This is a genomic window from Actinacidiphila glaucinigra (assembly GCF_035918135.1).
Classification (GTDB): Bacteria; Actinomycetota; Actinomycetes; order Streptomycetales; family Streptomycetaceae; genus Actinacidiphila; species Actinacidiphila glaucinigra.
The window spans coordinates 5,664,060-5,779,402 of sequence record NZ_CP109144.1 but is presented as its reverse complement, the minus strand read 5'-3'; the positions used below and the strand labels follow the sequence as shown (position 1 = coordinate 5,779,402).

The 115,343-nt window shown below is 73.0% G+C and carries 87 protein-coding genes, 1 tRNA gene and 5 pseudogenes (2 of these 93 cut by a window edge); 50 read left to right on the top strand and 43 right to left on the bottom strand.

What is annotated here, in order from left to right:
• Positions 1-1,318, bottom strand: partial view of a serine/threonine-protein kinase gene (locus OIE69_RS25925; RefSeq protein WP_326576100.1) — the 5' portion only. It extends 383 nt beyond the left edge of the window; the window shows 1,318 of its 1,701 coding nt (coding positions 1-1,318); the start codon lies at positions 1,316-1,318; the stop codon falls past the left edge of the window.
• 334 nt (positions 1,319-1,652) lie between these two features.
• Here OIE69_RS25925 and OIE69_RS25920 point away from each other — a divergent pair, with 334 nt between their 5' ends.
• Positions 1,653-2,243, top strand: a complete 591-nt coding sequence (locus OIE69_RS25920; RefSeq protein WP_326576099.1) for a hypothetical protein — start codon at positions 1,653-1,655, stop codon at positions 2,241-2,243.
• Positions 2,244-2,309: 66 nt separating this feature from the next.
• Here the strand turns inward: OIE69_RS25920 and OIE69_RS25915 are convergent, their stop codons facing one another.
• Positions 2,310-2,903 (bottom strand): biotin transporter BioY, encoded by a 594-nt coding sequence (locus OIE69_RS25915; RefSeq protein ID WP_326576097.1) that lies wholly within the window; start codon positions 2,901-2,903, stop codon positions 2,310-2,312.
• A gap of 263 nt (positions 2,904-3,166) precedes the next feature.
• On the opposite strand from OIE69_RS25915, the gene OIE69_RS25910 reads away from it, so the two are divergent.
• A complete protein-coding gene (locus tag OIE69_RS25910) occupies positions 3,167-4,096 on the top strand; it encodes a carbohydrate kinase family protein (RefSeq protein ID WP_326576095.1) in 930 nt (309 codons plus the stop codon).
• A 54-nt stretch (positions 4,097-4,150) separates the two neighbouring features.
• Positions 4,151-4,852, top strand: a complete 702-nt coding sequence (locus tag OIE69_RS25905) for an HAD family hydrolase (protein ID WP_326576092.1) — start codon at positions 4,151-4,153, stop codon at positions 4,850-4,852.
• 15 nt (positions 4,853-4,867) lie between these two features.
• Here the strand turns inward: OIE69_RS25905 and OIE69_RS25900 are convergent, their stop codons facing one another.
• Positions 4,868-5,509 carry a mycothiol-dependent nitroreductase Rv2466c family protein gene (locus OIE69_RS25900; protein WP_326576090.1) on the bottom strand — a complete coding sequence of 214 codons (642 nt, stop codon included), beginning with the start codon at positions 5,507-5,509 and terminating at the stop codon, positions 4,868-4,870.
• A gap of 158 nt (positions 5,510-5,667) precedes the next feature.
• On the opposite strand from OIE69_RS25900, the gene pepN (OIE69_RS25895) reads away from it, so the two are divergent.
• A complete protein-coding gene (gene pepN, locus OIE69_RS25895) occupies positions 5,668-8,247 on the top strand; it encodes an aminopeptidase N (protein ID WP_326576087.1) in 2,580 nt (859 codons plus the stop codon).
• A gap of 247 nt (positions 8,248-8,494) precedes the next feature.
• Positions 8,495-9,469 carry a hypothetical protein gene (locus OIE69_RS25890; RefSeq protein ID WP_326576085.1) on the top strand — a complete coding sequence of 325 codons (975 nt, stop codon included), beginning with the start codon at positions 8,495-8,497 and terminating at the stop codon, positions 9,467-9,469.
• Between the two features lie 9 nt (positions 9,470-9,478).
• Here the strand turns inward: OIE69_RS25890 and OIE69_RS25885 are convergent.
• A pseudogene (locus OIE69_RS25885) lies at positions 9,479-11,216 on the bottom strand (TIGR03767 family metallophosphoesterase).
• Between the two features lie 401 nt (positions 11,217-11,617).
• Here OIE69_RS25885 and OIE69_RS25880 point away from each other — a divergent pair.
• The gene (locus OIE69_RS25880; RefSeq protein ID WP_392567569.1) at positions 11,618-14,935 is read left to right on the top strand and encodes a S8 family serine peptidase; all 3,318 of its coding nucleotides are present in this window, start codon (positions 11,618-11,620) and stop codon (positions 14,933-14,935) included.
• A 61-nt stretch (positions 14,936-14,996) separates the two neighbouring features.
• On the opposite strand, the gene OIE69_RS25875 is transcribed toward OIE69_RS25880, so the two are convergent.
• The 3 genes from OIE69_RS25875 to OIE69_RS25865 are packed head-to-tail and all read right to left on the bottom strand — an operon-like array spanning position 14,997 to position 16,677.
• Positions 14,997-15,452 (bottom strand): hypothetical protein, encoded by a 456-nt coding sequence (locus OIE69_RS25875; RefSeq protein ID WP_326576081.1) that lies wholly within the window; start codon positions 15,450-15,452, stop codon positions 14,997-14,999.
• Between the two features lie 14 nt (positions 15,453-15,466).
• Positions 15,467-16,150: a hypothetical protein gene (locus tag OIE69_RS25870; protein WP_326576079.1), complete on the bottom strand. Its 684-nt coding sequence runs from the start codon at positions 16,148-16,150 to the stop codon at positions 15,467-15,469.
• Positions 16,151-16,152: 2 nt separating this feature from the next.
• Positions 16,153-16,677: a sigma-70 family RNA polymerase sigma factor gene (locus tag OIE69_RS25865; protein WP_392567679.1), complete on the bottom strand. Its 525-nt coding sequence runs from the start codon at positions 16,675-16,677 to the stop codon at positions 16,153-16,155.
• A 99-nt stretch (positions 16,678-16,776) separates the two neighbouring features.
• On the opposite strand from OIE69_RS25865, the gene OIE69_RS25860 reads away from it, so the two are divergent.
• The 3 genes from OIE69_RS25860 to OIE69_RS25850 all read left to right on the top strand — a co-directional run bounded on the left by OIE69_RS25860 (position 16,777) and on the right by OIE69_RS25850 (position 21,115).
• Positions 16,777-18,201 carry an amidase gene (locus OIE69_RS25860; protein ID WP_392567568.1) on the top strand — a complete coding sequence of 475 codons (1,425 nt, stop codon included), beginning with the start codon at positions 16,777-16,779 and terminating at the stop codon, positions 18,199-18,201.
• Positions 18,202-18,744: 543 nt separating this feature from the next.
• Positions 18,745-20,829 carry a 4-alpha-glucanotransferase gene (gene malQ / locus OIE69_RS25855; RefSeq protein ID WP_326576075.1) on the top strand — a complete coding sequence of 695 codons (2,085 nt, stop codon included), beginning with the start codon at positions 18,745-18,747 and terminating at the stop codon, positions 20,827-20,829.
• A 49-nt stretch (positions 20,830-20,878) separates the two neighbouring features.
• Positions 20,879-21,115: a hypothetical protein gene (locus OIE69_RS25850; protein WP_018556540.1), complete on the top strand. Its 237-nt coding sequence runs from the start codon at positions 20,879-20,881 to the stop codon at positions 21,113-21,115.
• Positions 21,116-21,329: 214 nt separating this feature from the next.
• Here the strand turns inward: OIE69_RS25850 and pepN (OIE69_RS25845) are convergent, their stop codons facing one another.
• Positions 21,330-23,903 (bottom strand): aminopeptidase N, encoded by a 2,574-nt coding sequence (pepN, locus tag OIE69_RS25845; protein ID WP_326576073.1) that lies wholly within the window; start codon positions 23,901-23,903, stop codon positions 21,330-21,332.
• 217 nt (positions 23,904-24,120) lie between these two features.
• Between pepN (OIE69_RS25845) and OIE69_RS25840 the strand changes: the two genes are divergently transcribed.
• From OIE69_RS25840 to OIE69_RS25815, 6 genes are all read left to right on the top strand, one after another.
• Positions 24,121-27,531 (top strand): beta-N-acetylglucosaminidase domain-containing protein, encoded by a 3,411-nt coding sequence (locus OIE69_RS25840; protein WP_326576071.1) that lies wholly within the window; start codon positions 24,121-24,123, stop codon positions 27,529-27,531.
• A gap of 115 nt (positions 27,532-27,646) precedes the next feature.
• Complete coding sequence (locus OIE69_RS25835) at positions 27,647-28,186, top strand: PadR family transcriptional regulator (protein WP_089226956.1); 540 nt, start codon at positions 27,647-27,649, stop codon at positions 28,184-28,186.
• Positions 28,183-28,878: an ABC transporter ATP-binding protein gene (locus tag OIE69_RS25830; protein WP_326576068.1), complete on the top strand. Its 696-nt coding sequence runs from the start codon at positions 28,183-28,185 to the stop codon at positions 28,876-28,878. The genes OIE69_RS25835 and OIE69_RS25830 overlap by 4 nt, the downstream gene beginning before the upstream one ends.
• A complete protein-coding gene (locus OIE69_RS25825; protein WP_326576066.1) occupies positions 28,875-29,666 on the top strand; it encodes an ABC transporter permease in 792 nt (263 codons plus the stop codon). Before OIE69_RS25830 ends, OIE69_RS25825 begins: the two co-directional genes overlap by 4 nt.
• A gap of 42 nt (positions 29,667-29,708) precedes the next feature.
• Positions 29,709-30,974 (top strand): IS701 family transposase, encoded by a 1,266-nt coding sequence (locus OIE69_RS25820; protein ID WP_326570052.1) that lies wholly within the window; start codon positions 29,709-29,711, stop codon positions 30,972-30,974.
• A gap of 159 nt (positions 30,975-31,133) precedes the next feature.
• Positions 31,134-31,739, top strand: coding sequence for an FtsX-like permease family protein (locus tag OIE69_RS25815; protein ID WP_326576065.1), 606 nt, complete (start codon positions 31,134-31,136; stop codon positions 31,737-31,739).
• Positions 31,740-31,841: 102 nt separating this feature from the next.
• Here OIE69_RS25815 and OIE69_RS25810 read toward each other — a convergent pair whose 3' ends face one another.
• Positions 31,842-32,378, bottom strand: coding sequence for an HNH endonuclease (locus tag OIE69_RS25810; RefSeq protein WP_089226958.1), 537 nt, complete (start codon positions 32,376-32,378; stop codon positions 31,842-31,844).
• 233 nt (positions 32,379-32,611) lie between these two features.
• Here OIE69_RS25810 and OIE69_RS25805 point away from each other — a divergent pair, with 233 nt between their 5' ends.
• The 14 genes from OIE69_RS25805 (at position 32,612) to OIE69_RS25740 (ending at position 50,948) form a co-directional block, all read left to right on the top strand.
• Positions 32,612-33,670: a mechanosensitive ion channel family protein gene (locus tag OIE69_RS25805; protein ID WP_326576063.1), complete on the top strand. Its 1,059-nt coding sequence runs from the start codon at positions 32,612-32,614 to the stop codon at positions 33,668-33,670.
• A 322-nt stretch (positions 33,671-33,992) separates the two neighbouring features.
• Positions 33,993-35,159: an ROK family transcriptional regulator gene (locus OIE69_RS25800; RefSeq protein ID WP_326581414.1), complete on the top strand. Its 1,167-nt coding sequence runs from the start codon at positions 33,993-33,995 to the stop codon at positions 35,157-35,159.
• Positions 35,160-35,275: 116 nt separating this feature from the next.
• Complete coding sequence (locus tag OIE69_RS25795; protein WP_326576061.1) at positions 35,276-36,613, top strand: ABC transporter substrate-binding protein; 1,338 nt, start codon at positions 35,276-35,278, stop codon at positions 36,611-36,613.
• Positions 36,613-37,560 carry a carbohydrate ABC transporter permease gene (locus OIE69_RS25790; RefSeq protein ID WP_089226962.1) on the top strand — a complete coding sequence of 316 codons (948 nt, stop codon included), beginning with the start codon at positions 36,613-36,615 and terminating at the stop codon, positions 37,558-37,560. Before OIE69_RS25795 ends, OIE69_RS25790 begins: the two co-directional genes overlap by 1 nt.
• A 5-nt stretch (positions 37,561-37,565) precedes the next feature.
• Positions 37,566-38,471, top strand: a complete 906-nt coding sequence (locus OIE69_RS25785) for a carbohydrate ABC transporter permease (RefSeq protein ID WP_326576058.1) — start codon at positions 37,566-37,568, stop codon at positions 38,469-38,471.
• Positions 38,468-39,730 carry a 6-phospho-beta-glucosidase gene (locus OIE69_RS25780; RefSeq protein WP_326576056.1) on the top strand — a complete coding sequence of 421 codons (1,263 nt, stop codon included), beginning with the start codon at positions 38,468-38,470 and terminating at the stop codon, positions 39,728-39,730. Before OIE69_RS25785 ends, OIE69_RS25780 begins: the two co-directional genes overlap by 4 nt.
• Positions 39,721-40,737: an N-acetylglucosamine kinase gene (locus OIE69_RS25775; RefSeq protein WP_326576054.1), complete on the top strand. Its 1,017-nt coding sequence runs from the start codon at positions 39,721-39,723 to the stop codon at positions 40,735-40,737. Before OIE69_RS25780 ends, OIE69_RS25775 begins: the two co-directional genes overlap by 10 nt.
• Before the next feature lie 360 nt (positions 40,738-41,097).
• A complete protein-coding gene (locus OIE69_RS25770) occupies positions 41,098-42,357 on the top strand; it encodes a hypothetical protein (protein WP_326576052.1) in 1,260 nt (419 codons plus the stop codon).
• Positions 42,358-42,374: 17 nt separating this feature from the next.
• Positions 42,375-43,385: a glutamate ABC transporter substrate-binding protein gene (locus OIE69_RS25765; RefSeq protein ID WP_326576050.1), complete on the top strand. Its 1,011-nt coding sequence runs from the start codon at positions 42,375-42,377 to the stop codon at positions 43,383-43,385.
• 39 nt (positions 43,386-43,424) lie between these two features.
• Positions 43,425-44,711, top strand: a complete 1,287-nt coding sequence (locus tag OIE69_RS25760) for a hypothetical protein (protein ID WP_326576048.1) — start codon at positions 43,425-43,427, stop codon at positions 44,709-44,711.
• Positions 44,708-47,329, top strand: coding sequence for a serine/threonine-protein kinase (locus OIE69_RS25755; protein WP_326576046.1), 2,622 nt, complete (start codon positions 44,708-44,710; stop codon positions 47,327-47,329). The genes OIE69_RS25760 and OIE69_RS25755 overlap by 4 nt, the downstream gene beginning before the upstream one ends.
• A 5-nt stretch (positions 47,330-47,334) precedes the next feature.
• A complete protein-coding gene (locus OIE69_RS25750) occupies positions 47,335-48,522 on the top strand; it encodes a PP2C family serine/threonine-protein phosphatase (protein ID WP_326576044.1) in 1,188 nt (395 codons plus the stop codon).
• Positions 48,523-48,575: 53 nt separating this feature from the next.
• Positions 48,576-49,925 carry a vWA domain-containing protein gene (locus OIE69_RS25745; RefSeq protein ID WP_326576042.1) on the top strand — a complete coding sequence of 450 codons (1,350 nt, stop codon included), beginning with the start codon at positions 48,576-48,578 and terminating at the stop codon, positions 49,923-49,925.
• Between the two features lie 99 nt (positions 49,926-50,024).
• The gene (locus tag OIE69_RS25740) at positions 50,025-50,948 is read left to right on the top strand and encodes an FHA domain-containing protein (RefSeq protein WP_392567678.1); all 924 of its coding nucleotides are present in this window, start codon (positions 50,025-50,027) and stop codon (positions 50,946-50,948) included.
• Here the strand turns inward: OIE69_RS25740 and OIE69_RS25735 are convergent.
• Positions 50,938-52,080 carry a methyltransferase domain-containing protein gene (locus tag OIE69_RS25735; RefSeq protein ID WP_326576038.1) on the bottom strand — a complete coding sequence of 381 codons (1,143 nt, stop codon included), beginning with the start codon at positions 52,078-52,080 and terminating at the stop codon, positions 50,938-50,940. The two genes, OIE69_RS25740 and OIE69_RS25735, sit on opposite strands and share 11 nt — an antisense overlap.
• Positions 52,081-52,142: 62 nt before the next feature.
• Here OIE69_RS25735 and OIE69_RS25730 point away from each other — a divergent pair, with 62 nt between their 5' ends.
• A complete protein-coding gene (locus OIE69_RS25730) occupies positions 52,143-52,547 on the top strand; it encodes a globin (RefSeq protein ID WP_326576036.1) in 405 nt (134 codons plus the stop codon).
• A gap of 93 nt (positions 52,548-52,640) precedes the next feature.
• Here OIE69_RS25730 and OIE69_RS25725 read toward each other — a convergent pair whose 3' ends face one another.
• Genes OIE69_RS25725 through ettA form a run of 3 tightly spaced genes read right to left on the bottom strand, consistent with a single transcriptional unit; the run spans position 52,641 to position 55,457 of the window.
• Entirely contained in the window at positions 52,641-53,336 is a 696-nt protein-coding gene (locus OIE69_RS25725; RefSeq protein ID WP_326576034.1) for a hypothetical protein, read from the bottom strand.
• A complete protein-coding gene (locus OIE69_RS25720) occupies positions 53,333-53,785 on the bottom strand; it encodes an acyl-CoA thioesterase (protein ID WP_326576032.1) in 453 nt (150 codons plus the stop codon). Before OIE69_RS25720 ends, OIE69_RS25725 begins: the two co-directional genes overlap by 4 nt.
• Positions 53,786-53,792: 7 nt before the next feature.
• Positions 53,793-55,457, bottom strand: coding sequence for an energy-dependent translational throttle protein EttA (gene ettA, locus OIE69_RS25715; protein ID WP_326576029.1), 1,665 nt, complete (start codon positions 55,455-55,457; stop codon positions 53,793-53,795).
• A gap of 915 nt (positions 55,458-56,372) precedes the next feature.
• On the opposite strand from ettA, the gene OIE69_RS25710 reads away from it, so the two are divergent.
• Complete coding sequence (locus OIE69_RS25710; protein ID WP_326576027.1) at positions 56,373-57,167, top strand: formylglycine-generating enzyme family protein; 795 nt, start codon at positions 56,373-56,375, stop codon at positions 57,165-57,167.
• Positions 57,168-57,428: 261 nt separating this feature from the next.
• Here the strand turns inward: OIE69_RS25710 and OIE69_RS25705 are convergent, their stop codons facing one another.
• The 4 genes from OIE69_RS25705 to OIE69_RS25690 form a co-directional block, all read right to left on the bottom strand.
• Positions 57,429-58,841, bottom strand: a complete 1,413-nt coding sequence (locus tag OIE69_RS25705) for an LAETG motif-containing sortase-dependent surface protein (RefSeq protein ID WP_326576025.1) — start codon at positions 58,839-58,841, stop codon at positions 57,429-57,431.
• A gap of 233 nt (positions 58,842-59,074) precedes the next feature.
• Positions 59,075-59,521, bottom strand: coding sequence for a single-stranded DNA-binding protein (ssb, locus tag OIE69_RS25700; RefSeq protein ID WP_326576024.1), 447 nt, complete (start codon positions 59,519-59,521; stop codon positions 59,075-59,077).
• 115 nt (positions 59,522-59,636) lie between these two features.
• Positions 59,637-61,235 (bottom strand): GTPase, encoded by a 1,599-nt coding sequence (locus OIE69_RS25695; protein WP_326576022.1) that lies wholly within the window; start codon positions 61,233-61,235, stop codon positions 59,637-59,639.
• A 4-nt stretch (positions 61,236-61,239) separates the two neighbouring features.
• The gene (locus tag OIE69_RS25690) at positions 61,240-62,880 is read right to left on the bottom strand and encodes a dynamin family protein (RefSeq protein WP_326581413.1); all 1,641 of its coding nucleotides are present in this window, start codon (positions 62,878-62,880) and stop codon (positions 61,240-61,242) included.
• Between the two features lie 331 nt (positions 62,881-63,211).
• Between OIE69_RS25690 and OIE69_RS25685 the strand changes: the two genes are divergently transcribed.
• Positions 63,212-63,287: transfer RNA gene (locus OIE69_RS25685), tRNA-Arg, on the top strand.
• Between the two features lie 696 nt (positions 63,288-63,983).
• Here the strand turns inward: OIE69_RS25685 and OIE69_RS25680 are convergent.
• Entirely contained in the window at positions 63,984-65,000 is a 1,017-nt protein-coding gene (locus tag OIE69_RS25680; RefSeq protein ID WP_326576020.1) for a DNA-directed RNA polymerase subunit alpha, read from the bottom strand.
• Between the two features lie 208 nt (positions 65,001-65,208).
• On the opposite strand from OIE69_RS25680, the gene OIE69_RS25675 reads away from it, so the two are divergent.
• The gene (locus tag OIE69_RS25675) at positions 65,209-65,430 is read left to right on the top strand and encodes a hypothetical protein (protein ID WP_326576018.1); all 222 of its coding nucleotides are present in this window, start codon (positions 65,209-65,211) and stop codon (positions 65,428-65,430) included.
• Between the two features lie 7 nt (positions 65,431-65,437).
• Complete coding sequence (locus OIE69_RS25670) at positions 65,438-65,647, top strand: hypothetical protein (RefSeq protein ID WP_326576016.1); 210 nt, start codon at positions 65,438-65,440, stop codon at positions 65,645-65,647.
• 275 nt (positions 65,648-65,922) lie between these two features.
• Here OIE69_RS25670 and OIE69_RS25665 read toward each other — a convergent pair whose 3' ends face one another.
• The 15 genes from OIE69_RS25665 to OIE69_RS25595 all read right to left on the bottom strand — a co-directional run bounded on the left by OIE69_RS25665 (position 65,923) and on the right by OIE69_RS25595 (position 85,862).
• Positions 65,923-66,510: a flavoprotein gene (locus OIE69_RS25665; protein WP_326576014.1), complete on the bottom strand. Its 588-nt coding sequence runs from the start codon at positions 66,508-66,510 to the stop codon at positions 65,923-65,925.
• Between the two features lie 9 nt (positions 66,511-66,519).
• Complete coding sequence (locus OIE69_RS25660) at positions 66,520-67,284, bottom strand: phosphate ABC transporter ATP-binding protein (protein WP_326581412.1); 765 nt, start codon at positions 67,282-67,284, stop codon at positions 66,520-66,522.
• 70 nt (positions 67,285-67,354) lie between these two features.
• Complete coding sequence (locus OIE69_RS25655) at positions 67,355-68,332, bottom strand: sortase domain-containing protein (protein ID WP_326576012.1); 978 nt, start codon at positions 68,330-68,332, stop codon at positions 67,355-67,357.
• Complete coding sequence (locus OIE69_RS25650) at positions 68,329-69,636, bottom strand: Ig-like domain-containing protein (RefSeq protein WP_326576010.1); 1,308 nt, start codon at positions 69,634-69,636, stop codon at positions 68,329-68,331. Before OIE69_RS25650 ends, OIE69_RS25655 begins: the two co-directional genes overlap by 4 nt.
• Positions 69,637-69,654: 18 nt before the next feature.
• Positions 69,655-70,539, bottom strand: coding sequence for a hypothetical protein (locus OIE69_RS25645; RefSeq protein ID WP_326576008.1), 885 nt, complete (start codon positions 70,537-70,539; stop codon positions 69,655-69,657).
• A gap of 43 nt (positions 70,540-70,582) precedes the next feature.
• The gene (locus OIE69_RS25640; RefSeq protein WP_326576007.1) at positions 70,583-72,463 is read right to left on the bottom strand and encodes a hypothetical protein; all 1,881 of its coding nucleotides are present in this window, start codon (positions 72,461-72,463) and stop codon (positions 70,583-70,585) included.
• Between the two features lie 160 nt (positions 72,464-72,623).
• The gene (locus OIE69_RS25635) at positions 72,624-74,198 is read right to left on the bottom strand and encodes an Ig-like domain repeat protein (protein ID WP_326576005.1); all 1,575 of its coding nucleotides are present in this window, start codon (positions 74,196-74,198) and stop codon (positions 72,624-72,626) included.
• Positions 74,199-74,254: 56 nt separating this feature from the next.
• Positions 74,255-75,244, bottom strand: coding sequence for a hypothetical protein (locus OIE69_RS25630; protein WP_326576003.1), 990 nt, complete (start codon positions 75,242-75,244; stop codon positions 74,255-74,257).
• 101 nt (positions 75,245-75,345) lie between these two features.
• Positions 75,346-77,826 carry a hypothetical protein gene (locus tag OIE69_RS25625; RefSeq protein ID WP_326576001.1) on the bottom strand — a complete coding sequence of 827 codons (2,481 nt, stop codon included), beginning with the start codon at positions 77,824-77,826 and terminating at the stop codon, positions 75,346-75,348.
• On the bottom strand, positions 77,823-79,535 hold the full coding sequence (locus OIE69_RS25620; protein ID WP_326575999.1) for a phosphate ABC transporter substrate-binding protein PstS: 1,713 nt from the start codon (positions 79,533-79,535) through the stop codon (positions 77,823-77,825). Before OIE69_RS25620 ends, OIE69_RS25625 begins: the two co-directional genes overlap by 4 nt.
• 56 nt (positions 79,536-79,591) lie before the next feature.
• The gene (gene pstA / locus OIE69_RS25615; RefSeq protein ID WP_326575997.1) at positions 79,592-80,812 is read right to left on the bottom strand and encodes a phosphate ABC transporter permease PstA; all 1,221 of its coding nucleotides are present in this window, start codon (positions 80,810-80,812) and stop codon (positions 79,592-79,594) included.
• A gap of 1 nt (position 80,813) precedes the next feature.
• Positions 80,814-81,842, bottom strand: a complete 1,029-nt coding sequence (gene pstC, locus OIE69_RS25610) for a phosphate ABC transporter permease subunit PstC (RefSeq protein ID WP_326575995.1) — start codon at positions 81,840-81,842, stop codon at positions 80,814-80,816.
• Positions 81,839-82,528, bottom strand: a complete 690-nt coding sequence (locus OIE69_RS25605; RefSeq protein WP_326575993.1) for a hypothetical protein — start codon at positions 82,526-82,528, stop codon at positions 81,839-81,841. Before OIE69_RS25605 ends, pstC begins: the two co-directional genes overlap by 4 nt.
• A 557-nt stretch (positions 82,529-83,085) precedes the next feature.
• Entirely contained in the window at positions 83,086-83,601 is a 516-nt protein-coding gene (locus tag OIE69_RS25600; protein ID WP_326575992.1) for an FxLYD domain-containing protein, read from the bottom strand.
• 239 nt (positions 83,602-83,840) lie between these two features.
• The gene (locus tag OIE69_RS25595) at positions 83,841-85,862 is read right to left on the bottom strand and encodes a M3 family metallopeptidase (RefSeq protein ID WP_326575990.1); all 2,022 of its coding nucleotides are present in this window, start codon (positions 85,860-85,862) and stop codon (positions 83,841-83,843) included.
• Positions 85,863-85,921: 59 nt separating this feature from the next.
• Here OIE69_RS25595 and OIE69_RS25590 point away from each other — a divergent pair.
• Together OIE69_RS25590 and OIE69_RS25585 are read left to right on the top strand one after the other, a co-directional pair.
• Positions 85,922-86,107: pseudogene (locus OIE69_RS25590) on the top strand (TetR/AcrR family transcriptional regulator); the annotation flags it as partial.
• 174 nt (positions 86,108-86,281) lie between these two features.
• Complete coding sequence (locus OIE69_RS25585; protein ID WP_326575988.1) at positions 86,282-86,485, top strand: MarR family transcriptional regulator; 204 nt, start codon at positions 86,282-86,284, stop codon at positions 86,483-86,485.
• An 18-nt stretch (positions 86,486-86,503) separates the two neighbouring features.
• Here the strand turns inward: OIE69_RS25585 and OIE69_RS25580 are convergent, their stop codons facing one another.
• Positions 86,504-88,810 (bottom strand): MMPL family transporter, encoded by a 2,307-nt coding sequence (locus tag OIE69_RS25580; RefSeq protein ID WP_326575987.1) that lies wholly within the window; start codon positions 88,808-88,810, stop codon positions 86,504-86,506.
• A 119-nt stretch (positions 88,811-88,929) separates the two neighbouring features.
• On the opposite strand from OIE69_RS25580, the gene OIE69_RS25575 reads away from it, so the two are divergent.
• On the top strand, positions 88,930-89,592 hold the full coding sequence (locus tag OIE69_RS25575) for a TetR/AcrR family transcriptional regulator (RefSeq protein ID WP_326575985.1): 663 nt from the start codon (positions 88,930-88,932) through the stop codon (positions 89,590-89,592).
• A gap of 41 nt (positions 89,593-89,633) precedes the next feature.
• Here the strand turns inward: OIE69_RS25575 and OIE69_RS25570 are convergent, their stop codons facing one another.
• From OIE69_RS25570 to recD2, 4 genes are all read right to left on the bottom strand, one after another.
• Complete coding sequence (locus OIE69_RS25570) at positions 89,634-90,371, bottom strand: DedA family protein (RefSeq protein ID WP_326575983.1); 738 nt, start codon at positions 90,369-90,371, stop codon at positions 89,634-89,636.
• Between the two features lie 229 nt (positions 90,372-90,600).
• The gene (locus tag OIE69_RS25565; protein ID WP_326575981.1) at positions 90,601-91,347 is read right to left on the bottom strand and encodes an SDR family NAD(P)-dependent oxidoreductase; all 747 of its coding nucleotides are present in this window, start codon (positions 91,345-91,347) and stop codon (positions 90,601-90,603) included.
• Positions 91,348-91,771: 424 nt separating this feature from the next.
• Complete coding sequence (locus OIE69_RS25560) at positions 91,772-93,061, bottom strand: citrate synthase (protein ID WP_326575979.1); 1,290 nt, start codon at positions 93,059-93,061, stop codon at positions 91,772-91,774.
• 131 nt (positions 93,062-93,192) lie between these two features.
• Positions 93,193-95,412 carry an SF1B family DNA helicase RecD2 gene (gene recD2, locus OIE69_RS25555; protein WP_326575977.1) on the bottom strand — a complete coding sequence of 740 codons (2,220 nt, stop codon included), beginning with the start codon at positions 95,410-95,412 and terminating at the stop codon, positions 93,193-93,195.
• A gap of 193 nt (positions 95,413-95,605) precedes the next feature.
• On the opposite strand from recD2, the gene OIE69_RS25550 reads away from it, so the two are divergent.
• From OIE69_RS25550 to OIE69_RS25525, 6 genes and pseudogenes are all read left to right on the top strand, one after another.
• Complete coding sequence (locus tag OIE69_RS25550) at positions 95,606-96,619, top strand: LacI family DNA-binding transcriptional regulator (protein WP_326575975.1); 1,014 nt, start codon at positions 95,606-95,608, stop codon at positions 96,617-96,619.
• A 26-nt stretch (positions 96,620-96,645) separates the two neighbouring features.
• The gene (locus tag OIE69_RS25545; protein ID WP_326581411.1) at positions 96,646-98,166 is read left to right on the top strand and encodes a sugar ABC transporter ATP-binding protein; all 1,521 of its coding nucleotides are present in this window, start codon (positions 96,646-96,648) and stop codon (positions 98,164-98,166) included.
• A pseudogene (locus OIE69_RS25540) lies at positions 98,156-100,128 on the top strand (ABC transporter permease/substrate-binding protein). The gene OIE69_RS25545 and the pseudogene OIE69_RS25540 overlap by 11 nt, the downstream one beginning before the upstream one ends.
• Before the next feature lie 40 nt (positions 100,129-100,168).
• Positions 100,169-101,071, top strand: a complete 903-nt coding sequence (gene rbsK, locus OIE69_RS25535; protein ID WP_326575973.1) for a ribokinase — start codon at positions 100,169-100,171, stop codon at positions 101,069-101,071.
• Positions 101,068-101,457, top strand: a complete 390-nt coding sequence (gene rbsD, locus OIE69_RS25530) for a D-ribose pyranase (protein ID WP_018563924.1) — start codon at positions 101,068-101,070, stop codon at positions 101,455-101,457. The genes rbsK and rbsD overlap by 4 nt, the downstream gene beginning before the upstream one ends.
• Positions 101,458-101,521: 64 nt before the next feature.
• Entirely contained in the window at positions 101,522-101,965 is a 444-nt protein-coding gene (locus tag OIE69_RS25525) for a DUF937 domain-containing protein (RefSeq protein ID WP_089225930.1), read from the top strand.
• Between the two features lie 216 nt (positions 101,966-102,181).
• Here OIE69_RS25525 and OIE69_RS25520 read toward each other — a convergent pair whose 3' ends face one another.
• Genes OIE69_RS25520 through OIE69_RS25510 form a run of 3 tightly spaced genes read right to left on the bottom strand, consistent with a single transcriptional unit; the run spans position 102,182 to position 105,392 of the window.
• Positions 102,182-103,033, bottom strand: a complete 852-nt coding sequence (locus OIE69_RS25520) for a sugar phosphate isomerase/epimerase family protein (RefSeq protein WP_326575969.1) — start codon at positions 103,031-103,033, stop codon at positions 102,182-102,184.
• 2 nt (positions 103,034-103,035) lie between these two features.
• The gene (locus tag OIE69_RS25515; RefSeq protein ID WP_326575967.1) at positions 103,036-104,238 is read right to left on the bottom strand and encodes a dihydrodipicolinate synthase family protein; all 1,203 of its coding nucleotides are present in this window, start codon (positions 104,236-104,238) and stop codon (positions 103,036-103,038) included.
• On the bottom strand, positions 104,235-105,392 hold the full coding sequence (locus OIE69_RS25510) for a Gfo/Idh/MocA family protein (RefSeq protein ID WP_326575965.1): 1,158 nt from the start codon (positions 105,390-105,392) through the stop codon (positions 104,235-104,237). Before OIE69_RS25510 ends, OIE69_RS25515 begins: the two co-directional genes overlap by 4 nt.
• A 686-nt stretch (positions 105,393-106,078) precedes the next feature.
• On the opposite strand from OIE69_RS25510, the gene OIE69_RS25505 reads away from it, so the two are divergent.
• The 3 genes and pseudogenes from OIE69_RS25505 to OIE69_RS25495 all read left to right on the top strand — a co-directional run.
• Positions 106,079-107,185, top strand: coding sequence for a LacI family DNA-binding transcriptional regulator (locus tag OIE69_RS25505; protein WP_326575963.1), 1,107 nt, complete (start codon positions 106,079-106,081; stop codon positions 107,183-107,185).
• A gap of 89 nt (positions 107,186-107,274) precedes the next feature.
• Positions 107,275-108,186 (top strand): bifunctional helix-turn-helix transcriptional regulator/GNAT family N-acetyltransferase, encoded by a 912-nt coding sequence (locus tag OIE69_RS25500; protein WP_326575961.1) that lies wholly within the window; start codon positions 107,275-107,277, stop codon positions 108,184-108,186.
• Between the two features lie 10 nt (positions 108,187-108,196).
• A pseudogene (locus OIE69_RS25495) lies at positions 108,197-108,880 on the top strand (sugar phosphate isomerase/epimerase family protein); the annotation flags it as partial.
• Here the strand turns inward: OIE69_RS25495 and OIE69_RS25490 are convergent.
• A pseudogene (locus OIE69_RS25490) lies at positions 108,861-109,580 on the bottom strand (hypothetical protein). The pseudogenes OIE69_RS25495 and OIE69_RS25490 overlap by 20 nt on opposite strands.
• Positions 109,581-109,691: 111 nt before the next feature.
• Between OIE69_RS25490 and OIE69_RS25485 the strand changes: the two are divergent.
• From OIE69_RS25485 to OIE69_RS25470, 4 genes are all read left to right on the top strand, one after another.
• A complete protein-coding gene (locus tag OIE69_RS25485; protein WP_326575957.1) occupies positions 109,692-110,597 on the top strand; it encodes a LysR family transcriptional regulator in 906 nt (301 codons plus the stop codon).
• Between the two features lie 88 nt (positions 110,598-110,685).
• Positions 110,686-111,633 (top strand): hypothetical protein, encoded by a 948-nt coding sequence (locus OIE69_RS25480; protein ID WP_326575956.1) that lies wholly within the window; start codon positions 110,686-110,688, stop codon positions 111,631-111,633.
• An 80-nt stretch (positions 111,634-111,713) separates the two neighbouring features.
• Positions 111,714-113,513, top strand: coding sequence for a glycoside hydrolase family 3 protein (locus tag OIE69_RS25475; RefSeq protein ID WP_326575954.1), 1,800 nt, complete (start codon positions 111,714-111,716; stop codon positions 113,511-113,513).
• A 91-nt stretch (positions 113,514-113,604) separates the two neighbouring features.
• On the top strand, positions 113,605-114,225 hold the full coding sequence (locus OIE69_RS25470; RefSeq protein WP_326575952.1) for a hypothetical protein: 621 nt from the start codon (positions 113,605-113,607) through the stop codon (positions 114,223-114,225).
• Positions 114,226-114,232: 7 nt separating this feature from the next.
• On the opposite strand, the gene OIE69_RS25465 is transcribed toward OIE69_RS25470, so the two are convergent.
• On the bottom strand, positions 114,233-115,343 hold the 3' portion of the coding sequence (locus tag OIE69_RS25465) for a S28 family serine protease (RefSeq protein WP_326575951.1). 299 nt of this gene lie beyond the right edge of the window; the window shows 1,111 of its 1,410 coding nt (coding positions 300-1,410); its start codon lies beyond the right edge, outside the window — the gene reads right to left on this strand; the stop codon is at positions 114,233-114,235.

Here is a 115,343-nt window from a genome sequence, read left to right as displayed (position 1 = left end):
GCCAGGCGAAGCCGGTCTCGTTGCGCTCCCCGGGGGCGGGTGTGCCGGTGGACGGACCGGCGGGCGAGGTGGCACCGGTCGACGGGGGACGGCTGGTGCCCGCGACGACGGGGCCCTCGCGGTGGCCGGTGCGCGGCGCGGTCAGCAGGACGACGGTGACGGCGAGGACCGCGGCGGCCGCTCCCGCCACGGTCAGCAGGGCCGCCCGGCGGACCCGGGAGGGGGCCTGCGCGGCGGGCTCGGGTGCGGGTCCGCGTTCCGGCTCCGGGCCGGGCGCGGGCTCGGGCGCGGATTCGGGCCGGGGTTCGGGCGCGGGTGGTGCCGGGGTGCGGCGCTCCCAGCCCGGCGGGACGGCGTCCTCCGGTTCGGGGTCCGCCACCGGTTCGGCTTCCGGTACCGGGGCGGCCCTTCCGACGGCGAGCGTCGGGGTGCGTCCCTCCCGCGGGGGCGGCGGCGCCTGCCGGGTGACGACGGTCGGACCGCCCGGGGGCGTGCCGAGGGCGGCGAGCGCCTCGTCCAGGCCGTCCAGGGTCATCCGCTCCGCGGGGTCCTTGCGCAGCAGGGCCGCCAGGGCGCCGTGGAGCGGCCCGGAGCCGGCGGGAAGCAGGGGCTCCTCGTAGAGCACCGCGTGCAGGGTGGCCAGGGTGGTGGCCCGGGAGAACGGCGACGTGCCCTCGAGGGCGGCGCAAAGGGTCGCGCCCAGGGACCACAGGTCCGACGGCGGCCCCTGATGGCGGCCCTCGACGCGTTCGGGGGCCATGTAGTCGGGCGAGCCGACCAGCATCCCGGCCATGGTCAGCGCGGTGGCGTCCTGGATCGCCGCGATGCCGAAGTCGGTGAGGACGACCCTGCCCCTGGTGTCGATCAGTACGTTGCCGGGCTTGATGTCACGGTGCAGCACGCCGACCGCGTGCACCTCCCGCAGCGCGCGGGCCAGTCCGGTCCCGATCCGCACGGCCTCGGCCACGTCGACCGGGCCGTCCTGGATCAGCACCTGCTCCAGGGAACGGCAGTCGACCAGCTCCATCACGATCCAGAGCCGGTCGTCCTCCTGGACCACGTCGTAGATCCGGACCACGTTCGGATGGTCGATCCGGGCCGTGGCGCGCGCCTCCCGCAGGCTGCGTTCACGACGGACCCGGGCGTCCTCCGCCTCCCTGTCGTCCAGGCGCATCTCCTTGATCGCGACCTGCCGGTCCAGCACCTCGTCGACCGCCCGCCAGACGCGGCCCATGCCGCCCTGGCCGATCGGCTCCCCCAGCCGGTAGCGGCCGGCCACCAGCCGGCCGCGCACCTCACCGCCCGTATTTCCCACCATGCCCGGACTCCCCACTGCGGGAAGAATTCCCCATGCCCCTCAATTCCTGTCCGGTGGCCCGCAATTCACGCGGGGACCGGGACAGAAGTATGAACTTGCCACCATCACAGCATAGTTGCCCGGAATCTTGTGGTACCTCTTCAGATACCGCTGATGCGGTGCAGAAGGGGGAAGAGCAATGCGCCTTTTCAATCGGCGAATTCATGTTCGGAAAACGGCCGCGGCGGCCGCGGTGCTGGCGCTGGCGTTCGCCGGACCCGTGTACGGTGCCGAGCCCGTACCGGGCAGCGGCCAGGGGGGTACACCGGGCCCGAGCGCCCCGGCCGGGGTGAAGGTGAGCACCGAACTGCCGACCAGGATCTCCGTCGACAACAAGACCGAGAAGACCACGATCACCGCCCGGGTGGTCAACAAGGGCGACGCGGAGTCCCCGGACCTGCGGCTCCTGGTGGTGGGTTTCGACGCCCTCGAGGTGACCGCGGTGGAGGGCTGCGACCCGATTCCGGAAGGGAAGCTCCCGGACGGTTCCAACAGCGGATTCAGCTGCGCCGTCGGAAGACTGGCGGCGGGAAAGAGCAGGAACTACACCGTTTCCGCGACCTACGACCTCCAGGGCAAGGGCAAGATCTGCCTGCCCGTGATGCTCGGCGACACCGGCACCCTGCTGTGGCAGCAGGGACCGGTCCCGTTCGGCACCGGCAAGCCCACGCCGAACGCCCCCGACACCCCGCTGCTGCTGGGCACCGACAACGTGCCCTTCGGCCCCGACACCTCCGCGAGCGCCGGTCCCTCCGCACCCGGCACGCTGCCGGACACCGGCCCTCCCGGCCGCACGGCCGTCCTCCTGCTGGGCGGCGGCCTGCTGCTGGCCGCGGGCGGCGCGGGCCTGTGGCTGACCCGGCGCGGGCCGGCGCCGCGGCACTGACGCGGAACGGGTGGGGGCGGGGCCTGCGCCCCGCCCCCACCCGGGTGCGTCGTACGTCGTGTCCGGTCAGCCGCGGCGGCCGACCAGCTTCCACGCGGCGGGCAGCGCGCCCATGGCGAGGGCGGCCTTCAGCGCGTCGCCGATGAGGTACGGGGTCAGGCCCAGCGATACGGCCTGGCCGGTCGTCAGGTGCGCGGCCAGCGCCAGGTAGGGAACGCCCACGGCGTAGGTGACGGCGCTGCCGGCCACCATGACGCCGGCCATCCGCCACACGCTGCGGTCGGCACCCCGCCGGGCCAGCGCGCCCACGAGCGCCGACGCCAGCGCCATGCCGAGGATGTAGCCGAAGCTCGGCGCCGCGGCGCCGGACGACCCCTCCGCGAACCACGGCACCCCGGCCACACCGGCCACCGCGTACAGCGCGAGCGCCAGGAAGCCGCGGCGCGCGCCGAGGGCCGTGCCCACCAGCAGCGCGGCGAAGGTCTGGCCCGTCACCGGCACCGGCGACCCGGGGACCGGCACCGACAACTGCGCGGCCAGGCCGGTCAGTACGGCGCCACCGGTGACGAGGGCCACGTCGCGCAGCCGCGACGCGGGGATGAGGTCGGCGAGGACCGGGTGGGTCCGTACGGCGGAAGCGGCGGGAACTGCGCTGGCCATCGGGTGACTCCGCGGGGTGAGGGTCGGTTCGGGACACCGTGACGTTAACCCGGCTCGCCCTCACCGATCATCGTCCGCCGATCACAAAGGCCTGATCACGGCCTTGGTCGCCTTCCTACAAGGAAGCCGCACCGGGCGTGAGCTTCGTCACCCGGGCCTTAGTGGGGTTTCTCCAATCCCCGCCGGAGCGTCGCCGGAGCGCCGCCGACGGCCGGCTGCGACACGGCTCCGGCGGCCGGACGGCGGCCTCCTATGCTGCCCGCATGAGCGCTCCGTCCTCCCCCTCCCGCGTCGGCGTCGTCGGCGAGGTCCTCGTCGACCTGCTGTGGCGTTCCGGGGAGCGGCAGGTCACACCGGTGCCCGGCGGCAGCCCGGCCAACGTCGCGGTCGGCCTGCACCGGCTGGGGCGGCCCACCACCCTGGTCACCACGTGGGGCGACGACCCGCCCGGCGAACTGGTGCGGGCGCATCTGGAGTCCACCGGGGTCGAGGTGGTGCGGGCCGCGAGCCCGGCCGGGCGGACCACGCTGGCGATGGCCTACCTCGACCGGGACGGCTCCGCCTCGTACGACTTCCTGGCCGCGTGGGACCCCGAGCGGCTGTCGCTGCCCGCGGACACCGCGGTACTGCACACCGGTTCACTCGCCGCGGTGGTGGAACCGGGTGCCGCGCGGGTGCTGGAGCTCTGCCGCGAGCTGCACGCCGTACCGGGGCGCACCGTCGTCGCCGACCTCAACGTGCGGCCGGCCGTCCAGCCCGACCGGCTCGCCTACCGCCGAGCGTGCCTGCGGCTGGCCGGGGTGACGGACGTGGTCAAGGCCAGCGACGCGGACCTCGCCTGGCTCTTCCCGCGGCTCGCCCCGCAGGAGGCGGCGCGGGCGCTGCTCGCCGAGGGGCCCCGGCTCGCGGTCGTCACGCTCGGCGCGCAGGGCGCGTTCGCGGTGACCGAGGACGCCCTCGTACGGGTGGCCGCGCCCGAGGTCCGCGTCGTCGACACCATCGGGGCCGGCGACGCCTTCCAGGCGGCGCTGCTCGACGCGATCGCCGGTGGCGGCGTCCCCGCCTCGCGCGACGCCCTCGCCGCCGCGCTGGAGCGCTGCGTCACGGCCGCGGCGCTCAACTGCACGCGCGTGGGCGCCGATCCGCCGTCCCGCGCGGAGCTGGAAGCGGCGCTGGCCGCACGGCACGCCTGACGCACCGCGGAAAATGCGCGGCCGGCGGGCGCGGGCTCTGGTTACCCTCGCGGGATGGACGAGGCACGGCTGACGGGGCAGGTACTGGTCTTCGACGCGGACGACACGTTGTGGGAGAACAACGTGGTCTTCGAGCGGGTGATAGAGGACTTCCTGGACTGGGTGGACCATCCCGTCCTGGACCGCACGCAGATCAGGGCGCTGCTCAACGAGATCGAGGCGGCGAACGCGGTCGTCCACGGCTACGGCAGCAAGGTCTTCCTGCGCAGCCTCGGCGAGCTCCTGGAGCGGCTGCGGGAGCGGCCCGTCACGCGGGCCGAGCTGCGGCGGGTGGACGAGCTGGCGGTGGCCTTCGTGGAGCACCGGGTGGAGCTGATGCCCGGCGTGGCGAGCACGCTGGACGAGCTGGGCACCCGCCACGAGCTGCTGCTGCTCACCAAGGGCGACGAGGAGGAGCAGGCGCGCAAGGTGGCGGCCTCGGGGCTGGCGGACCGTTTCCGCGGGGTGCACATCGTGCCCGAGAAGGCCGCGGGCACCTACCGCGCGCTGCTGGCGGGGTACGGCTTCGCGCCGGGCAGGAGCTGGATGATCGGGAACTCCCCGAAGTCGGACATCCTGCCCGCGCGCGAGGCCGGGATGAGCGCGGTGTTCATCCCCAACGAGAACACCTGGGTGCTGGAGCAGTCCGAGCTGGACCCGGCCGACGAGCGGGTGCTGCGGCTGGCGGCCTTCCCCGAACTGCTCCGGCACTTCTGACCGGACCGGCCGGGCTCAGTCGAAGACCGGGCCCTGGTCGCGGGTCCGCTTGATCTCGTAGAAGCCGGGGGTCGACGCGACGAGCAGGGTGCCGTCCCACAGGCGGGCCGCGGCCTCGCCCTTGGGCGCCGGGGTGACGACCGGGCCGAAGAAGGCGATCTGCTCGCCGTCGGCGCCGGGGACCGCGATGACCGGGGTGCCGACGTCCTGGCCGACCTTGGAGATGCCCTCCTGGTGGGAGGCGCGCAGCTCCGTGTCGTAGGCGTCGCTGCGGGCGAAGTCGGCGAGCTCGGCGGGCAGGCCCGCCTCCTCCAGGGCGGCGACGATGACGTCGTGGTCCTTGTGGCCCAGGCCCTGGTTGTGGATGCGGGTGCCCAGCGCGGTGTAGAGGGGGCCGAGCACCTTGCTGCCGTACTTCTGCTCGGCGGCGATGCAGACGCGGACCGGGCCCCAGGCCGTGGTCAGGAACTCCCGGTACTGCTCGGGCAGCTCGTCGCGGTTCTCGTTGAGGACGGCGAGGCTCATCACGTGCCACCGCACCTCGACGGGTCGCACCTTCTCCACCTCCAGCATCCAGCGGGAGGTCATCCACGCCCACGGGCAGGCGGGGTCGAACCAGAAGTCCACCGGGGTGGGGGTCGTTGTGGTCTCGGTCACGTTTCTCTCCTCCGGACATGATGCGGTGACACGTGGTCCGGAACCGGCAACGCCCCCGGTGCCATCCCCATTCCCGTGCGCCGCCGTCAGGGCCGACGTGCAAAGATGCGTGGCGTCCACAAGACGACCCCCGACGGCGTGCGAAGGATGGAGACCCCGTGCCCGGTGAGAACCTCACGCGTGACGAGGCCCGAGAGCGGGCACGGCTGCTCGCCGTGGACGGTTACGAGGTCGCCCTCGACCTCCGGTCGGCGCTGCGCCCGCAGGAGCGGACGTTCCGGTCGGTGACCACGATCCGCTTCCGCTGCACGGAGCCCGGTGCGTCCAGCTTCGCCGACCTGCTCGCCCCCTCCGTGACGTCGGTGACGCTCAACGGCCGCGAACTCGACCCCGCGGAGGTCTTCGACGGGGCGCGGATCACGCTGGACGGCCTCGCCGCCGAGAACGTCCTGGTGGTGGACGCGCAGTGCGCCTACAGCCGGACGGGCGAGGGCATGCACCGCTTCACCGACCCCGAGGACGGCGAGGTCTACCTCTACACGCAGTACGAGCCGGCCGACGCCCGCCGGGTCTTCGCCGACTTCGAGCAGCCCGACCTGAAGGCGCCGTTCACCTTCTCCGTCACCGCGCCCGAGTCCTGGGTCGTGCTCGGCAACGAGCGGGTGACCGGGGTCTCCGGCGGCGGCGAGACGCGGCACTTCGCGCCGACCCGGCCGATCTCCACGTACATCACGGCGGTCGTGGCCGGGCCCTACCACATGGTCCACGACACCTACCGGCGTGCGCTGCCGGACGGCTCCGAGCTGGAGATCCCGCTGGGCGCGCTGTGCCGCAAGGGCCTCGCCCGGTACTTCGACGCCGACGAGATCTTCACCGTCACCAAGCAGGGCCTGGACTTCTTCCACGACCACTTCGGCTACCCGTACCCCTTCGGGAAGTACGACCAGGCCTTTGTGCCCGAGTACAACATCGGCGCGATGGAGAACCCGGGGCTGGTCACCTTCCGCGAGGAGTACGTCTTCCGCGGCAAGGTCACCCAGGCGTCCTACGAGGGCCGGGCGAACGTCATCCTGCACGAGATGGCGCACATGTGGTTCGGCGACCTGGTCACCATGCGGTGGTGGGACGACCTGTGGCTGAAGGAGTCCTTCGCCGACTTCATGGGCGCGTTCTCGCTGGTGGAGGCCACCCGCTACAAGGAGGGCTGGATCACCTTCGCCAACCGCCGCAAGGCCTGGGCCTACCGCGCCGACCAGCTGCCCTCCACCCACCCGGTCACGGCCGACATCCGCGACCTGGAGGACGCCAAGCTCAACTTCGACGGCATCACCTACGCCAAGGGCGCCAGCGTGCTCAAGCAGCTGGTGGCGTACGTCGGACGGGACGCCTTCCTGGAGGGCGCGCGCCGCTACTTCCAGCGCCACGCCTACGGCAACACCGAGCTGGGCGACCTGCTGTCGGTGCTGGCGGAGACCTCGGGGCGCGACATGGCCGGGTGGTCGCGGTCCTGGCTGCAGACCGCGGGCGTCAACTCGCTGACCCCGCAGGTGGCGTACGACGCCGACGGGCGGATCGCCGAGCTGGCCGTGGCGCAGGACGCCGCGCCCTCGCACCCCGAGCTGCGGCCGCACCGGGTCGCGGTGGGGCTCTACCGGCGTACCGCGGAGGGCACCGTGGAGCGCTACGCGCGCGTCGAGACCGACGTCGCGGGCCCACGCACGGTGGTGACCGAGCTCGCCGGGGCGGAACGTCCCGACCTGGTGCTGGTCAACGACGACGACCTGACCTACTGCAAGATCCGCTTCGACGAGGACTCCCTGGCCACGGTGCGGGAGCACCTGGGCTCGCTCACCGACCCCATGGCCCGCGCCCTGGCCTGGTCCGCGGTGTGGAACATGACCCGCGACGGGCTGATGCCCGCCCGCGACTACCTCGGCCTGGTGCTGCGCTTCGCCGGCGCGGAGACCGACATCGGCGTCCTGCAGGGGCTGCACATGCAGGCCCGTACGGCCCTGAACGACTACGCGGCGCCGGCCTGGCGCGAGCAGGGCGGGCGCGAGCTGGCCGACGGCGCGCTGCGCGAGCTGGGCGCGGCGGCCCCGGGCAGCGGCCACCAGCTGGCCTGGGCCCGCTTCCACGCGGCCGTGGCCTCCGGGGACGCCGGGACGGACATGCTGCGCGGGCTGCTCGACGGCACCGAGAAGATCGACGGGCTCGACGTCGACCAGGAACTGCGCTGGGCCTTCCTGGAGGCCCTGGCCGCGGGTGGCCGGGCCGACGAGGCCGCCGTCGCGGCGGAGCTGGCCCGCGACGACACCGCCTCCGGCAAGCGGCACCAGGTGCGCTGCCTGGCGGCGCGGCCGTCCGCGGCCGTCAAGGAGCAGTGCTGGGCGTCGGTCGTGGAGTCCGACGCGCTGTCCAACGCGCTCGTCGAGGCCACCATCGCGGGCTTCGACCAGGCGGGCCAGCGCGAGCTGCTCGCCCCGTACGCGGACCGCTACTTCGAGGTGATCGGGCGGGTCTGGAAGGAGCGCTCGATCGAGATCGGCATGGCCGTGGTCCGCGGGCTCTTCCCGCACCACCAGGACCGGCCCGCCACGCTCGACGCCGCCGACGCCTGGCTGGACGCCCACGCGGACGCGCCGCCGGCGCTGCGCCGGCTGGTCGCCGAGTGCCGTGACGACCTCGCGCGGGCGCTGCGGGCGCAGGAGCGGGACGCGGCGGTTGGGGCCGGCTGAGGCCTCCCTCCCGGAAGGGAACAGGTGACCGGTCACCCCAATGGCGTACACGGGGTACCGCCCGGCCCCGGTGGTGCGGCAGCATCGCCGGGGCCGGCCCGCAGGTGGGGAGAGGTCGGTCACCCGAATAGGTGAAAAACGGCACTCGGCAACCGAACGTCTGAACTTTAGTGCGGTGATGTCCGCATTTGTCGACGGTACGGTAACAGCCGTTAGGCTCCCTGAGGGATGCGGGAATCCACCCGCCATGAACCACAACATCCCCCTCAGCCCCCGCCCCCTCGACCACCTCTCCCGCACCCGGCCGACCGTGCTGTCGGCCCGCCAGCTGCGGGAGCACGGCGTCGCCCCCGAGACGCTGGCCGAGCGCTGCCGCCCCGGCGGTCCCTGGCAGGAGGTGCTGCCCCGGGTGTACGTCCTCCACCGCGGCCGGCCCACCGGCGACGAGCGGGTCCGGGCGGCACTGCTCTACGCGGGCCGCGAGGCGATGGTCACAGGGCTCGCGGCGCTCGCCCTGCACCGCTTCTCCTCGGTGCCGCCGCTGGTCGGCCTGGACCGGATCGACCTGCTGGTGACCCGGCAGCGGCGGCTGCGGGCCGTCGGCGACGTGGGGCTGGTGCGCACCACCGCGCTGCCCCGGCCGCGGGAGGTGCAGGGCGTGCCGTGCGCGCCGCTGCCCCGGGCGCTGGCGGACGCGGTGGAGGAGCTGGACGACGCCCGGGCGGTGGGCCAGGTGCTCACCGAGGCGGTGCGCGGCGGCCACTGCGAGGCGTCGGCGCTCGTCGCGGAGCTGAGCCGGGCCCGGCTGCTCTCCCGGCCGCACGTGGTGGAGGCGGTGGACGCGCTGGTGGCCGAGGGCCGCGCGATCGCCGAGAACCGGCTGTACACGATGGTGCGCTGCTTCGGGCTGCCCGACCCGCTGTGGAACGTGGACCTGCGGCTGCCGGGCGGCCCGCACCTGGGCGGCGTGGACGCGTACTGGCCGGAGCACGCGGTCGCGGTCGAGCTCGACGCCCGCGTGCCCCGACAGGAGGACGACACCCTGTGGGCCGAGTACGCCCGCAAGCGCGAGCACCTGGAGCGACTCGGCATCTCGGTCGTGCACATCACGCCGCGCAAGCTCCGGGAGTCCCTGGAGCAGCAGGCCACCGTCGTCCGTACGGCCCTGATGGCCGCGGCCGACCGCAACCCCGCGTCGTGGGTGGTGGTGCTGCCGCGGTGACCCGGGCGGTCAGCGCTTCTTCAGCAGCAGTTCCACGTTGCGGTCGCCCGGCCCGCCGGAGAGCGTCGTACGGGAGCCCGGCGCGTTGAACGCGAGCTCGCGGTAGAGCGCGGCGAGCCCGGTCTGCGACAGGTCGGAGAAGTCGGTGCGGTAGGGAGCGGCGGACTCCACGAGCGTGCAGAGCAGCGAGAGCGTGCCGTCGTGGTTGTCGGTCAGCTCGATGATCCGGGCCAGCTGCGGATAGTCGACGTGGGAGGCGGTGGAGACCTCCCAGAAGGTGCCGTGCGGGACGATCCTGTTCTTGTGGCTGTGCCCGTTGATCCAGGCGGCGACGCCTGGGTGCCGGCCGAGCAGCGCGAGCACCTCGTCGCCGCTCGCCGGGGCGGGCCGGGTCGCGGACCAGGTTGGTCATCGACCAGCTGGGGTGGTGGCTGAAGACCAGCACGGTGTCGTCGGCGTGCGCGGTGAGCGTCCGGTCCAGCCAGTTCATCTGGTCCGTGCCGAGGGAGCCGCGGTAGTCGCCGCCGCGGTCGGTGGTGTCGAGGCTGATGCCGAGCACGCCGTCGGAGATCCGGAACGCGTAGTGGAGCCGGCCGGAGTCGAGTTCGGCCGTCGTGTAGCCGTGGCCGACCGGACCGGCCCCGGCGTGCGCCGGGTCCAGATGGGCGGCGATGTACTCGCGCGGGGTGACCGGTGCCCGGCGTCCGTCGGGGGTGACGGTGCGGGCGCTGCCCTTGTGGCGGTTCCAGGCCTCGCGGAAGCGGGTGCCCTGGGGGTCGGGTCCCTGGCGCAGGAACGCGTTGACGGCTTCGGCCTCGGCCGGGGGCAGCCAGAACAGCTTGCGTGAGCCGAGCGCCAGGTCGTGGAAGAAGGACGAGGCGGCGTACGAGCCTCCGTACAGCTGGTCGTGGTTGCCGATGGTGGAGTACCACGGGACGTTCAGGCCGGGGCTGTTGAGCTCGCGGACCGCGGCGGCGAGGAAGCCGGGCAGGCGGGGGTAGCCGGCCGCCTTGTCGGCGTCGCGCAGCGCGGCGTCCGGCTGCCAGAAGCCCTTCAGGCCGGAGTCCTGCACGCCCTCGTAGTGGCCCGGGTCGCCCGAGTCGGGGGTGAAGCGGCCGCCGCTCATCACCGCGAGGAACCAGTCCAGTTCGATCCGCGAGTTGTTGTCGGTGTTGTCGCCGGTGGTCATGACGAAACCGATGGGCGTGCCGGTGGCGGGCCCGTACCGCAGGGCGTTGACCCGCTCGACCAGGGAGACGGCGCCGGCGTTGGTGAGCGCCTCCTGGGGGCGCCAGCCGGCGGAGGCGGCGGAGCGCAGGAACTCGTAGCGCTGAGGGTTCTGCACGTCCGTCAGGTGCAGGTCGGTGAACTGCACGAAGCAGGACAGGCTTGTGCGGTGAGCGGCGCGGCCGCTCCCGGCGGCGGCCAGTTCGGTGCGGGTGACCCGCTTCCAGCCGGGGCCGTCGCCGAGCCGGCGGTAGCCTCCCCTGCCGCGCGGGGCCGCGACGGAGTGCAGGGTGGTGCCCGCGGTGTAGGGCCGCGCCGCGGCGGGCGCGGCGGGTGACGTGGGGGCGGCCGGAAGGCCGGACGCGGGTCCGGTGACCGGTTCCGCGAGTGGGGGCGCGGCCGTCGCGTCGCCCGAACCGGGGACGAGCGCGAAACCGAGCCCCGCGCCGAGGGCGGTCGCACCCGAGGCGATCAGGACGTTGCGGCGGCTGAGGGCGGCAGCGGACACGGGACCAGGCATGGCGGGTTCCCCCGGTGGACGGTGGCTGCGGCGGCACTGCGGTGCCGCTCCTCACCGGATCGTTGGCACCCGGGGTGGCCTGCGGTGCAACGCAGACGGAACGTCCGGCACCCATCTGCGGACGTGGATCAGCAGTCCTCCCGCGGGTCACCGGCGGCCGGTCCGCAGGTGGCCGGACGCTCATCCGGTGTTCACCAACCGCCGCGGCGGCGCGCGGCGTCGGGGGCCCCGGAGCACCGGCCGGCCGCATTGGACCGGTTCGGCATGCTTCGCGCCCCGCCCCGGGTCCCGGCGTCTTGACGTATTCGCGTCATGTCGGTCTTACGCCATCTACGGCACTCCCCAACAACCCCACAGATGGCGCAATGTATCGGTCAACTGGCGCCCAAATCTTGAACAGGATGCCCATGTCTCTCGATCACATACGCGGGAAGAGACGCGTGGTCCGAGTCGCGCTCGCGGCGGGTCTGGTAGCCGCCCTGACGACGACCGGAATCTCCGCCTCCACCGCTTTCGCCGACACGACCGGCGACCCGGCGGACGCGGCGGTGAAGACCGCGCACGACAAGCTCGGAACGGCCGACGCCGAACTGCTCGCCGAGGCCAAGGCCGGTGGCGACAAGAACGTCACCCTCATGATCGCCACCAAGAAGGGCTCCACCGAGCAGGTCTCGGACGAGCTCGGCGCCCTCAAGGGCGCCTCGGTGGACCGGACCTACGACAGCCTCGGCTATGTCCGCGCCACCGTCCCGACGGGCAAGGCGGACGCGGCGATCGCGGCGGCGCAGAAGCTCTCCTCGGTGCAGGCGATCGACCTCAAGCAGGAGATCGTCCTCGACGACCCGTCCCCGTCGGCCGACGGCGGCAAGGGCGCCTCGAAGGGCCACGGCCACGGACATGGGCACGGTTCCACCACGTACCCGGGTCCCGACGCGAAGACCCCGGCGAAGAACCCCTACCAGCCGGCGTTCGAGACCGGCGCGGTGGACTTCGTCAAGGACAACCCGAAGGCCGACGGCCGCGGTGTCACCATCGGCATCCTCGACTCGGGCGTCGACCTCGGCCACCCGGCGCTGCAGAAGACCACCACCGGCGAGCGCAAGATCGTCGACTGGGTCACCGCCACCGACCCGATCACCGACGGCGACGCCACCTGGCGCCGTATGACCAACGGCCCGAGCGTCACCTACCAGGGCCGCACCTGGTCCGCCCCCGAGGCGACGCAGCAGGTCACGGTCTTCTTCGAGTCCGCCACCACCGGTGGCGACATGGCCGGTGACCTCAACCGCGACGGCGACACCACCGACTACTGGGGCGTCCTGTACGACCCGGCGAAGGGCACCGTCCGCCTCGACCTGAACGACAACGGGAACTTCGCCGACGACACCGAGATGAAGCCGTACAAGGACGGCTTCCAGATCGGCTACTTCGGCACGGACAACCCCGCCACCGCCATCTCCGAGCGGATCCCCTTCGTGGTGCAGGTCCGCAAGGACGTGCCCACGGACCCGTACGGCGGCACCTGGGTCGGCAAGAAGGCCGACTTCGTCAACATCGGCGTCATCGAGTCCGAGCACGGCACCCACGTGGCGGGCATCACCGCCGCCAACAGCCTGTTCGGCGGCAAGATGAACGGCGCCGCGCCGGGCGCGAAGATCGTCTCGTCGCGCGCCTGCACCTGGACCGGCGGCTGCACCAACGTGGCGCTGACCGAGGGCATGATCGACCTCGTGGTCAACCGCGGTGTGGACATCGTCAACATGTCCATCGGCGGCCTGCCCCCGCTGAACGACGGCAACAACGCCCGCGCGCGGACGTACACCCGTCTCATCGACGAGTACGGCGTGCAGTTGGTCATCTCCGCCGGCAACAGCGGCCCCGGCGCCAACACCATCGGCGACCCCGGCCTGGCCGACAAGGTCCTCAGTGTCGGTGCCACCGTCTCCAAGGAGACCTGGGCGGCCAACTACGGCTCGCAGGTGACCAAGGCGTACGACATGATGCCCTTCTCCTCGCGCGGTCCGCGTGAGGACGGCGGCTTCGCGCCGATCATCTCCGCGCCCGGTGCCTCCATCAACACCATCCCGACCTGGGAGCCCGGTGGCCCCGTCGCGGAGGCCGGCTACAGCCTGCCGCCCGGCTACGCCATGCTGCAGGGCACGTCGATGGCGTCCCCGCAGGCGGCCGGCGCCTCCGCGCTGCTGCTGTCCGCGGCCAAGCAGGCGCGCATCCCGCTGTCCCCGGCGACCCTGCGCACCGCGCTGACCAGCACGACGAACAAGATCAAGGACGTCCCGGCGTACGCCCAGGGCTCCGGTCTGATCGACATCGTCGACGCCTGGCGCCTCATCAAGGCGGGCGCGAGCGCCCACACCTACACGGTCAAGGCCCCGGTCAGCACGTTCTTCTCGTCCGCGCTCGCCACGCCTGGCTACGGCACCGGCATCTACGACCGCGAGGGCGGCCTGAAGACCGGTCAGACCAAGACGTACGACGTCACCATCACCCGCACCACCGGTCCGAACCGGTCCGTCCGGCACGACCTGGAGTGGGTGAACAATGACGGCACGTTCCGCTTCGCCGACTACGACAACGTGTGGCTGCCGCTGAACAAGCCGGTGACCGTGCGCGTCAAGGCCAAGCCCGGCTCGACCGGTCTGCACAGCGCGATCCTGACGGTCGACGACCCGGCGACGCGCGGCACCGACCAGCAGATCCTCAACACCGTGGTCGTCGCGACCCCGCAGGCCAAGCCGTCCTTCGCGGTCAAGGCGTCGGGCTCGGTGCAGCGCAACGGCACCAAGTCCTACTTCGTGACCGTCCCCGAGGGCGCCAAGACGCTCGAGATCAAGATGGGCGGCCTGGCCACCGGCAGCCAGACCCGCTTCATCGCGATCACCCCGTGGGGCATCCCGGCCGACCCGACCACCACGACGTTCTGCTACCCGAACTACACCACCACCAACGGGTGCCGTCCCGACCTGCGCTCCTACACCGACCCGATCCCGGGCGTGTGGGAGATCGAGGTCGAGGCGCGTCGTACCTCGCCGGTGCTGAACAACCCGTACAACCTGACCGCGACCGCGCTCGGCGTCTCCTTCGACCCCGAGGTCCAGACCGTCGAGGAGGCCACGGTCGGCACCGCCGCCCCGGTCTCCTGGAAGGTCACCAACGGCTACGCCCCGGTGCAGGGCAAGCTGAAGGGCGGCGCGCTCGGCTCGGCCGCGGCCTCGCGCAAGACGATCGCCGACGGTGACAGCGTCACCAGCACGGTCGTCGTCCCCGCGGGCGCGTCCCGGCTGGACGTCGCCATCGGCGGCACCTCCGACACCTCCGCCGACCTCGACCTGACCGTGTTCCTCAACGGCACGCAGGTCGCCCAGGCCGCGGACGGCGACTCGGAGGAGGCCGTGAGCATCGCCAACCCGGCGGCCGGCACGTACACCATCCAGGTGGACGGCTACTCGGTCCCGGCCGGCACCACCGAGTACGACTACCGCGACGTCTTCTACTCGGCGACGCTGGGCTCGGTCGCCGTGGACGAGGCGGCGTCCGTGCCGCTGGCCAACGGCGCCTCCGCGAACGTCGCGGCGAACGTCCTGGTCGCTGCCCCGGCTCCCGAGGGACGTCAGTTCTTCGGCGAGGTGCAGCTGCTGAACGCCGACGGCACCGCCGCCGGCACCGGCAGCGTGCTGATCGACAAGGTCAACGCGGGCTGACCCGCGGCCACGGCCTGATCACCGCCTGAAGGGGCGGGCGCTCCCCGGAGCGCCCGCCCCTTCAGCTCTGCCGCCACTCGTACTCCTGCTCCCCGCAGCGCAGCGAGCGTGAACGGGGCAGCGCACGCCGCACCCACTCCCGCGTCAGGGCGATGTCCTCGCCCTGGTGGACGAAGGTGGAGCGCCAGGGCCGCAGCCCGACTCTGACGAGCACGCGGCTCCCCACGGCCAACTCGGGCTCCCCCTCCTCGTCACGGTCGACGGAGAGGGTCAGCCGGCGGTCCCCGCGCTCGCCCTTGAGGTAGCGGTCCACCTCCATCCGCAGCGACACCCGGTCCGGTCCCTCCCCGGGCGTCACCCGCAGCACCGTCCCCTCGGCGACGAGTTCGGTGCAGGCCAGCACTTCCGCGTCGGTACTACGGACCGAGTCGGCCTCGGCCTCGCCGCTGCCGGTCCCGCAGCCGGCGAGCGCGAGCAGCGCCGCCACGGCGAGGGCCGGTCCCGTCCTGCGTCCCATGTCCTGTGCTCCCCTCATGCGGTGTCGCTCTCGCACGGCAGGCCCCGGGAGGCCGTGAGTGCCTTCTCCATCCAGGCGCGGGCGGAGGCGATGCCCGCGGCGCCCTCGTACAGGTCCACCGGCTCCCCCGGGAGGACGGAGACCATCACCAGGACGCGGGACCCGGGTTCGGGGGGCGGGGCCACGTCGTCGTGGTCGTCGTCGACGTGGATCGTGAACGCCAGCCGGGGAGCGCCCCCGGCGGGCTTGAGGCGGCGGTCGACGTCCACCACCACACGCAGGTCGCCCGGTTCGCCGGTGGGCGTCACCTCCCGCACGGTGCCCTCGGCGATGTCGCTCGCGCAGGCGACGATGCCCTCCGGCGTGGGCTTCGCGTCGCTGATCGCCGAGTCCCCGCCCAGGGCGGCGTTCCGCGCCAGGACGACTCCGCCGATCCCCACCACGCCCGCCACGACGGCGGCCAGGCACCACGCGAGCGCCCTGGGCCCGCGGGGGCGGCGCGCCGCGGGCGGGGCGGGCCGCGCGGCGAGGGCGTCGCCGATCAGCCGCACCTGGGTGCGCAGCAGGTCCACGTCGGCGCGCGCGGCGGCGTACGCCCGATGCGCCTCGCCGCCGGCGGACGCCTGCGGAGGCACGTCCGCGAGGGCGGCCGACAGTGCCTCGTCCGCCTCGCCCGCGCCCTGCTCGATCCCGCTCATCGTCACACCACCTCCTTCGTGTGCAGCCGGCCGCGCAGCGCACGGACGGCGGCGTGCAGCCGGCTCTTGACCGTGCCCTCCGGGACGCCGAGCGCCGTGGCGATCTCCGCCACGGGCAGGTCGGCGTAGAAACGCAGCGTCAGCACCTGCCGCTGCCGCGGCGGGAGTTCCTGCAGCCCGTCGGCGACCGCCAGGGCCAGCACATGTGCCTCTCCCCCGCCGTGCCGGGCCTCGTCCCGGGGGGTCAGGGCCGCGAGGCGTTCGCCGAGCCGCTCCTGCCGTCGTCGCGAACGGTGCCAGTCCATCGCCACGTTGGACGCGGCGACGGCCGCCCACGCCCCCGGGTCCCGCAGCGGCTCGCGGCCGCGCGCCCGGTGCTCCAGCAGCTTCAGCCGCACCTGCTGGACCCCGTCCGGCAGGTCGACCGCCGGCACCCCGCCGAGCGCCAGCACGGCCCGTACCCGGTCGAGGTGCTCCGGCGCGAGGGGGTCCTCCCCTTCCCCCGGCCGGGACCTCCGTCTCAGCAGCGCCACACCCCACCCCTTCCGCGATTTCCCCTATGACGCGGCAGCGGGGGAAAACGTTCACCCCTCCTGCGCTCCAGGGCCAGGCCCTAACCTGGCGGTGTGTCCGCCCCTCATGAACTGACGATGCTGGAACAGGCCGCGGCCGTCCGGGCGGGCGAACTGTCGCCCGTGGAGCTGACGGCCCACTACCTCGACCGGATCGAGCGGTTCGACCCGTCGCTCGGGGCCTATCTGACCGTCACGCCCGAACGCGCCCTGGAGGACGCGAGGCGCGCCGAACGCGTGCTCAAGGAGGGCGGACCGCTCCCGCCGCTGCTCGGCGTGCCGGTACCGGTGAAGGACCTGACGCCGGTCGCCGGGGTGCGCTTCACCTCCGGGTCGGCGGTCTTCGCGGACCGGGTCGCCGACCGGGACGCGTACCTCGTCCGGCTGCTGAGGGACGCCGGGACCGTCCTCACCGGGAAGACCAACACCCCGGAGTTCGGGCTCCCCGCCTACACCGAGGGCGCCGCGGGCCCGCCGGCCCGCACCCCGTACGACCTCGCGCGCGGCGCCGGCGGCAGCAGCGGGGGCGCCGCGGCGGCCGTGGCGGCCGGGCTCGCGGCGGCGGCGCACGGCAGCGACGGGGGCGGCTCCATCCGCATCCCGGCGAGCTGCTGCGGGGTCGTCGGGCTGAAGCCGAGCCGGGGCCGGGTGAGCCCCGCACCGTGGGGCGACGCGAGCGGACTGGCCGTCAACGGGCCCATCGCGCGCACGGTCCGGGACACCGCGGCGCTGCTCGACGTACTGGCGGTGCCCGCGCCGGGCGATCCCTTCCGGCTGCCGCCGCCGGAGCGTTCGTTCCTGCGGTGGTGCGAGCGGGAACCGCACCGGCTGCGGATCGCCCGCTGGGCGGTGCCGGACGTCGCGGGCGTGGAGGTCGACCCGCAGGTGCTGGCGGCGTACGAGCGCACCTCGGCGCTGCTGGCCGGGCTCGGGCACGAGGTCGTGGACGTACCGCAGCCGCTCGCCCCCGGCGACCGCGACGCCTTCACCCCGGTGTGGGCCGTGCTGGCCGCGCTGGCCCCCGTGGCGCCGGAACGGGAACGGGAGCTGCTGCCGCTCACCCGCTGGCTGCGCGCCCAGGGGAAGGACGTGGGCGGTCTCGATTACGCCCGCACGCTGGGGGTGATGCAGGGTGTGGGCCGCAAGCTGGCCGAGGCTGCCGAGCCGTACGACGCGGTGCTCACCCCGACGCTGGCGCAGCTCCCCGCCCCGGTGGGCGCCCTGCGCGACGACGACGACCCGGAGGCCGACTTCGCGGCGCAGTTGGCCTTCACGCCGTTCACCGCGCCCTGGAACATCGCCGGGCTGCCCGCGGTGTCGCTGCCGCTGGAGTGGTCCCCGGCGGGGCTGCCCGTCGGCATGATGCTCGGCGCCCGGCACGGCGAGGAGGGCCCCCTGCTCGCCCTCGCCGCCCAGTTGGAGGCCGCGTCTCCCTGGCGGGCGCGTACCGCTCGCGCGTTCGACCTGCCGTTCCCGTGAGCATCGGCGGCCCGGTTGGGTGCGGGCCGGTTGTTTGTGTGCGGGCTTCTTGCGCCTGCGGCGGGCGGTTTCCCCGCCCGCCCTCCCGTGGCCCCGGTCGGTCAGTGCGGGTCTGCGGACTGTCCGTCGGTGGGTCGGTGGCGCATGACGGCCGGTTGGCGGTGAGGAGGCACTCCGGGGCCACCCCGGACCGCTTCATCCCCCACCGGCCGTTGGTCGCTCGCGATGCGGCGGGGGTGGGGTCGTAGGGGTGGGCGTTCTGGACGCTGACGTGTATTTGTTGTGCGGCAGAGCGGCACCTGTCCGGAATGCCCGCTAGGCACATAAACATGCGGTACGGAATGCCCACCCCGGAGGCCCCGCCCCCGGCCCACCCCACACATGGCGACACCCGCACCACCCATCCGGGGCAACCCGGGTTCACGTGCCGCCACTCCTGGGCGGGAGCGCGTGCACGGAATGCGACTGCTCCGCCACGCAGTGGGTATGGCTGAGGCTGTCCGGAGAACCCGCACGCGCGATGACGCCCCGGGAGGGCATCCCATGACCGAAGCCGCCGACCGGGACAGACTCGCCGCGCTGCACGGCGTGGACGTCACCTACCGCCCGTCGCCGGACCGCGAGGTGCGCGTGCCGGACGGGACGGTCGTGGCGGTGCTGGCCGCGCTCGGCGTGGACGCCTCGACCCCGGCGGCGGTGCGGAACGCGCTGGCGGAGCACGAGCACCGTGCCGGGCGCCGGCTGCTCCCCCGCAGCGTCGTCCTGCGGACCGGCCGTCCGCTCGGGCGCCGGCTGCCCGAGGGCACCGTGCTGGGGCTGACGGCGGAGGACGGCACCGAGATTTCCTGGGACGGCGGCGCGCCCCTGCCCGTGGGACGGCACGTGCTGCGCGCGCAGGCCCCCGACGGGCGCACCGCGCAGGCACAGCTCGTCGTGGCGCCCGAACGGCTGCCCGGGCCACCGGAACGGGTCCTGGGCTTCATGGCGCAGCTGTACTCCGTGCTGTCCTCGCGGTCCTGGGGGATGGGCGACCTCGGCGACCTCGCGGACCTCGCGGCATGGACGGGCCGGGCCCTGCACGCGGGCTTCCTGCAGGTCAATCCGCTGCACGTGGCCGTGCCCGGGCATCCGACGGACCCGTCGCCCTACCGTCCCTCCTCGCGGCGCTTCCCCGACCCGGTGTACCTGCGGGTGGAGGAGATCCCCGAGTTCGCCTACCTCGGCCCCGACGACCGCGACCGCGCCGCGGACCTGCTGCGCAAGGCGGCGGTGCTGCGCGACTCGGTGCTGCTGAAGGACGCCCTGATCGACCGTGACGCGGTGTGGGAGCTCAAGCGCGAGGCGCTCGCGCTGGTCCGCAGGGTGCCGCTGTCACCGGGGCGGCGGGCCGCGTACTGCGACTTCCTCGCGGACCAGGGGCAGGCGCTGGACGACCACGCCACCTGGTCGATGCTGGCCGAGCTGCACGGCCCGGACTGGCGCCGCTGGCCGGCGGGGCTGCGCGACCCGCGCTCGGGGCAGGTCGCGCGGCTCCGCGGCGAACGGCTGGACCAGGTCGACTTCCACTGCTGGCTCGCCTGGCTGACGGACGCCCAGCTGGCGGCGGCGCAACGTGCGGCGCGGGACGCGGGCATGGCGGTCGGCGTCGTCCACGACCTCGCGGTCGGGGTGCACCCCTCCGGTTCCGACGCCTGGGCGCTGCAGGACGCCCTCGCACACGGGATGTCGGTCGGCGCGCCGCCGGACGCCTTCAACGCCCACGGCCAGGACTGGGGCCTGCCGCCCTGGCGCCCGGACGCCCTGGCCGCCACGGGGTACGCGCCCTACCGGGACCTGCTGCGCAACGTGCTGCGGCACGCGGGAGGCCTGCGGATCGACCATGTGATGGGGCTCTTCCGCCTGTGGTGGGTGCCGGAGGGCGAGCCGCCGACGCAGGGTGCGTACGTCCGTTACGACGCCGAGGCGATGCTCGGGATCCTCGCGCTGGAGGCGCAGCGCGCCGGTGCCGTCGTCATAGGGGAGGACCTCGGCACGGTCGAGCCGGGCGTCCGCGAGGAGCTGGCCGACCGGGGCATCCTCGGCACGTCGGTGCTCTGGTTCGAGCGGGACTGGGAGGGGGCGCACGGCTCCGCGCGCGCCCGGCCGCTGCCGCCCGCGGCCTGGCGGGCGGACGCGCTGGCGACGGTCACCACCCACGACCTGCCCACGACGGCGGCCCGGCTGACCGGGGAGCACGTCGTTCTGCGGCACCGGCTGGGGCTGCTGACCCGGCCGCTGGAGGTGGAGCAGGCCGAGGACGCGGTGGAGGTCGCGGAGTGGCTGGCGCTGCTCGGCCGGCTGGGCATGCTGCCGGAGGGCGCCCGCGACGAGGAGGCCGTCGTGAAGGCCGTCCACCGCTTCCTGGCGCGCACGCCGGCCCGGATGGTCGGGGTGTGGCTGCCGGACGGGGTCGGCGACCGCCGCCCGCAGAACCTGCCGGGCACGTGGGACCAGTACCCCAACTGGCGGCTGCCGGTCGCGGACGCGGAGGGACGCCCGCTCACCCTGGAGCAGCTGACGGCCTCGCCGCGGCTGCACGCGCTGGCGCACGAGGTGCGGACGGCGATGGCGGCGCCCCACGGGCCCTGAGACCACCCCCGGGCGCGCGGGCCGCGGGAGCGTTCGCTACTTTGAGACCGTGGACAAGCTCAACAAGAACGCCCTGCGCGCCGGTGCCGTCACGGCCGGCACGGCGCTGATGCTGCTGATGTCGTCCCCCGCGTTCGCGAACACTCGCGACGACGGCGACGACCCGGGTCCCGGTCTGAGCGTGATCGAGACGCTCGGCCTGTACCTCGTCCTGCCGATCGTCCTGTTCCTGGTCATCGCGGGCCTGGTCGTCGCAACCGACAAGTCCCGCAAGACCCAGAGCTGATCCTCTACCCACCTCGCTGACCGGGCCGCGGAGCACCGCGGCCCGGCTTCGGGCATTCCCCCCGCCGGTCAGCGCGTCGCCGGCGACCGGTGCCGCGGCAGCGCGCGGGCATCCCCCGAACGGCCCAGTGGTCCCGCCACGCCGCCGGAGTGCGGAAGGCACGAGGCCCCCCGCGGCGCCATGCCGCGGGGGGCCTCTTCGGTGCGGGTGCGGGTCAGCCGGCCGCCGCCGCGTCCGCGGCGCGGGCCTTGAGGGCGCGCTCGACCCCGGCACGGCACTCCGTCACCATGCGCCGCAGCGCGGGCGCCGGATCGGCCGCCTCGAGCCAGGCGTCGGTGGCGTCCAGGGTGTCCTGGGAGACCTGGAGCGCCGGGTAGAGGCCGACGATGATCTGCTGGGCCATCTCGTGGCTGCGGGAGGAGAACACGTCCGAGACCGCCGCGAAGTACCGCTGCGTGTACGGCGCCAGCAGCTCGCGCTGGTCCGGCTCGGAGAAGCCCCCGATGACCGCCTCCTGGACGGCGTTGGTGAGCGTCTCCGCCTCGACGACCGAGGCCCACGCCGCGGCCTTCGCCTCGGCCGTCGGACGCGCCGCCCGGGCGGTGGCCGCGTGCCGCTCACCGGCCGCCGTGGCGTCCCGGCCGAGCTCGGCGGCGATGGCCTCCTCGTCGGCACGGCCGGTCGCGGCCAGCCGCTCCAGCAGGGACCAGCGCAGCTCGGTGTCGACGGCCAGGCCCTCGATCGTCTCCGTGCCGCCGAGCAGCCCGGCGATCAGGTCCAGCTGCTCCTTGGTGCGGGCCGTCGCGGCGAACGCGCGGGCCCAGGCGAGCTGGTGGTCGCCGCCCGGGGTGGCCGCGCGCAGGTGCTCCAGGGTCGCCTCGGTCCACCGGGCGAGGCCGGTCTCCCGCCACTCGGGCGCGGCGTACAGCTCCAGTGCCGTCTTCACCTGGCGGTGCAGGGACTGCACGACGCCGATGTCGGACTCCTTGCCGATGCCGGAGAGCACCAGCTCCAGGTAGTCGCGGGTGGCGAGTTCGCCGTCGCGCGTCATGTCCCACGCGGAGGCCCACACCAGGGCGCGCGGCAGGGACTCGGTGAAGTCGCCGAGGTGCTCGCGGACGGTGGCCAGCGAGACCTCGTCGAGCCGCACCTTGGCGTACGACAGGTCGTCGTCGTTGAGCAGCACGACCGCCGGGCGCCGGACGCCGGTGAACTCGGGCACCGCCGTCAGCTCGCCGTCGACGTCCAGCTCGACGCGCTGGACGCGCACCAGCTTGCCGTCCTGGAGTTCGTACGCGCCGACCGCGATGCGGTGCGGCCGCAGGATCGACTCGCCCTTGGCGCCGGCCGGCAGCGCCGGGGCCTCCTGGCGCACGGCGAAGGAGGTGATCGTGCCGTCGGCGTCGGTCTCGATCTCCGCGCGGAGGATGTTGATGCCCGCGGTCTCCAGCCACTTCTTCGACCAGGTCTTCAAGTCGCGGCCGGAGGTCTCCTCCAGGGCGGACAGCAGGTCGGCCAGGCGGGTGTTCTTCCAGGCGTGGCGCTTGAAGTACGTCTGGACGCCGGTGAAGAACGCGTCCGTGCCGACGTAGGCCACCAGCTGCTTGAGGACCGAGGCGCCCTTGGCGTAGGTGATGCCGTCGAAGTTGACCTGGACGTCCTGCAGGTCGTTGATCTCCGCCATGATCGGGTGGGTGGACGGCAGCTGGTCCTGCCGGTACGCCCACGTCTTCATGGAGTTGGCGAACGTCGTCCAGGACTGCGGCCACCTGCCGCCGGGCACGTCGGCCTGGCAGGCGATGGAGGTGTAGGTGGCGAACGACTCGTTCAGCCACAGGTCGTTCCACCACTCCATGGTCACCAGGTCGCCGAACCACATGTGGGCCAGCTCGTGGAGGATCGTCTCGGCGCGCGCCTCGTAGGCCGCGTCGGTCACCTTGGAGCGGAAGACGTACTGGTCGCGGATGGTGACCGCGCCCGCGTTCTCCATCGCGCCGGCGTTGAACTCCGGCACGAAGAGCTGGTCGTACTTCGCGAACGGGTAGGGGAAGTCGAACTTCTCCTCGAACCAGTCGAAGCCCTGCCGGGTGACCTCGAAGATCGCGTCGGCGTCGAGGAACTCCGTCAGCGAGGGGCGGCAGTACAGGCCCAGCGGCACGCTGCGGCCGCCCTCGCCCTCCCAGGTGCTGTGCACGGCGTGGTAGGGGCCGGCGATCAGCGCGGTGATGTACGTGGAGATGCGCGGGGTCGGCGCGAAGCTCCACAGGTTGCCGGCCGGCTCCGGGGTCGGGGAGTTGGAGACGACCGTCCACCCGGCCGGGGCCTTCACGGTGAAGGTGAAGGTCGCCTTGAGGTCGGGCTGCTCGAAGCAGGTGAAGACCCGGCGGGCGTCCGGGACCTCGAACTGGGTGTAGAGGTAGGCCTGCTTGTCGACCGGGTCGACGAAGCGGTGCAGGCCCTCGCCGGTGTTGGTGTACGCCGCGTCCGCGACGACCCGCAGCTCGTTGGCGCCGGCCTGCAGCGACGGCAGGGCGATGCGGCTGTCCGCGAAGACCTCGGCCGGGTCCAGCGCGGTGCCGTTGAGCACCACCTCGTGGACCGTGGGGGCGACCAGGTCGATGAAGGTCGAGGCACCCGCCTCGGCGGAGTCGAAGCGCACCGTGGTCACCGACCGGAAGGTGCCGCCCTCCTGCGCCCCGCTCAGGTCGAGCTCGATGTCGTACGCGTCCACGGTGAGCAGGCGCGCTCGCTGCCGCGCCTCCTCACGTGTGAGGTTGGTGCCGGGCACGTGTCCGTCTCCTTCGTCGGGTTTTCGGCCATCCTCGCACGCGGCGGGGGTGGAACGGCCGGGGGTTTTCCCTCGACGGGCAGGTCGTGTCCCCGGCCGCCGCCGGCTACCGGCGGTACGGGCCGCGGGCACGGGGCGGAAGGGCCGCGGGCACGGGGCGCAGGGGGCGCGTCCGCACGTTGACACGCCCTCCGCGCGGGTGATGGGCTGTCGGACCATGACCCCGGGCAGGAGAACCGCCGCGACCCACACGGCAGCGCTCGTCGCCGCCGTCGTCGGCGGGGTGCTCGGCACCGCGCCGGCCGCCCTGGCCACCCCGCCCGTCACCCCGGCGACGGCGCCCGGCGCCGCGGACGACACCGCGGCGGCGGGCACCGTCCCCGCCGTCCACCCCCGGCCGCAGTCGCTGCGCCATCGCGGTGCCGCCGTCGCCGTGCCGGACACCGCGACCCTCGTCGCCGGGCCCGGGGCCGACCCCTACGCCCTGGACGCCCTCCGCGCGATCCTGCGCGGCGCGGGCGTGACCACGCTCCGCGAGGACACGGCGAAGCCGCGCGGGCTGGCGGTGTACGCCGGCGGCGCACAGGCCGACTCCGCGCTGCGCGCCCTGGGCGCGGCTCCCACCGGGGACCTGCCCTCCGGCGGCTACCGCCTGGCCGTGGGCCGCAGCGGCGGCCGCGACGTCGTGGCGCTGGACGGGGCGGGCGAGGACGGGCTGTTCCACGCGGCGCAGACGCTGCGCCAGTTGACGACCGGCGGGGGCCTGCCGGGCGTCGTCGTCCGCGACTGGCCCGCGGCCGCGACGCGCGGTGTCGCCGAGAGCTTCTACGGCGAACCGTGGACCCCGGAGCAGCGGCTGGCCCAGCTGGACTTCCTCGGCCGCACCAAGCAGAACCGCTACCTGTACGCCCCCGGCGACGACCCCTACCGCCGGGAACGCTGGCGCGAGCCCTACCCGGCCGCGCGCCGCGCGGAGTTCCGCGAACTGGCCGAGCGGGCCCGGGCCAACCATGTGACCCTGGCGTGGGCCCTGTCGCCGGGCCAGGCACTGTGCTTCTCCTCGCCGCAGGACCGCAGGGCGCTGCTGCGCAAGGCCGACGCCATGTGGGCGCTGGGCTTCCGCGCCTTCCAGTTGCAGTTCCAGGACGTGAGCTACAGCGAGTGGCACTGCGACGCCGACGCGGACGCCTACGGCGACGGCCCAGAGGCGGCGGCCCGGGCGCAGGCCGACGTGGCCGACGCGCTCGCCGCCCACCTGGCGGAGCGCCACGGGGCCGTCGTACCGCTGTCGCTGCTGCCGACGGAGTACTACCAGGACGGCGCGACCGAGTTCCGCCGCGAGCTGGCCCGGGTCCTCGACCCCGGGGTCGAGGTGGCGTGGACGGGCGTCGGCGTCGTCCCGGGGGAGATCACCGGGCGGCAGGTCGCCGACGCGCGGGCGGCGCTGCAGCACCCGCTGCTCACCATGGACAACTACCCGGTCAACGACTTCGCCGAGGACCGGATCTTCCTCGGCCCCTACACCGGGCGCGAGCCCGCGGTCGCGTCCGCCTCGGCGGGCCTGCTGGCCACGGCGATGCGCCAGCCCGCCGCGTCCCGGATCGCGCTGTTCACCGTGGCCGACTACGCGTGGAACCCGCGCGGGTACGACCGCGCGGCGTCCTGGCGCGCCGCGATCGACGACCTGGCGGGCCCCGAACCCGGGGCGCGGAACGCGCTGCGCGCCCTGGCGGGCAACGCGGCCTCCTCGGCGCTGGACGAGGGCGAGTCGGCGTATCTGCGGCCGCTCATCGCGGAGTTCCTGGCCGCCTATGCCGACGGCGGCCGCGAACGGGTGGAGAAGGCGGCCGCCCGGCTGCGGGAGGCGTTCACCACGATGCGCGGCGCCCCCGAGCGCCTGGACGAACTGGCGGGCGGTTCCTTCGGCGGCGAGGTGCGGCCGTGGCTGAGCCAGCTGGCCCGGTACGGCTCGGCGGGCGAGCACGCCGTCGACATGCTGGTGGCGTTGCGCGCAGGCGACGGCACCGGGGCGTGGAAGGACCGCCTCGCGCTGGAGCGGGCCCGCCGGCGGATAGCCGACAGCCCGGCCACCGTGGGCCACGGGGTGCTCGACCCGTTCCTGGCCAAGTCGCTCGCCACGGCGGACGCGTGGACCGGTGTGCGCACCGCGGGCCGCAAGGCCACCGCCACCCTGGGCTCGGCCCGGTCCACCGATCCGTCGCTGATGACCGACGGCAAGGACGGCACCGCCTGGGCCAGCGACGCCCCGCCGCAGCGGGACGACACCTTCGGGGTCGACCTGGGCGCCACCCGCACGATCCACAGCGTGCGCGTCGCCATGGGCGCCGAGCGGCCCGGCCCCGAGCGCGACGACTACCTGCGTCAGGCGGTGCTGGAGTACTCGGCGGGCGACGAAGGCGGCTGGCGGACCGCCGCCACGGTGAACGACGACCGCACCGTGACCGCGCGGCTGCCCGGGGGCACCCGGGCCCGGTACGTGCGGCTGCGCGCGACGGCCCCGCAGGAGAACGCCGTGTCGGTGAGGGAGTTCACCGTCACCACGGAGGACGACGGCGCCTCCGGCGCCTACGCGGCCGACCCCGCGGCCCTGGCGGCCTCCGACGGCGACGCCACGACCACCGTCCGCGTGCCCGCGGAGGGGCTGACCCTGGAGTACGGCTCGGCCCGCCCGCTGGAGGCGCTGACCGTGCTCACCGACACCGGGCCGGGGGCGGCCGGGTCGGTGGAGGTGCGGGTGCCCGGCCAGGGCTGGCGCCGGCTCGGTGCGCTGGGCGGCGGCTGGACGGAACTGCCCGCGCGGGGCCTGCGGGCCGAGGCGGTCCGGGTCACCCCGTCGGCGGGGGCCCACCCGCCGGTCGTGCACGAGATCGTGCCCTGGTACGCGGACCGGCCCGCGGCCCGGATGACGCTGGACCGCACGGAGACCGACCTCGAACTCGGCGGCGCCCCCGCGACCGTCACCGCGGAACTGACCGACGCCTCGCCCTCGTCGGCCACCGTGTCGCTGACCGCCGAAGCCCCGGAGGGCGTCCAGGCCGTGACGCCCGGTGAGGTGGAACTGCCGCGCGGCGGAAAGGTCGTGGTGCCGGTGCGGCTCTCCCTGCCCGCGGACGGCGTGCCCGGCGTGTACGAGGTGCCGCTGGCCTTCCGCGCCGAGGGCCGCACCGTGCGGCAGACCGTCACCGTGCACGCCTATCCGCGCACCGGCGGCCCCGACCTCGCCGCGGGCGCCCCGGCCACCTCCTCCGGCGACGAGACGGCGGACTTCCCGGCCTCGGCGCTGACCGACGGCGACCCCTCGACCCGCTGGTCCTCCCCGGTGCGGGACGACGCCTGGGTGCAGGCCGAACTGCCGCGGGCCGCCAGGCTCGGCCGGGTGGTGCTGCGTTGGCAGGACGCGTACGCCTCCCGCTACACGGTCCTGACCTCGGCCGACGGGCAGAGCTGGCACACCGCGGCGGTGGTCTCCGACGGCCGCGGCGGCACCGAGTCCGTACGGCTGGACGCCCCGTCCGACGCGCGCTTCATCCGCGTGCAGGGGCTGGAGCGCGGCACGAAGTACGGCTACTCGCTGTACTCGATGCAGGCGTACGCCGTCACCGACTGACCCGGCACCGGCCGCCCTTCCCAACCCGCCGCCCTCCGGGGGCCGTTGCGCGACGGCCGCGCGGCTGCCACTATTCACTCAGTACATGTATTGAGTGAATAGAAGGGGGGCGTGCATGAGCACGGGCAACGTCCTGCTGGGTCTGCTCGCCGCCGGTCCGGGCCACGGCTACGACCTCAAGCGCCGGCACGACGAACGCTTCCCCGAAGCCCGCCCCCTCGCCTACGGACAGGTCTACACGAGCCTGCAGCGCCTGGTGCGCGACGGCCTCGCCGAGGTCGACGCCACGGAGAGCGACGGCGGCCCGGAGCGCACCACCTACCGGCTCACCGAGCGGGGCTCGCTGACTCTGCGGACCTGGCTCGGCGAGCCCGTACCGCCCGCGCCCGTCAGCGCGGCCAACGAGATCTTCGCCAAGGTCACGGCGATCATCGCCTCCGGCTTCGGCGACCCGGCCGCCTTCCTGCGCCTCCAGCGCGCCGCCCACCTCGCGCGGATGCGTGAGCTCACCGCCGTGAAGACCGTGGCCGGCGCCCCGCTGTCGGCCGTGCTCTCCGCCGACTACGCCCTCACCCATCTCGACGCCGACCTGCGCTGGATGGACAACGCCGCGCAGCGCCTCGGCGCACTGGCCGAGGAGGTCACCTCAGCATGACGACACCTCTGATCGAGGCCCGCGGCCTCGTCAAGCGGTACGGCACCACCGACGCGTTGCGCGGCGCCTCGCTGCGCCTGCTGCCCGGGGAGGTGCTGGCCGTCACCGGACCGAGCGGCAGCGGGAAGTCCACCCTGCTGCACTGCATGGCGGGGATCGTCCGGCCCGACGAGGGCGAGGTCCGCTACGGCGCCGAGCGCCTCGACCAGGCGGGCGAGAACCGCCGTTCCACCCTGCGGCGCACCGACTTCGGCGTCGTCTTCCAGTTCGGGCAGCTGGTCGGCGAACTGACCGCCCTCGACAACGTGGCCCTGCCGCTGCTGCTGGCCGGGACCTCGCGCGCCGCGGCCCACAAGAGCGCCGGCACCTGGCTGGAGCGCTTCGGCGTCCTGGGCCAGGCGGGCCTGCGCCCCGGCGAGATGTCCGGCGGCCAGGGCCAGCGCGTCGCCCTCGCCCGCGCCATGGTCACCACGCCCAAGGCGGTCTTCGCGGACGAGCCGACCGGGGCCCTGGACTCCCTGGCCGGCGAGCAGGTCATGACCGCCCTCGTCCACGCCACCCGCGAGTTCGGCACCTCCGTGCTGCTCGTCACCCACGACGCCCAGATCGCGGCGTACGCGGACCGTGAGGCGACCGTCCGGGACGGCGTCGTCGAGACCGAGGACGAGCCCGCCGCGGAGGTGACCCGGTGAGCGCGCTGCGCTCGGACGCCCTCCTGGCCTGGGCCATGCTGCGCGGCTCCCCGCGCAGCGAGCGATGGCGTCTCGCGCTGACCGCGCTGGGCGCGGCCCTGGGAACGTGCTTCGCGCTCGCGGCCGCGGTCGTGGCGGTGATCGGCACCCGGTACGGGAGCGGGCCTCCCCGGTACACCACCGGCCTGCTCAACGAGGGCGGTCTGCGTCCGGGCGTGATCACGGCCCTGCTGCTGCTCATCGTGCCGGTGCTGGCCTTCGTCGGGCAGTGCACACGGATCGGCGCCGTGCAGCGCGAGCGGCGGTTCGCCGCGCTGCGGCTGGCCGGGGCCACCCCGCGCCAGGTCCGGCGGATCGGCGCGCTGGAGACGGCCGCCGCCTGCGGCCTCGGGTCGCTGGCGGGTATGACCGGCTTCCTGGTGCTGCGGGCGGTCCTGCACGCGGGTCAGCGGGCCGGCGGCGGGGACGACGGCCCGCAGCAGCGTGCCCTGACCTGGCCGACCGACGTACCGGTGCCGTGGGCGGCTTTCCTGGCGGTGGTGCTGGGCCTGCCCCTGCTGGCGACCCTGGAGGCGTGGTTCACCCTGCGCCGGGCGGCCACCGATCCGCTGGGGGCGGCCGTGCGGCGGCGCCGCCCTCGCCGCTTCCGCAGGGTCGGAAAGCTGCCGGGCCCGCTGGCCCTGCTGGCGGCCACCGGGCTCGTGCTGATGGCGATGTCCAGGGACATCGGCCCCGACACGCCGTTCTTCCCGGCCACGGGCCTAGTAGTGCTTGGTCAGGTCGGCTGAGTCTGTGCGTGTCCTTGTGGGGTGGTCGGGCGTTGGGAGGGTGTGAGTCCGGACGAAGTTGCTGTGGTGCGTGATGAGTTGGAGGCGTTCGCGGCGGAGGTGTTCGAGCCGTTTGCGCGCAAGGATCAGCGCCGGTGGGGGCAGGTGTATCTGCGTGGTCTGATGACGGACGCGCGGCGCAAGTCGGTCGAGCCGATGGCCGCTCGGTTGGGAGAGGACGGCAACCGGCAGGCGCTGGCCCACTTCATCACCACCAGTCCGTGGGATCCGGCCCATCTGCGGGCCCGTCTGGCGTGGAAGATGGAATCGGTGATCCGGCCCACCGCTCTGGTCTTCGACGACACCGGGTTCCTGAAGGACGGCAACGCCTCGGCGTGTGTGTCACGGCAGTACACCGGGACTGCGGGCAAGGTCACCAACTGTCAGGTGGGTGTCTCGCTTCATCTGGCCCGTGACCATGCCTCGGCGGCCGTGAACTGGCGGCTGTTCCTGCCCGAGAGCTGGGATCCGTCCTCGCCGAAAGCAGACCCGGACAAGGTCGCACGCCGCACGTCCTGCGGCATCCCCCAGGACATCGGGCATGTCGAGAAGTGGCAGCTCGCTTTGGACATGGCCGATGAGACCCGCTCCTGGGGGATCGATGTGCCGCTGGCGATCGCGGACGCCGGATACGGCGACGCGGCGGCCTTCCGGCTCGGCCTGAACGCGCGGGGCATGCACTACGTGGTGGGTATCTCCAGCACGCTGTCGGCCCAGCCGGGCGATGCGGCACCGGTCGCCGAGCCGTACTGCGGGACCGGCCGGCCGCCGGTGCCGAAATACCCCCAGCCTGCCCGCTCGGTGAAAGATCTGGTCATCGCCGCAGGCCGGAGCGCGGCACGGCCGGTGCAGTGGCGCGAGGGATCCCGGCCCGGCACCGGCCGCTCAGGCGTCAAGCGGATCTACTCCAGGTTCGTCGTCTTGCGGATCCGGCCCGCCGGACGTGAGATCCGGCAGGCCACCGACGGCGTCGAGCTGCCGGCGTGCTGGCTGCTGGCCGAGTGGCCCGCGGGTGAAAAGGAGCCGGTCCAGTTCTGGCTGTCCGACCTGCCGGAGACCACCGCGCTGACCACCCTGGTCCGTCTCGCCAAGCTCCGCTGGCGGATCGAGCACGACTACCGGGAGATGAAGCAGGCCCTGGGCCTTGCCCACTTCGAGGGCCGGACCTGGAACGGCTGGCACCACCACGTCACCCTCGTCTCCATCGCCCATGCCTTTTGCACCCTGCAGCGACTGGCCCGAGCCCCAAAAGACGCGGCGCCGGCCTGAGCCTCTACCAGGTCGTCCGCGACCTGCAGATCCTCCTCGCCACCTGGACCGGCGCCTGCCCCACCTGCCACCGCGACATACCCACCCCAATACCAACCTGACCAAGCACTACTAGCCCTGCCCCTGTACCTCTTCGGGCTGCTGACCAGCTCCGCCGGAATGGCCGCCGCCATGGGGCGGCTGGCCTCCCGGTCCGGCCGCCCGGCCCTGATGATCGCCGGCAAGCGGCTGCGGGCGGACCCGTGGGCGGCGTCCCGGGCGCACACGGCGGTGATGCTCGCGGCCCTGATCGGGGTGGGGTACCTCACCGTACGGCGGGTGGCCCTCGGCGCGCTGCGGGCCGATCCGGACAACGACACCGACTACCTCGCCTTCTACATCGGCGGGTACGACCTGGCCGGTCTCGCGCTGCTCATCGGCGTCGCCGTCACCATCAGCGGGCTGGCGGTGAGCGTCGCGGAGTCGCTGACGGTCCGGCGCCGGACGCTGGCGGCCCTGGCCGCGGCCGGAACTCCCCGCAAGGTACTGCGACGGGCGGTGCTGCTGGAGACCGCGCTCCCCCTGGCACCGGCGATCGCGCTCAGCGTGGCCTGCGGTCTCGCGATCACGGTGCCCTTTCTGGCCGCCGGGGCGTGGAGCGCCCGGCCCCTGCTGGAAGCCGTGCTGATCGCGGGCGGCCTGCTGGCCGCGTCCCTGCTCGCCACGGCCGCGTCACTGCCGCTGCTGCGGTACAGCGTCCACCCGGCGCAGCTGCGCTACGAGTAGCGGGGCGCGGGGCGCGGGAAGGGGCCCCGGACCGGCACGGGGGTGCGGTCCGGGGCCCCGAGCCCGGTCCGGGACGGTTCAGGACAACACGAAGGCCCGGTCTCAGGCGGATATGCCGTCGATCCGGGCCATGGCGTCCTCCGCGCCGAATGGCTGCAGGTATGGCAGCCAGCGCGGGTCCCTATGCCCCGTCCCGATGATCCGCCAGGCCAGGCCCGACGGCGGGGCGGGTTGGTGGCGCATCCGCCAGCCGAGCTCGGCGACATGGCGGTCGGCCTTGAGATGGTTGCACCGGCGGCATGCCGCGACCACGTTGTCCCACGTGTGCTGGCCTCCGCGGCTGCGCGGGATCACGTGGTCGACGCTGGTTGCGACGGCTCCGCAGTACGCGCACCGGCCGCCGTCCCGGGCGAACAGCGCCCGCCGGGTCAGGGGTACGGGGCCGCGAAAGGGGACTCGGACGAATTTGGTGAGCTTGACGACACTCGGGGCGGGGACAGTACAGGTCGCGCTGTGCATATAGGCGCCGGATTCCTCGAGGCACACGGCCTTCTTGTTCAGCACGAGGATGAGCGCGCGGCGGAGCGGTACGACGCCGAGCGGCTCGTACGACGCGTTGAGGACCAGGACATGCGGCACGGGTGCCTCCTTTTACGCCGGCGGCGCGTGGCTCGCGCCGGGACGATCTGCCCACAGTCTCTCCGGAAGCCCGGTCACGGCGCCACCATGACCGGGTAACGGAGCGAGGGTGTTTTCAACCACACCCCCTTTACATGCCCTGAATCACCGCACGTCGCGCTCGAACAGCACAACGGGACACATCGCCTCCCCCGTTAGTGTGGGAAGCCTGCCCAACCCGGAGGTTTCCGCCCGTGTCCCCATCGCCGTCCACCGTCACGACGATCGACGACGCCCAGAAGAGCGCGACCGACGCCGCCGACTACATCAGCCAGAACTGGGCGGACTGGCTCTCCGCCGGGCTGCGCATCCTGCTGATCATGGTGATCGCGCTGGTGCTGCGGTCGGTGGTACGCCGCATGATCACCAAGTTCATCGAGCGCATGAACCGCGGCGCCGAGGTCGCGGCGACGAGCGCGCTGGGCGGACTGCTGGTCAACGCCGAGCGGCGGCGGCAGCGCAGTGAGGCGATCGGCTCGGTGCTGCGCAGCGTGGCCTCGTTCGTGATCATGGGGACGGCGGCGCTGACCGTACTGTCCGTACTGAAGATCAACCTGGCTCCGCTGCTGGCCAGCGCGGGTGTGGCCGGTGTGGCCATCGGCTTCGGCGCGCGGAACCTGGTGACCGACTTCCTCTCCGGCGTCTTCATGATCCTGGAGGACCAGTACGGCGTCGGGGACGTCATCGACGCGGGCGTCGCGAGCGGCACCGTGGTCGAGGTCGGACTGCGGGTGACCAAGCTGCGCGGCGACAACGGCGAGATCTGGTACATCCGCAACGGCGAGGTCAAGCGGATCGGCAACCTCAGCCAGGGCTGGGCGACGGCCGTGGTGGACGTCCAGGTCGGATACGGGGAGGACCTGGACCGGGCCCGCACGGTGATCGAGGAGGCCGCGGCCGCGATGGCCAAGGACCAGCCGTGGGACGAGGTGCTCTGGGAGCCGGTCCAGGTGCTCGGCCTGGAGTCGGTGACCTCCGACTCGGTCCTGATCCAGGCGCAGGTCAAGACCATGCCGGGCAAGTCGGCGGCGGTCGCCCGGGAGCTGCGCTGGCGGATCAAGCGGGCCTTCGACGCGGCCGGGATCGCGATCGTCGGCGGCACCCCGCAGGCGGTGGAGGAGGACGAGCCTGCCGATCCCTCGGCCGCCGTCGCCCCGCCGTCGGCACTAGCCAACCCCGCCTCCCCGCAGGCCCTGGCAGCCCAGCCGCTGGCCCCCGCGCAGGCGTCCTCCCAGCCGAGCACGCTCAAGTAGCGACGCCGCCCACCAGGGGCGCCGGGCACCGCCCGGCGCCCCTTTTCCGTGTCCCGGCGCGGCCGGTAACGCTTTGGCGCCGACCTCGCGAACCGCCCTTGACGCTCCGGCCACGGGCGCCTACCTTGCCTTTCACCAACAGGAAAGTTTCCTAACTACCAACAGGGGGCACACCCGCCCCCCTGACCCCACCCAGCCCACCAGCCCCGTGCCGTAGCCTGCGGCGCGAGCCGTCACGACGAGGGAGGACGAGACCGTGGCCGGTACCCCCGGAAGCCCAGGCACACCTGGCACCCCCGGCACACCGCGCGTGCTGCGGGCGATGAACGACCGCGCCGCGCTCGACCTGCTCATCGAACACGGCCCGCTCTCCCGGACCCGGATCGGCAAGCTCACCGGCCTGTCGAAGCCCACCGCCTCCCAGCTGCTCGCCCGCCTCGAGGCGGCCGGGCTGGTCCTCGCCACCGGCACGACCGCCGGACGCCCGGGCCCCAACGCACAGCTGTACGCGGTCAACCCCGCGGCCGCGCACGTCGCCGGCCTCGACGTGACGACCGAGCGCATCCGTGCCGCCGTCGCCGACATCACCGGCCGGGTGGCCGGCGGGTTCGAGCTCGCCACCCCCGGCCGCGGCCGGCGCGGGCAGGGCGGCGCCGTGGAACAGGTCGTCCAGGCCGTCGACGGCGCGGTCAAGGCCGCCGGACTGCACCGCACCGACCTGCACCGGATCGTCGTCGGCACCCCCGGCGCCTTCGACCCCAGCACCGGCCGGCTGCGCTACGCCAGCCATCTCCCCGGCTGGCACTCCCCCGCCCTGCTGGACGAGCTGGCCGCCGCCCTGCCCGTCCCCCTGGAGTACGACAACGACGTGAACCTCGCCGCCGTCGCCGAGCAGCGGCTCGGCGCGGCCCGGGACCACGACGACTTCGTCCTGCTGTGGAACGAGGAGGGCATCGGCGCGGCCATCGTCATCGGCGGCCGGCTGCACCGCGGCTGGACCGGCGGCGCCGGCGAGGTCGGCTTCATGCCGGTGCCGGGGACCCCCCTGGTCCGGCACGTCGCCAAGGCCAACGCCGGCGGTTTCCAGGAACTGGCCGGCTGCAACGCGGTGCTGCGCATCGCGCGGGAACTGGGACTGACCGTACCGCGGGGCACGCAGGCCGAGGGTGCCTCGGCACTGCTCGCCGCGGCGGCGGGGACCGGTGACGGCGCGCACGCGGAACTGCTGAGGCGCTTCGCCACCGGGCTCGCCGTCGGGCTGGCCTCGCTGGTGACCGTCCTCGACCCCGGACTGATCGTCCTGGCCGGCGGGGTGATCGCCGCGGGCGGGGAGCCGCTGCGCTCCCTGGTCCAGTCCGAACTGGCCGAACTGGCCGTGCCCCGGCCCCGACTGGTGCTCGGCGGCGTACCGGACGACCCCGTCCTGTCCGGCGCGCTGCAGAGCGCCCTCGCCACCACCCGCGACGAGGTGTTCGACACCTCCCGCTGAACGCAACACCCCACCCGTCCCGCCCACCCGCACACACAGCGGACGGACCCACCGCGGGTCCCTCCGCCGGTCTCGCACACCCTCGAACCGCCCGAAGTCCCCCCGGAGGAAGCGAAGTGTCCGGTTCCACCAAGACGGCCGCGGCCGCCGTCGCGGCCGCCGCCGCGATAACCCTGCTGACGAGCGCGTGCACGGGCTCCGCCAACAACACCGCAGGCGACGACCCCAGCAAGGACGTGACCATCACCTTCTGGCACGGCTGGTCCGCGCCCAGCGAGGTGAAGGCGATCGACGCCAACGTCAAGGCGTTCGAGAAGGCCCACCCCAACATCCACGTCAAGGTGCAGGGCAACATCACCGACGACAAGATCAACCAGGCGCTGCGGGCCGGCGGCCCCAACGCCCCGGACGTCGTCTCCTCCTTCACCACCGACAACGTCGGCAAGTTCTGCTCGTCCAACGCCTTCGCCGACCTGGACCCGTTCCTGAAGAAGGCCGGCATCGACCCGGCCGCCACCTTCCCCAAGCCGATGCTGGAGTACACCCAGTTCGAGGGGAAGCGCTGCACGCTGCCGCTGCTCGGCGACGCCTACGGCCTCTACTACAACAAGGACGCCTTCAAGGCCGCCGGGATCGCCTCCCCGCCGAAGACGCTCTCGGAGTTCAAGGCCGACGCGGTCAAGCTCACCAAGAGCAAGGGCGACTCCTACTCCCAGCTCGGCTTCATGCCGAACTTCCACGGCTACGAGTCCACCACCACGCACCTGGCCGCGCAGTGGGGCGCGAAGTACTTCGACGCGGACGGCAAGTCGAACATCGCCGAGGACCCCGGATTCGCGGCCATGTTCACCTGGCAGCAGGACATGGTGAAGGCGCTCGGCGGCTTCGAGAAGCTGGAGAAGTACCGGTCCTCCTTCGGTGACGAGTGGGGCGCCAAGAACCCCTTCCACACCGGTCAGGTGGCCATGGCCATCGACGGCGAGTGGCGGGCCGGCATGGCCGAGGAGGCGGGCACGAAGTTCGAGGTCGGCGTCGCCCCCTTCCCGGTGCCGGACGACCAGGCCGACACCTACGGCAAGGGCTACCTGTCGGGCACGATCATCGGCGTCGCCAACACCAGCGCCAAGAAGAACGCCGCCTGGGAACTGGTGAAGTACATGGCCACCGACACCGACGCGGTGGTGGGCTTCGCCAACGCCATCCACAACGTGCCGTCCACGCTCGCCGCGCTGAAGTCCCCGGACCTGGACGCCGATCCGCTCTTCCGCACCTTCGTGGAGATCGCGCAGAACCCGAACAGCACCACCACCCCCGCCAGCGTCAACGGCGGCACCTACCAGCTGACCCTGCAGGACTTCGGCTACGCCTACGAGGCCGGCAAGCAGAGCGACCTGGCCGCGGGTCTCAAGGGCGTCGACGAGCAGGTCGACAAGGACATCGCGCAGGCCCGTTGATGAGCGCCGTCCACCCGATGCTGAGGGCGAAGCGCCGCCGTGAGGCGCTTCGCATCCTCGCCTTCATGTCGCCCTGGCTGATCGGCTTCAGCGTCTTCTTCGCGTACCCTCTGGTCTCGACCGTCTACTTCTCCTTCATGAAGTACGACGGGTTCGCCGCCCCGACCTGGAACGGCGTCAGGAACTGGTCGTACGTCTTCAACGACTACCCGTTCTTCTGGCCGGCGCTGCGCAACACCCTGTGGCTGGTCGTGGTCATGGTCAGCCTGCGGGTCGTGTTCGGTCTGGGGATCGGACTGCTGATCACGAAGATCAAGACGGGTGCGGGGCTGTTCCGCACCGCCTTCTACCTGCCCTACCTGGCCCCGCCGGTGGCCGCGACGATGGCCTTCGCCTTCCTGCTCAACCCCGGCACGGGGCCCGTCAACCACCTGCTGGGCAAGGCCGGCCTGCCGACGCCCGGCTGGTTCAACGACCCGACGTGGTCCAAGCCCGCCCTCACGCTGCTGGCGCTGTGGGGCATCGGCGACCTCATGGTCATCTTCATGGCCGCACTGCTCGACGTGCCCAAGGAGCAGTACGAGGCCGCCGAACTGGACGGCGCCGGCCCCTGGGCGAGGTTCCGCTACGTCACGCTGCCGAACATCTCCCCCATCCTGATGTTCGCCGTCGTGACCGGGGTGATCCAGACGATGCAGTACTACACACAGCCCCTGGTCGCGGGGAAGGTCGCCAGCGGCGTCATCGGCGGCTCGGGCCAGCAGTTCGAGCCGGGCTACCCCGAGAAGTCCACGCTGACCCTGCCGCAACTGGTCTACAACCTCGGCTTCCAGCGCTTCGACACCGGCTCGGCCTGCGTGATCGCCCTCGTGCTCTTCGCGCTCGCCATGGCCTTCACCGCGCTCCTCATGCGCCGCCGCAGCGGCTTCCTGACGGCGGAGGACTGACGCCCATGACCACCCACGCCACCCTCGCCCCCTCCGCCGCGGCGCCCGCCACCGGTCTCCCCTCCGGTGCGCGGCGCGCCGCGGCCCGCAAGGCGGCGCTGCACTGGATCGCGGTGCACGCCCTCGGCATCGCCGCCGCGCTCTTCTTCGTCCTGCCCTTCGTCTTCGTCTTCCTCACCGCGGTGATGAGCGACAGCCAGGCCCTCACCCGCGACCTGTGGCCGAGGACCTGGGAGTGGGGCAACTTCACCACCGTCTGGGACACCCCCGGATTCCTCACCTGGTGGCGCAACACCCTGCTGTACGCGGGCCTCGGCACGGTGCTGACCGTCGTCTCCAGCACACCGGTCGCCTACGCCCTGGCCAAGTTCCGCTTCCGCGGCCGCAACCTGTCGATGATGCTCGTGGTCTCCACGATGATGCTGCCCCCGCAGGTCGTCATCGTGCCCATGTACCTGTTCTGGGCGAAGCAGCTGCACCTGTCGGGCACGCTGTGGCCGCTGATCATCCCGATGGCCTTCGGCGACGCCTTCAGCATCTTCCTGCTGCGGCAGTTCCTGCTGACCATCCCCAAGGAGTACACGGACGCGGCCCGGGTCGACGGCTGCAGCGAACTGCGCACGATGCTGCGCGTCGTGCTGCCGATGGCGAAGCCGGCCATCGCGGCGGTCGCCCTGTTCCAGTTCTTCTACTGCTGGAACGACTATTTCGGCCCGCAGATCTACGCGAGCGAGAACCCGGCGGCCTGGACCCTCAGCTACGGCCTGGAATCCTTCAAGGGCGCCCACCACACCAACTGGAACCTGACGATGGCCGCGACGGTGCTGGTCATGGCACCCGTGATCGTCGTCTTCTTCTTCGCGCAAAAGGCCTTCATCGAAGGCGTGACGTTGACGGGAGTCAAAGGATGAAGCTGGCGGTCGTGGGCGGCGGGTCCACGTACACCCCGGAACTCATCGACGGATTCGCCCGGTTGCGGGAGACGCTGCCGGTCGAGGAACTGGTCCTGGTGGACCCGGCCGAGGACCGGCTGCGGCTGGTCGGCGGGCTCGCCCGGCGGATCTTCGCCCGGCAGGGCCACCCCGGCACCGTGACCACCACCTCCGACCTGGACGCGGGCGTGGCCGGGGCGGACGCCGTGCTGCTGCAGCTGCGCGTCGGCGGCCAGGCCGCCCGGGCGCAGGACGAGGCCTGGCCGCTGGAGTGCGGCTGCGTCGGCCAGGAGACCACCGGCGCGGGCGGCCTCGCCAAGGCGCTGCGCACGGTGCCGGTGGTGCTGGACATCGCCGAGCGGGTCCGCCGGGCCGCCCCCGATGCCTGGATCATCGACTTCACCAACCCGGTCGGCATCGTGACGCGCGCCCTGCTGCAGGCCGGCCACAGGGCCGTCGGGCTGTGCAACGTCGCCATCGGCTTCCAGCGCAGGTTCGCCGGGCTGCTCGGCGTGACGCCCGAGCAGGTCCACCTGGACCATGTCGGCCTCAACCACCTCACCTGGGAACGCGGTGTCCGGATCGGCGGACCCGAGGGCGAGGACGTCCTGCCGAAGCTGCTCGCCGAGCACGCCGACGGCATCGCCGGCGACCTGCACCTGCCCCGCGCGGTGCTGGACCGGCTGGGCGTGGTGCCCTCGTACTACCTGCGCTACTACTACGCCCACGACGAGGTCGTGCGGGAGATGCGGACCAAGCCCTCCCGGGCCGCCGAGGTGGCGGCCATCGAGGCGGAACTGCTGCAGATGTACGGGGACGAGACTCTCGACGAGAAGCCGGAGCTGCTCTCCCGGCGCGGCGGGGCCTACTACTCCGAGGCCGCCGTGGCGCTCGCCTCCTCCCTGCTCCGGGACACCGGCGACGTCCAGGTCGTCAACACCCTCAACAACGGCACCCTCCCCTTCCTCCCGGACGACGCCGTCATCGAGGTCCCGGCCACCGTGGACGCGAACGGGACGCACCCGCTGCCCGTCCCGCCCCTGGACCCGCTGTTCGGCGGTCTGGTCGCGAACGTCACCGCCTACGAGGACCTGGCGCTGACCGCCGCCGTGCACGGCGGCCGCGACCGGGTCTTCAAGGCCCTGCTGTCGCACCCCCTCGTCGGCCAGTACGAGTACGCCGAGGCCCTGACCGACCGTCTGATCGCGCACAACCGGGAGCACCTCGCGTGGGCCTGAACCCTCTCGTCGCCGACGGCGTGCTCGCCGTCGACGCCGGCAACAGCAAGACCGACGTGGCCCTCGTCGCCGCCGACGGGACGGTGCTCGGCACCGCCCGCGGCGGCGGGTTCCAGCCGCAGATCGTCGGCACCGAGGCGGCGGTCGAGGTGATCGCGCGCATCGTCGAGCGGGCCTCGGACGCCGCCGGCCTGTCCCCGCGGCCCGGCGAGCCGCTGGTGCGGCACGTCTCCGCGTGCCTGGCCAACGCCGACCTGCCCGTCGAGGAGCAGCAGCTCGAACTCGCCGTCCACGCCCGCGGGTGGGGCGAGGGCACCCGCGTCGCCAACGACACCTTCGCCCTGCTGCGCGCGGGGGTCGACGGGCCGCGCGGGGTCGCCGTGGTGTGCGGCGCGGGCATCAACTGCGCGGGCATGCTCCCGGACGGCCGCACGGCCCGCTTCCCGGCCATCGGCCACCTCTCCGGCGACTGGGGCGGCGGGGCGGGGCTGGCCGACGAGGCCCTGTGGTGGGCGGCGCGCGCCGAGGACGGCCGCGGCGGCGCCACCGCGCTCGCCGCCGCGCTCCCCGCGCACTTCGGGCTGACCTCGATGTACGCGCTGATCGAGGCGGTGCACCTGGGCCGCATCGCGGTCTCCCGCAAGCACGAGCTGACGCCGGTCCTCTTCGCGACCGCGCAGGACGGCGACCCGGTCGCCCGGGCGATCGTGGAGCGGCAGGCCGAGGAGATCGTGGTCATGGCCACGGTCGCGCTGCGCCGGCTCGGCCTCCTCGACGAGGAGACCGATGTCGTCCTCGGAGGCGGTGTGCTGGCCGCCCGTCACCCCCTGCTGATGGACTCCGTGACCGCCCTGCTGGCCGCGGCGGCCCCGAAGGCCGTCCCCAAGGTGGTCACCTCCCCGCCGGTGCTGGGCGCCGCCCTGCTGGGCCTGGACCGCACCGGAGCGGCGGCCGGGGCGCACGCGCGGCTGCGGGCGCACTACGCATCGGTGGGCTCCGTGTCGTGACCGGCTCGCACGCCGGGGGAACCGAACACGCTCCCCCGTGCGTGGTGAGCTGCGAGGGGACGGCGCGCGGGGGGACCCCACGGGCGGCAGACGGGCGGTGTCGGACGGCAAGATCCACCCAATCCATGGGTGGATGCCGGTGACGACGGCCATACTGCTGGTCATGGGCTCGTCGCGCGTACGCGCGGGCGAACGGGTCGGGGGGAGGGCCGGCAGGTGACACGGACACCGACGGAGACGCAGTCGCCGACCGTGCGGGGGGACACGCCCGCACCCGGCGGCAGGCGCCCACGGGCGTGGGTGGAGCAACCACGCGCGTGGCGTGCCGCGGCCACCACGGAACCGGGCAGGCTGCGCATCATGGGTGCGCTGCTGGCCCTGCTCGTCGTCGCCTTCGGTGCGGTGACGGCGTGGCAGATCACCGAGCGCTCGGCCGCGGCCGACGACGTGATCCACCACAGCGAGCCGCTGAGCGCGCGCGCCGCGGACATCTACCGCTCGCTCGCCGACGCGGACGCCACCGCCGCCGGCGGCTTCCTCGCCGGCGGCGACGACCCCGAGCAGGACCGCGAGCGGTACGCCCGGGACATCCGGATCGCCTCGCGGAACATCGCCGACGCGGCGGCCAGTTCCGAGGACTCCGCCCAGGCGCGGGCCCGCCTGGAGCGGCTGAACCAGCGGCTGTCGGTCTACACCGGCCTGGTCGAGCGGGCCCGCGCCAACAACCGCCAGGGCTTCCCGGTCGGCGGGGCGTACCTGCGGCGCGCCAACAGGATGATGAACGAGGAGATCCTCCCGGACGCCAAGCAGTTGTGGACGATCGAGACCGCGCGGCTGGGCGAGGACTACGAGGACGCCAAGGCCCTGCCGCTGGCCGCCTGGGCGCTCGGCGTCGTCGCGCTGGGCGCGCTGGTGTGGGCGCAGCGGCGCTCGTACCGGCGCACCCACCGGGTGTTCAACCCGGGCATGGTGGCCGGCACGGTGGCCACCGCCGTGGTGCTGCTGTGGCTGGTCGCCGGGCACGGCGTCGCCCGCGCGAAGCTCGACGACTCCTACGCGCACGGGGCGCGGTCGCTGCAGGTCCTCAACGAGGCCCGGATCCAGACCCTGCAGGCCCGGGGCAACGAGAATCTGACGCTCGTGGCCCGCGGCGGCGGGGACGCCTACAGCGCGGCCTACGACAAGCAGCTGCAGGGCCTGGCGGGCACGGACGCCGACGGGAGGACGGGCCTGCTGGCGCAGGCGCTCGACCTCGCCGACGACGACCGGGGCCGCACGAGCATCACGTCCGCGATGGAGGCAGCGAAGGCCTGGTGGGGACTGCACGGCGAGGCCCGCGAGAAGGACGACGAGGGCAACTACCTGGACGCCGTTGCCCAGACGATCGGCGGCACGTACGAGAACGGCAAGCGGCCCGAGCAGTACACCGGCTTCTGCTTCGACCAGGTCGACAACCACCTCGCGGATGCCGTCGACCACGAGCAGCAGGAGTTCGAACAGGCCGCCGCCGACGGGCGCGGCGCGCTGGGCGGGCTGGTGCCGGGGGCCGCGGCTCTGGCGGTGCTCGGCGCCGCGGGCGCGGTGCTCGGCATCGGGCGCCGGCTGTCGGAGTACCGGTGAGCGGGGGGAGGCCGCTGATGGGACGCGAGGAGCGTGGGTGGCGCGTGCGGGGCTGGGCGAGCGTGGTCTCGGCGGCGGCGCTGGTCGCGGCCGCGGCGGCCGGCGCCGTGCTGCCGCTGCAGGACGGCGGGGACGGCGGGCCGCGGGCCCGGGCGACGGCCACGGGGACACCCGCCGCCGCGCCGGGGAAGGTCTCGGCGGACGACGACTGCGGCGGGCACCCGGAGGCGAGCCTGCGACCGTCGTCCGCGAGCGGTCCGGCGGTCGAACGGATCAGGAAGCGCGGCAAGCTCGTCATCGGGGTGGACCAGAACGGCTACCGCTGGAGCTACCGCGACCCGGTCTCCCGGAAGATCGTCGGCTTCGACATCGACCTGGCCAAGGCGATCGCCAAGGACATCCTCGGCAGCGAGGACGCCATCCTCTACAAGACGGTACCGACCGCCAAGCGCTTCGAGGCCGTCAACAACCGCGACGTGGACCTGCTGGTGCGCACCGTGAGCATCACCTGCGAACGGATCGAGGAGAAGCACATCGCCTTCTCCACCGCCTACTTCAAGGCGGGGCAGCAACTGCTGGTCCCCCGCCAGGGTTCGGCGATCAAGGGGTTCGACTCCTCCGTGGAGGGGAAACGGATCTGCGTCGCCGAGGGGAGCACCGCTCAGGCCGAGCTGGAGAAGGAGAAGGAGCGGCTGCGGCCCCGCGTCCTGCTCGTGGCGAACCAGCTGGACTGCCTGGTGATGCTGCAACTCGGCGAGGCCGACGCCGTCTTCACCGACAACGCGCTCGCCGCCGGCCAGGCCGCCCAGGACCCGGCGGTGCGGCTGGTGGGCAGGCCGGTCACCACCGAGTACTACGGCGTGGCGATGAACGAGCAGGACACCGACCTGGTGCGCCGGGTCAACAAGGTGCTGGAGGACTACCGCAGCGGTGGCCCGGACAGCCATTGGATGCAGGCGTACCGTACCTGGCTGGAGGCGGACCTTCCCGGCATCGAGGGGCCGCCGGAACCGCTCTACAAGGACTGACGGGCAGCACGGGGACCGGCGGGAGAGAAGGAAGGTGCGATGGCGGTCGCGGGACCATCCGGACCGGCGCTGAGCCGTGAGGACGTCGACCGTGCCCTGGCACGGCTCGGTGACGAGCGGGACGCGATCGAGGCGTCCCTGCTCGCGCTGCAGGACCACTCCGGCCGCAGGCTGCTGGAGGGCGCGGAGCTGAGCGGTGCCACCAAGGAGCGCTGGACGGCTGCCGAGCAGGCGATCGCCCTGCTGTGGGCGCACTTCGACACCTACACCGAGGCCCTGACCACCGCACGGGGCCTGCGCGGCCGCCGCCGCTGGCCCACCCAGAGCGAACTGCGGGAGCTGACAGAGCTGTTGCGCGGCTCCGGCGTCACCGTCTCCGGCGGCGCCGTGCCGGAGGCGGCGCGGGGCCTGACGGGTCCGGCCCGGCTGAGCGAGCGGATCAGCCTGGAGCAGCTGCTGGCGCGGATGAACGAGTGGTACGCGCGGGTGATGGACGTGGTGTCCGCCGCCGACGCGGTGTGGTCGGCGCTGCCCGCCCGTATCGACCTGCTGGTCGCGGAGGCGCAGCGGGTCCGTTCGCTCGCCGAGTCCGTGGGCGTGCGTCCCGGCACCCATCCGTCGGGCGACGACCTCGCGGGGATGCTGGACTCGCTGGCGTCGCTGCGCGCCGAGGTGGTCTCCGACCCGCTCGCCTTCTGGTCCGGCGGCCGGCCCGACACCGGCCGCTACGACCGGGCCGGGCGGACCCTGGAGGACATACGGCGTGAGGTCGAGGCCGTGCTGCACGTCCGCGACGACGCCGACCACCGGCTGATGCGGCTGCGGGACGTCCTGTCGCGCGCCGACCGCACCCTCACCGAGGCGCGCAGCGCCCGGGTCGAGGTGCTCGCCAAGATCGCGGCCTCGGAGGTGCCCGCGGTCAGCGGGGCGCCGGTCGCGCTGCACGAACAGCTCTCCGCCGCCGTCGACTTCCGCAGGACCGGCCAGTGGCACCGTCTCTCGCCGCTGCTGGACGGTCTCGAACAGCGCGCCGACGAGGAACTGCTGCGCGCCCGCGAGTCGCTGACCGCGGTCACCGCGCCGCTGGCCGTCCGCGCCGAACTGCGCGGCCGGCTGGACGCCTACCGGGCGAAGGTGGCGCGGCACGGCATGGCCGAGGACCCGCTCCTGATGGAGCGGTACGACCACGCGCGGCGTCTGCTGTGGAGCGCGCCGTGCGACCTGCGCGCCGCGGAGAACGCAGTGCTGCGCTATCAGCGGGCCGTCGCCGAATCGCTGGTGCCGGGGCAGGCGGAACCTGCCGACCACAGGGGGGATGCACGATGAACTGCCAGCGTCCGGGGTGCGACGGGACGATCGAGGACGTCGGCGGAGGTGAGCTGTTCTGCGACACGTGCGGCCTGGCGCCGCTCGGCGCCGCGGCGGGGACGGCCGCCGGCCGGGGCGGCGGGGGCTCGTCGAGACCGTCGCAGACCTCACAGCCGTCACATGCCACCGGGACGGGCCCGGGCTCCGCCGCCTCGTCGCGCTCCTCGCGCACCTCGGGCTCGTCCCGCTCCTCGCGCCGCTCGGTGTCCGGGCGGCTGTCCCGTTCGCTGAGCGGCGGCACGAGCGCCGCCTCCGTCTCCGTGCGCAGTTCGCGCTCCGGGTCCAGCGGCCCGACCCGCGGCAAGCTGGGCGCCGGCCTGGTGAACGTACCGCCCATCCCCCGGCCCGACCCGGCCGCCGCCGTGCTGCAGGACCCGCAGGTCCCCGAGCGGAAGCGGTTCTGCAGCAGGGGCGACTGCGGCGCGCCGGTCGGACGCAGCCGCGGAGACCACCCCGGGCGCACCGAGGGCTTCTGCACCAAGTGCGGCCACCCGTACTCGTTCACCCCCAAGCTGCGGGCGGGCGACGTGGTGCACGGGCAGTACGAGGTGGTGGGCTGCCTGGCGCACGGCGGCCTGGGCTGGATCTACCTGGCCGTGGACCGGGCGGTCAGCGACCGCTGGGTGGTGCTCAAGGGCCTGCTCGACACCGGCGACGAGGACGCGCTGGCCGCGGCGGTCTCCGAGCGCCGCTTCCTCGCCGAGATCGAGCACCCCAACATCGTGCGGATCTACAACTTCGTCGAGCACCTCGACCCGAGGGGCGGCACCCTCGACGGCTACATCGTCATGGAGTACGTCGGCGGGAAGTCCCTCAAGGAGATCGCCAACGAGCGCCGGGGCCCCGACGGCAGACGCGAGCCGCTCCCCGTCGACCAGGCCATCGCCTACGCCATCGAGGCCCTGGACGCCCTCGGCCACCTGCACAGCCGCAACCTGCTCTACTGCGACTTCAAGGTCGACAACGCCATCCAGACCGAGGACCGGCTGGAGCTCATCGACATGGGCGCCGTCCGCAGGACGGACGACCAGGACAGCCCGATCTACGGGACGGTCGGCTACCAGGCGCCCGAGGTGCCCGAGGTCGGCCCGTCCGTCGCCTCGGACCTGTACACGGTGGCGCGGACGCTGGCCGTGCTCACCTTCGACTTCCAGGGCTACACGAACGTGTTCGTGGACAGCCTGCCGGACCCGGACGGCATCGAGGTCTTCTCCCGTTACGAGTCCTTCTACCGGCTGCTGGTACGTGCCACCGACCCCGACCCGGGCCGGCGCTTCGCCTCCGCGGAGGAGATGAGCGACCAACTGCTGGGCGTGCTGCGCGAGGTCGTGGCGCTCGGCTCCGGCAGACCGCGGCCCGCGCTGTCCACCCTGTTCGGACCGGAACTGCGGGTGGTCGACACCGAGTTGCTGGCGCCCGCCCGGGACGCCTCCGCCCTGGGCGACCGCGGCGCGAACGGCGGGCGCAGGGGCGCCGTGCCGGTCCTGCCCGCCGCCCGCCCGGCCGGGACCGTCCTGCCCCCGTCGTCGCCTTCGGTGCCCGGCCCCGGCGGGTACGGCACCACCGCGCCGGGCTCGCCGTTCACCGTGCCCGCCCAGCGGACCGCCCCGGCGCTCCCGGCGGCCGGGCCGGCCGTCTCGACCCTCGACGTGAGGGCCGCGGCGCTCTCGCTGCCCGTGCCGCACGTCGACCCCGCCGACCCCAACGCCGGGTTCCTGGCCGGTCTCGCGGCCGCCGCCCCGTCGGAGCTGGTGGCCGCTCTCCAGGCGGCGCCGGTGCAGTCCCCCGAGCTGAGGCTGCGCAGGGTGCGCGCCCGGCTCGACAGCGACGACGCGCCGGCGGCCGTCGAGGAGCTGCGGAGACTGCAGGAGGAGCATCCCGACGACTGGCGCGTGGTGTGGCACCGCGGCCTGGCCGCGCTCGTCACCCGCGACGACGGCACCGCCGCGCTGTCCTTCGACGCGGTCTACGACGCCTTCCCCGGCGAACCCGCCCCCAAGCTGGCGCTGGGAGTCTGCGCCGAGGTGCTGGGCCAGCTGGACAACGCCGCCGAGTACTACCGGCTCGTGTGGACCACCGACCAGAGCTATGTGAGCGCGGCCTTCGGCCTGGCCCGCGTGCGGCTCGCCGCGGGCGACCGGGCGGGGTCGGTGGCCGCCCTGGAGTCGGTCCCCGAGTCCTCGATCCACTACACGGCCGCACGGGTGGCGGCCGTTCGCGCCCGGCTGCGCGGACGCGCCCCGCAGGAGCCGCTCCTGGACGACCTGCGGGCCGCGGCCCGGCAGGTCGAGGACCTGCAGCGGCTGGGCCTGGACACGTCGCTGCGCGAGCAGCTCTCCACCGAGGTGCTGGGCAGCGCGCTGGACTGGGTGCTGGCCGGGCAGCAGGGCGCGGCCGGCATCCCGTCCGCGGAATCCGCCACGCCCGGGCTCCTGGGCCGGGACCTGGACGAACGGGGGCTGCGCTTCGGCCTGGAACACTCGTACCGGGTACTGGCCCGGCTCGCCGACCAGGGCCGCACAAGGATCGAACTGGTGGAGCGCGCCAACCGCCTCCGCCCCCGGACGTGGGTGTAACCGCCATGCCGCACGAGACCGTTTGCCCGGAGTGCAGCGAGCCTCTGGAACCCGACGACAAGTTCTGCGGCGTCTGCGGCGCCGACCTGTCCGCGCCCCGGCAACCGGACGCGTACGAACTGGCGCCGCCCGACCCCGCCGCCGTACCCGAACCGCCGGGCGGTGAGCCGGAGTCGTACGAGCTGGCCCCGCCGGGCAGGGACACCGACACCCTCCCCTTCGGCCTGGGCACCGCCGACCTGCCCCGGGCGCGGGTCACCGATCCCCGGCTGGACCCGTCCGCGGGCGGGCCGCCGGCGTCCTCTCCGCGGTGCGTCGCCTGCGGGATGGGCGACGTCGACCCGGACGGCTACTGCGAGCACTGCGGGCACGCCCAGCCCCGGCCCCGCGACCACCAGGAGCAGGAGCTCGACGGCGTGGCCGCCGTGACCGACCGGGGCCTGCGGCACCACCGCAACGAGGACGCCTTCGCGCTGGCCACGACCGTGCTGCCCGACGGCACGCCAGCCGTCGTCGCCGTGGTGTGCGACGGGGTGTCCTCCGCGTACCGTCCCGACGACGCCTCGGAGGCGGCGGCGGGCACCGCGAGCGGCTCCCTCGTGCGGTCCCTGGCCCGTGGCGCCCGCCCCGAGGAGGCGATGCGCGACGCGCTGCTCGTGGCCGCCCAGGCGGTGACGGACCTGGCGGCCGAGACCTCCGAGGAGGAGGCCCGGCGCCACCACAACGCGCCCGCGTGCACCTGCGTCAGCGCGATCACCTCCGGCAAGACCTTCACCGTGGGCTGGATCGGGGACAGCCGCGCCTACTGGATCCCCGACGACCGCTCCGCGCCCGCCTCCCGGCTGACCGAGGACGACTCGTGGGCCGAACGCATGGTGTCGATGGGCCTGATGACGCAGGCCGAGGCGTACGCGGACGAGCGGGCCCACGCCATCACCGGCTGGCTCGGCGCGGACGCCGTGGAACTGGACCCGCACACCGCTTCCTTCGAACCGGACGAACCGGGTGTAGTGGTGGTGTGCACCGACGGACTGTGGAACTACGCGGAGTCGGCCGCGGAGCTGGCCTCCGTGGTGCCCGAGGACGCCCGCACCCGGCCCCTGCACTGCGCCCGCACCCTGGTCGGGGTCGCCATCGACGGCGGCGGCCACGACAACATCACCGTCGCCGTGCTGCCGTTCCCGGCCGCGTGACCTCTCCCTGATGCTCTCTTCCGAAGGTTGAACAAGCGCAAGGAGCGCACCCGATGGCCAACTTCTCGAAGTCGAACGTGCCGCAGTTCTCCGTCGACATCTACCAGAACGAGTTCCTGCCGGAGGGCGGGCGCGAGGTCAACGCGATCGTCACCGTGACCTCGACCGGCGGCGGCACCACCGGCGGGCTGCCGCTGGCCACCCACGCGCCCGGCGACGTGCCGGGCTCCGCGGCCGGGGCCGCCGTGGTGATCATGGTGGACTGCTCGGGCTCCATGGACTACCCGCCGACCAAGATGCGCAGCGCCCGCGAGGCGACCGCCGCCGCCATCGACACCATCCGCGACGGTGTCGCCTTCGCCGTGGTCGCCGGCACCCACCTGGCCAAGGAGGTCTACCCGGCGAACGGCGGGCTCGCCGTCGCCGACCCGGCCACCCGGCACCAGGCCAAGGAGGCGCTGCGCAGGCTCGGTTCGGGCGGCGGCACCGCGATCGGCTCCTGGCTGCGGCTGGCCAACCGTCTGCTGTCGACGGCCGAGGTGTCCATACGGCACGGCATCCTGCTGACCGACGGCCGCAACGAGCACGAGAAGCCGGAGCAGTTGCGCGCCGCGCTGGACTCCTGCGCGGGCCGCTTCACCTGCGACGCGCGCGGGGTCGGCACCGACTGGGAGGTCAAGGAGCTGACCGGGATCGCCTCCGCGCTGCTCGGCACGGTGGACATCGTCGCCGATCCCTCGGGCCTGGAGGCGGACTTCCGGCGGATGATGGAGACCGCGATGGGCAAGGAGGTCGCCGACGTCGCCCTGCGTGTGTGGACCCCGCAGGGCGCGGAGATCCAGTACGTCAAGCAGGTCGCGCCGACCGTCGAGGACCTCACCGCCCGCCGCACCGAGGCCGGTCCGCGCGCCGGCGACTACCCGACGGGCTCCTGGGGCGACGAGTCGCGCGACTACCACGTCAACGTGGTCGTACCGGCGGCCGGTGTCGGCCAGGAGATGCTGGCGGCCCGGATCTCCCTCGTCCTGCCGCAGCCGGACGGCACGCCGCGCGTGCTGGGCCAGGGGCTGGTGCGGGCGCTGTGGACGGACGACATGGCGGCCTCGACGCGGATCAACCCGCAGGTCGCCCACTACACCGGGCAGGCGGAGCTGGCCCAGGTCATCCAGCAGGGCCTGGAGGCCCGCAAGCAGGGCGACCTCGACTCCGCGACCGCCAAGCTCGGCCGCGCGGTGCAACTGGCCAGCGCCTCCGGCAACGACGACACCGCCAAGCTGCTGGCCAAGGTCGTGGACGTGGTGGACGCGGCGACGGGTACTGTGCGGCTGAAGGCCCGGGTGGCCGACGCCGACGAGATGACCCTCGAGACACGTTCGACGAAGACCGTCCGTGTGAAGAAATAGAGCAGCGGGACACAGCGGGGCAGAGGGGGAGAGAGCGACATGTCGACTTGCCCGAACGGTCACCAGTCCGCGACGGACGACTGGTGCGAGGTGTGCGGAATGCGCATGTCCGCGCCACCGTCCCCCTCCGTCCCCGCCTCGCCGCCGCCACCGTCCACGTACGCGGCGCCGGGTCCGCCACCACCCCCGCCGCCCTACTCCGGCGGCTACTCCTCCGGCTACACGCCCGGTTACGAGCCCGCCTACGACCCGGCGTACGACCCCGGGTACGGCCGCGGTCAGGGCGGCTTCGGCTACGACCCGGACGCCACCGCGGCCGCCGAGCCCTGCCCCGACTGCGGTACCCCGCGCGAGGGGTACGCCCAGTTCTGCGAGGAGTGCCGCTACGACTTCGTCACCCAGGCCGGGACGACCTTCGTCCCGCCGGCGCCGCCCTCCTCCCCCGGCTACCCGCCGGACGGGCCGCCGTACCAGCGCTACGAGTCGCAGCTGTCCCGCCCGTCGCAGATCAACCGCCCGGCGGAGCCGCTGGCCCCGGAGTCGGTGACCTCCGGCTCGGGCGACTTCCTGCTCACACCGCCGAGCCTGCCGGACCCCGGCGCCGGGCAGGCGGGCCCGCGCACCTGGACCGCCGTGATCGCCGCCGACCGGGAGTACTTCACCGGGATGATGGCCCGCAGCGGCCCGGAGGCGCGCGGGCTGTACTTCCCGTCGTACTCCCCCGAGCAGCGGATGCCGCTGGCGGGCCCGCAGGTCACCGTCGGCCGCCGCCGGCACAGCACGGGCGTGGCCCCCGACATCGACCTGTCCCGGGCGCCCGAGGACCCGGGGGTCTCCCACAAGCACGCCGTGCTGGTGGAGCAGCCCGACGGCAGCTGGTCGGTGGTGGACCAGGGCTCGACCAACGGTACCACGGTCAACGGCGGCGAGGACCCCATCGACCCCTTCGTGCCCGTCCCGCTGACGGACGGCGACCGCGTCCACGTCGGCGCCTGGACGACGATCACGATCGTCAGCGACTGACCCCGGCCGTTCCCGGCACGGGCCGCAGCTCCCAGCGGTGCGGCCCGTCCGGGCGGTCCAGCCAGGTCCACTGGCGGCCCTCCGCCACGCTCATGCCGAAGCGGTCCCGGGCCGGCCGGCCCTCGTCGCACCACAGGCCGTACGCCTCCTCGACGGACGCCCACAGGTCCCGCGGCCCGGAGAGCCGGACGGTGCCGTCCCGGGCGGCGTGCGCGACCGAGCCGTCGGCGGCGGTGACCGTGGGGCCGCCGGCGGTCCAGTGGACCTCGGCGTCCCCGGCGTACAGGCCGAGCAGGAAGCGGAACAGCTCGTTCTCCAGAACCCGCGGCGGGGTGTCTCCGGCACGGCTGCGCCCGGCGGCGGGGTCGGCGCCGGCGGCCTCCCGGCGCGGGGCCGCGCCGGCGCCCCGCAGCGAGACGAAGTACGCGGGGGTGTGCAGGAAGCGCCCCTCGGCCCGCTCCGGGCCCGTCACGCGCAGCGCGATCAGCCCGCCCGCGAAGGGCGCGAGGATCAGGCCGCCGGGCCGGCACTGCCGCGGCCACGCCTGCGGCACCGACGGCAGCTCGCAGGTGGCGACGATCCGGTCGTACGGCGCGCGCTCCGGGCAGCCCAGCGCCCCGTCCCCGGTGACCGCGGTCACCGGACGCCCGGCCGCGGCCAGGTGCGCGCGGGCGGCCTCGGTGATCTCCGCGTCGAGGTCCACCGTGGTCACCGCCCCCGTGCCCAGGCGGTGCGCCAGCAGGGCCGCGTTGTACCCGGTCCCGGCGCCGATCTCCAGCACCCGCTGCCCGTCCTCCACCCGCAGCGCCTCCAGCATGGCGGCCATGAGCGAGGGCTGGCTGCTGGAGGAGACCGGCTCCCCGCCCCGGACCAGGGTGATCAGCGGCACATCGGCGTAGGCCCCGGACAGCCAGCGGGACCGGCCGCGCGGGTCGGGGTCGTCGGCCGACAGCCGGGTGAACCCTCCGTCCGAGCGGGGCCGGTGGTAGACGGGCACGAACAGATGCCGCGGCACCGCCTCGAACGCCGCCCGCCACCGCGGGTCCGCCGGCCCGCCCGCCGCGGCGATCCGGCGCACCAGCCGGGCCCGCAGCGGCACCGCCGCCGCCGCGTACCGGTCGCCATCCGTCATACGACCACTCTGCGACGGTGACCCCCTCCGGACAACGCGGGCCGTCTGAGAACATGGGGGGCGTGAACGAGATCCCGCAGGGCACCCTGGAGCAGCAGACGTTCTTCGAGGCGGTCGGCGGCGAGCCGACCTTCCGGCGGCTCGTCCGCCGCTTCTACGAGGGCGTCGCCGAGGACCCGCTCCTGCGCCCCATGTACCCGGAGGAGGACCTCGGCCCCGCGGAGGACCGGCTGCGGCTGTTCCTCATGCAGTACTGGGGCGGCCCGCGCACGTACAGCGAGAACCGCGGCCACCCCCGGCTGCGGATGCGCCACGCGCCCTTCCGCGTCGACCAGGCCGCGCACGACGCGTGGCTGCTGCACATGCGTGCCGCGGTCGACGAGCTCGGCCTGGAGCCCGACCTCGAGCGGCAGTTGTGGGACTACCTGGTGTACGCGGCGGCATCGATGGTGAACTCCGCGGGCTGATTCCGTCGCCCGGATGTGTCACTGTCCGGGACTGCTCCCGCACGGACCGTGCCCCCCTGACCGGGGCCGGCGGGCCGGGCTCGCCGCCCGGAGCTAGCGGACCGGGCTGACCGACAGCCCCGGCAGGCCGCGCCGCACGGCGACCGAGCCGTACGGCGTGCGCAGCCGCAGCCACGGGCCCGCGGCGAGCAGCAGCACCGCGGGCTGCTCGGCGGCGCGCGGTGCGGGGACGGCCGTGCGCACCGGGCGGAGGAAGCCCAGCGCGTGGGCGGCGTGCACCACCCGCAGCGGAAGGCCGGTGGCGCCGAGCCGCCGGGACCAGATGTCGTCGGCGATGGCGTCCAGTTCCGCGCGGGTGCGGCTCTCGGGCCGCAGCGCCTCGCTGCGGTCGCGGAACTCGGTCACCGCGGCCGCGGCCACGGCGCGTACGTCCTCCGCCGACGGCAGTCCCGGTACCTGCTCCCAGCCGCTGCGCGGCGGGAGCAGTCCGGCCCAGGCCGGACCGGTGACGGCCGGGGGCACGGCGACCGTGCCCGTCACGTCGTCGATGCCGTCGAGCAACTGCCCGGCGGAGACCGTCGAGTCCAGGTCGCCGGCGGCCCCGTCCAGTTCGGCGGTACGGACGGCCAGGACCCCGCCGCCGAACGGCGGCTGCCCGAACACGGCGAGCACCGTGCCCGAGGCGCGCAGCCGGACGACGGCGGCCTTGTCCCAGCGGAGCAGCCGGGCCAGGAAGGCGGCGAAACCGTCCGCCTCCCTGGCGTCGACGAGTCGCAGGGGTGCCGTCATGCGGCGACTGCCTCCTTGCCGGCGGCGCCGGAGCCGCTCGCGCTGTCGTCGAAGTACTCCTCGAGGAAGGACCGCTCCTCCGCCGTGATCCGGCGCGGCCGGCCCTTCTCGAGGTTGTACGGCACCACGACCGTGGAGGCGCGCACATAGACCGCCTCCGCGTCCTTGACCTCGTACGCGACGGTCAGGGAGGCGGCGGTCACCTTGGTCACCCACGTCTCGACGGTCACCGGCTCGTGCCGGTGCACCAGCGGGCGCAGATAGTCGATCTCGTGGCGGGCGACGACCGACCCGCCGGTGAACGACTCGCTGCCCTCCCCGGGCGCCAGCCGGAACATGAAGTCGATCCGGGCCTCCTCCAGATAGCGGAGGAAGACCACGTTGTTGACGTGCCCGAAGGCGTCCATGTCCGACCAGCGCAGCGGGCAGCGGTAGATGTGACGCGCCATCTGCCGATCAGCCCCGGGTGAGCTTCTTGTAGGTGGCGCGGTGCGGCCGGGCCGCGTCGGCGCCGAGCCGCTCGATCTTGTTCTTCTCGTAGGACTCGAAGTTGCCCTCGAACCAGAACCACTTGGACTCGCCCTCGTAGGCGAGGATGTGGGTGGCCACCCGGTCCAGGAACCAGCGGTCGTGGGAGACGACCACGGCGCAGCCGGGGAAGTCCAGCAGCGCGTTCTCCAGCGACGACAGGGTCTCGACGTCGAGGTCGTTCGTCGGCTCGTCGAGGAGCAGCAGGTTGCCGCCCTGCTTGAGGGTGAGCGCCAGGTTGAGGCGGTTGCGCTCGCCGCCGGACAGGATGCCGGCCGGCTTCTGCTGGTCCGGGCCCTTGAAGCCGAAGGCGCTGACGTACGCGCGGGACGGCATCTCGACCTGGCCCACGTTGATGTAGTCCAGCTCGTCCGACACGACCGCCCAGAGGGTCTTCTTGGGGTCGATGTTGGCGCGGGTCTGGTCCACGTAGGAGATCTTGACCGTCTCGCCGACCTTGATCGAGCCGGAGTCCGGGGCCTCCAGGCCCTGGATCATCTTGAAGAGCGTGGTCTTGCCGGCGCCGTTGGGGCCGATGACGCCCACGATGCCGTTGCGCGGCAGCGTGAAGGACAGGTCGTCGATGAGGACCTTGTCGCCGAACGCCTTGGAGAGGTTGTCCACCTCGACCACGATGCTGCCCAGACGCGGGCCCGGCGGGATCTGGATCTCCTCGAAGTCGAGCTTGCGCATCTTCTCGGCTTCGGCGGCCATCTCCTCGTAACGGGCGAGGCGGGCCTTGGACTTGGCCTGGCGGCCCTTGGCGTTGGAGCGGACCCACTCCAGCTCGTCCTTGAGCCGCTTGGCGCGCTTGGCGTCCTTCTGGCCCTCGACCTTCAGTCGGGACTGCTTGGTCTCCAGGTATGTGGAGTAGTTGCCCTGGTACGGGTAGGCGCGGCCGCGGTCGAGCTCGAGGATCCACTCGGCGACGTTGTCCAGGAAGTACCGGTCGTGGGTGATCGCCACGACGGTGCCCGCGTACTTGGCCAGGTGCTGCTCCAGCCACTGCACGGACTCGGCGTCCAGGTGGTTGGTGGGCTCGTCGAGGAGCAGCAGGTCGGGGGCCTCCAGCAGCAGCTTGCAGAGCGCTACGCGGCGCTTCTCACCACCGGAGAGGTTGACCACGGGCCAGTCGCCGGGCGGGCAGCCGAGGGCGTCCATCGCCTGCTCCAGCTGGGCGTCCAGGTCCCAGGCGTTGGCGTGGTCCAGCTCCTCCTGCAGCTTGCCCATCTCGTCGAGCAGCGCGTCGGAGTAGTCGGTCGCCATCAGCTCGGCGATCTCGTTGAAGCGGTCCAGCTTGCCCTTGATCGGGCCGACGCCGTCCTGGACGTTCTCCAGCACGGTCTTGGACTCGTCGAGCGGGGGCTCCTGCAGCAGGATGCCGACCGAGTATCCGGGCGAGATGTACGCGTCGCCGTTGGACGGCTGCTCCAGACCCGCCATGATCTTGAGCACCGTGGACTTACCGGCACCGTTGGGTCCCACGACACCGATCTTCGCGCCGGGCAGGAAGTTCAGGGTGACGTCGTCGAGGATCACCTTGTCGCCGTGCGCCTTGCGCGTCTTGCGCATGGTGTAGATGAACTCAGCCAAGAGAAACCGTCCGGCATTCGATGTGTGGGCAGATACACCCCATCTTGCCAGCCGTCCACCCCCGGGCGGAAACGAGTACCCGGGCGACCTCCCTCACGTCTGCGACCTGGGCACGCGCCGTCCCGCACCTGTCGTCGCCTGTCGCCGTCGGCCGACGCGGGCCGTCCCCGGACGGCCCGGGGACGGCCCAGCTGCCCCGCCCGGCCTGTGGCGCGGCTTTGCGGGCCGGTGACCGCCTCGGCCTTGCGGATCTCGGCGTCCACCGCATCGAGCTGCATCTGCAGATACAACCGGATCACTCGCAGCCATTCCGGATCGCGAGGCAAGTCGTACACGTGTTCGATATTATCTCGCGGCTCGGATCGCGACGAGAGCGCGGACCGGGCCACGGATGCCAGCCGCCGCGTCGGAGCCGACGCCGACGCTGAGAAGGCTCCTGGCTATTGATCCGCACGAGGCTTCTGACCTGCTCCGGAGGTAGATGAGGTGATCCGGTCGAGATTCAGTTCGACACGCATTCGACGGGGCCGTGATCGCGCGTTGCAGGAGACGCCGTGCCCTCAACGAGTGAGCGGACGACTCACAGGTCAATGCGCTCCGTCGGCACATCGTCGACAGGCCCCCCTGGCGCAGCACGACGTGTGCCGGCCGATACGGGAGCTCGTGCACGCTGGGCTCCATGACCCGGTACAGAGCTACCGCATCGGGGCCGTAGGCGAAAATCACCACCTCGCCGCCACCGAACTCGTTGCCGTCGACTTCTCCGACACCCGCGGCTTTGACTGCGGCCCCCATCGACTGCTCGGCTTCATAGATCAGCAACCACCGGTCAGGCTCACCGAAGTCGTCGCCGCCCAGGTGGAAGCGAGCAATGACGGAGTGCTCCGGAGGATGCGACTGCTAGCGTCCGGCACCATGTGGGCTCAAGAGATCGTGGCCGGCCGACCGGCTTGGCGGCACACCCCCTCCGGAGTGGTCTTCCGCGCGGTTCCCGGTGGGACGTTCCGGATGGGCCTGTCCGACGCGGAACTGGACGCGGTCCGCGCCATCGAGCGTGCCGGCGGCGCCGAGGACGACCTCGAACCGTTCTTCGCCGGTGCCGACCAAGCCCGGCCGGTGCGAGAAGTGCGGGTCGAGCCGTTCCTGATCGCCCGGCATCCGCTTACGGTCGCGCAGGTACGGCACTGGCTGCCCGAGTACGAGGACAGCTTCGCCGATTCGGCGTCGGGCACGGCCCGGGTCGAGGACGACCTGGACGAACTGCTCGCCACGTGGCCGTTCCGGCTGCCGAGCGAGGCGGAGTGGGAGTACGCGGCCCGGGCCGGCACGACCACCCTGACCTTCCGCGGGGACGGGAAGCCGGACGAGGACCAGTTGCTCGACGACTTCGCCGACGAGGAGCGGACCGCCGCGGCCGAGAACGCCTTCGGGCTGGCGGCGATGGGGTCGGCGAACGAAATCTGCGCTGACGTGTGGATACCGCATTTCACGGACGCGCCGGTGGACGCCCGCCCCCGCACCGGTGACGGACCGCGGGTGACGCGCGGAGGCGCCGCCGACGCCTATCCGTGGCAGGGCTGCGACGAGTGGCTGCTGTTGCTCTCCGGCATCCGCTACGAGCTCTACGGCTTCACCGCGGTCCGTCCGGTCGCACCTGTGCCAACCGGTCCGGGGTATGCCCGGACAGCGCCCGTGACAGCTGCCTTGTAAGTTCGAGCCAAGCTCCGAGCGGACTGCCGGAAGCTGGCTGCACAGGCGCACTTGGGTCGGGCTGTGCGTGATCCGATCGGGAACCGCACTCGGAGTTGTCCTGCATCGCTTGCCGCCGGGCCCGCCAGACGTCGCACGGTCGCCCGCCTGAGCGGACCGACCGAGGCGCCCGGCGACGGCAGGCGTGCCGGGGAACTGCGAAGGGGGCGGAGGTCTGTCGACCTCCGCCCCCTTCACTCAGGAGCGGCCTGTGGGGTCAGTTCACTCGGCGGAGGGGGCCGCCTTCTTCTTCCGGAGGAAGAAGACCGCGCCGCCACCGACGACGACCAGGGCGATCGCGATGCCGGCGATCACCGGGGTGGCGCTGCTCGAACCGGTCTCGGCGAGGTCGCCGCCGGTGGTGGAGCCGGTGTCAGCCGTGCCCTCGGAGGAGCCGCCGGCCGTGGCCGGGCTGGGCGAGGAGGACGGGGTGTCGCCGCCGTTGCCGGCGGTCTGGCAGTCGAGGACGCCCTCGAAGGTCTTCTCGAAGCCCTCGGGGCCGGAGATGGTGACCTTGTAGTGCTGGTCCTCGGCGACCGGCACGGTGATGGTCTCGGACTTGCCGGCCTCGACCGTGTAGTCCTTGTCGGCCAGCTTGAAGGTGAACGGCTGGTCGCCCTCGTTGGCGGCCGTCACGTCCAGGCCGTTCTTGGCGCAGTTGACCTCGGCGGAGACCGCGGGGATCGGGCCCTTGGCGGCCCAGGTGCCGGTCGCGGTCGCGGAGACGGAGCTGTCGCTGGAGCCGGCGAGGATCTGGACCTGCGTGGTGCTGTCGACGCCCGTGAAGGCGCGGCCGACCGGCAGCTTGGTGTTGGCCGTGGCGGTCAGCGAGGTCGTGCCGTCGGGGGTGCCGGCCTCGACGTCGAAGTAGAGCTCGTCGCCGTTCTTGGCGGAGGTGACCGCGGTGCCGTTCTTGTCGGTGACCTTGACGCCGGAGGGGTTGCTGGGCGCGGGGCTCACCTGGACGGTGGAGGCGTTGGTGCTGACCTTGATCGGACCGAGCAGGTCACCGGCCTTGCCGGAGACCGCCGGCGGGTCGAGGGTCAGCGACGCCGCGGGCTCCTTGAGGTCCTCGGCGTGCTTCTCCAGCCAGTCCGCGAGCTCCTCGGCGACCGGGTCGACGGCGGTCACGTCGGCCTTGTCGGAGAAGCGCCAGATGGCCACCTGGGTGCCGGCGGCGGCGAGCTTCTCGGTGAGCGGGCCGGACAGCGACGCGGTCTCCCGCAGTGCCGCGAGGTCGTTCACCTGCGGGTAGGAGTTCTGCAGAATCCAGTTGATCTTGCCGGCGTCCGCATTGTTGTGGAGGCTCGACTCGTCCCAGGAGACCTCCTTGTAGGCGGCCTTGCCCTGGGTCGGGTTGTGGAGGTCGATGCAGTACGTCTGAATCGTGCCGCCGCCGTCGACGGACATCTCGAAGAGGCCGGCGCTGACCTTCTCCTCCTTGCCGTTCTCCTTGATGACGGCCTTGTCGGCGGTCTTCAGGCCACCGAGCGTCGCCGTCGCACCGGGCGCGGTGGGGGTCGCGTCGTCCGCGATGGCGGACCCGGCAACGGCTATGGAACCCGCGGCGAGGAGGCCTGAGGCCACCATCGCAACGGCAAGACGGGCAGCTCCCCGCCTCCGTACAGTGAACATGAATTTCCCCTCCGGGCGAGGCTGGTCGTGGGGGCGCGCCTCGCCGTCAGCTGTGGATCCCCGCGGAAAGCCGGGGTACCGCTGAATCCTAGGAACCAACCGCACCAAAGCCACCGGGATTCACGGCCGCCCGGGAATTCGAATCGCAATCGTTACCCGCGCGTAGGCATGAACGTGAAATTGTCGATAAATCATCGACCTTTTGCCGCAGGGCGAATGCGTAGCTGTCCGGCTTATCCGGACAGCGCGGCCAGCGGATCACCGGCCGGCGACTCCCCGGCGCCGGCCGCGGAATTCGGAACCATGAGTTCCGGCCTGGCCGCGGACAGCCGCCGGAACGCGGAGGTGCCCCGCGTCAGATCGTGGCCGCAGGCGATCGCGTCGACGTCGGCCGAGATCCAGCGCTGACCGTCGCGCTCCTCCTCACGCACTCTCAGGCGGCCCTGGACGAGTACCGGTTCGCCGACCCCGACCGAGGCCACCACGTTCTCCCCCAGCTGCCGCCAGGCCCACACCGTGTAGAAGCTGGTGTGCCCGTCCGACCAGCCGCCGCGCTCCCGGTCCCAACGGCGCGCCGTCGTCGCCAGGCGGAACCTGGCGACCGGGACGCCCGTGGGAGTCTTGCGGAATTCCGGCCTGGTGGCGACATTCCCCACGACGGTGACCAGTGTCTCGTTCATTGCCGATGCTCCCCCGTTGCCGTCGCCGGCCGGCGACCCCCTGCCGCCGGCCCCGCGATGGCTCCATGGTGCGCCTGCCGCGCCCCCCGTGGAGGAATCGGATTCAACCTGTGGATTACTGGCCCGCTGTGGACAACTCCGTCATCCGGAAGTGGTTTCCGGTGAGCACCCCGTACTGCTCCCGCACTTCCTGGTAGCGCAGCAATTCCGCCGCCAGCGGTTCCAGCACCCGTGCCCGCCCGCAGTCGGCCGCCGCGTCGGCCATCCGCCGCTCCGCGGCCTGACCGTGCCGCCGGGCCGGGCCCCGGGCCGCGAACCGGCTCACCCGGGTGAGCAGCGGACCGCCCAGAGCGCCCACGGCCAGCAGCACGGGCGGCAGCCACCACGGCAGCCGCAGCGCGCCCGCCGCCGTCACGGTCCCGGAAACCAGAGCTGCCGTCGCGAGCAGCGCCAGCAGCCACTGCGCCGTGCCGACCACCGACCACCACCGGGGACGCAGCGGCTCGTCCGGCGCCGCCCGCTCCACGGCCGCGTCCAGCGCCTCCGGGAGCGTGCGCCCACCGCGGCGCGCGGCCTCCCGTACCGCCTGCGCCCACGGAGCGGGCAGCCCCGCCACGGCCTCCGCCGCGACCGCGCGCACCGCTTCGTCGACCGACGCGCGGGACGCCGACAGCGCCGGGCGGCGGCCGTCGAGGGCGTCGTCGCCCGCCCCCGTGCCGCGGACCCTGCGCAGCTGCCGCCACGGGGGGCCGCACGCCTCGTCGGCGGCCCTGGCCCACGCGCGCTCCGCCGACCGGCCCGCCGCCGCGGCGCCGACGGCGTGCGCGAGGCTCGCCGTGAAGTCCTCGCGGGCCCGGTCGGTGAGCCCCGTCACCCCCTCGGCGACGTACAGCGGGCGCAGCCGCTCGGCGAGCCCGTCCACGTCCGCGGACAGCCGCCGGCTCGCGGCGGCGCGCTCGGCCACGACCTGGCCGACGGCTGCCCTCAGTTCCGGGACGCCGTCGCCGCTCAGCGCTGAGACGGCCATCACCATGGCGCCGTCCTCGCCGTGCTCGCCGACGGCGAGCCCATCGTCGTCGAGGAGGCGCCGCAGGTCGTCCAGGACCTGCTCGACGGCCTCCTCCGGAAGCCGGTCGATCTGGTTGAGGACGACGATCGTCACGTCGGCGTGCCCGGCCAGCGGCCGCAGGTAGCGCTCGTGCAGCGCGGCGTCCGCGTACTTCTCCGGGTCGAGCACCCACACGATCACGTCCACGAGCTTCAGCACCCGGTCCACCTGGTCGCGGTGGGCGGTCGCCGCCGAGTCGTGGTCCGGCAGGTCGAGCAGGACCAGGCCGGCGGGCCCGTCGTCCGTCCGTTCCGCCACCGCGTCCAGGGCGCTGTGCCGGGCGAACCGCGCCTTGGGCGCGATGCCGAGCCGGTCCAGCAGCCCGGAGGCGCCCCGGGGGTCCCAGGCGCAGGCGACGGGTGCGGAGGTCGTGGGCCGCCGGACGCCGATCCTCGACAGCTCCAGTCCGGTCAGCGCGTTGAACAGCGACGACTTGCCGCTGCCGGTCGCCCCGGCGAGCGCCACCACCGTGTGGTCGGCGGAGAGCCGGCGCCGGTCGCCGACCCGTTCCAGCAGCTCCCCCGCCCCGTCGAGCGCCTCGTGGCTCACGCGAGTGCGCGACAGCCCGAGCAGTTCCGACAGCGCGTCCACCCGCTCCGTGAGCACCTGATCACCTCTCCTGCAGTCCGTACGACTTCTGCACGACCGAAAGCTCCGCGATCAGCGAGGCCTGCTGGCCCGCCGTCACATCCAGTGCCTCCACCGGGAGCACCCGCAGTTCCCGCTCGGCGTCGAGCACGTCGCCGACGAGCCGGTCCAGTTCCTCGCGCGCCCGGTCGCCCGCCCGCAGCGCCGCGTGGGCGCCGACGAGGGAGGCGAGCCGCTCGCCCGCGACCGTGCCCTTGCGGCCGCCGAGCACGGCGACGGCGATCAGCGCCGCCGCGTGCTGCGGATCGGTGCCCTCGGCGTTCCCGCGCACCGCCTTGTGCGCCAGGCGGTTCACCGTGAACCCCCAGGTGTCGACGGCCTCCTCGATCCGCTCGGCCGCGTCGTCCGCCGCCGCCTCCGGTTCGGTGTCCTCCGCCAGGACGGCGCCGGCGCGGTCGCCGCGCCAGGCGTCGAGGGTCCGCTCGTCCGCCGTCGCGACCTCGGTGCGCAGCAGCGCGGCCAGGCTGTCGGCCAGGGCGGCCACCAGGGCCGCCGGGCCGCAGTCCGGGTAGCCGCGCCAGCTGGCCAGGGCCTCACCGGCGAGCAGCGCCCCCTCCCCGACGGCCTCCTGTACGCGCGATTCGGCCTCGTCGTAGGCCTCGTCCACATGACGGGTCAGGCGCACCGCCGCGGCGTGCTGCGCGGCCGAGGCGCCGGCCAGTTCCGGGAGCCGGTTCCCCAGCGAGCCGAGTACGCCGGACGCGGTGCGCCGCACCGCCTGGTGCCGTGCCGCCGGGTCCTCGGCGCAGTGCGCGAGCCAGCTGCCGAGCGCCGCCACCGCGCTGTGCGGCAGCAGCCCGCCGGACCCGGCGGACTCGGGCAGTTCCGGGACCGTGAAGCGCGGCACGTCCCCGAGCCCGGCCCGGGTCAGCAGGGCCGCGTAGTGCTGGGAGACGTCCTCGGCGATCTGGTGCGGCACGCGGTCCAGGACGGTGGCCAGGGTGACGTCGTACTCCTTGGCCGTACGGAGCAGGTGCCACGGCACGGCGTCGGCGTAGCGCGACGCGGTGGTCACCAGGATCCAGATGTCGGCCGCGCAGAGCAGCTCGGCCGCCAGCTCGCGGTTGCGGGAGACGAGGGAGTCGATGTCGGGCGCGTCCAGCAGGGCGAGCCCGCGCGGCAGCGTGTCGTCGGTCTCCAGGCGCAGCCACAGCCTGGTCTCTTCCGCCTCGCGCTCCTCGTCGTTCCCGTCCGCACCCTCCGCCCCGTCGGCGTCGGCCGCGGTGCGGGGCCGCGGCGCCCAGGCGCGGGCCAGGCCCGGCAGCACCCGCGGATCGGCGAACCACGCGCGGTCCTGGGGGTGGCACACCAGCACCGGTGTGCGCGTCGTGGGGCGCAGCACGCCCGCGTCGCTCACCCGCCGCCCGATCAGCGAGTTCACGAGCGTGGACTTCCCCGCGCCCGTCGAACCGCCCACCACGGCCAGCAGCGGCGCTTCGGGCGCCTTCAGCCGGGGCACCAGATAGTCGTCGAGCTGCGCCAGCAGTTCGTGTCGTGTGCGGCGGGCCCGCTCGGTACCGGGAAGGGGGAGGGGAAAACGCGCGTCCGCGACGCGGTCGCGCAGCGCCGACAGCGCGTCGAGGAGTTCGGGCCGTACATCCAAGATCGCCACAGTGGCAGAATGCCCCATTTTGATGGGTTTTTGAAGCGTATTCCGCCCGGTTCACATCATTCGGCCCGCAAGAAGGCCGGAACGGGACGGAAGGGCCGGAAGAGACACCGGCATAACGAGTGCACAACAGCCGTCGACTGAGGCGGCAAAACTGGTGCGACATTCGCACCTGCCTGCGATTATCAGACCGCTTCACCGAACCTACACAACGTGTCATGAAGGCGAAGCAACCGGCCGCACATCAGCCGCGCCCTATCCTTGTCCCCGGCAAGGTCACGGAACCGTCGACACAAGGGGCGGGTTCGGTCGCGGCCAACGTCCGGCCCCCGTAGCTCAGTGGATAGAGCAGGCGCCTTCTAAGCGCTTGGCCGCAGGTTCGAGTCCTGCCGGGGGCACCACTGCGCCCCTCCTGATGGAGGGGCTTTTTTGCTGGCCGGAGCCCTGCCGCCGGGGAGGCGGGCGGCGCCGCGCCGCTCGCGTGCGGGCACGGGAGGGCTGCAACGCCGCCCGGCCGCCACGGGGTTTGCGCCGGTGGCCCGGTCGCACGGGTGCCGGGTCCCGGCGGGCGGTGCGGCGGTCCTCACCCGGCTCGGGGAGGCCTCCCCCGGCCTCGGTCCGCCTCCGGTGATCCTCGGGCCGACGGAGACACAACGTGCGTAGGCGGCAGGCGGAACGGGAACCCTGCCGCCCGCCCACGCGGCGACCCGCGCCGGTGGGAGGCCCGCGTCGAGCCACCGGGCCGGACGGGTGCGCCGCAGGTCGTGAACCCGTTTGCCGGGCGGCGAGGCGAACTCGGACGGCGCGAGGACCTGCCGCCGGGCAGTGCACCGGGCGCGGCGAAAAACCGACCCCGCGAGGCCCGTCCCCGATCTCCGGGGAAGGATGACACGGATCCCGCACCGTGCCCGGCCGGGCGGCCCATACGCGACATTCCCCCCGGAACGTTCTCCGGGGGGAATGTCACGTGCTCCAGGTGCCGACGGGGACAGCGCGTCAGGCGGCGTTCCCGGCCGCACCCGGGAGCGGGTGCGGCCGGCCGGTGTTCATCGCCGGGTGCTCCGCCCTCCTGGCGCCCTCGTGGCCCTGCGCGATGCTCAGTACTGCTCGGTCTCCACGAAACCCGCACCCGCGCCGTCGTCCGCACCGAAGGCGGCGGCGGTCGGGTCGAATCCGGGCGGGCTGTCCTTCAGGGCCAGGCCCAGGCCGGCCAGCTTCGCCTTGACCTCGTCGATCGACTTCGCACCGAAGTTGCGGATGTCGAGCAGGTCGGCCTCGGAGCGGGTCAGGAGCTCGCCCACGGAGTGAACGCCCTCGCGCTTGAGGCAGTTGTAGGAACGGACGGTGAGCTCGAGCTCCTCGATCGGCAGCGCCATGTCGGCGGCGAGGGCGGCGTCCACGGGCGAGGGGCCCATGTCGATGCCCTCGGCGTCGACGTTCAGCTCGCGGGCGAGACCGAACAGCTCGACCAGCGTCTTGCCGGCCGAGGCCACCGCGTCACGAGGACGCATCGCGGGCTTGGTCTCGACATCGACGACCAGCTTGTCGAAGTCGGTGCGCTGCTCGACACGGGTCGCCTCGACCTTGTAGCTGACCTTGAGCACCGGGCTGTAGATCGAGTCGACCGGAATACGGCCGATCTCCTGGCCCTGCTGCTTGTTCTGCACGGCCGAGACGTAGCCGCGACCGCGCTCGACGGTCAGCTCCATCTCCAGCTTGCCCTTGCCGTTCAGAGTGGCCAGCACCAGATCGGGGTTGTGCACCTCGACACCGGCCGGAGGCGCGATGTCGGCGGCGGTGACCACACCCGGACCCTGCTTGCGCAGGTACATCACGACCGGCTCGTCGTGCTCCGAGGAGACGACCAGGGACTTGATGTTCAGGATGAGGTCGGTGACGTCCTCCTTGACACCCGGCACGGTGGTGAACTCGTGCAGGACGCCGTCGATCCGGACCGAGGTGACAGCGGCACCCGGAATCGAGGAGAGAAGTGTGCGGCGGAGCGAATTGCCGAGGGTGTAGCCGAAGCCCGGCTCCAGCGGCTCGATCACGAACCGGGAACGGAACTCGTCGACGACCTCTTCGGTCAGTGACGGACGCTGTGCAATCAGCACGGGGTATGGCCTCCAGTGTTTGGCGCCCGCTATGTGACGCCGTAGACACAATGAAGGGTACGGGCCGTTCCGCCTCCTTCGAGGCTGACCCGCCCGTCTGCCGGCCGGCGGGCAGGCCAGGCCCCTGTCGGACTGAAGTCCGACGATCAGCTGCTCCCGTCCCGGGGAGTCGGCCACCGGGCCATTTCGTGGGTGCATACTGGGGACGATGACAAAGCCTGCTGCACCGAAGCGTCATTTGCCTACCAGCCCCTTCAAGGCCCCGGTCACGCCGGCTCCCAAGCACTTCGCCGTCGGTGACCAGGTCACACACGACATCTACGGTCTCGGCCGGGTGATCGGCGTCGACGACGGAGTCGCGGCGCTCGTCGATTTCGGCTCGGCCCAAGTGCGGGTCCCCAGCCCGTACGCCAAGATGACCAAGCTGTAGGACCGCTGTGCCGGGTCGCGGCACGCCAGGCCCCTTCAGGGACCTGCTGACGAAAGGGAAACCTCTCATCGACCAGACGTCGCTGTTCTCCGCCCCGGACGGGCAGCCCCGCTGCACGACCGCGGCGTCGCCGCCTCCGGCGACCAACCCCTTCAAGGCCCCGGACTTCGGGGAGGACGAGACCTTCCCGCTCGAGGACGTCCAGGACCCCGCTTAGACCGTGGGTGGCCTGCGGCCGAGGGCGAGCCGGCTCCCGCGAGTGCGGTGGTCTCGACACCCCTGAAGGGGGCCGGCGGCGCGCGTGCCGACAGGCCGGCCGGCACCGCACCGGCCCCTTCCCGGCGCTTGGCCGCCGGATCGGGTCCCGCCGAGTGGGCGCACCCATTGTGCCCCTTTTCATGGCGGGACCTCCTTCCCGTACGCCGCGCCGCGTCGGGAACGGCGACCCGCGTGTCCGGGTCCTCGCCCCTGGTGGCGGACGGACGCGCCCCCTCATCGTGTGAGGCGTTCCACTGCGTCCAGGACACGGGCCCATGGAAGGCCGCGTCCGTCGGGTTCCTCGCCCGGTTCCGGCAGAGGCCGTGCGTCCGGGTCGTGGAGGAGGTGGACGCCGGCCTCGCGGAGGGTGGCCAGATGGCGCGGCCAGGCGGGGTGGCGGGTGTGTGCCGCGGTGACGGCCGGGACGGCCACGAGCGGCACACGCGGGGTGCCGAGGACCTCCGCGAGCAGGGTCAGTGCCTGGTTGTCGGCGATGCCGAGGGCGAGCTTGGCCAGGGTGTTGGCACCGGCCGGGGCCAGTACGCAGCAGTCCGCGGCCGGATGGGGCCGCGGCTCTCCGGGGAGCCGCGGCCGGTCGCGTACGGGCAGGCCCGTCACATCGCGCAGCCGCCCGATCTCGTCCCGTTCCCGCAGCCAGCGTGCGGCGGTCGGGGTGAGCGTGACGGCGACGCGCCAGCCGCGGGCGATCGCGGGCAGGACGAGGCCCTCGCGCAGGGTCTCGACGCCGTCGGCGGCCGAGCCGACGACGGCGAGGACCCCGCGGACCGGCCGCGGCCGCGAGGGGGACGTGTGAGAAGCCATGGCCACCCCTTACCCGAACCGGCCCTCCACGTAGTCGGCCGTCCGGGGATCGGTCGGGCTGCCGAACATGGCCGTGGTGGGGCCGTGCTCCACGATGCCGCCGGGGGTGCCCTGTTCCGCGAGGAAGAAGGCGCACTGGTCCGAGACGCGGGCGGCCTGCTGCATGTTGTGGGTGACGATCACGATCGTGACCTCGTGGGCGAGTTCGCGGATCGTCTCCTCGATACGCCGGGTCGAGGTGGGGTCCAGCGCCGAGCAGGGCTCGTCCATGAGCAGCACCTTGGGCCGTACGGCCAGCGAACGGGCGATGCACAGGCGTTGCTGCTGGCCTCCGGAGAGGGCGCCGCCGGGCTGGCGCAACCGCGCCCGGACCTCCTTCCAGAGGCCGGCCTTGGTCAGGCACTCCTCGACGAGGTCGTCCTTCACGGCCTCGCGCACCCGCTGCCCGGTCAGCTTCAGGCCCGCGGTGACGTTGTCGTAGATCGACATCGCCGGGAAGGGGTTGGGCTTCTGGAAGACCATGCCGATGCGGCGCCGAGCCTCGGTCAGGCGGCGCCCGCGGGCGTAGATGTCCTCGCCGTCGAGAAGGACTTCGCCCGCCAGGGAGGCGGACGGCACGAGTTCGTGCATCCGGTTCAGGGTCCGCAGGAAGGTGGACTTGCCGCAGCCCGAGGGCCCGATGAGGGCGGTGACCTGCCCGGCGGGCATGGTCAGGGAGACCCGCTCGAGGACCTTGTGGTCGCCGAACCAGCACGAGATGCGGCGGGCCTCCAGGGTGGCGCCGGTGCCGGCGTCCTCCGTGATCGGCGGGAGCGGGATGGTGGTCTCGGTCACGAACGGGTCCTCACATCAGGTTGGGCAGGAGCAGGGCCGCGTGGTCCGCGACGAGGAGGCCGAGCAGGCCGAGCACGGGGACGCCGACGACCCAGGCGTGCCGCCGTCCCCAGCGGGCGTGCGCCCAGGCGAGCCCGGCGGCGGCGAGGAGCAGTCCCTGGCCCCACAGGACGACGGGCAGCCAGGCGGACTCCTGGACGGCCATCGCGGCCTCGTCCGCCGGCAGCGCGCCGGGCGCGACGGCCGGGGCGGAGCCGGGCTGGACGTCGGACATCAGATCGGCGTCCACCCGCAGGATGCCGCGTGGCATGAAGGCGGTGCCCTCCGCGGTGATCAGCGTCAGGCGCCCCTTGCCGGCCGCGGGCGGCGCGGGCTGCGGGTCACCGGCGCTGCGGACCGCGACGACGCGGTAGCGGTGCACGCCCTGGCCGGTGGTCACGGTGAACTGCTCGCCCGGGTGGAGGCCGCCGAGATGCCGGAAGGGGCCCCCGTAGGTGGCCTGGCGCCCCATGATGACGCTGACGCCGGCCTGGCCGGGCAGCGGGGTGTCGCGGCGGTGGCCCGGGCCCCGGGCCAGGACCTCCGAGGTGCTGCCCTCGCCGACGACCTCGCGCAGCCCGAGCCCGGGGACGGAGAGCACCGCCACGGGGGTGCCGGAGACCAGCGGCTTGGCGCCGTCGCCGGACCCGCCCACGGACGCGACCCCGTTGGCGAGGTCGCCGCGCAGGCTCGCGTAGTCCACCTGCTGGTCGCGGGCGTGGCGGACCTGGCCGAGCAGGCCCACGTCCACCACGAAGCCGAGGAGCAGCGCCGCCAGGATGCTCAGGGCCGCCCCGGCGACCCGCAGGCCGGGGCCGGCCGGACGCGCGGTGCGCGTCCGGCCGGCCGCCGGCCCCGGCGGCGGGGTGGGGTCCGCCGGCCCGTTCCCCGAGGGGACGGGCCGGACGTGGCCGGGGGCCACCCGGACCGGCGTGCCGAGTGGGGTCATCCCACCCTCACCGACTTGGAGGTGGCGCCGCCGTTGGTGTAGGCGGACCGCTTCGCGGTGATCCTGAGCGCGACGCGGTGCCCGCGGTCGGCCTTGGTCAGCGTGTACGTGGAGTGCGTGGCGCCGCGGATCACCTTGCCGTCGCGCCGCCACTCGTAGCCGTAGGACGTGGCGGAGGGGCTCCAGCTGCCGGCCTTGGCGGTGAGCCGCTTGCCGACCTTGGCGGTCCCGCTGATGGCCGGCAGCTTGGTGTTCCTCAGGGCCGGGCCGACGCCCACGGTCACCGCGGGGCTGGTCGCCGCGGTGCTGCCGGTGGCGTTCTTCGCGGTGACCCGGCAGGACACCTTGTGCTTGTAGTCGGTCGAGGTCAGGCCCCGGGTCTTCGCGGTGGCGCCGCTGACGACCTTGTTGTCGCGCAGCCAGGCGTACGCGTACGAGGTCGCCCCGCCGAACGCGGCGGAGCAGGTCACCTGCGAGGCGACCTTGACGGTGCCGGTCACCTTCGGGGCCGTGACGACCACCGGGGGCTTGACCTTGACGGTGTACGGCAGGGCCGGCGAGGCCGACGGCTTGTACGCCGCCGTGTCGGCCGGGGTGAACGCCGCGGTCAGCGCGTGGGTGCCGACGCCCAGGGCGGTGGTGGTCAGCGAGGCCGTGCCGTTCGACACCGTGACCGGGGAGCCGATCGCGCTCGCGCCGTCCAGGAAGCGGACCGAGCCGCCGGCCGCCGCCGGCGCCACCGTCGCGGTGAGCCTCACCGCGGTGCCCTGGACCACCGGGCTCGCCGGGGTGGCGGCGAGGGTGGTCGTGGTGGCGGCCTGGGTGGGGGGCGGGGTGCTCTGATAGGTGGTGTCGGAGGTGAACCAGATGGCGGTGGTGAAGTCGCCGTAGGTGTCCGCCCCGAAGGCCTTGCGGCAGGTCAGGGTGAAGTCGTAGCGGCCCTTCAGCTCGTCGAAGCCGGCGTCCTTGGCGTAGTCCCGCATCGTCTGCATCAGGGGGACGGAGAAGCCGCCGCCCGGCGCCGCCGGGTAGATGGCGATGTCCGAGTTGCCCACCACGTTCTGGCCCTCGGCCGGGAAGCCCGCGCCCCTCACCTTGACGATGAGGTTGGTCGCCTCCTCGGGACACGGCCCCGAGGTGGTCATCGATATCCCCGAGAGGTCCGTGCCGGTGGCCGGGGCGACCTCCATGGAGCCGATGACCTCGGCCCTGGCCGTCCCGGCGGCGGCGACGGCGATGCCGCCCGCGGCGATCGCGGAGGCGAGGACGAACGACAGTCGCCGGCGCATGGTCGTGATCTTCATTGGTCGTCTCCCGCCGGCTCAGTCGTTCGAGGAGTCGGCGAAGGACAGCAGACCGCGGCGGCGGGCCTGGCGGACGGCGACAGTGCCGCCCGCGACCAGGGCGGCCGCGGCGGCGGCGAGCCAGGCGGCGTCGGCACCGGTGGCCGCCAGCGAGCCGCCGCCGTCGACCTCGGTGGAGATGCCCTCCGTGTCGCCTCCGGTGTCGCCACCCGTGTCACCGCCGGCGTCACCACCGGTGTCACCGCCGATGTCACCACCCGCGTCGCCACCGGTGGTGTCCGTCGGCTCACCGGTGTCGGTCGGCTCGGCCGTGTCCGTGGGCTCGCCGGTGTCCGTCGGGGTCGGCGTCGGAATGGAAGTATCCGACGGAGTGGTGGTCGGGGTCGGCGTCGGGGTCGGGGTCGGGGTCGGGGTGCCGCCCGCGGGGTCGGTGTCCTGGTAGGTGGTGTTGGAGGTGAACCAGACCGACCCCTTGAAGTCGCCGTACGTGGTCTCCCCGAACGCCTTGCGGCAGATGACCGTGAACTCGTAGCGGCCCTTGAGCTCGTCGAAGCCCGCGTCCTTCGCGTAGTCGCGCATGGTCTGCGTCAGCGGCACGGAGAAGCCGCCCTCGGGCGTCGCGGGGTAGATGGAGCCGTCCGCGTTGCCGACGACGTTCTGGCCCTCCTCGGGGAAGCCCGAGCCGGTCACCTTCACCATGACGAAGGTCGCCTCGGCCGGGCAGGTGCCCGAGGTGGCGAGCGCCATTCCGGTGGTGTCCGAGCCGGTGGCCGGGGTCACCTTCAGGGTGCCGATGGTGTCCGCGTGCGCGGAGGTCGCGGCCATGATGCCCACCGCCCCGCCGGCCAGGACGAGCGAGCCGATCGCGGCCGCGGTCGAGCGGTGCAGGCGTGTGAAGGACACTGTCTTTCTCCTCATTGCTTGTGATTGACGTGGTGACGGGTGCTCAGCCGGAGGTGTCCGCCCGCGCGGCACGTCCCCTGCGCCCCCGCACCCACTGGGCGGTGCCCGCCAGGAGCACCAGGAGGGCGACCGCGAAGCCGCCGGCCGACCAGGCGACGAGGGAGCCGTACGCGTCCCCGGCCGGGTCGGCCGAGGCGGCGTTCACGACCCCGGTGACACCGCCCTGGGCGGGCGCGCCGGAGGCGTACGCGGAACCGGCGGGCGGGGAGCCCGGGCCGCCGGCGGGGGCGGACGGGCCGGACCCGTCAGGAGTGGACGGCTGCCCCTGCCCTGCCGTGCCGCCCGGCTGCGCGGAGGATCCCGCCGCGGGCTTCTCGGGCGTGGCCCGGGTGCCGTCCGTGTAGGAGGTCTTGGAGGTGAAGCGGAGCGAACCGCTGAAGTCCCGCAGGCTCTTGAGGCCGAAGGGGGCCTCGAGGCAGCTGACGGTGAAGGTGTAGGTGCCGCGCAGGGTGCTGAACCCGGAGTCGAGGGCGTAGTCCTGCATCGTGTAGGTCAGCGGGATCACCCGTCCGCCGCCCGGTGCCGCTGGGTAGGTGCCGATCTCGGAGTTGCCGACGACGACCTTGCCGTCGCGGGGGAATCCGGCGCCCTTGACCCAGGCGATGACGTTCCTCGTCCCGTCCGGGCAGGGCCCGGAGGCGGTGAGGGTGATGGGCTCGGTGGCACTGCCGTGCCGCGGCGCGACGTTGAGGCCCCCCGGTTCGGCGGCGTGGGCCGCGGGCGCGGCCGCCCACAGCGAGAGGGCGGCCAGCACCATGGCGACGGGAGCGGAGGCGCGCGAGGCCTGGGCCCGCTTCTTCGGCGCGTTCGCGGCGGTGCGGGCGTCGTCCGGGTGCGGTCCGCGGCGGCGGCGCCTGCGGCGGAGCCACCACCCGGTCGCCACCGCGGCGACGGCCGACAGGACGGCGAGCAGGGACCAGGGCACCGCCCAGAAGTCCTGGGAGCGCGTCAGGCTCGGCAGGTCGGGGATCGCGACGTCGCCCCGCACCGAGACCGCGTCGACCGAGACGGTGGTGGTGTCCCGCACCGTGGGCAGGACGCCGGTGGCCGTGACGCTGATCCTCAGCGCGTTGCCCGGGAGGATCTCGGCGAGGTCGCGGGAGCCCTTCACCGTGGCGATGCCGCCGAACGCGTCGTGGACGCGGACCGTCTGCTCGGCGGCCAGCCGGACGTTGCCGGTGTTGCGCACGGTGTAGGACACCGTCGCGGTGCCGGTCCCGAAGGGGTTGGCGGTGCCGTGGTAGTCGGTGCGCAGGTCCTCGACGGAGAGCAGCGGCCTGAGGCGGCCGGCCACCCGCAGGTACATCCGGGCGCCGACGCGCTGGTCGACCTGGACCCGGTCGCCCTTGGCGCCGGTGCGCACCGCGGACAGCGAGGCGACGATGCCGGCGGGGTGGTCGCCTGGGGTCACCGTGCGCGGCACGGTCAGCGTGAAGGGGACGATGACGCGGGAACGGGCGGCCACGGTCACCCGGGACCTGCCGAGCTTGATCCAGGTGCCGCCGTCGCTGGACTTGGTGGCCCGCGGGAGCAAATCGAAGCCGCCCTCCGCGGAGTTGACGGCGTCGGCGGCGTAGACGTTCAGCGTCAGGGGCTTGGCGCCGTAGTTCCAGATGGCGATGTGGTCCCGGATGACGGCGCCCGGGGTCACGCCGTAGGAGTAGTTGGGCCGGCCGTCCGGCTTGTCGGCCGAGGACGGCTGGACGCCGAAGGTGGTGCGCCCGTTCGGGCCCGCGCCCGGTCGTGCGGCGGCCGTGTGGGAGGCCGCGTGCGAGGCGGCCGACGCCGTTTCGGCGGCCGGCAGTACGGCGAGGACGCAGGCGGCCAGGACGGCGGCGATACGGCGGGCTGATCGTGTGATCATGTCAGGTCGTCCGATCGGGCGCGGGTGGGACAAGGTGGTGCGGGGTGTGCTTGCCGGGTCGTGCGGAACGGGCCGGACCCGGGAGCCGGGACGGGCATCGCTGCCCGTCCCGGCCCGGGCCGGACCCGGGGCGTCACCGCCCCTCAGGCGGTCCGCCGGCTCAGATGGCCGTCAGGGTGAGGGTCGCGGTGTAGGTGCCGGCCACGGTCGAGGTCGGCACCTTCAGGGCGAGGTCCGCACCCAGGTGCGCGGTACCGAGGCCGGTACCGGTGGCGAGGGAACGGGAGGACTTCAGACCGCCCTGGCCGGCGTCGCCGGGGGCGACGCCCTGCGCCGCGGAGACCGCGGAGCCGGCGGTGACGGTCTGCGCCGGGGCGTGGTCGACCACGTTCGGCGTCCAGCCCAGGTTCTGGCCGTTGATGGCGTGCGTGCCGCCGTCGGAGAAGTCGGTCACCTGGCCGCTGACGCTCCAGCCGGGGTTGCCGGCGCGGGTGTCGGTCAGGGTGACGGTGTTGATGTCGCCCGCGGTGGTCAGCAGGTCGCCGTCGGCGTTCAGCACCGGCGACGGCAGCGTGACGTGCGGGTTGTCGACGCTGATGACCAGGGCGCCGGACTCGACGGTCGTGGTGATGTCCTGCGAGGCGGAGACGCCCGCGAAGTCGCCGATCAGGTACGGGACCGCGCCGGAGTCGGAACCGGTGTAGGCCCCGCTGTTCGCCGGGACGAAGGCCGCGGAGAAGCTGTGCTCGCCCTTCGCCAGGCTGCTGGTGGTGTAGGAGGCCTGGCCGCCCGAGACGGGGACGGTGGCCAGCGTGGTGGTGGTGCCGCCCACGGTGTCCTGGAACTTCACGGAACCGGCCGCGGCGGCGGGGGTGACCGTGGCGTTCATGGTGACCGGGCTGAACTGCGGCGTGGTGGCGGACGGCGAGATGGCCAGCGAGGTCGTCGTCGCCGTCGCCTGCGGGGCGTTCACCTTGTACGCCACCGCGGTGGAGGCGGACGGGTTGTAGGCGGCACCGGTCGGGGCGAACTCGGCGGTCAGGTCGTGGTCGCCCGCGGCCAGGGCGTTCGTGGTGAGGACCGCGATGCCGGCGGAGACGGCGACCGGGGAACCGAACGCGGTGCCGTTGTCCTTGAACTGCACCTTGCCCTCGGCGGCCGCCGGGGTCACGTCGGCGGTCAGCGTCACGGTCTCGCCCTGGGTGACCGGGCCGGCCGGGGAGACCGCGAGGGTGGTGGTGGTGTCGGTCTTCACGCTCGGGTCGGTGTTCTGGTACGTCTCGTTGGACGTGAACCAGATCGAGCCGGTGAAGTCGCCGAAGTTCGAGGAGCCGAAGGCCAGCCGGCAGGTGACCTTGAAGGCGTACTCGCCCTTCAGCTCGTTGAAGCCGGCGTCCTTGGCGTAGTCGCGCATGGTCTGCGTCAGCGGGACGACCATCCCGCCGTCGCCGGAGATCGGGTAGATCTCCTTCGACGCGTTGCCGACGACGGTCTGGCCCTCGGCCGGGAAGCCCGAACCGGTCACGGACACGATGACGTTGGTCGCCTCATCGGGGCAGACGTCCGTGGTGGTCAGCGCGATGCCCGTGGTGTCGGTGCCGGTGGCCGGGCTGAAGCTCAGGCCGCCGATCTCGGCGGCGTGCGCGGCCGGGGCCGCGATCAGGCCCGCCGCGCAGGCGGCGACCAGGCTCGCGAGCCCGCCCGCCATGGCCCGCGAGAGCTTGTTCTTGAACACTGTCGTGCTCTCCCTTTTCGGAGTGTGCGAAAGTGACGGAAGCAACAGGGCGTGGATCAGGGGGTCTGCTTGCTGGTGTCGCCGCAGTTGGCGTTGGCGGCGAAGCCGTAGGTGTTGATGACGTCGGTCTTCTGGCAGACCAGCGAGTTCGAGCCGACGAAGACCGTGCTCCACGGCGCCGTGCCGACCTTGCTGGTCGGGATCACGTTGTAGACGTCGCGCTTGACACCGAAGTTGCTGTTCAGCACGGTCGGCGCGATGCCGTCGATGGTGCCGAGGACCGCCTTGCCACGCAGGTCGGCGATCGTCTGCGTGGCCTGCGAGCTGTACTGGGCGATGGAGAACGGCACGATCGACTTGTCGTCGAGGACGCGACCGTCGTGCTCCTGCACCGGGTTGCCGCCCTTGACGTCCTTGATGCAGGGGTAGACGCCGTTCTTCACGTCGGTGTCCGAGATGCCGACGGTGGACTCCCAGAAGCTGCGCGTGCCGGAGCCCGCCTGCGGGAGGTACGCCGTCATGGTGAAGTTGGGAGCGGTGCCCACGTAGTCCTTGTTGCAGGTGTAGATCTGCTTGAGGTCGTTCAGCGTGAGCTTGCGCGGGATCTGGCTGGAGCCGGTGATCGCGTAGGTCACACCGTCCACGGCGAACGGGACGTAGGTGAGGTCCGGGTCGACGGCGCCCAGGCTGAGGCTGGAGGAACGGGCGAAGTCGAGGCAGTTGTCATTCGCCTGCAGGGAGGCGACCAGCGCGTTGCGGCCGGCACCCGAGCCGTTCGGGCGGTCGATGGTGCAGGTCGTGCCGCTCTTGGTGGTGATCTTCGCCGAACCGGTGGCGTCGTAGGAGCCGATCACCTTCTGGCCGCCGATCGTGATCGACTGGGCCATGCCGTTCATGACGTCCTGGGTGGTGTCGGAACCCACACCGGACAGCTGGCGGAAGGCGGGGGCGCCGGAGGGGTCGGCGACGGCGACGCTGGCGCAGACGGTGCCGGTGAGCAGACCGGCGACGCCGACGGCGGCCACCGCGAACTTGCGTATGTTCACTTGCGTTTACCTCTCGGATAGGCTTGCGCCGGGGTGGTGCCCGGCACGGTTGTTTCAGACAGTTCGTTGGCGCGGACCTGTCGTGGTCTCGGGTTCGGGCATCACCCCCTCGGCTCTCGGCCGGCCGTGCCCTTGGCACGCCAGGTCTGGATGCCTGCCGCGAGCCGCGGCGCCACCCTCGGCAGCAGGGGGCCGCAGACGGCCGCGACGAGCCCGGCGAGCAGGGCGATCAGGAGGACGTAGCGCACGGCGCCCAGTACCCACTCGGGCGTACGGGACAACGGGCCCTCGGCGGCCACGGGGACCGGCGGCGCCGGAGTGGACGCCTGGGTGCTCGGCGAGGACGACGGGGAGGGCGTGGAGGCCGGCGGCGGGACGACGGTCTGCCCGCCACCACCGCCCGTGCCGTCGCCGGTGCCGTCGACGGCCTCTTCCTCCTCGGGCGCGGAGGGGCCCGACCGGGAGGCGATGGCGTCGGCGGCCGACTCGGTCTGCTCGCGCAGCGACGCCGGCAGCGGGGCGAAGCCGTCCGGGAGGGTGCCCGCGGTCACTCCGGGCACCTGGCCCTTGCCGACCGCGTACCGCAGCAGCGCGGCGTAGTCCCGGCCCTCCTGCTTGCTGAGCTTCTCGGGGACGGTGGCGGCGTAGGTGAGGAGCGTGAGCGGGTAGGCGTCCTTGACCGCGGCCCTGGGGTCGCTCACCAGGACCCCGCTCACCGGGCCCGGCTTCATGGCCTTCTGGGCGGCGAGCATGGTCGCGTCGGTGGGCGCCACGAAGTCGCCGGAGGCGTTCTGCAGCTTCGCCGTCACCAGTCCGTACCGCCGCGCGGTCGCGGTGTCGGTCACCGCGAGCATGGCCCGCCTGCCCGCCGGCTGCGGAGGGTCCTTCTTGTAGGCCGGCGGCTTGGTGGTCGGGTCCCAGTTGCCGCGGGCCAGCGTGTCGCCGCGGGCGGCGGAGCGGGCCGCGTTGTGCAGGTCGGTCGCGTAGGGGTGCTTGTCGAGGATGCACAGCGGCTGGTCCGGGTGGTCCGGGAACTGCTGGCAGTACGGGTCGCTCTTCGGGAAGCCGTCGACGGGCAGGTCCAGGTCCTTGTAGTACGGGTTGACCGTCATACCCGAGAAACCCGGATCACCGTGGCTGCCCTCGTTGTCGGGTGTGCCGTCGAGGAACTCCCGGGCGGCGGGATCGCTGTCGATCCAGCTCCACAGCTGCGAGGTGGCGTCGGAGAGGGGCTGCGGCACCAGCGCGTCACCGAGGGCGCCGAGGAAGTCCAGGTCCTCGTAGTCGGGGTTGTACTTGATGAACTCCGGATCGTGCCCCAGGTTGTACGGGTTCTTCGCGGTGCTCTCGGCAAAACGCGAATTGCCGTCCTGGTACGACTCGGTGAGCAGCTTGGCGACCAGCCGCGCGGTGAGGTTGAGCGAGGTCAGCCGGTTGCCGTTGCGGGCGCGGACGTCCTCGGAGGCGGAGGACGCCGCATGGCTCTCGACGAAGAACCCGAGGGTCAGCCCGGACAGGGCCACCGGCGCGTAGATCGGCTTGGCGTCCGGAAGGAGCGCGGACCGATCCGCGGCCCGGTTGAGGAACACCATGCCCGGCTCATCCGTGGTCAAGTTCTCCCGGGCGCCGGCGTCGCCCGCCGGCGAGAAGCCGTAGATGGTCTTGCTACCGGTCTGGCAGAGGGTGGGCTGCCAGCGGTGCACGGCCTCGGCGACGAGCTCGGTGCCCAGGGTGGGACGCTCGGCCGCCCCGATCGGGCAGTAGGTGCCGGCCCGTTCGAAGCGCAGCGGGAAGACCAGGCGCTCCTTCCAATTCGTCGCCGACAGTGGCGAGGACTGCAGCAGGCCGTCCGACTGCGACCGGTACGAGGTCCCGTCGACCTCCGTCTCACCGCGGGGGACGACGACGAGCCAGCACGAGCGCCCGCCCGTCTTCCCCTTCGGGACGTCGCCGCAGCCGAGACCGGGAGACTCCGCCGCGGTCTGGACCTCGAAGTACACCTCCCCGGTTCCGCTGGAGCCGGTGCGCGCGTAAGGCACCTCGTTGGTGGTGTTCGAGTCGAAGAACTCGTTGGAGTTGCCCGTGTCGAACACGTCCCCGCTCACGGCGCGGAAGGGCGCGAAGGAGATGTTGCTGCCCGTGGCGGGCGGCGGCAGCGTCTGCGCCGGGTCCTTGAGGCCTCCGTAGCTGAGCTGCCGGGTGTTGGTCCAGGCGCCGGCCGCCTGCCCGCCGGTGCCCGCGCCGAGGTCGGCCGAGCCGCCGAACTGGCACTGCTCGGGGCTCGGACCCGAGGGGGCGTCGCCCCAGCACTGCATGATCTGCAAGTAGTCGGCGGGGTACTTGCTGTCGTCGACGGTGGGGACCGCGCCCTTCCAGGTGATCTTCACGACCTGGTTGACCAGGCTGCTCGTCTGGTCGACGGTCACCTTGAGGCCGGCGAAGTCCCCCTTGCCGGAAACGGTCATCGCGGAGCCGGAGTCGGCCTGCGAGACGGTGGCCGGCGCGGCGGCCGCGGCCATCACCAGGGCGCAGGCGACGAGTACGGCGCGGTGCGCCGCCCGGCGAAGACGCGCGGGGATCACGACCGCCTCCGCTTGGGGTTCAGCAGCGACGTGAGCAGCGGCGGCGCAACCGTCAGTGCCAGCAGCAGCACCGCGGCGAGCACCATCAGGGCACGGCGCGTGCCACCGCCGATGCTGCCGGCGGTGGTGACCGCCGTGGAGTACGCGCCGTCCTCGCCCCCGGAGGCTCCCGTCGAGCCGTCGTTGGTGACCACCTGTCCCGTGTCGGGGTCCACCGAGGGCGAGGCGTCGGTGCCGCCTGACGACGTGCCGTCCGCGTTCCCGCCGGTCGCGCCCGTGGAGGAACCGCCCTTGCTGCCGGCCGTGCCGCCGGACGTACCGCTGCCGGAACCGCCGGAGCCGCCGGAACCCGAGCCGCCCGACGAACCGGAACCGCCCCGGACGACGGTCGAGGTCATGTTGCCGCCGGTGCCCGTGGCGCACTGACGGCCTCCCTGCTTGTCGCAGTCCGCCGGGTAGGGCGCCTTCTTGGCCAGGGTGTTGGTGCCGTCGGTGGAGAAGGTGGGGTTCTGGCAGTTCTTGACGTCGATCGACTCGACGTCGACACCGGGGATGCGGCGCACCTGGTCGAGACCGGCTTTCACCAGGTTGATCGGCAGCGGGGAGAACCCGAGTTTGCCGACGCTCTTCTGGCCTTCGCACAGGAAGTAGTACGCGAACGCGCCGAGGGTCCTGCCCTTCAGCTTGCTGAAGTTGTTCTCGACCTTGGTGGGAACGATCATGTAGCTGTAGCTGGACAGCGGATAGGTCCGGCGGTCGGTGTCGTTGTAGACGCCGTCCAGCTTCTGGGTGAGCGTCTTGTCGTCGATCTGCGCCTTCAGCAGCGCCACCGCCACGTTCCTGTCCGTCGGCTCGACGTAGTAGCCCGCCTTGTTGAGCACCTTGACCACCGGGAACTTCGTGGTGACCTTCGCGTAGGAGTACTCGACGTAGGTGATCGTGCCGACGTTGCGCTGCGCGGCGACGTAGCCGGAGACACCGTTGGAGCCCGCCTGGGCGACGGTGGGGGATCCGGAGATCTTGGGGTAGATGGACGTCGTGCCGCACGGCGTGGCGCGGCCGGCCTTGCGGCAGTAGTCGTCCCACAGCCCGCCGTACTGCTTGGCCATCCAGGTCGTGAACTGCGCGGTGGTGCCGGAGCCGTCCGAACGGACCACGGGGACGACCGGACGTGCGGGCAGCGATGCCGCGAGCGCCGGGTTGTCCTTCTTGATCGCCGGGTCGTTCCAGGTCTTGATGACACCGGTGAAGATCTTGGTGATGACCTCGCCGGACAGCCGCAGGTTGGTCACCTGCCGGTTGCCGATCTTGAGGTTGTACATGAACGCGGTGCCGCCGGCCACGATCGGCATGTACGCGTACTTGCGGCGCGGCGGGGTGTCGACGACACCCGAGTCCTTGATGCCGTAGGGGATCTCGGAGACCGCGAAGTCGACGGTGCCGTTGCGGTACTGGTTGCGGCCGTCCGAGGAGCCGGTCCCGGTGTAGGTGACCTTCATGTTGTACATCTGGACGTTGGCCGTCCACTGGTCGATGGCGTTCTGGCTCCACGTCGAGCCCACGCCCGCTATCGGGACGTACGTCGCGGCGTCCGCCTTCTCGGCGACGGGCAGCGAGGCGCCGAACAGCATCGCCGCCAGCATCAGGGCGAGGGCGGTCAGAGCTCTGACGCGGGAACGTTCGGACGGTGCCGGACGTGCTCCGGGCATGGCGGGTGACTCCTGATCGGTGCGGTCGGTGCCCTGCGTGCGGGCGGGGTGGACGGTCACGGCCGGGTCCCGGTCGTGGTTGCGGCCGTGGCCTGCGCGAGCGGAGCCGGACGCCGGCTCATGCGATCCGCGTCACGGCGGGAGGCCAGCACCCGCCGGTGCTGCTGGCCGCGGGACAACTCGCCCGGCCCGCGGCCTCCGAGGACGCGGGCCAGCAGGAAGAGCAGCAGCACGAGCGCCATCAGCAGCCCGGCGCAGCCGAACCCGCGGGCGATCATGTTGGGCTGTGGAGAGGCCACCAACTGGAAGGTGGCCAGCGGCAGCGAGACCTGGGGCCCGCTCAGCGGGTCGGCGTTGAGCGAGGGGTTGGCTCCTGCGGTGAGCAGCACCGGCGACGTCTCACCGATGCCGCGGGCGGTGCCGAGGATCACAGCGGTCGTGAGCCCGGAACGGGAGGTCGGCAGCACGACGGTCCAGATCGTGCGCCACTGTCCCGAACCGAGCGCGTAGGAGGCCTCGCGCAGGGAACTCGGCACCAGGCGGATGACCACGTCGGCCGCGCGGATGATGATGGGCAGCATCATCACGCTCAGCGCGAGCCCGGCGGCGAGGCCGGACTTCTCGAAGTGGAGGATGAGGATGAACGTGGCGTAGATGAACAGGCCGGCCACGATCGACGGCAGCGCGGTCATCGCCTCGACCACGGTCCGTACGAAGCGGGCGTAGGCGCCCGGAACCTCGTTGAGGAACACCGCGCACATCAGGCCCAGCGGCACGGTGATCGCCAGCGCGATGCCGATCTGCTCCAGGCTGCCGACCATCGCGTGCAGCACACCGCCCTGGGTGAGCGGCGCCAGAGGGCCCGTGCCCCCCATGTTCTGGGTGAAGAAGTTGAGGTGCGTCAGCGCGGGTCTGCCGCGGTACAGGGCGTATCCGACCACGAAGAGCAGGGCCAGCAGGAGCAGCGCCGCCAGACTCTGCCAGATCACGGCGGCGACCCGGTCGCGCACCGCGACGCGGTTCTGGTCGAGGGAGACCAGCACCGCGTACAGGCCGATGAAGAGGACGTAGGCGACGACCACGAAGCCCAGCAGCGAGTCGAACGGGGCGATCCAGCCGAACAGCAGGAACGTCAGGGCGACGGAACCGGCCAGAGCGCCGCCCAGTGCCAGCCGGTCCTCCGTCGTCACGGGCGAGGTGCTGCGGCGCACCTCCGGCCCGGCGTCGTCCTCGCGGATCGGCGTCGTCGTCCGCAGTGTCTTGAGGAGATCGGTCATTTCAGGCCTCCGCCCCCGCGCCCGAGCGACTGCGCGCCACGATCGAGGAGGCGATGAAGTTGACGATGAGGGTCATGACGAAGAGGGAGAGACCCGCGGCCATGAGGGCCGACATGCCGAGTTCGCTCGCGGATCCGTAGCGGAGGGCGATCAGCGACGACACGGAGAGGGCGCCGTTCTGCAGGATGTGCGGCTGTATCTCGAACACCGGCGAGATGATCATGTAGACCGCGATGGTCTCGCCCAGGGCCCGGCCGAGGCCGAGCATCGTCCCGCCGATCACGCCGCCGAGCCCGAAGGGCAGGACGACGGAGCGGATCATGCCCCACTTGGTGGCCCCGAGCGCGAACGCGCCCTCACGCTCGCCGGGCGGTGCCTGGGCGAACGTCTCACGCATGACCGAGCAGGCGATCGGGGTGACCATGAGCGCCACGACCATGGCGGCGATGAAGGTGGAGGACGTGTAGACCGTCATGCTCGCGAGCGGGTTGTCGGGCTCGGCCCCGGTCACCTTGAAGATCGGTATCCAGCCGAAGTACGTGGAGATCCAGCGGGAGAGTCCGACGACGTGCCCCTGCAGGAAGAACGCCCCCCACAGGCCGTAGACCACGCTCGGCACCGCCGCCATGAGGTCGACGAGGCTGACCAGGAACCGCTTCAGCCGCCGCGGCGCGTACTCCGAGATGTACAGCGCCGTGCCCAGCGCAAGGGGCAGGGCGAAGCAGATGGCGACCAGGCCGATCAGCACCGTGCCGGTGAGCACCGCCGCGATGCCGAAGTGGTGGGAGTCGGGCTCCCAGGCGGTGGTGGTGAGGAACGAGAAGCCGGCGACGCTCAGCGCGCCCCAGGCGCGGTAGGTGAGGAAGAAGCCGACCAGCAGCATGATCGCGAGCACCGCGGCACCGCTGCCGCGGGCGACGAAGCGGAACGCGCGGTCCGCCGGCTCGGGGGACGAACGGATGTCGCGCGGTACGTCGTCGGCGGCGGGGCCGGGCTCCGTGCCGGTGAGACCGGGAAGGAGGGAGGTCATCGTGCCACCGCCCCGATCCGGGTGACGCCGGACGCGGCGGTCGCGGCCTGGACGGCGGGTGCGGCGGGTGCGGCGGGTGCGGCCTGGACGGCGGTACCCCGCCGGGCCCGCCCGTCGCGGGGTTCCTCCGGTTCTCCTCGCGTAGACCGCGCGGGCGCCGATGCGCGCAGGCCGCGCAGCCGCGGGCGCTGGGCCGTGCCCTCGGTCAACTCTGCGACCGGGACCGCGGCCAGGAAGCGACCGAGGTTCTGCTGGCACTCGCGCAGGCGGTGGTAGGTCCGCCCGGACACGGCGACGTCCCTGCCGCCGAGTTCGACGCGCCACGTCCAGGTGCCGCCCGCGTCGGCCATGGACAGCTGCGCGCGGACCTGGGCGATGTGCTCGCGGAGCAGCAGCACGGCGGCCTGGCACTCCACGAGGGAGGCGTAGGTGCCCGCACTGCGGCCCAGTTCCCGGTTGTTGGCGCCGACCAGCCGCCAGCCGACCGCGGCCGCCGCTCCGGGGCGGTCGTGCCGGTCGCCCCGCTCGTCGCGGCCCCGCCGGTCCGGGCCGTCGGGTCTGGCTCCCCCGCCGGGTCTCGCCGTACGCGACGAGCCCTCCTGGGAGGACCCGGGATCCTCCGGGTTCTCCGGTCGCGCGGGCGATGAGGCCTGTGGCAGGGACCTGCCACTCGCGTGAGCCGACATGTACAGAACGCGTGGCCGGACCATGGCGGCCGACCTCCCTCCCCTTCGCGCCGGTGCGCCTCAGGCCGAAAAACGCGTCCTCAGGCGGCACTGACAGTCGCGGGCGATGAGGGGGCTGCGTTCAAGGAAGAGTGAAGGCCGAACGGAGAGAAGATGAACGAGACGTGCAGGTCCACGCAAGGTGATCGGGATCAGGGCGCCGGTGACACTCCGCACCCGAAATGGGGTACATGGGGGATACACGCACACGTATCACCCGCGTCCGGCGTCCTCATACGACGGAACGGGCCGTCAGATGAATGGGACTCACCCCGTGACACCTCATGCCCGTGACGCTTTTCCGCCATTTCGGATCGCCCTGGCGGGTGTCGGGGCCTTATGCGGAACCTTCACGGAATCCGACGACCGCCCGCACGGCGGCGGCCCGGGCGAGAAGCGGAGGGACCCCGCGGTCCCGTACCGCGGGGTCCGGAATGCCGGCCGGAGTGACCGGCGCCGGAGGGGGCGGCGGATCGCGCCGCGCTCTCGCCCCGGCGGCCGGCAGGGCAGGCGAGGGGTCAACTCGCCTTGCGCAGCACCTCGACGACCTTGCAATCGATGTCGCCGGAGGCCGCCTCGGACCCCTGGGCGCTCGTGTCGACCGCGTCCCCCGGGGCCAGGTCCGTCGTGTTCGCCACGGCCTCGGCGATGCGGCCTCCGCCGGCGTCCACGAACTCGATGCGCACCTGGTAGTCGGAGGCCTCCGAACTGTGGTTGGTGACGGTCACCTCGGCACTGGGCCACTTGCTGAAGTCGGCGAGGCCGCACGAGGTGACCTTCGCGTCCCGCGGGGCCGCCTTCTGGCCGCTGTCCCCCGCCGGGGACGCGGTGGATGGGGAGTCGTTCCCCGAACCGCTCTTGTCCTCACCGGTCTTGAGGGCGAAGGCGACGCTGCCGCCGATGACGACAACGATGGCGACGACGCCGAAACCGACTATCTTCCCGGCACCCTTTTTCTTCGGCGGCCGGCTCCAGTCCGGCTCCTGATGCGGTGGGTAGTGACCCGGTGGCGAGGCGTGCGACGGCTGAGACATGGTGAACCCCCTGAGGCTCGGATGTGAAGACACCGTGGCAGAGCTTCACCATGCGCGCAGAGACAAGAGCTGTCTGTAATGTGGCCGTGACCGATCCGGTATAGATCATTCCTGATAAGTCTGGGTCAGGGGTCCGATCGGGTTCGCGAGGCCGGGGCCTCGCCGGCCACCGGCTCGGCGGGGAGCGACCGCACGACGGTGCGGTCGCCCCCCTTCGGCCGGGGAAGTCCCCGGAAAGGTCAGCCGGTCAGACCCCGGCGCGTCAGCAGCGGCTCGATGCGCGGCGCCCGGCCCCGGAAGCCCTCGAACGCGGCCATCGGGTCGACGCTGCCGCCGCGGGAGAGCAGTTCACGGCGGAAGGTGTCGCCGTTCTCGCGCCGCATGCCGCCGTTCTCCTTGAACCACTCCACGGTGTCGGCGTCGAGCACCTCGCTCCAGATGTACGAGTAGTACCCGGCGCTGTAGCCGTGGGCGAAGATGTGGGCGAAGTAGGTGCTGCGATAGCGCGGCGGGATCGCGGGCAGCGCCAGCCCGGCCTCCTTCAGGGCGGCGGCCTCGAACTCCTCCGCGTCGCCGGGGTCGTGACCGGCCGGGATGGTGTGCCAGGCCCAGTCGAGGACGGCGGCCGCGAGGTACTCCACCGTGCGGAAGCCCTGGCCGAAGCGCTCCGCGGCCTCCATACGGGCCACCAGTTCGGCGGGCATGGGCTCGCCGGTCTCGTGGTGGCGGGCGTAGTGGGCCAGCACCTCCGGCCAGGTCACCCACATCTCGTTGACCTGGGAGGGGTACTCGACGAAGTCGCGCGGGACGGCCGTACCGGAGAAGAAGGGGTGGCGGACCTCGGAGAACAGGCCGTGCAGCGCGTGGCCGAACTCGTGGAAGAGGGTGTTGACCTCGTCGTAGGTGAGCAGCGCGGGCTCGCCGGCGGCGGGCTTGGCGACGTTCAGGTTGTTGACCACCACGGGCTTGCGGCCGAAGAGCGCCGACTGGTCGACCAGGCTGTTCATCCAGGCGCCGCCGCGCTTGGAGGCGCGGGCGAAGAAGTCGCCGAGGTAGAGGCCGAGGGGCGAGCCGTCGGCGTTGGAGACCTCGAAGACCCGGACGTCGGGGTGGTAGCCGGCGAGGTCGGTGCGCTCGGTGAAGCCCAGCCCGAAGACCTGGCCCGCGGCGTGGAAGACGCCGTCCCGAAGGACCCGGTCCAGCTCGAAATAGGGGCGCATGGCGGCGGTGTCGATGTCGTACTCCGCCTTGCGGACCTTCTCCGACCAGTAGGTCCAGTCCCAGGCCGAGAAGTCCTCCAGGCCGGAGGCGGCGGCCAGGGCGGCCGCCTCGCGCTCGGCGTTGGCGACCGCGGGCGGGACGAGACGTGCGAGCAGGGAGGTCACGGCCTCGGGGGTGCCCGCGGTCTGGTCGGCGACGACGTACGCGGCGTGGTTCTCGTAGCCGAGGAGGGCGGCACGCTCGGCGCGCAGCCGGGCGAGCCTGGCGGTGAGTTCGCGGTTGGAGGTCAGGCCGCGGCCGAGCGAGGCCGTCAGCAGGCGCTCGCGCAGGGCGCGGTCGTCGAGCGAGGCCAGCTCGGACTGGTTGGAGAAGTTCTTCAGGCTGAGGACGTACTTGCCGTCGTGGCCGAGGGCGGTGGCGTTGGCGGCCGCGGCGGCGACGGCGTCGCCGGAGAGGCCGGCCAGCTCGTCCGCGCTGTCGAGCACGAGGGCGGCGGCCTTGGTGTCGGCGAACAGGTTCTGCTCGAAGGCCGTGGAGGCCTCCGCGATCTCGGCGTTGAGCGCCCTGAGCCGCTCGCGGCCGTCCTCGGTGAGCTCGGCGCCCGCGCGGACGAAACGGGTGTGGTACCGCTCCAGCAGCCGCAGCGCCTCGGCGTCCAGGCCGAGTTCCGCCCGGGTCTCGTACAGCGCCTTCACGCGGGAGTAGAGGGCGGGGTTCAGGTGGATGGCGTCGGCGTGGGCGGCGAGGGCGGGGTTGATCCTCGCCTCGATCTCCTGGATGCCCGGACCGGTGTCGGCGCTCGCGCGGTTGAAGAAGACCTTCGACACGCGGTCGAGCAGGTCTCCGGAGCGCTCCAGGGCGATGATCGTGTTCTCGAAGCCCGGCGGTTCGGGGTTCGCGGCGACGGCCTCGGTCTCGGCGAGCTGCTCGGCCATCCCCTGCTCGAAGGCGGGAAGGTAGTGCTCCTCGCGGATGTCCGCGAACGGCGGCAGCTCGTAGGGCAGGGTGCTCGGGCTGAGGAAGGGATTCGTCGAGGTCACGCCATCGACCTTACGCCCGGCGCCTGCCGCCCGGACGTGGCCTTCCCTGGGATGCCCGGATGGCAGCTGCGCGTACGGACCGCCGGGTGGAGCGCGGCAACCGGACCCGCAGGCCGGTGCTGGACCGCACCATGGCGATCGCCTCGGTCGAGGGTCTGGAGCGGGTGTCCCCGGGCCGGCCGGCGGCCGAGCTCGGGCTCGGCAAGAGCGGGGGGTTCGCCCTGTTCGGGTCCAGGGAGGAGTTGCCGGGCGGCTTCTCCGACAATCGGGGAGGCCGGTCATGCGCTCGCCACATTTGTCACCGTTACGCGGGCTTCGCGTCACAGATGATCAACAGCCCCTTCCGCCCCTGATCGCATGTCGTTGTCCCGGCGAGGCCGGCCACCCCCCGAGGCCGGCGCATGGGAGGTGCGTGGGAGATGACGGACCGGACCCTCTGGTCGTACGCCGAGATCGCCGCTCACATCCGGGTGCAGGTCGACACCGTGCGCTCGTACCGCAAGCACGGGCACTTGCCGCCCCCCGACGTCGTGGAGGGCGGCAAGCCGTTCTGGCACGCCGACACCATCCGTCTGTGGAGTTCCCGGCGCCCCGGGAACCGCGGGCGCCGGGAGTTCGGCTGACGTCGGCCCCGCCGCCGCTCAGCCCGAGCGGGCCGGCTCCGGCTCCAAGTCCGGGTTCACGTCCGGGTCCGGTTGCGGTACGGGCTCCTCCCGCCCGGGGGCCCTGCCGGGGTCCCCGCCCTCGCTCAGCCCGAACCGGTCGTGCAGCGCCTTCAGCGGCCGCGGCGCCCACCAGGTGGCCCGCCCGGTCAGCCGCATCACGGCGGGCACGAGCAGGGTGCGCACCACCATCGCGTCCATGAGGACGGCGAGCGCGATCCCCAGGCCCAGCATCTTGGTGTTGGCGATCCGGGAGGTGCCGATGGCCACCATCACCACCGCCAGGATCACCGCGGCCGCCGTGATCAGGCCACCGGTGCGGCGCACCCCGAAGACGACCGCCGCACGATGGTCACCGGTGCGGTCGTGCTCCTCCTTGATGCGCGACAGGAGGAAGACGCCGTAGTCCATCGAGAGTCCGAAGGCGACGCAGAACATCAGCACCGGCAGCGTGGTCTCGATGCTCCCCGTCGCGGTGAAGTCGAGCAGACCCGACAGGTGACCGTCCTGGAACACCCACACCACCGCACCGAACATGGCGGTGAGGCTCAGCGCGTTGAGCAGTACGGCCTGCAGCGGGATGACCACGCTGCCGGTGAGGAGGAAGACCAGCAGCAGCGTCACCGCGACGATCAGGGCGGCCGCCCAGGGCAGGCGGTCGGCTATGACGTCCTTGGTGTCGACCAGTTGGGCCGCGGTGCCGGTGGCGGAGGCCTTGAAGGGGGCGTCGACCGCGCGGATCCTGCCGACCAGGTCCTGGCTCGCCTCGTCCACGGACTCCGCCTTGGGCAGCACGGTCAGATACGCCGCGCCGTCGGTGGCCCTGGCCGCCTCCGCCGGGCCGGGCGCCGCGGTCCGCCGGCCCTGCGCGTACCGGCCGGCCGGTCCGTCGACGACGACCACGCCGGGCAGCGCGGACAGCCTGCCGCTGTAGTCGCCGAGCTGGTCCGCGGTGGGACGGCCCTCGGCGAGCACGGTGATCGCGCCGCCCGGGTTGCCGGGGAAGCCGTCGCGTATGTGCTGCTGCACGACGTGCGCCTCGGCCGTCGCCGGCAACTGGCGGTCGTCGGCGGTGCCGAACTGCACCTGCAGGAAGGGCAGCCCGAGCAGGACCAGCCCGGCGACCGTGCCGATCGCGAACAGCGGGGCGCGGCGCATCACCAGCCGCGCGAGCCGTGCGTATCCCCCGCCCGGCTCCCGTCCGGCGGCCTCCCCGCTCCGCCGGCGCGGCAGGACGCGGCGCAGGTCCAGGGAGTTGACCCGCTGCCCGAGCAGCAGCAGCGCGGCGGGCAGGATGACCAGCGCCGCCGCCGCCGCGAGCAGCACCACGGCGATGCCGGCGTAGGCGAACGAGCGCAGGAAGTACTGCGGGAAGAGGAACATCGCGGAGAGCGCGGCGGCCACGGTGAGGGCCGAGAAGAGCACCGTGCGGCCCGCCGTGCGCAGCGTGGCGCCGACGGCGGTCAGCGGGTCGGCGCCGGTCTCCAGCTCCTCCCGGAAGCGCCGGACGACGAACAGGGCGTAGTCGATGGCGAGTCCGAGGCCGAGTGCCGTGGTGAGGTTCTGCGCGAAGACCGACACGTCCGTGAACGCCGTGAGGCCCCGCAGCACGGCGTTGGTCCCCAGGATCGCCACGATGCCGACACCCAGCGGCAGTACGGCCGCGACGGCGCTGCCGAACACCATGACCAGAAGCAGGAGGGTGACCGGCAGGGCGATGAGTTCCGCGCGAGCCAGGTCCTCCTGGATCGTGGTCTGCAGTTCGTTCCGGAAGGCGGCCATACCGCCGACCTCGACCTCCACCGCGCCGTGCCTGCCCCGGTACTCGGGGGCGAGACGCTCGACCGCCCCGGCGACGGCGTCGTCGTCACCCCCGATCCGCGCGGCGATCACGGCTTCTCGGCCGTCCTCCGCGCGCAGCGTGGGCGCCCCGGTCGTCCAGTACGAGGTGACGCCGCTGACGTCCTTGTCCGCCGCGAGCCGGCGACCGAGCTCCCGTCCCTCGGCCGCGACCTCCGGGGAGTCCACACCGGCGCCACGGCCGTCGACGAGGAGGATCAGATTGGGCTGCGCGTCCGGGAAGTACCGGTCCAGCGCCTCGGCCGCGTAGGCCGACTCCGAGCCGGGTGCCTCCCATCCGCCGCCGCGCAGCCGGTCCCCCACACCGCTGCCCGCGACCACGGCCAGGGCGGTGAACAGCAGCGCCAGCAGCAGGGTGAGGCGCGGGCGGGCGGTCATGGCCCGTGTCCAGCCCCTCGGCGGGCGCTCGCGGTTGACATCGGACATGGCAGAGGTGTCCCCTCCCCTGAGGAACCGCCGTAAAATGGCGAACACGAGCGATCACTCGCGTTTCCTCAGAATGCGAGCGCCCACTCGTGTTTGTCAACAGTGATTGGGGATTACACGTGCCTGAGGAGCAGAGGCCTCGACGCCGGCAGGCCCGCGGCGAACGGCGCGTGGCGCAGCTGCTGGAGGCGGCCGCCGGAGTGTTCTGCAAGGTCGGCTACACCGCGGCCACCACGAACGCGATCGCCCGCGAGGCGGGCGTGTCCCCCGGCACGCTCTACCAGTTCTTCCCGAACAAGGAGGCCATCGCCATCGAGCTGGGCGGCATCCTCAACCAGCGGATGCGCGAGGGGCACGGGGAGCTGTTCACCCCCGAGAACGCCTCGCTCCCGCTGCGCGAGATGCTCGAGGTCATCGTCGACCCGATGATCGAGTTCAACTGCCAGAACCCCGCCTTCCTCGCCCTCGTGCACGACAGCGACGTCCCCGGCACGGTCGTCATGGAGCACGACGTGCTGCACAGCTCCCTGCTGGAGCGCGTGGAGAACCTGCTCGGCCTGCGCGCCCCCGCCCTGTCGGCCGTCGAACGGGGCCGGGTGTCCGCGATGGCCTTCGGCCTGTTCAAGGCCGGCCTTGCCCTGATCCTGGCGCACGAGGGCGCCGAGCGGGACGCGTACGTCGCAGAGGTCAAGGCCGCGCTCTACGGCTACCTCGCCCCGCACGTCGGCACCGGGGCCGTCGCGATAACCGAACCCGGCCGGGCCCCCGCCGCCACCGCCTGAGACCGCGGACCGCACGGCCCCCACTCCCCCGGCGGCCCGCCTCAGCCCCGCAGCGCCCGGTCCGCCGGTTCCTCGTTCGGCGCGTCCGCCTCCGGTGCGCCCGCACCGCCGGGCACGGCGCCGCCGGAGGCCACCACACGTCCGGGCGACGCCGCACCCGCCCGGGCCGAGCGGCGCCCGGAGAGCATCTGCGCCACGCTGCCGACCCCGGCCACGGCCAGGGAGACACCGAGGCCCAGCGCGACGGCGTACAGCGAGTTGGACAGGGCGAGCCCGCCGAAGTAGCCCAGGCCCACCGAGTACGTCGCCCAGACCGCCTCGGCCACGCCCGCGCCGATCACGTAGCGGCGGGCCGGATAGCGCACGATGCCCGCCGACAGGCCGCCGACCACCCGCCCGCTGGGCAGGAAGCGGACGGCGACGACGAAGGGCACACCATGCCGCTGTATCCGGACACTGGCCCACTCCAGCAGCGCACGGCGGCGCGGCCGCCGGTAGAGCCTGGTCAGGACGCGCCCGCTGACGGCCCGGCCGGTGCGGTGGATCAGCAGGTCGCCCACGAGGGCGCTGCCCGCGACGACCAGCAGGACGAGCGCGAGGGACAGCCGCCCCTGGGCGGCGAGCACGCCCCCGGTGACCAGGAGCGCCGCGTTGGGCACCAGGGGCGGCGCGGTGGTGGCGGCGAGCACCGCGTACGCCCAGAAGACGTGTCCGTCCCGCAGGTACCCCTCGAGGCCCGCGGTGAAGTCGAGGGCCGACACGATGCCTAAAACGTCCATACGGCCGCCCCTCTTCCCGCCCCGGCCCGTCCCCCGTGTCCCGTCCCAGACCTCAAAACTCGCAGGGCGGCGACGAAGGGGGCAAGGCGATTTCGCCGGGATCGGGGCATTCCCAGGGTTTTCCCGGGGGCGCCTCATCCTCAGGTACGGGGCCGAGGGCTCCGGCTCTGGCTCGGGGAGTACACCCGGCGTACTCCCCGCGGCCCGGGCGGCCCCGGCGTGCGGCGGCTCAGCGGCCGAGCAGTTCGCCGCCGTTGCACTGCAGGATCTCCCCGGTGATGAAACCGGCCTCCGGGGAGGCGAGGAAGACCACCGCGGAGGCGACGTCCTCGGGCCGTCCGACCCTGCCGACCAGGGTCCGGCCGGCCCTGCGGGTCAGCTCGGCGGCGTCGAGCCGGGCGCCGAAGAACTCGGTGCCCGCCACCGTGCCCGGGGCGACGATGTTGCAGGTCACGCCCTGCGGACCGAGCTGGGCCGCCAGGGAGTGGTTCCAGGCGTGCAGGGCGGCCTTGGAGGCCCCGTAGGAGCCTCCGCCGCGCAGCGCGGCCACGGAGGTGACGGTGATGACCCGGCCGCCCTCGGGAAGTCGGTCACGTACGGATTCGGTCACCAGGACGGCGGTGAGGACGTTGCGCTCGAAGTCGCCGCGCCAGCGGGCCAGCACGCCGTGCGGGCCGGCCCCGATCGCCAGTTCCCTGCTGCCCGCGTTGTTGACCAGGACATCGATGCGCCGGGGCAGCCGTGCGAGGGTCGCCTCCACGTCGTCTGGATCCGCGAGGTCGCAGACGACCGGGGTGACGTCGTAACCATGGCGGGAGCGCAGGTCGTCGGCGGTGGCCCGCAGCACCTCGCGGCGCCGGCCGACGATGGTCACATGGTCGCCGGCCTCGGCGAAGAGGGTGGCCACCGACCGGCCGATGCCCGTTCCCCCGCCGGTCACCACGACGTGCCGGCCCACACTTGCGTTCTGCGACATCACGCTCCGCCCCTCCAGAAGGGACAGCACGTTACGGGACCCCGGGTGCGCAACCGACACGGGGGTCAGCCATGATGCGGATGGCGTAGAAGATGCGTAGACATGACCGAGATCACACTGGCTGGAACGTAACCTTTTGGTTTACGAGGGGGTCTAACCGAGCGAAGACACCGGGCTCCCGGCGGACTCGGTGAGATGATGAGCGGGTTGTCTTTGGGGGACAGCCCGGTCGCCATGCCGGGGCGAACTGCCCGGAGAGCTTTGAGCGGCCCTCCCGGGTGGCTGGTCCCGGCTGGGCGAGCGCACCCAAAGAACGCCCGGTACGGACCCGTGGGGGGATCCGCTCCGGGAAACGGGAGCGCCCCGTGCCGAACCCGTGGGGGGATTCGGCGCGGGGCGTTTCTCTTTGCGCGGGGCGCTCGCGTCAGCGGGCCTCGACCGGGACGTAGTCCCGCTCGACGATGCCCGTGTAGACCTGGCGCGGACGGCCGATCCGGGAGCCCGGCTCGGTGATCATCTCGTGCCACTGGGCGATCCAGCCGGGGAGCCGGCCGAGCGCGAAGAGCACCGTGAACATCGTGGTCGGGAAGCCCATGGCCCGGTAGATCAGGCCGGTGTAGAAGTCGACGTTCGGGTACAGGTTGCGCGAGACGAAGTAGTCGTCGCTGAGGGCGTGCTCCTCGAGCTTCAGCGCGATGTCCAGCAGCTCGTCGGACTTGCCGAGCGCGGAGAGCACGTCGTGGGCGGCGGCCTTGATGATCTTCGCCCGGGGGTCGAAGCTCTTGTAGACCCGGTGCCCGAAGCCCATCAGGCGGACGCCGTCCTCCTTGTTCTTCACCTTGCGGATGAAGGCGTCCACGTCGCCGCCGTCGGCCTGGATGGCCTCCAGCATCTCCAGCACGCTCTGGTTGGCGCCGCCGTGCAGCGGGCCCCACAGTGCGTTGATGCCCGCGGAGATCGACGCGAACAGGTTGGCCTGCGAGGAGCCGACCAGACGGACGGTGGAGGTGGAGCAGTTCTGCTCGTGGTCCGCGTGGAGGATGAGGAGCTTGTCCAGGGCGTCGACGACGACCGGGTTGAGCTCGTACTCCTCGGCGGGCACGGCGAAGGTCATCCGCAGGAAGTTCTCGACGTAGCCGAGGTCGTTGTGCGGGTAGACGAAGGGGTGGCCGACCGACTTCTTGAACGCGTACGCCGCGATCGTCGGCAGCTTGGCGATGAGCCGGATCGTCGACAGGTAGCGCTGCTTCTCGTCGAACGGGTTGTGGCTGTCCTGGTAGAAGGTCGACAGCGCGCTGACCACGGAGGACAGCATCGCCATCGGGTGGGCGTCCCGCGGGAAGCCCTGGAAGAACCGTTTGACGTCCTCGTGGAGGAGCGTGTGCTGCGTGATGTCACCGCGGAAGGCGGCGAGCTCGTCGACGGTGGGGAGCTCACCGTTGATGAGAAGGTACGCGGTCTCCAGGAAGGAGCCGCGCTCGGCGATCTGCTCGATGGGGTACCCGCGGTAGCGGAGGATTCCCTGCTCGCCGTCGAGGTAGGTGATCGCGGACTTGTAGGCCGCGGTGTTGCCGTAGCCGCTGTCCAGGGTGACCAGGCCGGTGTTGGCACGCAGCTTGCCGATGTCGAAGCCGTTGTCCCCAACGGTGCCCCCGATCACCGGGTAGCTGTACTCGCTGTCCCCGTACCGCAGTACTACAGAGTTGTCGCTCACGTCATTCCCTCACCGACGTCGTGCCTCTTCTTCGAGGTTGGTAGGTGCCCTGACTACCCCTACTGTCCCCCATTTGGCGTGACCACGTGCACTCGGGGTCGGTCGAGGAGCCGAATGGTGGCACCCAGTGCCTATTTTGCCGCCCGCGCCAGCCGATGGTCGAGAGCCGTGAAGCGTCTGCCTGCGGAGACGGTGCGGACCGCCTGGCCGATCGCCCTGCGCGAACCCACGAGCACCACCAATCGCTTTGCCCGGGTAACAGCGGTATAGAGCAGGTTCCGCTGGAGCATCATCCACGCCCCGGTGGTGACAGGGATCACGACGGCGGGATATTCGCTGCCCTGTGACCGATGGATCGTCATCGCGTAGGCGTGTGCCAGCTCGTCCAGCTCGTCGAAGTCGTAGGGGATCTCCTCGTCCTCGTCGGTCAGCACGGTGAGCCGCTGCTCCACCGGATCCAGGGAGGTGACGACCCCCACTGTTCCATTGAAGACGCCATTGGCGCCTTTTTCATAGTTGTTCCGGATCTGTGTGACCTTGTCGCCGACACGGAAGGTCCGGCCGCCGAAACGCCGCTCCGGCAGGTCGGGGCGGGCCGGGGTGACCGCCTGCTGCAGGAGGCCGTTCAGCACGCCGGCGCCCGCGGGACCGCGGTGCATGGGGGCGAGCACCTGGACGTCACGGCGCGGGTCGAGGCCGAACCGGCGGGGGATGCGGCGGGCCGCCACGTCCACCGTGAGCCGGGCCGTCTCCTCGCCGTCCTCCTCCACGAAGAGGAAGAAGTCGTCCAGCCCCTGGGTGACCGGATGCGCTCCGGAGTTGATCCGGTGCGCGTTGGTCACCACGCCGGACTGCTGAGCCTGCCGGAAGATGCGGGTCAGCCGCACCGACGGGACCGGGCCCCCCTCGGCCAGCAGGTCGCGCAGCACCTCGCCGGCGCCGACGCTCGGCAGCTGGTCCACGTCACCGACGAAGAGCAGGTGGGCTCCCGGCGGCATGGCCTTGACCAGCTTGTTCGCCAGCAGCAGGTCGAGCATCGAGGCCTCGTCGACGACGACCAGATCGGCGTCGAGGGGCCGCTCCCGGTCGTACGCGGCGTCGCCGCCCGGCTTGAGCTCCAGCAGCCTGTGGACCGTGGAGGCCTCGGCCCCGGTCAGCTCGGCCAGCCGCTTGGCCGCCCGGCCCGTGGGCGCGGCCAGCACGACCTTGGCCTTCTTCGCCTGCGCCAGCGCCACCACGGACTTGACCGTGAAGGACTTGCCGCAGCCCGGGCCGCCGGTCAGCACGGCGACCTTCTCGGTGAGCGCCAGCCGCACCGCCTGCTGCTGCTCGGGGGCGAGGTCCACGCCCGTCCGTTCGGCGAGCCAGGTCAGCGCCTTGTCCCAGTCCACGTCGCGGAAGGCGGGCAGCCGGTCCTCCGTGCCGCGCAGCAACCGCAGCAGCGAGCCGGCCAGGGAGATCTCCGCCCGGTGGAAGGGCACCAGGTACACCGCGCGCACCGGGTCGCCACCGCCGTCGGGTGCGGGCACGGGCTCGACGACCACGCCCTCCTCGCCTGCCAGCTCCGCGAGGCAGTCGATGACCAGGCCGGTGTCCACCTGGAGCAGCTTCACGGCGTCCGACAGCAACTGCTCCTCGGGCAGGAAGCAGTTGCCGTTGTCGGTCGCCTGGGACAGCGCGTACTGGAGACCGGCCTTGACCCGCTCGGGGCTGTCGTGCGGGATGCCGACGGCCTGCGCGATCCGGTCCGCCGTGAGGAAGCCGATGCCCCAGACGTCGGCCGCCAGCCGGTAGGGCTGGTTCTTGACCACGGAGATCGACGAGTCCCCGTACTCCTTGTAGATCCGCACCGCGATCGAGGTGGACACGCCGACGCCCTGGAGGAAGACCATGACCTCCTTGATGGCCTTCTGCTCCTCCCAGGCGGCGCCGATCAGCCTGGTGCGCTTGGGGCCCAGCCCGGGGACCTCCACCAGCCGGGCCGGCTCGCGCTCGATGACCTCCAGGGTGTCGGTGCCGAAGTGCTCGACGATCCGCTCGGCGATGCGCGGGCCGATGCCCTTGATCAGCCCCGAGCCGAGGTAGCGCCGTATGCCCTGGATCGTCGCCGGGAGGACGGTGGTGTAGTTCTCCACGGTGAACTGCTTGCCGTACTGCGGGTGGGAGCCCCAACGGCCCTCCATGCGCAGCGACTCGCCCGGCTGGGCGCCCAGCAGCGAGCCGACCACGGTCAGCAGGTCGCCGCCGCCCCTGCCGGTGTCGACCCGGGCGACCGTGTACCCGTTCTCCTCGTTCGCGTACGTGATCCGCTCGAGGACGCCCTCGACGACGGCCGGTCTCAACTCCCCCACGGCGCGGGCCACCTCCTCGGATCTGCGTCGTGATCCGACGGTACCGCCCGGCCCCGACAGGCCGCCGCGGCCTGTGGACAACTCCGCCCGGCCGACCCCCCGGAATGTAACGATCCGGTTTCATGCTCTTGCCTCGAAGCATGTAATCGATTCCAATCCTCTTTGTAATCGATTCCATGAGGAGGTGGGACGGGTGGCGAGCATCAAGGACGTGGCATCACGCGCCGGTGTTTCCGTCGCGACGGTCTCCCGCGTGCTCAACGACCACCCGGCGGTCCGCCCGGACACCCGCACCCGGGTGCTGGAGGCCGTGGCCGAACTCGGCTACCGACCCAACGCGGTGGCGCGCTCACTGCGCACCGACCAGACCCGGACCCTCGGCCTGGTCATCAGCGACGTGCTGAACCCCTTCTTCACCGAGCTCGCCCGCTCGGTGGAGGACGAGGCCAGGGCGCTGGGCTACAGCGTGATCATCGGCAACGCCGACGAGCGGCCGGAGCAGCAGGACCACCACATCCGCACGCTGCTGGACCGACGCATCGACGGGCTGCTGGTCAGCCCGACCGACGGCGGTTCCCCGCTGATCCTGGACGCGGTGCGCTCCGGCACCCCGATGGTCTTCGTCGACCGCTGGATCCCCGGCATCGGCAACGACGTCCCGGTGGTCCGCACCGACGGCTGCGACGCGGTGCGCGACCTGGTCGCCCACCTCCACGGCCTGGGCCACCGCCGTCTGGCGATCATCGCGGGCCCCGCCGCGACCACCACGGGCCGCGAGCGGGTGCGCGCCTTCCGCGAGGCGCTGGCCGCCTTCGGTCTGCCGCTGCCCGACGAGTACATCGGCCAGGGCGACTTCCAGGCCGACAGCGGGCGCCGGGCGACAGCCCGTTTCCTGGACCTGCCGGTCCCGCCCGACGTGGTCTTCGCCGCGGACAACCTGATGGCGCTCGGCGCCATGGACGAGATCCGCGCCCGCGGCCTGCGCGTGCCCGACGACATCGCGCTCGCCGCCTTCGACGACATCCCGTGGTTCCTCCACACCGATCCGCCGATCACCGCGATCGCCCAGCCCACGGGCGAGCTCGGCCGCGCGGCCGTGCGCTCGCTGATCGACCGGGTGGAGGGCAGGCCGGCGCCGTCGGTCACCGTGTCCGCCCGTCTCGTTGTCCGCCGCTCCTGCGGCGCGTCCGAAGGGAGCCCCCGTTGAGCACGAGCAGCCCCGAGCTCCTCCGCATGGAGGGCGTCCGCAAGGTCTTCCCCGGTGTGGTGGCCCTCGACGGCGTCGACTTCGACCTGCGCGGAGGCGAGGTGCACGTCCTGCTCGGCGAGAACGGCGCGGGCAAGAGCACCTTGATCAAGATGCTCTCCGGCGCCAACCGCCCCGACGGGGGCCGGATCCTCGTCGACGGCGGTGAGGTGCGCATCCATGGTGCGCAGGACGCCGAGAAACTGGGCATCGCGACCATCTACCAGGAGTTCAACCTCGTCCCGGCGCTGAGCGTCGCCGAGAACATCTTCCTGGGCCGCCAGCCGCGCCGATTCGGCCTGGTGAACCGCAAGCAGATGAACGCGGACGCCGCCGCCCTGCTGGCCCGGGTCGGCATCGACGTCGACCCGCGCACCCCGGTCTCCGAACTGGGCATCGCCCGCCTGCAGATGGTGGAGATCGCCAAGGCGCTCAGCCTTGAGGCGCGCGTCCTGATCATGGACGAGCCGACCGCGGTGCTCACCAGCGAGGAGGTCGACAAGCTCTTCCGGATCGTGCGCCAGCTGCGCGAGGACGGCGTCGGCATCGTCTTCATCACCCACCATCTGGAGGAGATCGCCGCCCTCGGCGACCGCGTCACCGTCCTGCGCGACGGCCGCAGCGTCGCCCAGGTGCCCGCGAGCACCATCGAGGACGAACTGGTCCGGCTGATGGTGGGCCGCAGCATCGAGCAGCAGTACCCGCGCGAGCGCGCCGAAGCGGGCGCGCCCCTGCTGCGGGTCGAGGGCCTCACCCGGGGCGGCGTCTTCCGCGACGTGACCTTCGAGGTGCGGGCCGGCGAGGTCGTGGGTCTGGCCGGGCTCGTCGGGGCCGGGCGCACCGAGGTCGTCCGCGCGGTCTTCGGCGCCGACCCGTACGACTCCGGGACGATCGAGGTACTGGGCAAGCGGCTGCGCCGCCACGACGTCAACGCCGCCATGGACGCGGGCATCGGCCTGGTGCCGGAGGACCGCAAGGGCCAGGGCCTGGTGCTGGACGCCACCATCCAGGAGAACCTGGGCCTGGTAACCCTCGGCCGGGCGACCCGCGCCGGGTTCGTCGACCGGGCCGGGCAGCGCAAGGAGGCGGACCGGATCTCGGGGCAGCTCAAGGTCCGCATGGCCGGGCTCCACCAGCACGTGCGCACTCTGTCGGGCGGCAACCAGCAGAAGATCGTCATCGGCAAGTGGCTGCTGGCCGACACCAAGGTGCTCATCCTCGACGAGCCGACCCGGGGCATCGACGTCGGCGCCAAGGTCGAGATCTACCAGCTCGTCAATCAGCTCACGGCCTCCGGCCACGCGGTGCTGATGATCTCCAGCGACCTCCCCGAGGTGCTGGGCATGAGCGACCGCGTCCTGGTGATGTCCCAGGGCCGGATCGCCGGTGAACTCCCCGCGCACGAGGCCACCCAGGACTCCGTCATGGCCCTGGCCGTCGGTACAGCGCCCGCCGAGGGCGGCAACGCAACAGCAACGAAGGATGTGGAGGGCTCCCGTGGCCACTGACACGCTCAAAAGCAGTACGGACACGGGCGGCGTCGCCGCGGCACGCCGTGTGCTCCTCAACAACGGCGCGCTCAGCGCCCTGGTGGTCCTGCTCGTGGCACTGTCGTTCCTCTCGGGCGACTTCCTGTCCACGCAGAACCTGCTCAACGTCGGCGTCCAGGCGGCCGTCGTCGCCATCCTCGCCTTCGGCTCCACCTTCGTGATCGTCGCGGCCGGCATCGACCTGTCCGTGGGCTCGGTCGCGGCGCTCTCCGCGACGGTGCTGGCCTGGAGCGCGAGTTCGGCGGGCCTGCCGGTGTGGCTGGCGGTCGTGCTGTCCGTCGCCACGGGTGTCGCCAGCGGCCTGCTGAGCGGCCTGCTGATCTCCTTCGGCAAGCTGCCGCCGTTCATCGCGACCCTCGCGATGCTCTCGATCGGCCGCGGCCTCACCCTGGTGATCTCCCAGGGCAGCCCCATCGCCTTCCCCGACTCCGTCTCCCACCTGGGCGACACCATTGGTGGCTGGCTGCCGGTCCCGGTCCTGGTGATGATCGTCGCGGGCGCCGCCACGGCGATCATCCTCGGCCGCACCTACATAGGCCGCGCCATGTACGCGATCGGCGGCAACGAGGAGGCGGCCCGCCTCTCCGGCATCCGGGTCAAGCGCCAGAAGATCATCATCTATGCGCTGTCCGGCCTCTTCGCGGCGGTCGCCGGCATCGTGCTCGCCTCCCGTCTCGCCTCGGCGCAGCCTCAGGCGGCCTACGGCTACGAGCTGGACGCCATCGCGGCGGTCGTCATCGGCGGCGCCAGCCTCTCCGGCGGCGTCGGCAAGGCGTCCGGCACGCTGATCGGCGCGCTGATCCTCGCCGTCCTCCGCAACGGCCTCAACCTGCTCTCGGTCTCCGCCTTCTGGCAGCAGGTCGTCATCGGCGCGGTCATCGCGCTGGCCGTCCTGCTCGACACTCTGCGCCGCCGCGGCTGACCGCCGCGCGCACCCCGGACCCCTTCTTCTTCTCCGCACCACACCAGCAAGGAACTCCCATGCGCACCAAGCTCGTCTCCGCCACCACCGTCGCCGTCGCCGCCCTCGCGCTCACCGCGACCGCCTGCAACTCCGGCTCCGGCTCCGGCTCGTCCTCCGACGTCAAGGTGGGCCTGTCGGTCTCCACCCTCAACAACCCCTTCTTCGTGCAGCTGAAGGAGGGCGCGCAGGCCGAGGCGAAGAAGGAGGGCGTCGACCTGACCGTCACCGACGCGCAGAACGACGCGTCGCAGCAGGCCAACCAGCTGCAGAACTTCACCAGCCAGAACGTGAAGTCGATCATCGTCAACCCGGTGGACTCCGACGCGGCCGGCCCCTCCGTCAAGGCCGCCAACAAGGCCGGCATCCCCGTCGTCGCGGCCGACCGCGGCGTCAACAAGGCCGAGCTCGCCACCACCGTCGCCTCCGACAACGTCGCCGGCGGCCGGCTCGCCGCGAAGACCCTGGCCGATTCGCTGGGCGGCAAGGGCACCGTGGTCGTCCTCCAGGGCACCGCGGGCACCTCCGCGGCCAACGAGCGCGGCCAGGGCTTCAACGAGGGCATCAAGGCCTACCCGGGCATCAAGGTCGTGGCCCAGCAGGCCGCCGACTTCGACCGCACCAAGGGCCTGGACGTCATGACCAACCTGCTGCAGGCCCACTCCGACGTCACCGGCGTCTTCGCCCAGAACGACGAGATGGCCCTCGGCGCCATCAAGGCGCTCGGCGACAAGGCCGGCAAATCGGTCAAGGTCGTCGGCTTCGACGGCACCCCCGACGGCCTCACCGCGGTCAAGGGCGGCACCCTCTTCGCGTCCGTGGCCCAGCAGCCGAAGGAACTCGGCAAGCTGGCCGTGCAGAACGCGGTGAAGGCCGCCAAGGGCGAGAAGCTCAGCAGCCTGGTGAAGGTCCCGGTCAAGGTCGTCACCGAGAAGAACGTCGCCGACTTCTCCTCCTGACGGACGACCGGTCCGGCTGAACACCCGAAGGGACACGCAGATGCACGGCCACGACCTGCTGGTCGTAGGGTCGGCCAACGCCGACCTGGTGATCCACGTCGACCGGCGCCCGGATGCCGGTGAGACGGTCCTCGGTTCCGACCTCACCACCCACCCCGGTGGCAAGGGCGCGAACCAGGCCGTCGCCGCGGCCCGCCTCGGCGCCCGCACCGCGCTGCTCGCGCGGGTCGGCGACGACGCCCACGGGCGGCTGCTCACCGGCTCGCTGACGTCGGCCGGCGTCGACACCGCCGGCGTCCTGAGCGGCGACACCCCCACGGGCGTCGCGCTGATCACCGTGGACCCCTCGGGCGACAACAGCATCGTGGTGTCGCCGGGCGCCAACGCCCGGCTCACCCCGGCGGACGTGACCGGTGCGCGCGAGCTGCTGGCCGCCGCCAGGGTGGTCTCGCTGCAACTGGAGATCCCCCTGGAGTCCGTGGCCGCCGCGGTGGCGGCGGCCACGGAGGCCGGCACGCGGATCGTGCTCAACCCCTCGCCCCCCGCCGCGCTGCCGCGAGAGGTGCTCGCCGGCTGCGACCCCATCGTGGTCAACGAGCACGAGGCACGCGTCCTGCTGGGTTCGGAGGCCGGGGACACCCCCGAGGCGTGGGCGGCGGGCCTGCTCGCGCTCGGCCCGCGCTCGGTGGTCGTCACCCTCGGCCCGGCGGGCGCGCTCGCCGCGACGGCGGACGGCACCGTGCGCATACCCAGCCCGCGCGTGGCGGCCGTCGACACCACCGGCGCCGGCGACTCCTTCACGGGGGCGCTGGCCTGGCGGCTGGGGGCGGGCGACGACCTGGTGACCGCCGTGCGGTTCGCGGTGCGGGTGGGCGCCGCCGCCGTCAAGAAGCCGGGTGCGCAGGAATCCTTCCCCACCCTCGAAGAAGTGGGTCAGCTGTGAAGAAGTCCGGAATCCTCAACCGCCATCTGGCGGGAGCCATCGCCGTGCTGGGCCACACCGACCTGGTGGTGGTCTGCGACGCGGGGCTCCCGATCCCTCCCGGGCCGATCGTCGTCGACCTCGCGTTCCGGGCCGGCACGCCGTCCTTCTCCGAGGTCCTCGACGGCCTGCTGGAGGAACTGGTGGTGGAGGGCGCGATAGCGGCCAAGGAGGTCCGGGAGCACAATCCCGAGGTGACCGCCCGGCTCGACGGGGCCTTCCCCGACCTGGAACTGGTGCCGCACGAGGAGTTCAAGGCCCGCACCCGGCAGGCCCGCCTCGTCGTCCGCACCGGCGAGTCCCGGCCGTACGCCAATGTCATCCTGCGCTGCGGCGTGCCCTTCTAGGCCGTACATCCGTCCGGCTGCGGTCGGCGGGCCGGGCGGGCGAATCGCGCGTAGCGTCCCGACCATGAGCGACCGACCGCTGAAGGACGAGGTGCTGGAGGAGCTGGGGGACGACCGGCTCCGGGAGATCACCGGGCTGCTCGGGACCGACGCCGATCAGGCGCAGCAGGTCGTGGGGAGCGCGGTGGCCTCGATCACGGGAGTGCTGACCGACGACGCGGTGACGCCCGGCGGCACCGCGGAGCTGTGCCAGGCCATGGAGCAGGCCGCGAACGAGCCCGAACCGCTGCCCGCCGCCGCCATCGGCTTCGCCGGGCTGCAGGGCGGTACGGGGCAGGAACCGGGCCGTGGAGTGCTGGCCGCCGTGCTGGCCAAGGTCGCCGCCCCGGCGGCGCGGGCGGTGGCCAAGCGGACCGGGCTCCCGGTCGAGGCGGTCACGGCGGCGCTGGAGACGGTGATCCCCGTGATGGCGGCCGTACTGGCCCGGCGGGCCCGAGAGAAACGCTGAACCGCGGCAGGCCGGGCGGACATGGCGAAAGGGGTCCGGCAAGCCGGACCCCTTTGGCGTTCCCCTCCCTCTGCGCGATGCCCCGAGCCCCCTCCGGGCGCCACGCTCTCCCCCACTCAAGACCCTTGTGAGGCCCCCCTCCGGGTCTTGACGCTACGTAGACACACCGGCCCCGGGGATGGTTGCACGGCTTCCGGAAGAAATTTCAGAGATTTCTCAGAGCACGTGCCGGCGGTACCTGGCGGCCGTCTCGGCCAGCACCTCGGCCCCGTCCCGGGCCCACAGCGCGGGGTTGAAGATCTCCACCTCGACGGCTCCCGTGTAGCCGGCCGCGTCCACCAGCTCGCGGAACCCGCGCAGGTCGACGCAGCCGTCCCCGAGCTGGCCGCGGCCCAGCAGCACGCCCTCGGGGAGCGGGGTGACCCAGTCGGCGAGCTGGAACGAGGCGATCCGGCCGCCCGCGCCGGCCCGCGCGACGCCCTCGGCCGCCCGGTCGTCCCACCACAGGTGGTAAGTGTCCACGACGACGCCGACCTGCCGTGCGGGGAAGCGCTCGGCGATGCCGAGGGCCTGGGCGAGGGTCGACACGACGCAGCGGTCGGAGGCGTACATCGGGTGCAGCGGCTCGATCGCCAGGCGCACCCCGCGGTCCTCCGCGTACGGGGCGAGCTCGGCGACCGCGTCGGCGACGCGTTCACGGGCGCCGGCGATGTCGCGGTCCCCGGCGGGGAGGCCTCCGGAGACCAGGACGAGGGTGCCGGTGCCCAGGCCCGCGGCCTCCTCGACGGCCGCCCGGTTGTCGGCGAGCGCGGCGGCACGCTCGTCCGGATCGGAGGCGGTGAAGAAGCCCCCGCGGCAGAGCGTGGTGACCGTGAGCCCGGCGTCGCGCACCAGCTTCGCGGTGGCCTCGACGCCGTACTCCCGCACCGGCCCGCGCCAGAGGCCCACGCCGGGGACACCGAGCGTCACCAGCCCCTCGACCAGCTCGGGGAGAGGCAGTTGCCGCACGGTCTCCTGGTTGACGCTGAGCCGGGCGAGGTCGCCGGAGGACCGATTGTCAGTACGCAATGTCACACTCCGTAAACGGAGAGAAGTCGGCGGACGCGCGAAGCGGCGAGTGCCGGGTCGGGGAAGAGCCCGATCCGGTCGGCCAGTTCGTAGGCGCGGGCCAGATGGGGGAGGGAGCGTGCCGAGTGGAGACCACCGACCATCGTGAAGTGCGACTGGTGGCCGGCCAGCCAGGCGAGGAGGACGACACCCGTCTTGTAGTGGCGGGTGGGGGTGCCGAAGAGGTGGCGGGACAACTCGACGGTGGGGTCGAGCAGCGCCCGGAAGCCCGCGACGCCACCGGGGCCGGTGCCGCTGCCGTCTTCGTCGTCGTCCAGCAGGCGAACGGCCCGGGCGGCGAGCGGCGCGAGCGGATCGAAGACGCCGAGCAGCGCGTGACTGAAGCCCCGGTCGTCGCCGGCGATCAGCTCGGGATAGTGGAAGTCGTCACCGGTGTAGCAGCGCACGCCGTCGGGGAGGCGGCGGCGCAGCTCGACCTCGCGTCCGGCGTCGAGCAGGGAGATCTTGACGCCGTCGACCTTGCCGGGGTGGGCGGCGATCACCTCCAGGAAGGTGTCGGTGGCCGCGTCCAGGTCCGTGCTTCCCCAGTAGCCCTCCAGCGCGGGGTCGAACATCGGGCCCAGCCAGTGCAGTACGACGGGCCCGGCGGCCTGGCGCAGCAGGTGGCCGTAGACCTCCAGGTAGTCATCGGGGCCCTTCGCGACGGCGGCCAGCGCGCGCGAGGCCATGAGGACGGCCCGAGAGCCCGCCGCCTCGACGACGGCGAGCTGCTCCTCGTAGGCGGCCCGGATGTCGGAGAGGCCGTACGGATGACCGAACTCGGTGGGCTGCAACTGGTCGGTGCCCACGCCGCAGACGATGCGGCCGCCCTCGGCACGGGCCTCGGCGCAGGACCGGCGGATCAGTTCGGCGGCCCCGGCCCAGTCCAGGCCCATGCCGCGCTGGGCGGTGTCCATGGCCTCGGCGACACCGAGGCCGTGCGACCACAGGTGGCGGCGGAAGGCCAGCGTGGCCTCCCAGTCCAGCGCGGCGGGCCGGTCGGCCGCGGTGCGGAAGGGGTCGGCGACGACATGGGCCGCCGCATAGACGACGCGCCTGCGCGGCTCACCCGGCGTCGTGGGGGCTCCGGCGTGGGCGGAGGGCTCGGTGCGCGGCCGGTACGCGTACAACTCGCCCGATTCGGTGGGGAGGTGGAGGAGTGTCACAGCGTCAGCTCCGGTACGTCGAGCCTGCGGCCCTCGGCGGAGGAGCGCAGGCCCAGTTCGGCGAGCTGGACACCGCGGGCGCCGGCCAACAGGTCCCAGGTGTAGGGCTCGTCGAGGTGGACGTGGCGCAGGAAGAGTTCCCACTGGGCCTTGAAGCCGTTGTCGAACCCGGCGTTGTCCGGGACCTCCTGCCACTGCTCGCGGAAGACCTCCGTGGCGGGCAGATCGGGGTTCCAGACCGGCTTGGGGGTGGTGGAGCGGTGCTGGGCACGGCAGTTGCGCAGCCCCGCGACGGCCGAGCCCTCGGTGCCGTCGACCTGGAACTCCACCAGCTCGTCGCGGTTGACGCGCACGGCCCAGGAGGAGTTGATCTGGGCGACCGCACCGCCCTCGAGCTCGAAGATGCCGTAGGCGGCGTCGTCGGCCGTGGCGTCATAGGGCTTGCGCTGCTCGTCCCAGCGCTGCGGGACGTGCGTGGTGGCGAGCGCCTGCACGGACAGCACCCGGCCGAACAGCTCGTGGAGGACGTACTCCCAGTGCGGGAACATGTCGACGACGATGCCGCCGCCGTCCTCCGCGCGGTAGTTCCACGAAGGGCGCTGCGCCGCCTGCCAGTCGCCCTCGAAGACCCAGTAGCCGAACTCGCCGCGGACGGAGAGGACCCGCCCGAAGAAGCCGCCGTCGATCAGCCGCCGGAGCTTGAGCAGGCCGGGGAGGAAGAGCTTGTCCTGGACGACGCCGTGGCGCACTCCGGCGGCGGTGGCGAGGCGGGCCAGCCGCAGCGCTCCGTCCAGGCCGGTCGCAGTGGGCTTCTCGGTGTAGATGTGCTTGCCGGCGGCGATCGCCTTGGTGATCGCCTCCTCGCGGGCGCCGGTGACCTGGGCGTCGAAGTAGATCTCGGTGGCGGGGTCGGCGAGCACCGCGTCCAGGTCGGTGGAGACCAGGGCGGGGTCCAGACCGTGGCGGTCGGCGAGGGCGCGCAGCGCGTGCTCGCGGCGGCCGACGAGAACGGGCTCGGGCCACAGCACGGTGCCGTCGCCGAGGTCGAGCCCACCCTCCTCCCGCAGGGCGAGGATCGAGCGGACGAGGTGCTGGCGGTAACCCATACGGCCGGTGACGCCGTTCATGGCAATTCGCACGGTCCTGCGTGTCACGTGGAATTCCTCTCTGCGGCGGATCGCCGAGCGGCAGCAAGCGCTTTCTCCCTTATCACGCTAACCGCTGCCGAACAGCTTCGACAAGAGGGGACAGAGCGAAGGGAAAGCGCTTACCCACCTCCTGACGTGGAGTCATCCCGCCGGATGCGGGGGCGGCCGCGCTCACGGCACCTCACCCTCGCCCCGGTCGCGGCCCGTCCCGGCCCGCACGGCGGCAGCCCCCGCGGTCGCACATCCGGCACACGCCAGGCGCCCAGGGTCCTGTTCGGCGAGTGCCCGCAGCAGGGCGTCCCCGCGCTCGGCGGCGGCAGTCACCCCCCGAGCGCCGACGCGCCTGCCGGGCGGGGGACTTCGGCACGACGAACCGGGCGCCGGCGCGGGAGTGCGCGGTGCGCTCGTCGACCGCACCCGGCCACCGGCGCCGGCGCAGGTGCGACGGCGTCACAAAGGCCCCGGAGGACGGCGACCGAGGGCTCCGGAGCGGGGTCGGCCGACAGCGGCGGCGGCGCGTTACGGCTCCGAAATGAAGGGAGAAAGCGCATTCCCCCACCGCAACCCGACAGCGGTGGAGGGCCCCGGCAAGGTGCCGTGCGACTCCGCTCCCCCACCGGCCCCCGAGGTGAGAACATGTGCGGCTACGGGCGGAGGGCCCGGGGAGGACCGACCCGGAGGAAACAGACGAGATGGCAGTGACCCTCGCCGACGTGGCGGCGCGCGCCGGAGTGTCCGCCGCGACCGTGTCGCGTGTCCTCAACGGCAACTACCCGGTCGCGGGCAGTACGCGCGAGCGGGTCCTGCGGGCCGTCGACGACCTCGACTACGTCGTGAACGGGCACGCCCGCGCGCTGGCCGCAGCCACCTCCGACCTCGTCGGGGTACTGGTCAACGACGTCGCCGACCCCTTCTTCGGGCTGATCGCCAGCGCCGTGCAGGGCGAGATCAGCGGCGGCGCCGAGCAGCCCTCCGGACTCCCCGCGGGCGCCGGGAAGCTCGCCGTGGTCTGCAACACCGGGGGCTCTCCCGAGGCCGAGCTCAACTACCTGACCCTGCTGGAGCGGCAGCGCGCCGCGGGCGTGGTGCTCACCGGGGGTGCCGTGGAGGGCACCGGCCACAGCACGGCCGTCGCCGGCCGCCTCGCCCGGCTCGCCGCCTCCGGCACTCGGATCGTGCTGTGCGGCCGCCCGCCCGTACCGGAACTCGCCGACCTCGCCGGCCCCGCCGCGGACTCCGTCATGACCGTCGCCTTCGACAACCGCGGCGGTGCGCAGCGCCTCACCGAGCACCTGCTGGCCCTCGGCCACCGCACCATCGGCTACGTCGCCGGCCCCGCGGAGCGCAGCACCACCCGGCACCGCCTGGAGGGCCACCGCGCGGCCCTGGCCGAGGCCGGGCTCGCGGGCTCCCCCGCCGAGCTCGACCGCCTCACTGTGCACGGCTACTACGACCGCTCCTCCGGCTACGACGCGGCGCTGGAACTGCTGCGCCGCGAGCCCGGGCTCACCGCGGTCGTCGCCGCCAACGACACGGTGGCGCTCGGCGTCTGCGCGGCGCTGCGCGAACGCGGGCTGCGCATCCCCGAGGACATCTCGGTCGCCGGCTTCGACGACCTGCCCTTCAGCGTGGACGCCGCGCCCGCGCTCACGACGGTGCGCATACCGCTGCAGGAGGCCGGCGCCCGCGCCGGGCGGCTGGTCATGGGACGTCAGGCGCCGCCTCCCGGCGGGCTGGCGACCGTGCGGACGGAGCTGATGGTGCGGGCCTCGACGGCGGCACCACGGAAGGGCGCATAGCCGCCCGCGGGGGGCGCCGGCACCTGTTCAGGACCACCCGGCGGGGATACCTTTGACCCGGTCAAAGAAATTTCCGGAGGGAACCCGCCGTGACCGTCCAGGAGATCCGGGCGTTCAACCGCTTCTACACGAACCTCATCGGCGCGCTCGACTACAGCCGCCATCTGCACACCCCTTACACCCTCACCGAGGCCCGCGTGCTGTACGAGCTCGCCCACGCCGCCGGCGGCGGGCTGGACGCCGCCGACCTGCGCACGGCCCTGTCCGTGGACGCGGGGCAGCTCAGCCGGATGCTGGCGGCCTTCGAGGAACGGGGGCTGGTGACCCGCGCGCCGTCACCACGGGACGCCCGGCGGCAGCGCGTGGAGCCGACATCCGACGGCCGGGAGGCCGCCCGGCTCCTGGAGGACCGGTCACGGGAGGCGGTCGCGTCCATGGTCGGCGGGCTCGCCCCGGGCGACCGCGCACGCCTGACACAGGCCATGCGCACCGTCCGCGACGTCCTCGGCGCCGCCGCCGCGGCGGAGGCCCCTCCCGGGCCCCGGGTCCGGCTGCGCGAGCCGCGCCCCGGTGACCTCGGCTGGGTGGTCCAGCGCAACGCGGAGGTCTACGCCGAGGAGTACGGCTGGAACGCCGAGTACGAGACCCTCGTCGCCCGGATCGTCGCGGGCGGCCACGAGCGGGCGTGGATCGCCGAACTGGACGGCGAACGTGCCGGCTGCGTCTTCTGCGTACGCGACGACGCGCCCGGCACGGCACGGCTGCGCCTGCTGCTGGTGGACCCGGCGGCCCGGGGCCACGGCATCGGCCGCCGGCTGGTCGAGGCCTGCGTCGCGCACGCCCGCGCGGCCGGCCACCGCGAGCTGGTGCTGTGGACGAACGACGTCCTGGTCTCCGCCCGGCGGATCTACGAGGCGGCCGGTTTCGAGCTCGTCGGGGAAAAGCCGCACCGCAGTTTCGGCCGCGATCTCGTCGGGCAGGACTGGCGGCTGGTGCTGTAACGTCCGAAAAGTGAAGCTCGCGTTCTCGACCCTCGGCGTGCCGGGGCTCCCCGTGCCGGACGTCGTCCGGCTCGCCGTGGAGCACGGCTACCACGGCGTGGAGCTGCGCGCGGGCCACGAGGAGCCGGTGCACAGCGGCCTGACGGAACGACAGCGTGCCGAGGTGGCCGGGGAGTTCCGGGACTCCGGTGTCGCGGTCCTGGCGGTCGCCTCCTCCGTGCAGGTGGCCGCTCCCGGCGAGGACGCCCCCGCGCTGCGCGGGCTGCGCGACCACGTGCGCCTCGCCGCCGACCTCGGTGCCTCCTACGTACGGGTGTTCCCCGGCGCCGGTGACGACGACGGGGACGCCGCCGACACCCGGGCGGCCCGGCGGCTGGCGGCGGTGGTCCCGGAGGCGGCGGACGTGGGCGTGCGCGTCCTGGTGGAGACCCACGACTCGCACCGGACCGGCGCGGACGTGGCGCGGATCCTGGGGCTGGTGGGCCATCACCACGCGGGCGCGCTCTGGGACGTGCTGCACCCGTGGCTGGGCGGGGAGCAGCCCGAGCACACCTATCCGGTGCTCGCCCCCTACCTGGGCTACGTGCAGGTCAAGGACGTCTCCTCGGCGGAGGACACCACGCCGCTGCCGCTCGGCCACGGGGCGCTGCCGCTGGCCGGCACGGTGGAGGTGCTCAGCCGCGCGGGCTGGGACGGCTGGCTGTGCTGGGAGTACGAGAAACGCCGGTACCCGCAGGTGCGGGCGCTGCCGGAGCTGCTGTCGCGGGGGCGTTCGCACCTGCTGCGGCTGCTCGGCGAGTCGGCCTGAGCCCGGCGCCCTCGCCCCGGCCCGGCCGGATCGACCCCAGCGACCCCAGCGACCCCAGCGACCCCAGCGACGTCACGCCGGACACCGGGACGAGGAGGGAGAACGGCGCCGCAGCGGAGGCGTCGTACGTCCGCGGCAGGAGACCCCAGGCGCCGAACCCGAACACCGTGGTGATCCATGCGGCCGATCGGGCCGCAGGCGCCCTCGTCGTACGCGGCGACGCCGATCCCCGCGAGGGCGAGGCCCATGCCGGCCGGCCGGAGCCGGCCGGGCCGCTCGCCCGGCAGGCCGACCGCAGAGCGGTCAAGAGCACCAGCGAGGACAGCCCGGCGGGCATGCCCGGGTCCATGCCGATGAAGAGCGGGCCGGACTTGGCGACGCCGAGGACGAGTCCGACGGCGACGATCCGGCACAGCGGGACACCGGGCCGGCGGACGAAGAAGACCGCGGGCACGGCGGCGGCCAGGAAGCGCAAGGCGCAGAAGAGCAGCGGCGGGAAGCGGCCGAGCCCGACCTCGATGACCACGAAGTTGACGCCCCGGACCGCGGCGACGAGGACCGCGAGGGCCAGATGTGCCGGACGCATCGCTCCAGCATCGGGCACCGTACTCTTAAGCACTGGCGAGTGTTGCCGCACTGCCGGATTCAGCGTTGCTGAACGATGCGCCCCTGGCGCCCGGGATGACGAGGTGAACGGATGCTGGACCTGGCCCGGCTGCGGGCGCTGCACGCCGTACATGTGCACGGATCGGTGGGCGCGGCGGCCACGGCTCTCGGCTACACCGCGTCCGCGGTGTCCCAGCAGATCGCCAAACTGGAGCGGGAGACCCGTACGACGCTTCTGGAGCGGCAGGGCCGCGGCGTGGCCCTGACCGAGGCCGCGCAACTGCTGGCGGAGACCGCGCAGGAGCTGATGGCGATCGTGGAGCGGGCCGAGGTCGCGCTGGAGGAGCGGCGCGGCCGGCCCACCGGGCGGCTGACCATGGCCGCCTTCCCGACCGCGGCGCGCGGTCTGCTCCCCGAGGTGCTGGCCGGGCTGACGGCCGCCCACCCGTCGCTGGAGCTGCGGCTGGTGGAGGAGGGCGCGCACCTGTCGGTCGACCTGGTCTCCCGCGGCGTCGTCGACCTGGCCGTGGTGCACGACTGGGACATCGCCCCGCTGCCCGCGCCCGAGGGGCTGGAACGGGTGGTGATCGGCGAGGACCACTGCGACGTGCTGGTTCCCGCCGCGCATCCGCTGGCGGCGCGCGCGGCGCTGGTCCGCGAGGACGTCGTCGACGAGCGGTGGATCTGCCAGCCGCCCGGGCACGTCTGCCACGACTGGCTGGTGCGGACCCTGCGGGAGGCGGGCACCGAGCCCGACCTGGCGTTCCAGGTCGCCGAGTACCAGACGCAATTGGCACTGGTGGCGGCCGGGCTGGGGATCGCGCTGGTGCCGCGGCTGGGGCGCGGGCCGGTGCCGGACGGCGTGGTCGTGGTGCCGCTGGAGCCGGCGCCGGTGCGACGGTTGTACGCCTTGTGGCGGACGGGGGCGTCGCGACGTCCGGCCATCACGGAGACGGTCCGGGCGTTGCGCGTTCACCACCCCTGGGTCGTTGCCTGACCATGGGCGGATGTCACCCACCCGCAGGGAACCGTTTCCGTACCGATCCCGTCCAACCGGCGTGCTGCCCGGAAGTCTCCGCAAAGCGGTGTCGGCCACGCTGCTGGCTGCGTCGCTGACAACCCTCTCCGCCGCCTGCGGCCGGCAGCAGCCCGCCACCGGCGTACCCCCCTCCGACAACGCCGGTGGCGGCCCCTCCACCTCCGCGATCGCCTCCGTTTCCGCGGACCCGGCACCGTCCGCCTCGGCGTCCACCGTGCAATCCCCCCCGGCCGACGGGGCGGTCTCCACCCGCCGCGTGTACTTCAGCCAGACCACACGCGGGGTGCCCGCGGTGCACACCGTCCTCGACGGGGAGCGCGACCTGAGCCGCTTCCCCGGCTACTTCATGAAGTCGGCACCGGAGATCGCCGACGACATCGCGCGGCGCGCCGCGCGGACAGACTTCTCCCGCTCGGTCCTGGTCGCCTGGACCCGGACCACCGGCTGCAACAGCACCAAGGACGCCGCCCTCTTCCGAAGCGGCGACCGGCTGGTGCTCGGCCTCGCGCAGACCCCGACGGGCCAGTGCCTGGTCGCCAACCGGGTCGTCGTCGTGTTCGAGGTGCCGCGCGACCGGATGCCGAAGCGGCCGCGCTTCGCGCAGGAGGCGGACCCTCGGGCCGATCCGCCCGCCCCGGGGAGCACGGTGGCGTTCGGCGGCCTGGAGGACATGCGAAAGCCGGTCGGCCGGCGCAGTTCCGAGGTCACCTCGGCCCGGCAGCTCGACGCCTTCCTCGCCGGTCTGCCCCGCAAGGGGGCGGCGGCGCTGCGCGAACAGCTGGCGCGGCATCCGCGGCGCACGGACGAGCGGCGCTTCGGCTTCGTGCTGACGGGCTGCGGGCCCACCGGAGCCGTCCTGACCATCGGCCGGCGGGAACTGTCGGCCGCGCCCACCGGGGACGAGACCAAGCGCTGCATCCAGGTCGAGCACTACGCGGCGGTGCTCGCGGTGCCGTCCCGGCTCGTCCCGGAGCGTGCCCAACTCATTGACTGACAATAACTTTCCGGCTAAGCGTGTGTGCTTGAAGGTTTCTTTCAGCACGCCCCCCCACCTCCTGCCGGAAGGAGTCCGTCATGCACAGCAGTCCCCACCCGTCCCGCCGTACGGTGCTCGGTGCCGCCGCGGCCGCCTCCACCGCCCTCGCCCTCGGCGTCCCGGGCACCGCGAGCGCGGCCGCGGCCGCGGCCGACCGCAGACGCGTCCGTGCGCTCATCGACCGCATGAGCATCGAGGAGAAGATCGGCCAGCTCTTCGTCATGCGCGTGTACGGCCACTCGGCCACCGCCCCCGATCCGGCCGACGTCGCCGCCAACCAGGCCGAGATCGGGGTCTCCAACGCGGCCGAGCTGATCGCCAAGTACCACGTCGGCGGCATCATCTACTTCGCGTGGGCCCACAACACCCGCGATCCGCACCAGATCGCCGACCTCTCCAACGGCATACAGCGGGCCTCCCGGATACCGCTGCTGATCTCCACCGACCAGGAGCACGGCGCAGTCGCCCGGGTCGGCTCCCCCGCCACGCTCTTCCCGGGCGGGATGGCGCTCGGCGCGGGCGGCAGCACCCGGGACGCCCGCCGGGCCGCGGCCGTCGCCGGGGCCGAACTGGCCGCGATGGGCATCACCCAGGACTACGCGCCGGTCGCCGACGTCAACGTCAACCCCGCCAACCCGGTGATCGGCGTGCGCTCCTTCGGCGCCGACCCGAAGGCCGTGGCCGCGCTCGTCGCCGCCCAGGTGGAGGGCTACCAGCGGTCCGGGGTCGTCGCCACCGCCAAGCACTTCCCCGGGCACGGCGACACCGGCACCGACAGCCACTTCGCACTGCCGATCATCACCCACTCGCTGGAGGAATGGCGGCGCCTGGACGCCCCGCCGTTCCGCGCCGCGATCGCCGCCGGCATCGACTCGATCATGACCGCGCACATCCTGGTGCCCGCCCTCGACGACTCCGGCGACCCCGCCACGCTCTCCCGGCCGATCCTCACCGGCATCCTGCGCGAGGAACTCGGCTACGACGGCGTGGTCGTCACCGACTCCCTCGGCATGGAGGGCGTGCGCCAGAAGTACGGGGACGACCGGGTCCCGGTGCTCGCCCTGAAGGCCGGCGCCGACCAGCTGCTCAACCCGCCGGTCCTGGAGACCGCCTGGCAGGGAGTCCTGGCCGCCGTGAGGTCCGGCGAGCTCACCGAGGAACGCCTCGACGAGTCCCTCACCCGGGTCCTCATGCTCAAGGCGCGGCGCGGGCTGCTCGACGACCCGTACGTCACCCACCGCGACGTGGACCGGGTGGTCGGCACCCGCGGCCACCTGGCCGACGCCGACCGGATCACCGAACGCACCGTGACCCTGCTGGCGAACCAGGGAGCGCTGCCGCTGCCCGCCCGCCGCCGGCTGCTGGTCGTCGGCGCCGACCCGGCCGCGCCCTCGGGCACCGGCGGCCCGCCCACCGCGGTGCTCGGCGCGGCCCTGAGCGGGCTCGGGCACACCGCGCAGGTCCTGTCGACCGGCACCGCGCCGGCGCAGGCGACGATCGACCAGGCGGTGGCCGCCGCACGGGACAAGGACGCCGTGGTGGTGGCCACGTACAACGTCACCGGGGCGTCGACGGGCCAGATCGCGCTGGTGGCCGCGCTCGTCGCGACCGGCGTGCCGGTGGTGCAGCTGGCGATCCGCAACCCGTACGACGTCGCCCGGCTGGACGGGGTGGCCGCGTCCCTGGCCACCTACGGCTGGACGGACGTGTCGATGCGGGCGGCGGCACGGGTGATGGCGGGCAAGGTACGGCCCACCGGGAAGCTCCCGGTGGCGGTGCCGGCGGCGGACGATCCGTCACGGACGCTCTACCCGGTCGGCTGGGGCCTGCGGTACTGAGCGCGCGGGGCGGCCCCTCCCGCAAAGGGGCCACGCCACCTATCCTGCCGAAAACGGGCAACTCGCCCGGGGGGACGGGTGGGGGGCCGCCATGCGCGTGTTGTCGGGACAACTCCTGGGAGCGGCATGGCTGGTCGCCGTGCTGCTCGTCGCCTGCTCTCCCGGCCCGGGCGGCACGGGCAGCGCGGCCGCGGGCCCGGCCGTCTCGCCGGCCACGCACGACGCGGTCTTCCTCGACCGGGGCGACTGCGCGGCCGGCGACCGGGTGGGCGCCTACCGGGAGGTGGTGTGCTCGGGCCCGGGCGCCCGGGCCCGGGTCGTCAGCCGGCTCTACGGGCTGCTGCCCGCCTCGCCCTCGCCCGCTCCCCCGGCCGCCACGCGGGCCGGCGACCGCTGCCCGCCGACCACGGACTTCCTGCTCACCGTCACCGCCGCCCGCCCTCAGGGCTACGCCTGCATGCGCAACCTGGCGGCCCCGCACCCCGGGGACCCGGGCGGGGGCGGCGGGCCCCGGACGATCGCGGGCGACTGCGTCTACACGTCCCGGAAGGGCCGGGTGAAGGAGACGCCCTGCGACGGTTCGGGCCCGCACGCCCCGCAGTTCCGGGTCGTGGAGCTGGCCCGCGGCCGCGGGTCCTGCCCCGCCGGGACGGCCCTGTACATCGGGGTGGGCGGCGGGCCGGCGGGCGTGGGATGCGCCCGCCGGCTCTGACAGCCGGTCAGAAGGGCAGGCGTCCGGCGGCCTCGGTGCTCTTGTCGAGCTTGGCGTCGTACGACGCCAGGGGCCTGGCCGACTCGGGGTCGGCACGCACGGCCGCGGGGGCGACCCCGGCCCACTCCAGCACCTCGGCGGTGGCCTTCGCACGGTCGGCCTCGCCCAGCGCGCCGATGACCGCGCCGTGATTGGCGCCGGGCGCCCACATCACGTACGAGTCGCGCGCGCCCCGCGAGAGGCGGAACGGCTCGGCTCCCCACGGGTCGTTGGCCCCGTACACGAAGAGCATGCGCTTCGCGTGGTGGCGCACCCAGGAGTCGACGTCGTCCATCGCGCGGGGCTGGAAGCGCATCGGGATCGAGCGCGGCACATAGGAGCGCGGCTGGTAGATCCCGGGGTGGCGCAGCAGGCCCTTCAGGTGCGGGGTGGCGAAGGTCGGGGCGCCGAGCTGGGTGCCCGCCTGGTAGTAGTACGGCGTGTAGTACTCCAGGCCCTGGTCGGTGTAGAAGTCGAAGCCGGAGACCGAGTCGACGAAGGAGTAGACGGCGTCCGTGGTGGCGGTCGCCGCGGGCACGTCCGCGCACTCCGACTGCTGGTGGTACTGCCAGAAGGCCCACACCAGGTCCAGCACCACGTTCTCGTACGCCTTGTCCGCGCTGCCCACGGTGGTGAAGGTCAGCCCGTTGTCCGCGGCGTACTTCTCGTAGCGGGCGACGATCTCGCCCCGGCGCACGAGGGCCTCGCGCTGCACGGCGTTCAGCCGCGCCCGGCAGTCGGCGGTGCCGACGGTGCGGAAGAAGCGGGTGTAGGCGGAGTCCTCGTCGTTCACCACGTCGTTGGGGGCGACGTAGGCGACCGTGCCGGCCATGTCGTGCGGGTAGAAGCGGCGGTAGTACGTGGCCGTCATGCCGCCCTTGCTGGCGCCGGTGGCGAGCCAGTTCTCCGCGTAGATCCGTTTCAGCGCCCGGTGGATGCGGTGCTGGTCGCTGGCGGCCTGCCAGATGTCGAGCTTGGACCAGTCGGCGGGGGCCGGGCGGGAAGGGGTGAAGAAGCGGTACTCCATGGAGACCTGGTTGCCGTCGACGATCTGCGTCGGCTCACGGCGGGAGGGGGTC

What these genes read in the sequence shown, in the direction of transcription:
- pstA (WP_326575997.1), bottom strand. Translation starts at nt 80,812, where the DNA reads ATGACCGATCTCCTCAAGACACTGCGGACGACGACGCCGATCCGCGAG.
- OIE69_RS25710 (WP_326576027.1), top strand. Translation starts at nt 56,373, where the DNA reads ATGTGGGCTCAAGAGATCGTGGCCGGCCGACCGGCTTGGCGGCACACC.
- OIE69_RS25675 (WP_326576018.1), top strand. Translation starts at nt 65,209, where the DNA reads ATGACAAAGCCTGCTGCACCGAAGCGTCATTTGCCTACCAGCCCCTTC.
- OIE69_RS25655 (WP_326576012.1), bottom strand. Translation starts at nt 68,332, where the DNA reads ATGACCCCACTCGGCACGCCGGTCCGGGTGGCCCCCGGCCACGTCCGG.
- OIE69_RS25620 (WP_326575999.1), bottom strand. Translation starts at nt 79,535, where the DNA reads ATGCCCGGAGCACGTCCGGCACCGTCCGAACGTTCCCGCGTCAGAGCT.
- OIE69_RS25525 (WP_089225930.1), top strand. Translation starts at nt 101,522, where the DNA reads ATGAGCGACCGACCGCTGAAGGACGAGGTGCTGGAGGAGCTGGGGGAC.
- OIE69_RS25665 (WP_326576014.1), bottom strand. Translation starts at nt 66,510, where the DNA reads ATGGCTTCTCACACGTCCCCCTCGCGGCCGCGGCCGGTCCGCGGGGTC.
- OIE69_RS25545 (WP_326581411.1), top strand. Translation starts at nt 96,646, where the DNA reads ATGGAGGGCGTCCGCAAGGTCTTCCCCGGTGTGGTGGCCCTCGACGGC.
- OIE69_RS25585 (WP_326575988.1), top strand. Translation starts at nt 86,282, where the DNA reads ATGACGGACCGGACCCTCTGGTCGTACGCCGAGATCGCCGCTCACATC.
- OIE69_RS25840 (WP_326576071.1), top strand. Translation starts at nt 24,121, where the DNA reads ATGACCCCGGGCAGGAGAACCGCCGCGACCCACACGGCAGCGCTCGTC.
- OIE69_RS25815 (WP_326576065.1), top strand. Translation starts at nt 31,134, where the DNA reads ATGGCCGCCGCCATGGGGCGGCTGGCCTCCCGGTCCGGCCGCCCGGCC.
- OIE69_RS25800 (WP_326581414.1), top strand. Translation starts at nt 33,993, where the DNA reads ATGAACGACCGCGCCGCGCTCGACCTGCTCATCGAACACGGCCCGCTC.
- OIE69_RS25915 (WP_326576097.1), bottom strand. Translation starts at nt 2,903, where the DNA reads ATGGCCAGCGCAGTTCCCGCCGCTTCCGCCGTACGGACCCACCCGGTC.
- OIE69_RS25705 (WP_326576025.1), bottom strand. Translation starts at nt 58,841, where the DNA reads ATGTTCACTGTACGGAGGCGGGGAGCTGCCCGTCTTGCCGTTGCGATG.
- OIE69_RS25750 (WP_326576044.1), top strand. Translation starts at nt 47,335, where the DNA reads ATGCCGCACGAGACCGTTTGCCCGGAGTGCAGCGAGCCTCTGGAACCC.
- rbsK (WP_326575973.1), top strand. Translation starts at nt 100,169, where the DNA reads ATGCACGGCCACGACCTGCTGGTCGTAGGGTCGGCCAACGCCGACCTG.
- ssb (WP_326576024.1), bottom strand. Translation starts at nt 59,521, where the DNA reads ATGAACGAGACACTGGTCACCGTCGTGGGGAATGTCGCCACCAGGCCG.
- OIE69_RS25830 (WP_326576068.1), top strand. Translation starts at nt 28,183, where the DNA reads ATGACGACACCTCTGATCGAGGCCCGCGGCCTCGTCAAGCGGTACGGC.
- OIE69_RS25760 (WP_326576048.1), top strand. Translation starts at nt 43,425, where the DNA reads ATGGCGGTCGCGGGACCATCCGGACCGGCGCTGAGCCGTGAGGACGTC.
- OIE69_RS25470 (WP_326575952.1), top strand. Translation starts at nt 113,605, where the DNA reads ATGCGCGTGTTGTCGGGACAACTCCTGGGAGCGGCATGGCTGGTCGCC.
- OIE69_RS25785 (WP_326576058.1), top strand. Translation starts at nt 37,566, where the DNA reads ATGACCACCCACGCCACCCTCGCCCCCTCCGCCGCGGCGCCCGCCACC.
- OIE69_RS25735 (WP_326576038.1), bottom strand. Translation starts at nt 52,080, where the DNA reads ATGACGGATGGCGACCGGTACGCGGCGGCGGCGGTGCCGCTGCGGGCC.
- OIE69_RS25600 (WP_326575992.1), bottom strand. Translation starts at nt 83,601, where the DNA reads ATGTCTCAGCCGTCGCACGCCTCGCCACCGGGTCACTACCCACCGCAT.
- OIE69_RS25870 (WP_326576079.1), bottom strand. Translation starts at nt 16,150, where the DNA reads ATGAGCGGGATCGAGCAGGGCGCGGGCGAGGCGGACGAGGCACTGTCG.
- OIE69_RS25875 (WP_326576081.1), bottom strand. Translation starts at nt 15,452, where the DNA reads ATGGGACGCAGGACGGGACCGGCCCTCGCCGTGGCGGCGCTGCTCGCG.
- OIE69_RS25755 (WP_326576046.1), top strand. Translation starts at nt 44,708, where the DNA reads ATGAACTGCCAGCGTCCGGGGTGCGACGGGACGATCGAGGACGTCGGC.
- OIE69_RS25505 (WP_326575963.1), top strand. Translation starts at nt 106,079, where the DNA reads ATGGCAGTGACCCTCGCCGACGTGGCGGCGCGCGCCGGAGTGTCCGCC.
- OIE69_RS25790 (WP_089226962.1), top strand. Translation starts at nt 36,613, where the DNA reads ATGAGCGCCGTCCACCCGATGCTGAGGGCGAAGCGCCGCCGTGAGGCG.
- OIE69_RS25740 (WP_392567678.1), top strand. Translation starts at nt 50,025, where the DNA reads ATGCGCATGTCCGCGCCACCGTCCCCCTCCGTCCCCGCCTCGCCGCCG.
- OIE69_RS25910 (WP_326576095.1), top strand. Translation starts at nt 3,167, where the DNA reads ATGAGCGCTCCGTCCTCCCCCTCCCGCGTCGGCGTCGTCGGCGAGGTC.
- OIE69_RS25725 (WP_326576034.1), bottom strand. Translation starts at nt 53,336, where the DNA reads ATGACGGCACCCCTGCGACTCGTCGACGCCAGGGAGGCGGACGGTTTC.
- OIE69_RS25765 (WP_326576050.1), top strand. Translation starts at nt 42,375, where the DNA reads ATGGGACGCGAGGAGCGTGGGTGGCGCGTGCGGGGCTGGGCGAGCGTG.
- OIE69_RS25650 (WP_326576010.1), bottom strand. Translation starts at nt 69,636, where the DNA reads ATGAAGATCACGACCATGCGCCGGCGACTGTCGTTCGTCCTCGCCTCC.
- OIE69_RS25880 (WP_392567569.1), top strand. Translation starts at nt 11,618, where the DNA reads ATGCCCATGTCTCTCGATCACATACGCGGGAAGAGACGCGTGGTCCGA.
- malQ (WP_326576075.1), top strand. Translation starts at nt 18,745, where the DNA reads ATGACCGAAGCCGCCGACCGGGACAGACTCGCCGCGCTGCACGGCGTG.
- OIE69_RS25640 (WP_326576007.1), bottom strand. Translation starts at nt 72,463, where the DNA reads ATGATCACACGATCAGCCCGCCGTATCGCCGCCGTCCTGGCCGCCTGC.
- OIE69_RS25770 (WP_326576052.1), top strand. Translation starts at nt 41,098, where the DNA reads ATGGGTGCGCTGCTGGCCCTGCTCGTCGTCGCCTTCGGTGCGGTGACG.
- OIE69_RS25580 (WP_326575987.1), bottom strand. Translation starts at nt 88,810, where the DNA reads ATGTCCGATGTCAACCGCGAGCGCCCGCCGAGGGGCTGGACACGGGCC.
- OIE69_RS25485 (WP_326575957.1), top strand. Translation starts at nt 109,692, where the DNA reads ATGCTGGACCTGGCCCGGCTGCGGGCGCTGCACGCCGTACATGTGCAC.
- OIE69_RS25570 (WP_326575983.1), bottom strand. Translation starts at nt 90,371, where the DNA reads ATGGACGTTTTAGGCATCGTGTCGGCCCTCGACTTCACCGCGGGCCTC.
- OIE69_RS25835 (WP_089226956.1), top strand. Translation starts at nt 27,647, where the DNA reads ATGAGCACGGGCAACGTCCTGCTGGGTCTGCTCGCCGCCGGTCCGGGC.
- OIE69_RS25605 (WP_326575993.1), bottom strand. Translation starts at nt 82,528, where the DNA reads ATGTCGGCTCACGCGAGTGGCAGGTCCCTGCCACAGGCCTCATCGCCC.
- OIE69_RS25905 (WP_326576092.1), top strand. Translation starts at nt 4,151, where the DNA reads ATGGACGAGGCACGGCTGACGGGGCAGGTACTGGTCTTCGACGCGGAC.
- pstC (WP_326575995.1), bottom strand. Translation starts at nt 81,842, where the DNA reads ATGACCTCCCTCCTTCCCGGTCTCACCGGCACGGAGCCCGGCCCCGCC.
- OIE69_RS25890 (WP_326576085.1), top strand. Translation starts at nt 8,495, where the DNA reads ATGAACCACAACATCCCCCTCAGCCCCCGCCCCCTCGACCACCTCTCC.
- OIE69_RS25780 (WP_326576056.1), top strand. Translation starts at nt 38,468, where the DNA reads ATGAAGCTGGCGGTCGTGGGCGGCGGGTCCACGTACACCCCGGAACTC.
- OIE69_RS25745 (WP_326576042.1), top strand. Translation starts at nt 48,576, where the DNA reads ATGGCCAACTTCTCGAAGTCGAACGTGCCGCAGTTCTCCGTCGACATC.
- OIE69_RS25475 (WP_326575954.1), top strand. Translation starts at nt 111,714, where the DNA reads ATGCACAGCAGTCCCCACCCGTCCCGCCGTACGGTGCTCGGTGCCGCC.
- OIE69_RS25720 (WP_326576032.1), bottom strand. Translation starts at nt 53,785, where the DNA reads ATGGCGCGTCACATCTACCGCTGCCCGCTGCGCTGGTCGGACATGGAC.
- OIE69_RS25565 (WP_326575981.1), bottom strand. Translation starts at nt 91,347, where the DNA reads ATGTCGCAGAACGCAAGTGTGGGCCGGCACGTCGTGGTGACCGGCGGG.